We start from the raw sequence: 85325 nt of genomic DNA on the forward strand, positions 1-85325 counted from the left end.
GCCGAGGGCCGTGGCGACGTACGCGATGTCGTCGGGTTGCCCGGCGGAGCGCAGCGCCAGGTCCAGCACCTTCCGGGCGCCGTCGGCGTCGCCGTGCAGCTCCCGCACGTACGCGAGCCGGGTGAAGGCCGGGAGGCCGGGGCGCACCGCGTCGGCGTGCCGCGCCGCCGCGAGCGCCGCGTCGTAGCGGCCCAGCTCGACCAGCGCGTCCACGCGGACCGCCAGCGCCCGCTCGCTGTACGGATTGACCGCGAGCGCGGCGTCCGCGTCCCGCAGCGCGGCACGGAAGTCGTGCCGCGCGGCGGCCAGCGCGCCCCGCCCCGCCAGCCCGGCGTCGTTACCTTGCGGGCGCAGCGCCAGCGAGCGGCCGAGGGCACGTTCGGCCAGCGGGTAGCGGGTCGGATCGCCGGTCGTCCGGGCCTGCTCGACGTAGGCGGCGCCGAGCTGTGCCCAGCCGCGCCAGTCCCCGGGCCGCGCACGCAACTGCGCCTGGAGGGCGGTCATGGCGCCGGCCGTCGTGCCGCGGCCCACGGGGACGTCGGACGACGGCGGCGCGGGCACGAGGGCAGGTGCCCGGCCGCCGTCATCGCCCAGCGCGAGCCCGCCGACGGTGATCCCGCACGCGAGGAGCACGGTCCCGACGGCGCTGGCCAGCCGGCCGCGCACGCTCCTGGGCGCCTTGGGGTGTTTCAACGTCCGGCCCCCGACCGCCGGTTGGCGCGCAGCCACAGCAGCCCGACGCCGACGAGCACCAGTCCGGCGGCGCCCGCCGAAGCCGACGCGATCAGCACGGTGTCGTCGTCACCGGTACCGCTGTCCTGCGGCCGCAGGCCGGTCTGGAGGCGGGCGGACTGGCTGGTCGAGCCCTGGCCGCTCCCGCTCCCGTCCGTGCTGTCGCCGCCGCTCTTCTCGGCCAGCGGCCCTTCGGAGCCGGAGGTGGGCAGTGCCAGGTACGGGAAGGTCTTCCCGAAGGCCCGGTCGTTGGCGTCGACCGCGTCCCCCAGGTCGTTCTTCTGCCCGACCAGCTCGCCCTCGACGACCTGGAGCGAGATGTCCACGACGTCGTCGGTGAGCCGCCGGCCGTTCGGGTAGCCCGCGTTGTCCCCGTCCAGCACGCCGAGGCGCTCGGGCTGGTCGGTGGGCCGGATGGAGGTGTTCAGCCGCAGCGCCTCGGCGGGGCGCACGCCGGGCGGCTGGTTGAGCTTGGGCACGCCGGTCAGGAACGCCTGGATCAGGTCCTTGCGGGGCAGCGCCGGTGCCTTGATCCCGTAGATCTTCTCGATCAGCCGGGCCAGCTCGGGGTCGGTGACGTACTTCAGGAACTGCGCGTCGTTCCACGGCGCCGACGCGTTGAAGCGGTCCTTGTCCTTGAGCGGGACGACCAGTTCGTTGACGAGCGGGTTGCCCATCCGGGACACCTGGGACCAGCCGCCGGAGGCGTTCTTGCGCTGGGTGGTGGACCAGACGCCGATCACCGGCTGCGCGGCGGACTGCCGCAGGGTGCTCGTCGGCACCTGGAGGGCGACGGACTGCACGTTGTAGCCCGCGAGGGTGTCCCGGCCGACCTCCGAGAGGTCACCGCCGTACAGCAGGTCGAAGGCGCGCAGGTCCAGGAAGAACGGGTCGTCCGCCTGGCCCGCGAAGGACTTCGCGCCGCCTGCGACCGGGCGTACCGCCTGGTCCCGCAGCTTCTGGTAGTCCGGCATGGACGCCTTGCCGACGTTGGAGGGCGCGGCGATCAGGTTGTCCGCGACCTTCGTGCTGGAGACGACCTTCTGGTCCTTCAGCCGCAGCAGGTCGATGTCGTACGTCTGGTAGAAGTTCAGGTCCTTGTCGTCGAGGGACGTGACCTGGCCGGTGTTGTAGAGGAACGTGTCACCGCTGCGGTAGTTGTCCTTGAACGTCCAGCGGTAGATCAGGTCGCCCTGCCCGTCCCCGTCGCTGTCCACGTGCACGTCGTACTGGGCATCGGTGGCGAACTTGTAGAAGTTCGGGCCGCCGGCCGGCTCCGCGAAGGGCCACCAGTTCACCGTCAGCGTGGTGGTGTCCGGCTTGTCGGGGCTCTGGTAGGCGTACACGTCCGTGGTGTCGTACTCGGGCTGCCCGGAGATCTGCGGCGCCTCCCGGTGGCTGGCGGCCTGCGCCGAGCGGAGCGAGAGCGGCCCCGCAGCCGCGCCGGCGATGCCCGCGGTGGCCAGCGAGCCGCACGCCAGTACGGCGACGGTCCGGCGGCTCGTGCGCCTGCCCTTCTTCCCGGGCTTCCCCGGCCTGGTTTCCTGCGCGTCCCGCGTGGTGGCGGTCATCGCCTCGGTCCTCCCCCTCGAACGGGCCGGACGGGCCGGCCTGGCCGCACCGGTACGGCGGCGCTTCTGCCGTACCGGTGCTCGGCGGCTATTCGGGGCCGCGCGCCGTCCGGATGGGTACGGATTTCCCGCGGCCCGCGATACCGGGGCCCGCCGGACCGGTCCGCCGCGCGTCTCGCCCCGAATCCACCCCGGCGGGACAATGACCGGTCGGCAGGGGAACGGGGTGAGCCGCGTGGACTCCAGAACGGGTGCGGGGCGCGGCGCCGAGGTGCTGCTGCCCCTGATCGCGCGGGGTGACCACGGCGCTTTCGAAGAGCTGTACGACCTGGTGTCGCCCCCCGGTCTTCGGCATGGCCCGGCGGGTGCTGCGGGACACCGCCCAGGCCGAGGAGGTGACGCAGGAGGTGCTGCTGGAGATCTGGCGGCGGGCCGGGCGCTACGACCCGGGGCGCGGCAGCGCGCTGTCGTGGATCCTCACCCTCGCCCACCGCCGGGCGGTGGACCGGGTGCGGTCGGCGCGGGCCGCGAACGAGCGCGAGGAACGGGCCGCGCGGCGGGGCGCGGTGACCGTCTTCGACGAGGTGGCCGAGGAGGTCGAGGGCGCCTTCGAGCGGGAGTGGGTACGCCGGTGCCTGGAGCGGCTCACCGCCTTGCAGCGGCAGTCGGTCACGCTGGTGTACTACGACGGCTACACGCACCGGGAGGCGGCGCGTCGGCTGGCCGTACCGCTCGGCACGGTCAAGTCCCGGCTGCGGGACGGGCTGGCGCGGCTGCGGGACTGCCTGGCGGGTGCCGTATGAGCCGCCGCCCGCCGTACGCGGCCCTCCGGGAGGCGTGGCGCGCCGGGTGGCGGGGCGCGCACGCCCTGGCCGCCCCGTACGCCCTCGACGCCCTCGGCGCGCGCGAACGCCGCCGCTTCGAGCGGCACTTGCGCCGCTGCCCGGACTGCGCGGCCGAACTGCGCGTCCTCACCGAGGACGCCACCTGGCTCGCCCGCGCCGCCGCCCGCCCCGCACCCGGGGAACTGCGCACCCGGGTGCTGGCGGCCGCCCTCGCCACCCCGCAGGAGGCCGTCACGGAATCGGAATCCGTCCCTCCGGATTCCGGGCGTAGGGCGCGTGCGGCGGAGACCGGCGCCGGCACGGCGCGCGCCCGCCCGCGCCTGTCCGCCCGGTTCGGCCCGCGCGTCGCCGCTGCGGTCACCGCGCTGAGCCTCGTCGTCAGCGCGCTGCTCGCCCTCCAGCTCGCCCGTACGGACACCGAACTGGACCGGCAGCGCGCGGTGACCCAGGCCGTGAACGCCGTCCTGGCCGCGCCGGACGCGCTGGCCGTCTCCGGCCGCCCGATCGGCGGGCGGTCACTGAGCGCGGTCGAGTCGGTCACCATGAACCAGGCCGTGGTGAACGCCGCGGGACTGCCCCCGCCGCCCGACGGGTACGCGTACCAGCTGTGGCGGATGCGCGACGGCCTCGCCACCGCCCGCCCGGCCGCGATGCTGCCGTACGACCGCGGGTCCCGCACCGCGGGCCCCGCCGTCGTACGTGATCTTCGGCACGGCGGCGCCGGACGGGCGGACCGGCTGGCGGTCACGCTGGAGCCGGCCGGTGGCTCCGCCAGGCCCACGACCTCGGTACTCATCCAACTCGCCCTCGGTTGACAGTGATCCGTAAGGTGGCGTCAACGTCGGTGTGCGGGAGGTGAATACCGGTGACCGGGCCGCGCGCGTGTCGCGGGAGAGAGATAGGGTTACCCTGCCCGGGCCGGGTGCCCTCGTACGGGTGGGGAGTGTCATGGAACAGATAACAATGCGCAGCAGGCCACGAGTGCCTGCCATTAGTTGCGGGAGCGGCGCGTCCAGCGCGCGGCTCGACCGCCATCTCGCGGTGCTGGGCGGACCCGCCGTCCCGCACCGGGAGACGGAGGGCGCGACATCGTTGATGCAGGAGCTCACTGCTCGTGATCACCGGCGCAGCAGGACGAGCCGCGGCGCCAGGGTGTCGCTGTTCGCACCGCTGCGCAGGCTGCGTCGGTCGCTCTTCGGCGGCCACGGCCACGGCTGAGGTCCGTCCGGACGACACCGTTCCCGGTCCCTCAGGCGACCACACCGTCCCGGCGCAGCGCTGCTATCCGCTCGCTCGTCAGACCCAGAGCGCTCAGCAGCGCGTCGGTGTGTTCGCCGAGGGCCGGGACGTCCCCCATCACCGGCCCCGCACTCCCGGGCAGCGTGACCGGCGGCAGCAGCGCACGCAGCGGCCCCGCCGGTGAGCCCACCTCCCGCCAGCGGTCCCGCGCCGCGAACTGCGGATGCCCGGCCAGCTCCGCCACCCCGTTCAGCCGCGCGCAGGCGATCCCCGCCGCCTCCAGCCGCCGTACGGCCTCCTCGATGCCCATCCCGGCCAGCACCTCGCCCACCACACCGTCCGTGGTGTCCCGGTTGGCGACGCGTGCCACATTCGTCGCGAACGCCGGGTCCTCGGCCAGTCCGGGCCGCTCCAGCACCTGCCGCGCCAGCCGCTGCCACTCCCGGTCGTTCTGCACGGACACCAGCACCGGCTGCCCGTCCGCCGTCGGATAGGCGTTGTACGGCGCGATGACGGCGTGCGCGACCCCCGTGCGCGCGGGGGGTGTACCCCCGTACATCCCGAAGTACAGGGGATGCCCCAGCCACTCGGCCAGCGCGTCCAGCAGCGCCACCTCCACCGGGCCGCCGCGCCCGGTCGTGCCGCGGCGCAGCAGCGCGGCCAGGACACCCGAGAACGTGTACATCGCCGCCGCGATGTCCGCCGCCGGTATCCCGGCCTTCGCGGGCTCCTCCGGCGTCCCGGTCAGCGAGACGAGACCGGCCTCGCACTGCACGAGCATGTCGTAGGCCCGCTTGTGCGCGTACGGGCCGTCGGGGCCGTAGCCGGAGATGTCGACGGCGACCAGCCGCGGGTGCCGGGCGCACAGCGCTGCCGCGTCGAGCCCGAGCCGGGCGGCCGCGCCCTGCGCCAGGTTCTGCACGAACACGTCGGCGACGGTGATCAGTTGTTCCAGCAGCGCGCGTCCGCGCGGGTCCTTGAGGTCCAGCGCCAGGGACTCCTTGCCGCGGTTCGCCCACACGAAGTGCGAGGCCAGACCGCGTACGGAGGTGTCGTAGGAACGGGCGAAGTCGCCGCCGTCCGGCCGCTCGACCTTGATCACCCGGGCGCCGAGGTCGGCGAGCTGCCGGGTCGCGAACGGCGCGGCCACGGCCTGTTCGACGGCGACGACGGTGATGTCCTCCAGGGGCGGCGGCTGTGGCGCGGTGTGGTCCATGGTCGGAGCACCTACCCGCCGTCGCGCGCCGGGCAACGCGCCGGGCCGCACGGTCGCGTCACAGCAGCGTGTCACAACAGGGCGAACTGCCCCTCCGGGCCCTCCTCGTGGTGATCCAGTACGGAGGCCGGGCGGCGGGCAGCGGCAGGCGGCGGCAGCACCCCGGCCGCGCGCAGCTCGGACGCCTCGACGCGCGGTCCGTCCGCCGTCCGCCGGTGCACGTCCTCCAGCGCCGGGCGCAGTTCGGCCGCCAGCGCCAGCACCGTGATCAGCTCCAGCAGTTCGGTGGTCCACTCCTGGGGCCAGGCGGCGGGGCGTACCGCTTCCAGGCTGCCCGGCTCGGCCACCGAGGACGTACGGCGCTCGAACCACGCCTCCAGTACGGGCACGCCGCCCGCCTCCGCCTCCCAGGCCGGCCGCGGCACGGGGGAGACCCGGCCGGGCCCGAGGAGCAGCGCCTCCTCGTCCGGCAGGTAGGAGATGCCGTCGGGCAGTCCGCGGGCGGGCAGCGGAGCCCGTACGTAGGGCCGCCGGCCGCCGGGCATCCGAGGACGGTCACCGGCGCGCGCCCCGTACGCCGTGCCGTCACCCCGTGCGCCCCTCGTCTGGAGCCACAGCAGCCGCTTGCCCAACCCGACCCCGTCCTCCCACACCCCGGCGTCGGCGGTCAGCGGCACGACGGCACCGGACGGCGTGGACCGGGCGCTCGCCACCGTCCAGGCAAGCACCTCGGCGGCGCCCACCGGCCGGTCCAGCCGCCGGGCCAGCAGCTCCGCCAGCCCGGGCGCCAGGTTCGGCTCGCAGCCGCCGGGCCGCCGGTAGAGCGGCCGGATGCGGCCGGGACGCCCGGCCGGTGACCGGCCGTCCGGCAGCAGCGCGGAGGCGACCAGCGCGGGCCCTTCCGTCTGCGGCACGTGCCCCAGCTCCACCACGAAGACCTGCCGCCCGTCCGCGACCCGCCACAGCTCCGGCCGGGCGCTGTCGATCAGCCGGTGGTCGGGCAGCAGCCACTGCTGGTCGTACGGGCCGTGCAGGACGCGCACCGGCTCGGGGCACGGCCCGCCGGTGTGCGCGAGCCGTCCGGTGGGCGTGGTCTGGCCGGGCAGCTGGGGCACGGCCGTGCGCAGCGTACGGGCGCGGCTGGGCCGGAACAGCCGCTCGCGCGCCGCGTCGTCCCCGGCCGCGTGCAGCGCCGCCCAGCGGGCCCGGAGCGAGGCGGCGTCCGGGGCCATGACCCAGCCGCGGCCGAGCCGCAGCGGCGCCGCCGACCAGGGCATCAGGTCGTCGAGCCGGGGCGCCGCCGCGAGCCTGCCGCCGCCGCTCCCCGTGGCCTGTGTCACCGTCACGCGGTCGCCCTCCCTGGACCTGCAATGCGCTCGGTTCGCTGGGGGCATCGTAACGGCGGCGGCCGGAGGCGGTCTTTTGCGAGTGATCACCGAGGGGTACGGTCCAGGCCGTACGCCGTGCCGCGGTGCGCCCGTGCGGCGGAACGCCGTACGCCGCAGGCCCGGTCGTCAGAGCCTGGGCCCGTGCCGCCGCCGTCCGCCGGGAGGAGCGCCATGACCGCCACGCAGCTCACCGGGGCGCGGGCGGGAGCCCGGCTGGACCGGCTGCCGCCGTCCCGCTGGCACCGCCGCCTCACCTTCACCGTCGGCATCGGTGCCTTCTTCGACCTCTACGAGATCTTCCTCGGCGGGGTGCTGGCCGCGGTGCTCGCCGAGCGCTGGCACCTGGACCACACGGCCAGGTCCTGGGTGATCGCCGCCGGGTTCCTCGGCATGTTCGTGGGCGCCAATGTGCTGTCGGTGCTCGCGGACCGCTTCGGACGACGCCGGATGTTCCTGGTCAATCTGGGCGCGTACTCCCTGTGTTCGCTGCTCTGCGCCTTCGCGCCGAACGCCGAGTGGCTGATCGCCCTGCGCTTCCTGGCCGGGCTCGGCCTCGGCGCGGAGCTCGTCCTGGTGGACACCTACCTCGCCGAGTTCCTGCCGCGCGCGGTCCGCGGCCGCTACATCGCCTGGGCGTACACCTTCGGCTTCCTCGGTGTGCCGGTGGCCGCCTTCGTCGGCGCGCGCCTGGTGGCCACGCGTGAACTGTTCGGCGTCGAGGGCTGGCGCTGGCTGCTGGTGGCGGGCGCCCTGGGCGCGGCGTTCATCCAGCTCATGCGCGCCCGGCTGCCCGAGTCGCCGCGCTGGCTGGCCGTGCACGGCCGTGCGGAGGAGGCCGCGCGGATCGTCACGGACATCGAGGAGCGCGTCGCGCGGGAGACCGGCGAGACCCTGCCGTCGGTCGCGGTGGAGGCGGAGGTGCCGCAGCGCCGCGTCCCGCTGGGCGAGATGTTCCGCGGCGACCACGGGCGGCGCACCCTCATGTGGTGGCTCTTCCAGGTGCTCCAGACCGTCGGCTACTACGGCTTCGGCTCGCTGGCGCCGGTCGTGCTGACCGCCAAGGGCCACACCGTCACCGCGTCGCTGAGCTACGCCGCACTCAGTTTCTGCGGCTATCCGATCGGTTCGGCCCTGTCCGTGCCGCTGATCGACCGGATCGAGCGCAAAACGCTGATCATCGCCGCCGCGCTGGGCATGGCCGGGTGCGGCCTGGCCTTCGGCTTCGCCGACGCGGGGTGGCTGATCGTGAGCGCCGGCTTCGCGCTGACCGTGTGCAGCAACGTCTTCTCCAACGCCTTCCACGTCTACCAGACCGAGATCTTCCCCACCGGCCTGCGCAGCAGCGCCATCGGCATCGCCTACTCGCTGTCCCGGCTCACCTCGGTGATCCTGCCGTTCGTCGCGCTGACCGTGCTGGCGGACCTCGGGCCCGGCGCCGTCTTCACCGGCTCGGCGGTACTGATGGTGCTGCTGTGCCTGGATGTGGCGCTGCTGGGGCCGCGCAGTACGGGACGCAGCCTGGAGCGGATCTGAGGTTCTGAGGTGCTGCGGGGGTGTCCTGAAGGCGGGCGGGCCGGCGGACCGGCACCGCCCGCGGCGTTCAGAGAATCACCTGGTCCGAGCGGGTCTCCAGGCGGGCGATCGCCTTGCGGCAGGCGCCGGAGAACTTCTTGAACTCGTCGTTGGTGCTGCCGGGGCGCCCGTCCATCGTGTCCTTGTCGAAGAAGGACGCGCGCAGTTCGGTACTGAGTTCCAGCTGGCCGCCCTTGCCGAGCATGGTGCGGTTGCAGGGGTTGGCGGGGTTGACTCCGGCCAAGGCCGGGAAGTCGTCGCCGTCCACCGTCTTGAAGTGCTTGCCCAGCTCCTCGTGCAGCAGCTTCTTGAAAGCGGCGTTCAGACCGCCGACCACGACCACCTTGGGGTCCTGGCTGCCGCGTACACCGGCCTGCTCAGCGGTGCAGCCGTGCAGGCTCAGGACGTTGAGGCTGGAGGCCGCCATGGAGAGCGCGACATGGTCGTCACAGTGCTTCGCGGTGACGTGCAGGTCGCGGTTGGTCCCCTGGTTCATGCTGGGCAGCCGCAGGCCCTCGAACATCCAGTAGTCGTACACCGGCTCGCCCGGGAAGAGCGCCGCCAGGGTGTCGGGCCGGTAGCCCGCTATGCCCAGGCACAGCTCGGAGGTGCCCTTCTCGATGCCGCCGCCGTGCAGCGCCATGATGGTCGTGCGGTGGTACGGGAGTCTCTCTCCCCGCTCGTTGTCGAGCAGCTCGTGCCGTCTGTAGCGGCGCGCGAACTGGATGCCCTCCTGGCCGGAGAGCTTCTTGTACAGATCAATGTTGGTGTCGTACACGTCCTTGTCGGACGTGGCACGGGCCAGGGGGGCTCCCAGGCCCGTCACCAGAGGGGTGCTGCTGAGGGCTGCCGCGCCGAGCGCGGCGGTGAGGACCGTACGACGGTTGATGGGTGACATGTCGCACATCTTCACCTGCCGCTCCGTCGGCGCCTCCACCGGGGTGGCCCATCGCGGGCCGGGGCCGGATCAGTGCGCGTCCAGCGTCACCGTGAAGGAGAACCGGTCGCCCCGGTAGTGGATCAGGGCGACGTCCACCACCCGCCCGTCCTGGTCGTAGGTGATGCCGGTGTAGTGCAGGATCGGGCTGAGCAGCGGCACCTGGAGCAGCCGGGCGGTCTCCGGGTCGGCCAGCCGCGCCTCGACCGTGTCCGTGATGCGGGCGATGGCCACGCCCACCGCGTCCCGCAGCACCTTCGTCATCGGCCAGCGCTCCAGGTCCGCGGGGTCCACGCGGGCGGCGACGTCGGGATGCAGGAAGTTCCGCGCGTGGTTCGTCGGCTCGCCGGTCCTCGCGTCGCCGCGCAGCCTGCGGTACGCGGTCACCTCCGCCAGGCCGGGGAAGTACTCCGCCAGCTCGGACGGCACCGCGGCCGGCCCGTGCCCCAGCAGTTCGGTCCGCATACCGGACTGCTGGGCCACGATCGCGTCCACCGAACCGAGCAGCCGCACCGGTGTCCCGCGCCGCGCGCTCGGCTCGATGAACGTGCCGCGCCTGCGATGCCGGCTGATCAGCCCCTCCGTCTCCAGCTCCTTGAGCGCCTGGCGCATGGTCAGCACGCTCACGCCGTAGTGCGCGGCGAGCGCGTCCTCGGTCGGCAGGCGCAGCGGGGCGCCGGGGGAGCGGCCGAGTATGGACGCGCGCAGCGACTGCGAGACCTGGTACCACAGCGGCAGCTTGCGGTTCAGGTCCAGCGAGTCGGGGGCGAAGGTGGTCACGACGACTCCGTATCAGGGGCCGGGCGGTGCCCGGCCGGCTCTGTGCTCTCAGAGGCCGGACGGTGCCCGGTCGGCCCGGTGCGCTCAGGGGCGGAAGTGGCGCTCAAGACCCTGCCACACACCGTCGTAGCCGCTCTGCAGGTGGCCGGCGCCGGCCGCCTGCCCGGTGAGGGTGACCGGCCAGCGGGTCTCGAACATGAACGCCAGCCCGTCGTCGATCTTCTGCGGCTTCAGCTCCGCCGCGCTCGCCCGGTCGAAGGTCTCCCGGTCGGGGCCGTGCGCGGACATCATGTTGTGCAGCGAGCCGCCGCCGGGGACGAATCCTTCCGCCTTGGCGTCGTAGGCGCCCTCGACCAGCCCCATGTACTCGCTCATCACGTTCCGGTGGAAATAGGGCGGCCGGAAGGTGTCCTCACCGACCAGCCAGCGCGGCGCGAAGACCACGAAGTCCACGCCCGCCAGGCCGGGGGTGTCGGACGGCGAGGTCAGCACGGTGAAGATCGAGGGGTCCGGGTGGTCGTAGCTGATCGAGCCGATGACGTTGAAGCGGCGCAGGTCGTAGACGTACGGGACGTGGTTGCCGTGCCAGGCCACGACATCCAGCGGCGAGTGGTCGTACGTCGCCTTCCAGAGGTTGCCGCAGAACTTGTTGACCACCTCGTAGGGGCCCTCCTCGTCCTCGTACGCGGCGGTCGGCGCGAGGAAGTCCCGGGCGTTGGCCAGGCCGTTGGCGCCGATCGGGCCGAGGTCGGGGAGCTGGAAGGGCTGTCCGTAGTTTTCGCAGACGTAGCCGCGCGCGGTGGCGTCGAGCAGGTCCACGCGGAAGCGGACGCCGCGCGGGACCAGCGCGACGTGCCCCGGTTCGGCGCGCAGCAGGCCCAGCTCGGTACGGATCAGCAGGCCGCCGTGCTCGGGCACGATCAGCAGTTCGCCGTCCGCGTCGCTGAACACCCGGCGGTCCATCGAGGTGTTGGCGTGGTAGAGGTGGATCGCCATGCCGGTGCGCTGGGTGGCGTCGCCGTTGCCGCCCAGGGTCCACAGACCGGCCAGGAAGTCGGTGGGGGCCGCGGGCGCGGGGAGCGGGTTCCAGCGCAGGCGGTTGGGGTCGGGCGCGGTCTCGGTGAAGGGGGCGCCGCGCAGCGCGCCGTTGTCCACCCGCGTGAACGCCGGGTGCGCGGCGGACGGGCGGACGCGGTAGAGCCACGTACGGCGGTTGTGGGCGCGCGGCTCGGTGAACGCCGAACCGCTCAGCTGCTCCGCGTACAGGCCCAGGGGTGCGCGCTGCGGGGAGTTGCGGCCCACCGGGAGGGCGCCGGTGACCGCCTCCGAGCTGTGCTCGTTGCCGAATCCCGAGGAGTACGCGAGCCCTTCGGCCGTCTTCCTCGCCCGCTCGTTGCCCGTGCCTGTCATCGCGCGCTCCCGCCGCTCAAGGGGATACAGCAATCCTATGGAGGACCTTAGGATTGCGGACCCGGCCCGTCAACGGAGACTCTCGGCCACCCGGCGGCGGCCGCGCGCGACACCGGTCCGGAGCCCGCCGGCCGCCGGACCGGCCGGGCGGCCGCTCGCGCAGCCCGCTGTTTTGCTCGTATTGCTCGCGCGTCAAGACCTTGTTAACGAAAGTTTCGGCCACCTACCGTCGCCTCGACCGCCGTCCCGGGCGGTGTTCGAAGGCGAACGTGAGGTACCCCCATGCTGACAATCCTCGGATTCGTCATGATCGCCACCTTCCTGGCGCTGATCATGACGAAGAAGATGTCGCCGATGGCAGCGCTCATCCTGATCCCCGCGCTCTTCTGCGTCCTGGTGGGCAAGGGGGCGCACCTGGGCGAGTACGTCCTCAAGGGCGTGGGCGACCTGGCGCCGACCGCCGCGATGCTGATGTTCGCCATCATCTACTTCGGCGTGATGATCGACGTCGGGCTGTTCGACCCGGTGGTCCGGGGCATCCTGCGGTTCTGCAAGGCGGACCCGGTCCGGGTCGTGGTCGGCACCGCGCTGCTCGCCGCGATCGTCTCGCTCGACGGCGACGGCTCCACCACCTTCATGATCACGGTGTCCGCGCTCTACCCGCTCTACCGCCGCCTGAAGATGAGCCTGGTGGTCATGACGGGCGTCGCCGCCACTGCCAACGGCGTGATGAACACCGTCCCGTGGGGCGGCCCGACCGCCCGCGCCGCCACCGCCCTCAAGCTGGACGCCGGCGACATCTTCGTCCCCATGGTCCCGGCGCTGGCCACCGGCCTGGTCGCGGTCTTCCTCCTCGCGTACGTCCTCGGCCGCCGTGAGCGCAAGCGGCTCGGCCTGCTCACGCTCGACGACGCCGGGGCCGCGACGGAGGGCCCGGTGCCCGGACGGACGGCCGGCGAGCCGGTGCTCGCCGCGGCGACCTGGGGCTTCGGGGCCCGCGTCCGTACGACTGTCCTGCGTACGGCGGCGGCGCGTACGGCGAAGGCGCGTCCCGCGGTGGCGGTCGGCGGCAGCGGCGGCTCGGCCCCCGCGGGCACCGCGACCGGTGACGCGGCCCCCGGCACCGACGACTTCCAGGGCCTGGACCCGCACCGCGCCACCCTGCGCCCCAAGCTCTACTGGTTCAACGCCGCCCTCACCGTCGCGCTGCTGGTCCTCCTCGTCCTCCAGACCCTGCCCATCCCGGTGCTCTTCCTCCTCGGCGCCGCCACCGCGCTCACCGTCAACTTCCCCCACATGCCGGACCAGAAGGCCCGTATCGCCGCACACTCCGAGAACGTCCTGAACGTCTCCGGCATGGTCTTCGCCGCCGCCGTCTTCACCGGCGTCCTCACCGGCACCGGCATGGTCGAGCACATGGCCCGCTGGCTCGTCGACAGCATCCCGGACGGGCTCGGCCCGCACATGGGCATCGTCACCGGCGTCCTGAGCATCCCGCTCACGTACTTCATGTCCAACGACGGCTTCTACTTCGGCATCGTCCCGATCCTCGCCGAGGCGGGCGCCGCGCACGGCGTCGGCGCCCTGGAGATCGCCCGCGCCTCCCTCGTCGGCCAGGCCCTGCACATGTCCAGCCCGCTGGTCCCCGCCGTGTACGTCCTCGTCGGCATGGCGAAGGTGGAGTTCGGCGACCACACCCGCTTCACCGTGAAATGGGCGGTACTGACCTCCCTGGTCGTCCTCGCGGCCGGCCTGCTGTACGGGATCATCTGACCCGTGGACGCCGCGACACCCGGCCGGGGCTGGCTGCTGCGCCTGGTCATCACCTTCACCTTCGCCCAGGCCGCGGTGAGCATGGCCCGGCCCGCCGTCTCCTACCGGGCGCTGGCGCTCGGCGCGGACGAGCGGGCGGTCGGCGTGATCACGGCGGTGTACGCGCTGCTGCCGCTGCTGGTGGCCGTACCGCTGGGCCGCCGTACCGACCACGGCCGCTGCGCCCCGCTGCTCGTCGCCGGCGTCGCGCTGATCGCGGGCGGCTGCGCGCTCAGCGGCGTGGCGGGTTCGCTGCCCGCGATGGCCGCCTGGAGCGGGGTGATGGGCCTGGGCCACCTGTGCTTCGTCATCGGCGCCCAGTCCATCGTCGCCCGCCGCAGCGCCCCCGACGAACGCGACCGCAACTTCGGCCACTTCACCATCGGCGCCTCCCTCGGCCAGCTCGTCGGCCCGGCCGCCGCCGGGCTCGTCGTCTCCGGGCACGACGGCGCGATGGCGGCCACCAGCGCCACCGCGCTCCTGGCCGCGGGCGCCCTAGCCGCCTTCGCGTACCTGTCCCTGTGGCGCCTCGAACACCGCCCGGCGGCCGCCTCCGGGGCCACACGTCCCGCCCGGGGACGTACGAAAACGGCGGCACGCACGCCGGTACGGAGTGCCCTGGGCACCCGGGGACGTACAACACCGGCGCCGCGCACGCCCGTACGGAGCATCCTCGGCACCCGGGGCGTAGCGGCCGGCATCTTCATGAGCCTCGCGGTGCTCTCCGCGACCGACATCCTCACCGCCTACCTCCCCGTCATCGGCGAGGACCGGGGCATCGCGCCCGCCACCGTCGGACTGCTGCTCAGCCTGCGCGCGGCGGCCACGGTCGCCTGCCGGCTGGTCATGACGCCCATGATCCGGCTGCTCGGACGCACCGCCCTGATGGCGGGCAGCTGCGCGCTCGCGGGCCTGCTCTGCGCCGGGCTGACCCTGCCCGCGCCGGTCTGGGCGCTGGCCGTGATGCTCGGCGTCCTCGGCTTCTGCCTCGGCGTCGGCCAGCCGCTGTCCATGACCACGGTCGTCCAGGCGGCCCCGGCGGCGGCCCGCAGCACGGCCCTCGCCCTGCGGCTGACCGGCAACCGCCTCGGCCAGGTCGCGGCGCCCGCGACGGCGGGCCTGCTGGCCGGACTGGCCGGTACCGCGGCGCCCTTCGCGCTGCTCGGCGTCCTGCTCCTGGTCTCGGCAGCCGTGGCCGCCCGCCCGGCGCGCGGGACGTCGGAGCCCGTACGTCCCGAAGGCGCCGTCGGCGCTCCGGGGAGTACGGGTGATTCCTCGGCGCCTGTCCCCGGAAGCGCCGACGGTTCCTCGGCGCCCGCCCCCGGCGACGGGACCCACGCCAACCGGTGAAGGCCCCGCGCCGCCCGGCGACGGAACCCGCGCCACCCGGTGAAGACCCGCCCCCGCCGCACTATCGTGACCCCATGCCGGACCCGCCGTTGGAACGATTCTTCGACCAACTCGCCCCGACGTACGACCTGCTGTACCCGGACTGGACCGCCGCCGTGACCCAGCAGGGCCGCGCCCTCGACGGACACCTGCGCGCCGCGCTCGGCGACCGCGCGCACCGGGTCCTGGACTGCGCCTGCGGCATCGGTACGCAGGCCATCGGCCTGGCCGCGGCCGGGCACGCCGTCACCGGTACGGACCTGAGCCCGGTCGCGGCGGCCCGCGCCACGGCCGAAGCCGCCGCCCGCGGCCTGCACCTGCCGACCGCCGCCGCCGACATGCGGAACCTCCCGTTCCGCGACGCCCTCTTCGACGCGGTGGTGTGCGCGGACAACTCCCTCGCCCTCCTCACCACCCCCGCGTCGGTACGCGCGGCCCTCGGCTCCATGTGGCGGGTGCTGCGCCCCGGCGGCCAACTCCAGCTCGGCATGCGCGCCTACGAGGAAGCGCGCCGCGAACGCCGCGAAGTGCTGCCGCCCCGCGTCACCCGCCTCCCCGGCGGCGGCCGGGCCGTCACGTTCCAACTGTGGGAGTGGCACGACGACGGCGAGCACTACGACTTCGACCTCGTCCAGTTGCTGCCGCGCGGCGACACCTGGGAGGTGCGCAGCCGGCGGGCGGCCTCCTGGGCGCTGACCCGGGACCAGGTCACCGCCTTCGTCACGGCCGCCGGTTTCGAGCGCCCCGCCTGGCACGAGCCGGAGGAGGGCGGTTACTTCCAGCCGTTGCTGACGGCCCGCCGCTGAGGGGCGGGGCCGGACACCGGCCGGCGCCTTCCCGGGTGGCCGGTACGGGGGGCTGGCGCCGGAAAACTACCACCGCTAGTTTGGCCCGGCGAGTACCTTCGCACTCACGGGACAGCAGCCGGCACGGGAGGGCGACGACGTGAAGCAGCACGACGCCATGTACATCGACGGAAGCTGGCGGCCCGCCGCCGGACCGGACACCATCGAGGTCGTCAACCCGGCCGACGAACGGGTCATCGCCACCGTCCCCGCCGGGACCGCCCAGGACGTGGACACCGTGGTACGGGCCGCCCGCGCCGCCCTGCCCGGCTGGGCCCGCACCGCGCCCGCCGAGCGCGCCGCCCGGCTGACCGCGCTGCGCGACCAGCTCGCCGGGCGCGCGCAGGAGATCGCCGAGACGATCACCGCCGAGCTGGGCGCGCCGCTGGCATTCAGCAAGGCGGTGCAGGCCGCCGTCCCGGTCATGGTCGCCGGCTCGTACGCCGAACTGGCCGCCACGTACGCCTTCGAGGAGAAGATCGGTACCTCCACCGTCCTGCACGAACCGGCCGGTGTGGTCGGCGCCATCACCCCCTGGAACTACCCCCTGCACCAGATCGTCGCCAAGGTGGCCCCGGCGCTCGCCGCGGGCTGCACGGTCGTCCTCAAGCCCGCCGAGAACACCCCGCTGGTCGCCCAGCTCTTCGCCGAGTGCGTGGACGCGGCGGGCGTACCGGCCGGTGTCTTCAATCTCGTCACCGGGCGCGGCCCGGTCGCCGGCCAGGCCCTGGCCGAGCACCCGGACGTCGACCTGGTCTCCTTCACCGGATCGACCGCCGTGGGCAAGAAGGTCGGCGCCCTGGCCGGCGCCGCCGTCAAGCGCTGCGCCCTCGAACTCGGCGGCAAGTCCGCCAACGTGGTGCTGCCCAGCGCCGACCTCGGCAAGGCCGTCGGCGTCAACATCGCCAACGTCATGGCCAACTCCGGACAGACGTGCAGCGCCTGGACCCGGCTGCTGGTCCCCGCCGACCGGTACGACGAGGCCCTGGAACTGGCCGCCGCGGCCATCGCCAAGTACGTGCCGGGCGACCCGCTGGACGGCACCAGCCGCCTCGGCCCGGTCGTCAGCGCCACCCAGCGCGACCGCGTCCGCGGCTACATCGAGCGCGGCATCGAGGAGGGCGCCCGGGTCGTCGCGGGCGGCCCGGAGGCCCCCGAAGGCCGCGAGCGGGGCTACTACGTCCGCCCGACCCTCTTCGCCGACGTCACACCCGGCATGACCATCGCCCAGGAGGAGATCTTCGGCCCGGTCGTCGCGGTGCTGCCGTACGCGGACGAGGATGAGGCCGTACGGATCGCCAACGGCACGGTCTACGGCCTGGCCGGCGCGGTCTGGGCCGGCGACGAGGACGAGGCGGTCGCCTTCGCGCGGCGCCTGGACACCGGCCAGGTCGACATCAACGGCGGACGCTTCAATCCGCTGGCGCCGTTCGGCGGCTACAAGCAGTCCGGCATCGGCCGGGAACTGGGCCCGCACGGGCTGAGCGAGTACCTCCAGACCAAGTCCCTCCAGCTCTGACCCCGCCCCGGGCCGGGGCGGGCGGCCCCGTACCCGTACCGCCCTGCCCCCGTACCCGTGCCGCCCCCCCCGTACGTCCACCGACCAGGGAGCCACCTCCGTATGACCCGTGCCGCCGTACTGACCGCCGTGGGCGCCCCGCTGGAGGTCGCCGAGATCGAACTGCCCGGGCCCGGCCCCGGCCAGGTGCGCATCCGCCTGGCGGCGGCCGGCGTCTGCCACTCCGACCTGTCGCTGTCCGACGGGACCCTGCGGCAGCCCGCGCCCGCCGTCCTCGGGCACGAGGGGGCGGGCACCGTCACCGCCGTCGGCGCGGGCGTCGACACCCTCGCCCCCGGTGACCAGGTAGTCCTGAACTGGGCCCCCTCCTGCGGGAACTGCCACTTCTGCGGGCTGGCCGAGCCCTGGCTGTGCGCCCACGCCGGCAAGGCGGCCGGCATCCCGTACGCCAAGCTCGCCGCCGACGGCAGCGACCTCTACCCCGGCCTCGGCACCGCCGCCTTCGCCGAGGAGACGGTCGTACCGGCCCACGCGGCGCTGCCGCTGCCGGCCGGTGTGCCGCTGACCGACGCGGCGCTGCTGGGCTGCGCCGTGCTGACCGGGTGGGGCGCCGTGCACCACAGCGCGCGGGTACGGGCGGGGGAGTCGGTGGCGGTGTTCGGCGTGGGCGGCGTGGGCCTGTCCACCCTCCAGGCCGCGCGGATCGCGGGGGCGGGCACGATCGTGGCCGTCGACGTGTCCCCGGCCAAGGAAGAACTGGCACGCGCCGCGGGCGCCACCGCGTTCCTCCTCGCCTCGGACGACACCGCCAAACGCGTCCGCGAACTCACCGGCGGACCCGGCGCGGACGTCGCGATCGAGTGCGTGGGCCGGGCGGACACCATCCGTACGGCCTGGTCGTCCACCCGGCGCGGCGGGCGCACCACCGTCGTCGGCATCGGCGGCCAGGACCAGCAGGTCACCTTCTCCGCCCTGGAACTCTTCTACTTCGGCCGTACGCTCTCCGGCTGCGTCTACGGCAACAGCGACCCGGCCGCCGACCTGCCGCGCATCGCCGAACACGTCCGCAGCGGCGCGCTCGACCTGTCCGCCATGGTCACCGGACACATCACCCTCGACGGCATCCCCGCCGCCTTCCAGGCGATGCGGGAGGGCAAGGGAGGGCGCGCGCTGGTCGTCTTCTGACCCGGCCGGCCCGGCGGGCCCACCGTGCCGGGGCGGCGGTCAGCACTCCATGACCTGGGAGGTCATTGAGGCTCCGCCCCGGTCACGGCATCGTCTCCCGTACCGGCCACGCCAGGAGGAGACGCGCATGACCACCACGACGACCACCACGACCGGCACCGCGGCCCGCCCCGCTCCGGCGGCCGGCCGGGAACTGCTGCGCACGGTCCTGAGGATCGACAGCTGGAGCACCGCCGCGTTCGGCGTCGTCCTGCTCGCGGGCGGCAAGCCGCTCAGCGCACCGCTCGGCATCCCGACCACCTGGTCCCTCCCCCTCGGCATCGCCATGCTCGGCGGCGCCGCGGCCCTCGCCCTGATCGCCGGCTACCCGCGCATCCCGAAGGGCCCGGCCACGACCGTCGTCGTGGGCAACTCCCTCTCCTTCGTGGCGATGCTGCTCCTGGCCGTCTCCGGGCTGCTGCCCCTCACCGGTCTGGGCAGCGTCTTCCTGCTGATCGGTGCGGTGGTGGTGGCGGTGTACGCGGTGCTGGGGTACGTGGGGCTGCGGCGGTATGCGGGCGCGGGCCAGGGCTGACGGCCTCGTGTGCCAGGACCGCGTCCCGGTAGGCCGCGAGGACCGGCTCATGACGGGCGCGGCTCTCCTGTTTCGCCCGCTTGCCGCGCCGAATCCAGTGGCTGCCGAGCAGCAGCCCGCCCGCTGCGAGGACATTCCCCAGTGTGTACGCCGACCAGTCGTCCCCCTTGGTGAAACCGCCCGGCAGCGAGCCGTTGAGCCAGGCCCCGCCCACGGCGATCGCGGTGAAGACGCCGACCATGAGGGCGAAAAACGCCCCGACGACGAGCCGGTCCCGCTTGGCGCGCAGTCTGCGTACGCCGTCTTCCGCCGTCTTGAGGGTGGCTTCGTCCAGTGGATCGAAGCCGTCGCGTTCGCGCGACCATGCGGCCACTTGGCGCGCCGCGGCGCTCCGCCGCACTTCCTCCGGGCCGGGGACGCCCCGGACATCCAGAGCCGCTGTGGAGCCTGGCCGGGTGCCCTTCCGGTAGAAGAGCCACAGCCCCTTGACTCCGTGTGTCTGCCGGGCGAAGCCTTCCTCGCCCGCCACCCTTTCGGCTTCGGGCGCGGTGATGGTGGGGAAGTGTCCTGGGACGACACGCACATGCCCTCGGCCGTTTGGAGCCTGCGCCCGCAGCTCTCTTCTCAGCGCCTCCACCTGCTCGGCCCGCGGAATCCTGGTCCGCTGCCGCCGGGTGTCCCATGCGGCGTACAGAGCGAACACGGCGAACAGGGCGGTGACCAGCCAGACCCACCAGGGAACCCCCACCCGACGTCGGCGCCGGGCGGAGCGGCCAGTGGAAGGTGGCAAAGGTGGCCGTCGCGACGCACCATGATCTTCTCCCCGGGTCGGCAGACGGAGTCCTGCTCGTTCGCCGACCAGACTTCCCGGCACACCGTTCGCGAACGTGCACGACGTACCGTCCGTGCCGCCCGAGGCGGTCGTGTCAGTGGCCGTCGGCGAGTGCCGGGCCGCCCGGGCGTTCTTCCTGCTCCGGCCCGGCGGCAGCCGCCGGTTCCCCGGCCTTCCGCAAGGCCGGGAACGCCGGCGCCGCCGCCAGGAAGACGAGCGTGGTCAGGACGAAAGGCCAGGTGAAGGTGTGGCCTCCGGACGGGGCGGTGAGTGCGGCCAGGGCCGGGGTCAGGGCCGTCGCGGTGGCCGCGCCGGCCACCGCGTACGCCGCGGTCCGGCGGCCGGACGGGAGGAACACCCCGCACAGTGCCATCGCGACCAGCACCGCGTTGTAGCCCGCCGCGCCGGACGCGATCCGGGCTGCCGGGGCGCCCAGGGCCCAGGCGGTGGCGATGCCGGTCACGCTGCCGACGACCGCCATCGTGCCCGCCGTACGGTTCGCGACGAAGATGCCGGCGAGGAAGAGCGCGCCGACGTACCACTGCGGCATGAAGAAGATCTGGGCGACGTCGGCGAAGAGGCCGTGCCACAGGTCGGTGAAGGTCAGGGCGGTGGGTGGGCCGACGGGCCGGGGGAGGGCGGCGGGGGACACGGCCTGGTGCCAGACGCGTGCGAAGCCGGGTGCCGCGGTCGTCAGCGCGGTCGCCACCAGGCAGAACGGGAGGGTGAGCGTCGGGAGCCGCCAGGTGTTCAGTACGCGTGCGGTGGCTGCGGTGACGACCGTGACCACCACGCTGCCGCCCACCGCGAGCAGGGCCGTGGACAGGTGGTCGGCGCCGAGGAAGACCGCGGAACCGACGGCCACCAGGCAGGCGTTGAACCCTTCGAGTCCGGCGGTGACGCGTTCGCGGTCCACACCCAGCAGGTGGGCCGTGGCCGTGCCCACCGCCGTACCGAGGAGCCCGTACAGGCCGTACGCCCAGCCCGCGGCGAACAGCGCGACGGAGAAGACCGCGCCGGTGACCGCGCTGGGCAGGAAGTCGACCTGGGCCTGGCCGCGCAGGACGTGGCGCAGGTACCGGGGGCCGGGATGCCGGGTCCAGGGGGTGGTCCGGTCCCGCAGCGCGGCGATCGGGTCTCGCACGTCGTCTCCCCTCAGGCACCCGGAGCACGCCGTCGGGCCGTACGCGCTCCGCACCGGGACCACCCGGGCGGATGCACCCTACAGCTATCTGTGCGGGGGCGGGGCGGATTCCGGGTGCCGCAGCGCCAGCCCGTCGACCAGCGCCAGCAGGCCCGTCTCGAACGCCCCCTCGTCGACCCGCTGCTGATGCTCGGCGAGCAGATGGGCCTGGCCCAGGTGCGGGTAGTCGGCCGGGTCGTAGGCGCTCGGGTCGGCCACGAAACCGCGGGCGAAGGAGCCCAGCGCGGAGCCCGCGACGAAGTACCGGATCATGGCGCAGATCCGGGTCGCCTGGGCCGGCGGCCAGCCGGCCTCCACCATGCCGCCGAAGGCCGCGTCGGCCATCTTCAGACCGGCCGGGCGGCGGCCGGGGCCCTGGGCGAGGAACGGGACGATGTTCGGGTGCGCGGCGAGCGCCGCGCGGTAGGAACGGGCCCAGGCCAGCAGGCCGGTGCGCCAGTCCGCGCCGGTGGCGAGGGCCGAGACGTCCACCTCGGCGATCACCGTGTCGGCGACCGCGTCCAGGAGGGCGTCCTTGGTCGTGAAGTGGTTGTACAGGGACGGCCCGCTGACGCCCAGTCCGGCGGCCAGCCGCCGGGTGGACAGGGCGGCCAGGCCCTCCGCGTCGATGAGCGCGAGCGCGGTGGCGACGATGCGCTCCCGGCTCAGGAGGGGCTTGCGGGGTCGGGCCATGCCGCACATAGTAGAGGCTGCCGCCCGAAAACTAGCAGTGGTAGTTAATGGGCCGTCCGGCCGTTCCGGGCGGCCCGGCTGCCGCGTCCCTGCGCGAGGGGTCTTGATGAACCTGGAGTTGAGCGAGGAGCAGGCTGCCGCCCGGCGGCTCGCCGAGGACTTCGTCGACCGCGAGATCGCGCCGCACGCCGCCGCCTGGGACCGCGCCGAACGCGTCGACCGGGGCATCGTGAAGAGACTCGGCGAGGTCGGCTTCCTCGGTCTGACGGTCCCCGAGGAGTACGGCGGCTCCGGGGGCGACCACCTCACCTACGCGCTGGTGACCGAGGAACTGGGCCGCGGCGACTCCGCGGTGCGCGGCATCGTCTCGGTGTCGCTGGGCCTGGTCGCCAAGACGGTCGCGGCCTGGGGCAGCGAGGAGCAGAAGCGGCGGTGGCTGCCCCCGCTGACCTCCGGCGAGGCCATCGGCTGCTTCGGCCTGACCGAGCCCGGCACCGGCTCGGACGCCGGCAACCTGACCACCCGCGCCGTGCGGGACGGCGACTCCTACGTCGTCGACGGCAGCAAGATGTTCATCACCAACGGCACTTGGGCCGATGTCGTGCTGCTCTTCGCGCGCACCGGCGACGCCCCCGGCCACAAGGGCGTCAGCGCCTTCCTCGTCCCCACGGACACGCCCGGTCTGGAGCGGCGCGAGATCCATGGCAAGCTGGGGCTGCGCGGCCAGGCCACCGCCGAACTGGTGCTCCAGGACGTGCGGGTGCCCGCCGACGCCCTGCTGGCCCCCGAGGGGAAAGGTTTTTCCGTCGCGATGTCGGCGCTGGCCAAGGGCCGGATGTCGGTCGCCGCCGGCTGTGTGGGCATCGCGCAGGCCGCGCTGGACGCCGCCGTCGGGTACGCCACGGAACGCGAGCAGTTCGGCCGGACCATCGCCCACCACCAGCTGGTGCAGGAGCTGATCACCGACATCGCCGTGGACGTGGATGCCGCGCGCCTGCTGACCTGGCGGGTCGCCGATCTGATCGACCGCGGCGAACCGTTCGCCACCGAGGCGTCCAAGGCGAAACTGTTCGCCTCCGAGGCGGCGGTACGTGCCGCGAACAGCGCGCTCCAGGTCTTCGGCGGCTACGGCTACATCGACGAGTACCCGGTCGGCAAGCTTCTGCGGGACGCCCGGGTGATGACCCTGTACGAGGGCACCAGCCAGATCCAGAAGCTGCTCATCGGGCGGGCGCTCACCGGGGTGTCGGCGTTCTGACGGCGGGGGCGCCGCGGGATCGCTGAGAGGTCGCAGCGAGGTCGCAGTGAGGTCGCCGCGAGTCGCCGGGAGCCGTCGGGAGCCGCCGCGGGGCCGCTGTGGGGCCCGCGCGCCCCGCCCCGGCGGTTCTAAGCGCTTGCTCACCGGCGGGGTAAGGTGTTCGGTCCGCCGCGGATGGCCCGTGGCGGACCGAGGATCGGGGTGCGCGATGGTCACGGAGGCGGAGCAGGCGGACGGCTCGGCGGAGGACTGGGCCGACGTGTCCCCGGAAGCGGCCCGCCGTCTGGTCCGTGCCGCCGTCGAGGCGTTCGCCGAGCGCGGCTACCACGCCACCACCACCCGCGACATCGCGGGCCGGGCCGGCATGAGCCCCGCCGCGCTCTACATCCACTACAAGACCAAGGAAGAGCTGCTCTTCCGGATCAGCGGCATCGGCCACGAGAAGGCCCTGCGGATCATGGAGGAGGCGGCCGGCGCCGACGGCGGCCCCGCCGAGCGGCTCGCCGCCGCCGTCCGCACCTTCGCGTGCTGGCACGCCCGGCACCACACCACCGCCCGGGTCATCCAGTACGAGCTGCAAGCGCTGAGCCAGGAGCACTACGCACACGTGGCCGGCCTGCGGCGGCGCACCGACCGTGCGCTGCGCGGCATCCTCCAGGACGGCGCCGACGCCGGGGAGTTCACGGTCGGGGACGTGCCGGGCACGACGCTCGCGGTGTTGTCGCTGTGTGTGGACGTGGCCCGCTGGTTCTCCGCCGAGGGCGCCCGTACGCCCGAGGAGGTGGGCGATCTGTATGCCGGACTGGTGCTGCGGATGGTCGGCGCGCGGGCGTAGGGCCGGGGGCGGCGGGGGGACGTGCCTGTGGGGGCCGGGAGGGCATTGACACGGGAGGGCTTGCCGCACATGCTGAGCAAGCGCTTAGTCGGTGGGCGGGCCGATGGCACGGCCCGCGCCTGCGGAGCCTGAGGAGGCATACGGACATGGCAGAGCCCCGGGTGTTCGGCTCGCTCGACGCACTGCGGAACGCGGTCGGCGAGGACCTCGGCGTCAGTGACTGGCTGGAGATCGACCAGAAGCGGATCGATCTGTTCGCCGACGCCACCGGTGACCACCAGTGGATCCACGTCGATCCGGAGCGGGCCGCGTCCGGGCCGTTCGGCACCACCATCGCGCACGGTTACCTCACACTGGCGCTGCTGCCCGCCCTCGTACCGCAGCTGCTGCGGGTCGACAACGTCAAGATGGGCATCAACTACGGCGTCGACAAGGTCCGTTTCCCCGCCCCCGTCCCGGTCGGCTCGCGGGTGCGGGCGACGGCCCGTGTCGCGGGTGTGACGGAGGTGTCCGGCGGCGTGCAGCTCGCGACGACGGTGACCGTCGAACGCGAGGGCGGCGAGAAGCCGGTCTGCGTCGCGGAGACGCTCAGCCGCTTCTACCTGTGACCCCGGGCCGGGTGGCCGGGTGGCCGGGTGGCCGGGTGGCCGGGTGGCCGGGTGGCCGGGTGGCCGCGCTGCTGCCGCCGGGCGCCGGTGCCGCCCGTGGCCGGGCTCGTCCCCCCAGCCCACCGGGCCTGCCCACGGTTAGGGTTGTCCCGTGCCCCAGCTTCCTTACAAGGTCCACGAGCTCACGGTCGGCCAGCTCTCCGCGCGGAGCGGCGCGGCGGTCTCCGCCCTGCACTTCTACGAGTCCAAGGGACTGATCAGCAGCACCCGGACCGCGGGCAACCAGCGCCGCTACACCCGCGACGCGCTGCGCCGGGTCGCCTTCGTGCGCGCCGCCCAGCGGGTCGGCATCCCGCTCGCCGTCATCCGCGACGCGCTCGCCGAGCTGCCCGACGAACGCACGCCCAACCGGGACGACTGGGCCCGGCTCTCCGAGGTCTGGCGCGAGGAGCTGGAGGAGCGCATCACCCAGCTCGTCGAGCTGCGCGACCGGCTGACCGACTGCATCGGCTGCGGCTGTCTGTCCCTGCAGAACTGCGCGCTGTCGAACCCGTACGACGAACTCGGCGAGCAGGGCCCGGGTGCGCGGCGGCTGCGTGTGGACCGGACCGGCGGGCCGTCCCGGGCGCGCGGTGGTGCGTCCGGGAACGGTGGGGCCGGTGGGACCAGTGGGGCTGGCGGGTGGGAGGGGCGCCGGGGCAGCGGCCGGGAGAGCGGAACGCAAGAACCCGGTACGGCCGGTGAGGCCGGCGCGCGGGACGGGGACCGCTGCGCGCGCCGCTGACGCTCACCACATCCGGGGCCGCCACACCCGGGGCCGCCGCGCCCCGGATCACCGCACCCCGAACCCCCGAGCCCTCGCACCCCGGGCCCCCGCGCCCCGAGCCCCCGCACCCAGGGCCCCCGCACCCCGGGCCCCCACGCCCCGGATCACCACACCTCAGGCTTGCGCCCCGCCCACGGCCGGGCCTCCTCCAGCTGCGCGGACAGCGCGACGAGCGTCGCGTCCTCCCCGTACCGTCCGCCGAGCATGACACCGATCGGCAGACCCGCCGCGTTCCAGTGCAGCGGGATGCTCACCGCGGGCTGACCGGTGGCGTTGTACAGCGGCGTGTACGGGGTGAAGGCGCCGACGGCGGCGAACTCGGCCTGCGGGTCCGCGTCGTTGCGCAGCGCGCCGACACGCGGCGGCGGCTGGGCGACCGTCGGGGTCAGCACCACGTCGAAACCGCCGTCCCGCGGCATCACCTTGTCGGCGATCAGCTGCCCCAGCATCCGGAACGCGTACAGCGCACGCGCGTACTCGACCGCCGGGATCTCCGCGCCCCGCGCCCGCAGATGGCGGGTCAGCGGCATCAGGTCCGCCTCGTCCTGCGGCGGCACCGGGCGGCCGGCGGCGATCACCGACCAGACGCGGGTGAAGGCGAGCCGGGAGCTGTCGTCGGCGGGCAGCGTCAGTGGGGCCACATCGTGGCCGAGGTCCGCGAGGAGCGCGGCCGTCTCCGCGACGGCGGCCCGGCAGTCCGGGTGCGCCTCGGTACCGGCGAAGGGCACGTCGGTCAGCCAGCCGATGCGCAGCCGTCCCGGGGCGCGTCCGGCGTAGGCGGTGTACGTCTCACCCGGCGGCAGCGCGGGGGCCGCGTACGGGGCGCCGGGCATCGGGCCGGCCATCGCGTCCAGCAGCGCGGCGGCGTCCGCGACCGTACGGGCGAGCGGTCCCGAGGTGCCCACGCCCGTCACGTCGTGGAGCAGTGGCCCGGAACTGATCAGGCCGCGGCTCGGTTTGATCCCGTACAGCCCGCAGACCGAGGCGGGGATGCGGATGGAGCCGCCGCCGTCGCTGCCGTGCGCCACGGGGGCCAGCCCGCCGGCCACCGCGGCGGCGGCGCCGCCGCTCGAACCGCCCGCCGAACGCTCCAGGTCCCACGGGGTGCGGGCGGGCGGCGCGAGGAGGTTCTCCGTGTAGCAGGGGAGACCGAACTCCGGGGTGTTGGTCTTGCCGAGCAGGATCGTGCCTGCCTGGCGCAGCTTGGTGACCACGTGGTCGTCCATCTGCGCCACGTTGCCGGCCAGCGTCCGCGACCCCATCGTGCAGCGCACACCGGCGACCTGGTTCAGATCCTTGACCGGTACGGGCACGCCGTGCAGCGGTGGCAGCGCCCGGCCCTCGCGGCGTGCGGCGGTGGCCTCGGCCTCCGCGGCCGCCGCCTGTTTTCGGGCGATGTCGGGGGTGCGGGTGAGGAACGCGCCGAGTGCGGCGTCCAGTTTCTCGGCGCGGGCGAGGTAGTGCTCGGTGATCTCGACGGGGGACAGTTCGCCGGTCCGCACCCCCGCGGCCTGCTCCAGAGCGGTCAGGTCGTGCAGTTCTGCCATGGACGTCCGCCTTCGCGTGTGCCGGTGGTGAGGCCGGGGCCGGGTGGGTCCCGGTCCGGTGGATGTCGTGCGGGGTCTCATCCCGTGAAGAGTTGTCTCAGTTTCAGGGCCAGTTCGTAAAGGCCGTATCCGAACGGCAGGCCGACCCACAGCCAGGCCAGGACGAGCAGGGCGGTGCGACGGGCGGTCACGGGGCGGCTCCCTTCGGGGCGGTGGGCGCGGTGGGCGCGGTGGGCGCGGTTTTCGCGGATCGGGGCCCGGCGGGCGGCGGTTCGTGGTGCCGGGGGTGCACGGGCCGTACCAGCTCGTTGGCGGCGAACCCGACGACGAGCAGACCGATCATGACGAAGAAGGACGTCGTGTAGAGGTCGGAACCGGTGTGCCCGGAGGAGCGGCGCGCGTCGGCGACGGCGTTGACGATCAGCGGCCCCAGGACGCCCGCGGTGGACCAGGCGGTGAGCAGCCGGCCGTGGATCGCCCCCACCTGGTACGTGCCGAACAGGTCCCGCAGATAGGCCGGTACGGTGGCGAACCCGCCGCCGTAGAACGACAGGATGACCGCCGCACACGCGATGAACAGCGGTGTGGAGGAGTCCCCGGCCAGCGCGATCAGCAGATACATCAGCGCGCCCACGCCCAGGTAGAGGCGGTAGACGTGCTTGCGGCCCGCCAGGTCCGAGGTGGCGGACCAGACGATCCGGCCGAGCATGTTGGCGAGCGAGAGCAGCCCGACGAAGCCCGCGGCGGCCGACGCGCTCACCGGCGCGGAGCTGCGGGCGAAGAAGTCGGAGACCATCGGCGCGGCCTTCTCCAGGATGCCGATCCCCGCCGTGACATTCGTGCACAGCACCACCCACAGACACCAGAACTGCGGAGTCCGCACGGCGTTACGGGCCGAGACCTGCGCGGTGGTGACCAGCGGGCGGGGCGCGGGGGCCGCCCGGCCCGCACCGGGGGCGTCCGGCCCGGCGGGCGGAACCCGGACCAGCAGCACGCCGAGCGTCATGAAGACGGCGTACGCCAGCCCCATGACCAGGAATGTCCGGGCGATGCCGGAGGTGTCCCGGCCCAGGGCGTCCAGCAGCCCGGCGGACCACGGAGAGGCGATCAGGGCGCCGCCGCCGAAGCCCATGATGGCGATGCCGGTGGCCGTGCCGGGCCGGTCGGGGAACCACTTCAGAAGTGTCGAGACGGGGGAGATGTACCCGATGCCCAGGCCGATGCCGCCGATGAAGCCGTAGCCGAGGACGACGAGCCAGTACTGCCGGGTGGCCGCGCCGAGCGCCGCCACCAGGAAACCCGAGGAGAAGCAGACGGCCGAGACGGACATCGCCCAGCGCGGGCCGTTGCGCTCGACGAGGGTGCCGCCGAACGCGGCGGACAGCCCCAGCATCACGATGGCCAGCTGGAAGGGCAGCGCGGAGGCCGTGCCCGACAGCCCGAGCGAGGACTCCAAGGGCGGCTTGAACACGCTCCAGGCATAGGCCTGGCCGATGGCGAGATGGATGGACAGCGCCGCGGGCGGCACGAGCAGGCGGCTCCACCCCGGCGGCGCGACGACGGTACGGGAACGGGCGGGCGCGCGCATGACGCGGAACGTACATCGTTCACCTACCCCGGGGAAGGGCGCCGCGGCCACCGCGGGGTGCGCCGTTCCCGCCAGGAGGTGCGTCGCGGCCACCGTGGGGTGCGCCGTCCCCACCGGGAAGCCGGCCGCCCTCTTCGCTGCGCACGCTGCCGCCGCTCCCGCTCGCCGTACCGCGCTCCGACGGCCCCGGCGCCAACTCCCGCAGCGCCGCCCGCACCAGCTCCGCGTTGGAAGCGGCGGGCGAACCGTCCGGCAGCAGCAAGGTGTCCTCGACACCGATCCGGGTGGCCAGGCCCAGCTCCCCGGCGAGCCGCAGCACCGGCCAGGCCCCGCCCTCCTCGCCGTGCAGCAGCACCGGACGGCCGTGCGCACCGTACGCGTCCAGCGCGCGCAGCAGGCCGCGCGCCGTCCTGCGCGCCGAACCGGCGCACGGGTCCATGACCTCGGCCAGCACCCGCAGCACCCGCGGCCCCAGCGGCGAGGCCGCGAAGCGCTCCGCGCCGTCCGTACCCGACCAGATGCCCGCCTCGACGCCGATGCCGCGCTCCAGCAGAGCGGCGGCGACCGCCTCGGCCCCCGGCTCGTGCCAGTTCACCGAGGCGTGGTCGGGCAGCACCGGCCAGGCCCGTACACAGGCCACCCGGCGCTCCGGGTCAGGCTCGGCCCACGCGCCGGTGGTGACCCCCACCGGCACGTCCACCACGGCCCGCACCGCCTCCAGCACCGGCGTCAGCACACCGGGCGCCAGGGACTCCCGCCCGCACGGCGACCTGGGGTGGACGTGGATGTCCCGGGCGCCGGCCGCGACCGCCTTCCCCGCGGCATCGGCCAGCTCCGCCGGGACCCTCGGCACCACCCCGGAACCGACGGCGTCCCGGGAGCCGTTGAGGCATACCTGCACCATCTGCACCATGCCCACGAGCATGACAGCAGGGTCTGACAACGGACGGTGTCGTACGGCGGACGCCCCGTGTCCTCCCCCGGCCCGCCCGGTTCAGGCCGCCACGTACAGCCGTCGCACGCGTGAGGACTCCCGCGCCTCCGCCAGCGCCTCACGGGTCAGCACCGAGAGCGGCGCCACGATCCCGCACTCCTGGCAGACCGGCCCGGCCACCGGGAAACGTTCGAGGTCCGTACGCCACACGAAGCGCCGCGTACCGCACACCGGGCAGCCGGACCGCGGCGTGCCCGACTCCATCGCCCGGATCATGCTGCGCAGCACCGCGGCCAGCGGAGCCGCCGGATGCCGGTCGGGCGCCTCGCACGGCACGATGTCACAGCCGCCCCAGGTACGCCGGTGCCAGTCGTCGAGCGCGCTGGGCTGCCGGATGCCGTCGTGCTTCTCGCGGCGCCGACGGGCCGCGAACTCCTTCTCGTACCCGAGCCAGACGGCGCGGGCCTCCTCCAGTTCCTCCAGCGCGGCCATCAGCCGCGCCGGGTCGGGTTCGCGGTCCTCGGTCGCGATGCCCGCCCTGGTGCACAGATGGTGCCAGGTCGCGCGATGCCCGTACGGGGCGAAGCGTTCCAGGCACTTGCGCAAGGCCGTACGCCGCTGCGTGGCGACGAGACGGGGGTTGCGCACCTGTTCTGCGAGAGCTCTGAAACCGGCCAATTCATCCCACCTCCGTGGGGAGGACCCGACTGGACAGGGAATGGACGTAGCGGACCGCCCGCCGGATCCATCGAACTGTCTTGCGGATACGTGGTGGCGACACTCGCGCCGCACCGGAAGCGCCACTCGCTCCCGATGCCCCCCGCGGCGCTCGGCGCGCCTCGTGTGCATCATCCACCGTACATCTGTGGGGATTTGAGAAAGTTAAGGTCGTCCGCCTTCCGGCCGCGGCGCGCTACCGGCAGCCCGTACGAGAGGTGCGCCGGTGACTGCTGGTACCCACACCACGGCCGGTCGATCCGTCCCGCGGCCGACTTGGCTTCTTCCGGTCCGATACGGTCCGGTACGGAACGGAGCCGCTCGCTACCGGGCGGAATCGGACGGCGGGGTACGTGACCGGAACCGACCGGGCCGTTTCGCTGACGGCACCACGAATAGCAGCACGAACGGTTCCGCAGACGGCACCACGAACGGTTCCGCGCACGTCACCACGAACGGTTCCGCAGACGGCTCCCGCCCTCCCGCCCTCCCCCCTCCTTCTACTTCGTCACCACCCGCCCGGCGGTGAGAACCACGTGCGCCAGTTCCCCGTGGCAGACGTCGCTGTGCGCGCCGGCGGGCGGCGGACCGTCGCGCACCACCGAGGACGCGTCGATGCTCACGCATCCCTCACCGGGCACCGCGGCGCCCAGCCGCAGCCGCCGGGCGCCGTCCACGGCCTGGATGCCGTCGTGGCCGACCGCGCCCCACCGGTCGAACAGCCCCTGGAAGCTCGCCGAGTCGCCGGAGAGCCGGGAGGCCAGCGGGTACAGCATGCTCAGCGCCGAGTCGTGCCGGGAGTAGCAGGCCACCACCGGGCCGTCCACCCGCTGCTGCACCCCCTGCAGTGCCCCGCCGCGGTCCGGGTCGTGCGGCAGCCGGGCGGCGAACGCGTAGTGGGAGAACGCCCCTTGCAGCAGGGTCATGGACTTCACCCCGGTCACGCCGGGCGGCATGCCGCGCAGCCCGTACGCCACCAGACGGGCGCCGAAACTGTGCCCGATCAGATGGACCCTGGTGCCCGGCGCGCCCTTGACCAGCTTGCCGAGCGCCGGGCCCAGCCCCAGCTGGCCCACCACGCCCGCGCGCCGCTTCATGGCGTAGTAGGCCGTCTGCCGCAGGAACTCCTTGGCCCCGTTCCACAGCCGCTTCAGCCCGTCACCGAACAGCTCCTGGTGGCCGCACTTCTCCAGCGCCGCCGTGAAGATCTCGCACACCGCCATCGGGTCGTCGGTGAGCATCGCGGGTGTGCCGGCTCCCATGTCCTCGGCCAGCCGCTGCGCCGGGCTGTTCTCGCGCACCGTCACCAGTTCGCGTCCGAGGCGCGCGAACTCGTCGAAGGCGGAGCGGGCCGCCGGCTGCTCGGCGAGCAGCTCCTGGAGGCGCCGCAATGTCAGCTCCCGGCCGGGGAAGACACGCGCCAGCGCGCGCAGTGACGCGTCGTCCAGCAGCGGCGGCCCGGCCGTACCGGGGGGCTCGGCGGCTGCGGACGGTCCCGGCGCCGCCGCCGGGTCGAAGTCCGGAATCGGCTCGTCCGTGAAGCGCATCGCGGGCCAGATCACGCCCGTGTAGCCGAGCCGTACCCCGTTCCCCGCCATGCCGGGGAACGGGCCGAAGAAGCGCCCGTACAGGCGCGTGGCCATCGACCGGTCGTTGTTCCAGCCGTGCGCGAACACCAGCAGGTCGGTGACGCGCTGCTGCGCCACCCCGGCCACCAGCCGGTCCCGCTGCCCGGCGTCCGGATCGCCGTCGGCGTCGAACGTCAGCTCCCAGTACGGCTGTACGCCGATGCCCCCGGCCGCCGCTGCGCCGGAACCGCCCGCTGCATCCGTCATGACGACCCCCTGAGCGGCGCGCCGGGCCACGCTGCCGGGCCGGAGTTCGCGAAGCCGCGCCGCGGTGTGCAGCGCATCGTCCTGCGGGCGGGCGGATCCGGCCATACGCCACGCATGGCCCGTTCGCGGCAGTCGGCGCCCGGCATCGCGCATCCGGCGCACGCCACATGCCGTACGCCCCCGATTCCGCTCCGCGCTCGCGCCCCGCCCCGCGCCCTCGCCCCGCGCCCCACCCCCGCCCCGAGCCCCCCCCGGATCGGCCCCTCCCGCCCCTCCCCGCCCCCTGCCGCTCCCTGTTCCTCCCCGCCCCTCAGCCCAGCTCCCGCTCCCGCGTCTCCGGCAGCGCCAGCACGCACACCAGCGACACCACCGCCATCGCCGTCACGTACCACCCCACCGCATCCGACCCGAAGGCCGACTGCAACCGGGTCGCGACCAGCGGCGAGACCGCGCCGCCCAGCACCCCGCCCAGGTTGTACGCCAGCGAGGCGCCCGAATACCGCACGGTCGTACCGAACAGCTCCGGCAGATACGCGCCCATCGGCCCGTACACCACCCCCATGCAGAACAGCGCGCCGCCGATCGCCACCGCGATCAGCACCGGCTGCCCGGTGTCCAGCAGCGGAAAGAGGATCAGCCCCCAGACCGCCGAGAGCACCGTCCCGATGAGGACCAGCTTGCGCCGCCCGGCGCCGTCCGAGCGGGTGGCGGCGAGCCAGGTGCCGGCCGCCAGGAAGAGGCAGGCGACGAGGGAGAGGCCGAGCATGGTGTTGCGGGAGACGCCGAGCGTGCCGGTGGCGTACGCCAGGCAGTACGTCGTCGCCGTGTAGAACAGCCCGTACGCGATGATCATGCCGCCCGCGCCGAGCAGCAGCTCGCGCGGATGCCGGCGCACGACGTCCAGCACGGGCACCCGGCTGGCCTCGTGCGCGTCCATCACCTTCGCGAACACCGGCGTCTCGCTGATCTTCAGCCGTACGAACAGCCCCACCCCGACCAGCAGGAACGACAACAGGAACGGCACCCGCCAGCCCCACGACCGGAACGCGTCGTCGTCCAGCACGGCGGACAGCAACCAGAACACACCGGTCGCCGCGAAGAACCCGACCGAGGGCCCGACCTGCGGGAACGCCGCATACAGCCCGCGCCGCTTCTTCGGCGCGTGCTCCACCGCCAGCAGCGCGGCCCCGCCCCACTCACCGCCCAGCCCGATCCCCTGGAGGAACCGCAGCAGGATCAGCAGCAACGGTGCCCAGATACCGAGCGTCCCGTACCCCGGCAGCAGCCCGACCATCGCCGTCGACAGCCCCATCAGCAGCAACGAGGCCACCAGCACGGACTTCCGCCCCACCCGGTCCCCGAAGTGCCCGAACACCACCGACCCGATCGGCCGCGCCGCGAACGCCACCGCGTAGGTGGAGAACGACGCGAGGGTGGCGTTGACCGGGTCGAGCGTCGGAAAGAACGCCTGATTGAGAACGAGCGCGGCCGCGGTCCCGTAGATGTAGAAATCATAAAACTCGATGGCCGTCCCGATGAACGAGGCCACGGCCACCCGCCGAAGACTCTCCGGGCTGGTGGCGGACCCGGACGCCGCGGCGCCCTCGCTCGGGGGCTCGCCCGCCACGTTCGGGATTCTGTCCGCCGGAACGGCTGCTGAAGTCGCGTCACTGTGCACGAGCCGCACTGTCACGTGCGATGCCGGGCCAGTCAATAGGTGGGATGGGGCGTCTTGGAAGGTGAGACATCCGGAGGCCCGGACGGGCACTCAGCTCGGCCGTGCCCCGGGGAGCTGCCAGTTGCCGCCGCGGTCCTCCTTCGACGAGCGCGCGACGAGGTCGGGGATGCGCAGGAAGCAAGCCAGTGCGGTGACCGCCTGGAAGGCGTCGATGGCGCGCTGGGTCATCGGCATGCCCAGGCGCAGGAGCCGTGGATTGACCTCGGCCTGGATCTGGTCGACGAAGGGCCGCAGCACGGTGTCGTAGTCCGCCAGTGCGGTCGGCAGCGCGTCCGGGTGCCGATTGATCGCGTCGGCCAGGACGTAGGCGCCGACCAGGCCGCCCGAGATGCCCATGCCGCTGTAGGGGGAAGCGCAGTGCGCGGCGTCCCCGGCCAGGACCACGCGGCCCTTGGACCAGGTGTCGGTGCGCACCTGGGCGATCTCCTGGGAGTAGAAGAAGGGGCTGGTCCTCATGCCCTCGATGAAGCGCTCGGTCTGCCATCCGGCGTCGCGGAACCTGCGCGCCCAGAACTCCTGCTGACGCTCGACGGGTTCCCGGTGGATCGCCGAGGCTTCCCCGGACTCCTCCCGCATCACGAAGTAGACCTGCGTCTCGGCCGGATCATGGCTGCGGCGCATGATCTGACGGCCGCCCGGGACCATGTAGGTGTCCCGGATGTCGCTGTCGGAAGCGATGCGCGGGACGAACCAGTACGCCATGTGGATGCCGACCCGCCAGTACGGGTCGAAGCCCTCCGGGAGGATCGCCCGGCGGATGCGTGATCCCTGTCCGTCCGCGCCGACCAGGAGGTCGAACTCACCGGACGACCCGTCGGAGAAGTGCGCGACGACCTGGTGCTCGTCCTGCTCGAAACCGTCCACGCCCTTGCCGAAGACGTACTCGGCGTCGTGCTTGGTCGCGTCGTTGAGGATGCGCACCAGGTCGCCGCGCATGATCTCGTATTCGGATGTCAGTGTCTGGCGGCCCTGCCCGGAGGTGTTGGCCATGATCGTCGCTCTGGCCTTGCCGCGGGCGTCGACGAAGGCGACGCCCTTCTCGTCCACCAGCTTGCCCCGGACCGCGTCGAGGAGCCCCATGCGGCGGACGGCCTCGATGCCCTGACCCCGGAGGTCGACCTGGGCGCCGGTGGCCCGCAGCGCGGGGAAGCGTTCGACGACGGTCACCCGGTGGCCGCCTCGCGTCAGCCAGAAGGCCAGCGCCTGCCCCGCGACTCCGCCGCCGGCGATGAGGACGCGTAAGGATCGCGTTCCCGAACTGTGTGTCATGTCCACCGCCACAAAATCTATCAGTGAATGATTTCTTTCCAGCGTTATCTATCGGCGATAGATTGTCAACGTGACGAAGATGAACCGTGAGACCGTGGTCGCCGAGGCGCTCGCCCTGCTCGACGAAGTCGGCCTGGACGCCGTCAGCACCCGGCAACTGGCGAAGCGGCTGGGCGTCGAGCAGCCATCGCTGTACTGGTACTTCCGCACCAAGAAGGACCTCCTGGCCGCCATGGCGCAGGCCGCGATGGCGCCCCATGCGAACGCGCCGCTGCCGACGCCCGAGGACGACTGGCGTGCCTGGTTCCTGGAGAACACCCGCAGCTTCCGGCGCACCCTGCTGATGCGCCGCGACGGCGCACGCCTCCATGCCGGCTCCACGCCCACCGCGGACCTCGACCGGATCCGCCACAAGATGACTTTCCTCGTCGACTCCGGCGTGCCCGAGCGCGACGCGCACATGGCGATGCTGACGGCCAGCCGCTTCACGGTCGGCAGCGTCCTGGAAGAACAGGCCGGCCCCGGCCCCGGCCCCGGCGGCGGGCCGGACCTACCGGCCGACGTACCACTGATCGATCCCGAATCGGCGTTCGAGGCGGGACTTTCCCTCATCGTGGACGGGCTGGCCCCGCGCACCACGATGTAACAGCCGGACCTGCCCTAAGCTCCCAGCTCGCAGGGGACCGGTGTGGGTGGAACCGCGGGCGAAGTAATGGACGGACGGACAGCCGGAGCACCAGGCGGCGTTCCGTGCTCAGGTCGCATGTCATGTTCGCCCGTCGCGTTCGCTCGTCATGTGGTTCCCCTGGATGCACTCACCGCCGGGAATGGGAATGCATTCCGCTTTCGAGTCACAGGAACCGGCACTACGGGGGGAACTGCGGATCGGGCCGAATTCCTTGGTCAGTGCCGGGCTGCTGAGAATGGCGGCGAGCGGACTGCGCCGCACGTTTCCGACATGCAACCACCCTGCGGTGAACACGCACGGAGAGACACCGCCGTCCGCGCCCACAGCGGCCACGCCGTCGCCGCACCGGCCGCAAAGGCCGGAAGGACTCGGTTCCCGGCCATCCGCTCCCCGCCTGAACGGAAGAAGGGGGGCGACGCCGATGCACTTCAGTCCGAGGGAACCGGGGTGCCGGAGCGATTCCCGGCATCGGGACGCCACAGGCGCCGAACTGCTGTACGTCTCGGCTTCCAGGCGGATGTGCAGCGCGTGATCGAGCAGGGCCGGGAATTCGGGATGCAGGTGGGGCTCCCCGAGGACGAACTGCACTTTGTGGATGCCGAACCTGACGGCCTGGTCCAGCACGCTGATCCAGTCGTCGCGGGTCATGGTGCCGTGCGTCGCGCCCGTCCCCGGTGCGTTGTGGCAGTACGTACAGCGAAGCCGGCACTTCCGGGTCAGGTCCAGCCACAGGAAGCGGGGCGGCGCGTGCCGTACTGCCGACAGGGGAGATGTCGGCGCCGGGATTTCCGTTCGTGCGGCGCCGAAAGCGGCTGCGCTCATGGTGCTTTCTCCTCGTCAGTTGTGTCGTGTGGTGGCGCGGACGTGTGTTCCGCGCGTGGCGATTCCCGTCTCGCGCGGGGCGGATTCGGACGCCGCCCCGGAGTCACAGCCGAAAAGCCACCGGGAAAGCAAAGGGGACAGGTGCAGGTCTTCCAGTCACGGCCCAAGGCCTTCCATTCGGCCGACGTGACGTCCCGGCTCTCGGCTACGCGGGGGTTGGCACGGTTGTGCCGGTAGACGGTGATCTTGAATGGTTTGATCTTCGCTCCTGGGATTTTCGGTGACTTCCACGGTGTAGACGCGTCCGCTGGGCGTGACCCTGTAGGACGTGATGCGCTGCGAACTTCGGCGAGCCCGCCCCGTGTCACTCATTGGTGCGTCTCTGCGATGTGCTCACCTGCATCAGGCTCCTGAACACCAGTAACCGGGAGCAGAAGTGTCAGGCTGACGCCGTCGGCGTTATGGTCGGCACCCCTGCGTATTGAGGTCAGTCAACTCCCCGGGGAGTGCGCTGGTGGACTCCAGCGGGTGACTCCGCCCCGGAGTCAGGCAGGTGAACACGTGGCGTGAGCGCCAGTACTCTGCAAGGGGGTGCCGCAGATGACGCAGCCGCAAGACCTTCCGGCGATCGTGGCCGGACTGATGGACGATCCGCGGTTCCGGGATGCCTGCGCTCATCGAGACATGGGCCGACTCTTCAGGATGCTCAACCACCGAGGGCTGAGCACGCGCCAACTCGCGGCGGGTGTTCAGATCACGCAAGGCCGGTTGTACGACTACATGAACGGCAAGAGTCGGGTGGAAAAGCTGGCGATTTTCGAACAGATCGCTGATGCCCTGCACATCCCGGGCCATTTTCTCGGCCTGGCCCGTCGGCCATGGGAGCCCTCAGCCGTCGAGCCCCGGCACACGGCACCGTCACCTTGCGGCAGCGACGTGGAAGCGATGGACGCCTTCCGCAGCGCAGACCGGCAAACGGGCGGCGGACGCCTCTACGCCGCCGTCGTGAATCATCTGAGCGAGCGAGTCGCACGCCGCCTCCTGGATGTCCACGTTGATCGAGCTGTCTTCGCGGCAGCAGCGGCCATGACGGAGATGGCAGGGTGGATGGCGCACGACTCCGGACGGGACGCCTTGGCGGAAAGGCACTTCGCCAAGGCGATGCTTCTGGCCCAGACATCCGGCGACGCTCTGCTGACGGCCAACATCGCCGCCAGCAACAGTCATCTGGCCTTGCAGTCCGGGCGCCCCGAAGCAGCAATGCAATGGGCCCGCAGCGGCTTCGGCCACCTGGAGCGGTGCCCACGACTGCCGAGTTTGGCAGCTCGCCTCCACGCCATGACTGCCAGAGCTCTCGCCGTCACGGAGCAGCGACAACCGGCGCTGCGGGAGCTGGAGATGGCGCGAGCTTGCCTTCAGGCGGCTGCCGACGCCACCCACGTCTGGGCCAGCCCCTTCGACGCGGCTGCGCTGGCCAGCGAGTCGGCTCTCGCTCTCGCGGACTTGGGCCTCTACGCCGGAGCTTTGAGGCACGCCGAAGAGGCGGTGCGGCTCCGTGAGGAGGGTCGTACGCGCTCGAAGGCGTTGGGGCGGATCACTGTGGTGGACCTGCACGCCCGTCGGAACGATCTGGACGCGGTCGTGTGCTGCGGATACGAGCTGCTGGCCACCAGCCCCACGCTCAGCTCGGTGCGCTTCGTCAACCAGCTCGCCGGCCTGCGTGACACGCTGGACAACCATCGCGCGTACCCTCCGGTCCGTACCTTTCTGACCCGGTTCGACGAGGCCGTACGGGCCAGGAGGCTGCTGCTCGCGGACCTCATTTCGCCCCGGAGCGGAGGACACGCCCATGAGGCCGACACCCGATGACCCCGATGCGTGGAATGCCTATCTCGCAGAGGGCAATGCCAAGCAGCCCCGTAAGCGGGTCGCCGCCGATGTGCTGTTCCGCGACACGCAGGGGGACTTCCTGCTCGTGCGGCCGACGTACAAGCCGGGGTGGGACCTTCCCGGAGGGATGGCGGAAGCCAATGAGGCGCCTGAAGACGCGGCCGTGCGGGAAGTGAAGGAAGAGCTTGGGCTGACGGTCACGTTGCTGGGGTTGCTGGTGGTGGACTGGGTGCCGCCTCATGGACCTTGGGACGACCAGTTGGCCTTCATATTCGACGGTGGCGTACTCGCTGAAGGGCTTCCCTTGGGGCCCCACGATGAGGAAGTGGGCGACCTGGCTTTCGTCTCCTGTGCGGAGGTGGGGGCCAGAGTCAGACGTCGGTTGGCGCATCGCTTCGAGGCCGCGGTGGCTGCGTTGTCCAGCGGCAGTACCACGTACTTGCATGACGGCACACCCGCTTGGTGACGGCAGGCAGATTTCCCGCTGGCGAGCGCCGTACGTCTCGCAGCCCGCGCCATCGGGCGCTGCCCCTCACCCCACCACCCCCTCCACGATCGACAACGTCGACTCCGTGGGGATCGTCCGGCCCGGGGTCAAACCCGCTTCGGTGAGGAGGTGGTGGAAGGCGGGTTCGTCGCGTTCGCGGCCGTTGAGGGAGGTCATCATCAGGATGTCCATGGTCTTGCCGGGGTGGGGGGCGTTGCCCTGGGGGAGGACCGCGTCGACGATCAGGAGGCGGCTGCCGGGGCGGGTCATGGCGGTGCGGCAGGTGCGCAGGATGCGGAGGCAGTCGTCGTCGTGCCAGTCGTGGAGGATGCGCTTGAGGAGGTAGACGTCGGCGCCGGGCGGGACGGCGGTGAAGAAGTCGCCGGTGTGGGTCTGCCAGCGGCCGGTGAGCTCGGGGCGGTCCAGGGTGTGGTGGCGGAGGACGGCTTCCTGGTCGTGGAGGATGCCGGTCAGGCCGGGGTTGCGGAGCAGGACCTGGCGCAGCAGGCCGCCGCGTCCGCCGCCGACGTCCACGACCGTGCCGGTGGCGGGGAAGCCGTACGCGGCGGCGACCGGGTCGTTCTCGCTCTCGGCGAGGCCGGCCATGCCGGTGTCGAAGACGGTGCCCGCTTCCGGTACGCGTTCCAGGTGGCCGAAGTAGGGTGCGCCGAAGATCTCCTCGAAGACGGTGCGGCCGGCCCGGACGGTGTCCGCGAGCTGTCCGGCCGGGCGCCAGAACGGCTCGTCGGTGAGCATGATGACGGCGTCCCGCATGGAGGACGGGGCGTCGGAGCGGAGGGGTTCGGCCGCGGGGGTGAGGTGGAAGGTGCCGTCGGGGTCCTCGCGGAACACGTCGCGGGTGGCGAGGAGGCGCAGCGCGCGGCGCAGGTGGGCGGCGTCGGTGCCGGTGGCGGTGGCGAGTTCCCCGGCGGTGCGGGGGCCGTCGGCGAGGTGGTCGGCGACGCCGAGGAGGGCCGCGGCCCGCAGTGCGGCGGAGTGGAGGTAGGCCAGGGCGTGTTCGGTGAGCTGGACGGCGGGGGAGTACGGCGTGGTGGCCATCGGGGCGCGGTCCTTCCACGAGCGGCGGTCGGGAATTCCGGAGTTTCCACCATGGCGGTACGTCTCGGGTGTCACCAGGGCAAATTGCGTCGCCCGTGTCTCAGAGGGCGTCACCGGTAGCGGAGATACCCGCGGCGCATCCGTCGGAAGCGCGCCAGGCCGTCCTGCCACGCCGCGGCCACCTCGTCCACGCCCGCGCCCGCGTCGATCATCGTGCGTACGCGGGGGGTGCCGGTGAGCTTGTCGATCCAGTGGTCCGGGCGCCAGGCGAAGCCGGTCCAGGTCTGTTTGGCGGTGATCAGGAGGGCGATGCCGGTACGGACCGGGTCGAAGGCTTCGCGGTCGTGGACGTGGAGCTGGACGCCGCCGATGGTTCTGCCCTGGAACTTGGAGAAGGTGGGGGCGAAGTACGCCTCCCGGAAGTGGACGCCGGGGAGGCCGGTGTCGGTGGCCAGCTGGGTGACGGCGGCGGCCCAGCGGCGGTCGATGCCGTCGGCGCCGAGCAGTTCGAAGGGGCGGGTGGTGCCGCGGCCCTCGGAGAGGTTGGTGCCTTCGAAGAGGCAGGTGCCCGCGTAGACGAGGGCGGTGTCGGGGGTGGGCATGTTGGGGCTGGGCGGGACCCAGGGCAGGCCCGTGGCGTCGAAGAAGTGCGGGCGGCGCCAGCCTGTCATGAGGACGGTTTCCAGGTCGGCCGGGCGGCCCGCGGCGCGGGGCAGGAACTCGGCGTTGAACAGGAGGGCGAGTTCGGCGACGGTCATGCCGTGGGCGAGGGCGATCGGTTCGCGGCCGACTCCGGAGGCCAGGGCGGGATCCAGTACGGGGCCCGTCGCGGCGCGGCCGGTCACCGGGTTGGGGCGGTCGAGGACGACGAAACGTTTGTCCGCGAGGACGGCGGCGACCATGCAGTCGTACAGCGTCCAGATGTAGGTGTAGAAGCGCGCGCCGACGTCCTGGATGTCGAAGACGACCGTGTCCACGCCGGACCGGGTGAAGACGTCGGCCAGCGCGCGGCCGCTCTTGCCGTACGTGTCGTGGACCGGCAGCCCGGTCGCCGGGTCCTTGTAGCTGCCCTCCGAGCCGCCGGCCTGGGCCGTGCCGCGGAAGCCGTGCTCGGGGCCGAAGACGGCGGTCAGGTTCACCCGGTCGTCGGCGTGCATCACGTCCACGATGTGGCGGACGTCCGGGGTGACGCCGGTGGGGTTGGTGACGACGCCGATCCGGCGGCCGGACAGGAGGGCGTAGCCGTCGGCGGCGAGGCGGTCGAAGCCGGTGCGGGTACGGGGGCGGGGGTGGTGGGAGCCGTACGCCGCGGCCCCTGCCGGTCCGGCGCCGGTCGCTCCGGTGCCCGTGGAGCCGTGTGCCGCGCCCGCCGCCCTCGCCTCGCCCGTCATCGCCGTCGCACCCATCACGCTCGTGACCGCCGTCGCGGCCAGCAGATTCCGTCTGGACAGGGTCATGCGTCCACCTCCGCCGTCGGAGCGGTCTTGTGAGCGGTCTCGTGAGCCGTCTCGTGAGCTGAGCCGTGAGCCGTGTCGTGCGCACGCTAATGGCCGGAAGCCCGCGGGGGAACGCGCCGGACGGCGTGCCGCGCGCGGCTGCCGCGTCCGGCCCAGGGCGCGCCGACGCCCGTCCGCCGCGGGTCCGCGCCCTTCCGCTCCGGCATACCGACTGGTTAGTCTGCCTGGCAGTCGAGTCAGGGGCCGACCGAGGGAGACCGCAGGTGGAAGCCGTACGGGACAAGACAGTCGTGGTGACCGGGGCGGGCGGTGGCATCGGGGCCGCGCTGGCCCGCCGCTTCGCCGCCGAAGGCGCGCGCGTGGCGGTCAACGACCTGGACGCGGCGAAGGCGGAGCGGACCGCGCGGGAACTCGGCGCCGTCGCGGTCCCCGGGGACGCCTCCGACGTCGTACCGGCGGCCCGGGCGGCGCTCGGCGGGACCGTCGACATCTTCTGCGCCAACGCCGGGGTCGGCACCGGCGGCGGACCCGAGGCGCCGGACGCCGACTGGGAGCTGGCCTGGGACGTCAACGTCATGGCGCACGTACGGGCCGCCCGCGCGCTGCTGCCCGAGTGGCTGGAGCGCGGCACGGGCCGGTTCGTGTCCACCGTGTCGGCGGCGGGCCTGCTCACCATGGTCGGCGCGGCCCCGTACAGCGTCACCAAGCACGGCGCGTACGCCTTCGCCGAGTGGCTGTCGCTGACGTACCGGCACCGGGGGATAGCGGTGCACGCCATCTGTCCGCAGGGGGTGCGCACCGACATGCTCGCGGGCACCGGCGCGGCCGGGGACCTGGTGCTGACCCCGACGGCGATCGAGCCGGCCGCCGTCGCCGACGCGCTCTTCGCGGCCATGGCGGAGGAACGGTTCCTGGTGCTGCCGCATCCGGAGGTCGGCGAGTACTACACCGTGCGGGCGGCCGACACCGAGCGGTGGCTGGGCGGGATGAACCACCTCCAGCGGAAGCTGGAGCAGGCCGGGAGCCGTACGCCGGAAGCCGAGGTGACGCCCCGATGACCGCCTACGAGGACGGGGCCCCGATGGCCACCCCCGAGGACAGGCCCCCGATGACCACCTACGAGGACAAGCCCTGGCTGGCGCAGCTCACCGACGCCCAGCGCGCCCCCGTCGTCCCGCACCCCTCCGCCCTGCACGCCTTCCGGGACGCCGTCCGCCGCGCCCCGGACCGCACGGCCCTCGCCTACTTCGACGGGCGGCTGTCGTACGCCGAGGCCGACGCGCTCAGCGACGGCGTGGCCGGGCACCTGGCGGCCCGCGGCTTCCGGCGCGGCGACCGTGCCGCGATCATGCTCCAGAACACGCCGCACTTCGTGCTCGCGCTGCTCGGCGTCTGGAAGGCGGGCGGCATCGTCGTCCCCGTCAACCCCATGTACAAGTCGGCCGAGATGACGCACGTCCTCACCGACGCCGAGGTCACCGCGCTGATCTGCGCCGACCGCACCTGGGACGCCTTCCTCCGCGCGACCGCCGCCGCGGCCCCCTCCGTACGGATCGCCCTGACCGCCTGCGAACTGGACCTGCAGACGCGCGACGACGCGCGCGTGCTGCGCGGCGAGCGGCTCGGCCCGCGCGAGGGCGCCGACGACCTGCTGGCGGTGGCCCGCGCGTACGAGGGCAAGCCACCCGGCGTGACGCTGCCGGTCGCCACGGACACCGCCCTCATCAGCTACACCTCCGGCACCAGCGGCACCCCCAAGGGCGCCACCAACACCCACGGCAACATCGCCTACAACGCCGAACGGCAGCGCACCGGCCTGGCGCTGCCCGACGGCGCGACGTACTTCGCGCTGGCGCCGCTGTTCCACATCACCGGCATGGTCTGCGAACTGGCCGCCTGCCTCACCAACGCCGGAACGCTCGCCCTCGCCTACCGCTTCGAGCCCGGCGTCGTCCTCGACGCCTTCCTGGAGCACCGGCCCGCCTACACGGTCGGTCCGTCCACCGCCTACATGGCGCTGGCGGCGCAGCCCGGCGTCACCCGCGAGCACTTCGCGTCGTTCTCCTCGCTCTCCTCGGGCGGCGCGCCGCTGCCGCCCGCGCTGGTGGAGAAGTTCCGGGCGGCCTTCGGCCCGTATCTGCACAACGGTTACGGGCTGACCGAGTGCACCGCGCCGTGCGCCAGCGTCCCGCCCGGCCGCGAGGCGCCGGTGGACCCGTCCTCCGGGACGCTCGCCGTCGGCGTGCCGGGCCCGGACACGGTCGTACGGATCATCGACGACCAGGGGCGGGCCGTGCCGTTCGGCGAGCAGGGCGAGATCGCGGTGCGGGGCCCCCAGGTGGTGCCCGGCTACTGGCGCCGCCCGGACGCGACCGCCGAGACCCTGCCGGACGGTGAACTGCGCACCGGCGACATCGGCTTCATGGACGCGGACGGCTGGCTGTACGTCGTCGACCGCAAGAAGGACATGATCAACGCGTCCGGGTTCAAGGTGTGGCCGCGGGAGGTGGAGGACGTGCTGTACGGCCATCCCGCGGTGCGTGAGGCGGCGGTGGTCGGCGTGCCGGACGCCTACCGGGGCGAGTCGGTGAAAGCGTATGTGAGCCTGCGGCCGGGGCAGCGGGCCGAGCCCGCCGAGCTGGCCGGTTACTGCCGGGAACGGCTGGCCGCGTACAAGTACCCGCGGCAGGTGGAGATCCTGCCCGAGCTGCCGAAGACCACCAGTGGCAAGATCCTCAGGCGGGAACTGCGCGGGCGCGGCTGATCGCTGCCCGCGGCAGGCGGCAGGCGGCAGGCGGCAGGCGGCAGGCGGCAGGCGGCAGGCGGCAGGCGGCGACACGACGCACGCAACGTACGACGCACGCAACGTATGACGCACGAGATGCACGAGACGCACGAGACGCACGAGGGACAGGTGAGGGCGATGGCCGGCACGAAGGACGGCGGGAGCGGCAAACCCGTGGCGCAGCGGCTGCTGGCCACCGCCACCCGGCTCTTCGCCGAGCGGGGCTACGACCGTACCTCCGTACAGGAGATCGTCGAGGCCGCCGGCGTGACCAAGGGCGCCCTCTACCACTACTTCGGCTCCAAGGACGACCTGCTGCACGAGGTGTACGGGCGGGTGCTGCGGCTCCAGCAGGAGCGGCTGGACCGCTTCGCCTGCGCCGACGCGCCGGTGGAGCAGCGGCTGCGGGACGCGGCGGCGGACGTCGTGGTCACCACCATCGAGAACCTCGACGACACGAAGATCTTCTTCCGCTCGATGCACCATCTGGCGCCCGAGAAGGACAAGCAGGTACGGGCCGAGCGGCGGCGCTACCACGAGCGGTTCCGCGCGCTGGTCGAAGAGGGCCAGCGCGCCGGGGTGTTCAGCAGCGCCACCCCGGCCGACCTGGTGGTGGACTACCACTTCGGGTCGGTGCACCACCTCGGCACCTGGTACCGCGAGGACGGCCCGCTCGCCCCGCAGCAGGTCGCCGACCACCTCGCGGACCTGCTGCTGCGGGCCCTGCGGCCGTGAGAGGGCCGTCGGCCGGGGCCCAGGGAGTTCTCAGGCCCCGCCGATCCGCTTCTCGAACCAGTGATGGGCGTACGGCTCGTCGTTGAACGCCGCGACCTCTTCGAAGCCGTACGAGCGGTACAGGGCGATCGCGTCGCCGAGCACCTTGTTGGTGTCCAGGCGCAGGACGCCGCGGCCGTGCTCGACGGCCCGCGCCTCCAGACCGGCCAGCAGCCGGCGGCCGAGGCCGAGGCGCCGGGCGTGCGGGGCCACCCACATGCGCTTGATCTCGGCGGAGCCGGGCGGCAGCTTCAGGCCCGCGCAGGCGACGGGCTCGCCGTGCAGCCGGGCCACCAGGAACAGGCCCTTGGGCGCGCGCAGTTCGCCCGCGTCGGGCAGCAGGCTCCGGGCGGGGTCGAAGCCCGTCTCGAACCGTTCCCGCATCTCGGTGAAGTAGGACCGCAGGCAGTGCCGGGCGTCCGGGTGGTCCGGGTCGACGACGTCCAGCGTCACCGTCGTGGCGGTCAGCAGCCGGTCGACCTCGGCCATGGCGGCCACCAGCCGGGCGCGCTGGGCGTCGTTGAGCGGTGCCAGCAGGGAACCGGCCAGCTCGTCGCTGCGGCCGTCGAGGACGGCGTGCTCCGCGCGGCCCGCCTCGGTGAGCCGGACGGTGCGTACCCGCCGGTCCTCGGGCTGCGGTTCCACCGTCACCAGGCCGTCGGCCTCCAGGGAGCGCAGCAGCCGGCTCAGGTAACCGGAGTCGAGCCCCAGGCGCTCGCGCAGCCGCCGTACGTCCTGCCCCTGCCCGCCGATCTCCCAGAGCAGCCGGGCCTCGCCGATGGGCCGGTCGAGGCCGAGGTAGTGGTCGTGGAGCACGCCCACGCGCTCGGTGACCGTGCGGTTGAAGCGCCGCACCTGGCTGATCTGTGCCGCATCATCCATTCTCTGACCTTAGTCAGCGAAAACGGGGCGGGGCAAGAGCAGGGGCATAGGCACGAGCAGGGGCAGGGGCAGGGGCAGGGGCAGGGGCACGGGCACGGGTGCGGGCAGGGCCACGGGTACGGGCAGGGGCACAGTACGGGCGGGGGCTGGTACGCCGCCGTGTCACCTGTAGCGCTTCAGCTCCCGGCGCGCCAGCGACCGCTGGTGCACCTCGTCCGGGCCGTCCGCGAGCCGCAGTGTCCGGGCCGCCGCCCACAGCTCCGCCAGCGGGAAGTCCTGACTGACGCCGCCCGCGCCGTGCAGCTGCACCGCCTGGTCCAGGATGTCCACGACCGTACGCGGTGTGGCGATCTTGATGGCCTGGATCTCCGTGTGCGCGCCCTTGTTGCCGACGGTGTCCATCAGCCACGCGGTCTTGAGGACCAGTAGTCGCAGCTGCTCGACGGCCACCCGCGCGTCCGCGATCCACTGCTGCACGACGCCCTGCCCGGCCAGCGGCTTGCCGAAGGCCGTACGGGACACCGCGCGGCGGCACATCAGCTCGATGGCGCGCTCGGCCATCCCGATCAGCCGCATGCAGTGGTGGATGCGGCCGGGGCCGAGGCGGGCCTGGGCGATGGCGAAGCCGCCGCCCTCCTCGCCGATCAGGTTCGCGGCCGGTACGCGCACGTCGTGGAAGACCACCTCGGCGTGGCCCCCGTGGTAGTGGTCCTCGTAGCCGTACACCCGCATGGCGCGGCGGACTTCGAGGCCGGGGGTGTCACGCGGGACCAGCACCATCGACTGCTGGCGGCGCGGGTCGGCGCCGCCCGGGTCGGTCTTGCCCATCACGATGAAGATCTGGCACAGCGGGTTCATCGCGCCGGAGATGTACCACTTGCGGCCGTTGATGACGTAACCCCCGTCATCCCCGCCGTCCCGGTCGATCCGGGTCTCGATGTTCGTGGCGTCCGAGGAGGCCACGTCCGGCTCGGTCATCGCGAACGCCGACCGGATCTCGCCCGCCAGCAGCGGCCGCAGCCACTGCTTCTTCTGCTCCTCGGAGCCGAACTGCGCCAGCACCTCCATGTTGCCGGTGTCCGGCGCCGCGCAGTTCAGCGCGGTCGGCGCCAGCTGCGGGCTGCGGCCGGTGATCTCGGCCAGCGGCGCGTACTGGAGGTTCGTCAGGCCGGCGCCGTACTCCTCGTCCGGCAGGAACAGGTTCCACAGGCCCTGCTTGCGGGCCTCGGCCTTGAGGTCCTCCACCACCGCCGGGGTGTCCCACGGCGAGGCGAGGGCCGCCCGCTGCTCGTCGGCGACCGCCTCGGCCGGGTACACGTGCTCGTCCATGAAGGCCAGCAGCCTGCCCCGCAGCTCTTCGGTGCGGGCGTCGAATGCGAAGTCCATCAGCGTGCCTCAGTCTTCCTTGGCGGTCGTCAGGGTGTCGAGGGTGGCCAGGCCGCGGTCGATGAAGACCGGCACCAGCTCGCCGATCCGGTCGAAGCCCGCGCCGACGGTCTGCCCGAGGGTGAAGCGGTAGTGGATGCCTTCGAGGATCACGGCGAGCTTGAAGTACGCGAACGCCGTGTACCAGGCGATGCCGGACACGTCCCGGCCGGACCCCGCCGCGTACCGCTCGATCAGCTCGGCCGCCTCCGGATGGCCGGGCGCGCCGCGCGTCGTGGCGATCGGGGAGCCGGGCACGTCCTCCTGCTCGCTGTACATCACCAGCAGCCCGAGATCGGTCAGCGGGTCGCCAAGGGTGGACATCTCCCAGTCCAGTACGGCCGTGATCCGGTCGTCGGCGCCGACCAGCACGTTGTCCAGCCGGTAGTCACCGTGCACGACGGCGGGCGCGGGGGAGGCGGGCAGTGCCGCGCCCAGCGCCTCGTGCAGCGCGTCGATGCCCGGCAGGTCGCGGTTCTTCGACGCCGCCAGTTGCTTGCCCCAGCGGCGCAACTGCCGCTCCAGGAAGCCGTCCGGCCGGCCGAAGTCCGCCAGGCCGACCGCCGCCGGGTCCACGGAGTGCAGCGCCACCAGCGTGTCGACGAGGGACAGCACCACACCGCGGGTCCGCTCCGGGCCCAGCCCGGCGAGCTGTTCCGCCGTACGGTACGGCACGCCCTCGACCAGCTCCATCACGTAGAACGGCGCCCCGAGGACCTCCTCGTCCTCGCACAGCAGCAGCGCCTCGGGCACCGGCACCGCCGTCGCGTGCAGCGCGCTGATCACCCGGAACTCACGTCGCATGTCGTGCGCGGTGGCCAGGACGTGGCCGAGCGGCGGGCGGCGGACGACCCACTGGCCGGTGCCGTCGGTGACCCGGTAGGTGAGGTTGGAACGGCCGCCCTCGATCAGCTCGGCATCCAGCGGGCCCCGTACCGCGCCGGGCAGTTCCCGGTCCAGGTGGTCCCGCAGCCGCCCCAGGTCCAGACCCGGGGGTGCGGAACGCGGGGGAGGGGTGCCGTTGCTCATCGTGCTCCTCCGTACGGAAGGGACGGCCGCTCCGGTCGGACGGCCGCTACGATCATGCCGACTAGTCGGTATGGCGTCCAGAGGGCGAGTATGGGGTGTGGGTCACCTGGCCGGAAAGGGCCGGTCGGTCCTCAGAGGAGGATGGCTCTCAGGGGACGGTGGCTTTCGGGGGACGATGGCCCTCGGGGGCGATGGCTCTCAGAGAAGGATGCCCTCAGAGGAGGATCGCCGCGCCGAGCACCGCCAGTGCGCAGACGCAGCCTGCCAGGGCCAGCGCCGTACGGGTGGACAGGACCGGCGGCCGGCCCGCGCACATCGCCCGCATCCGCAGGTGCGCCGCCGCCAGGAACGCGAGCCACACCAGCAGCACCAGCGCCCCCGCGACGACCACGACGGGCCCGGGGCCGTGCTGCTGCACCACCTGCCGCCCCGCGAGGATCGCGACCAGCGTGCAGGACAGGGTGGTGCGCCGCCAGGCGAGGCGGGTGCGCTCCGGCTGGAGCCCGGGGTCGCGGACCGGGCGCGGCTGCTCCCGTGGCAAGGAACCGGCCATCGGTCAGCGCGTCCAGCCGATGGCGACGAGGACGACCATCGCGGCCGCGAGCAGGCCGACCGCGACTGCCAGTACGGCCGGGAAGCGGGACGCGGGCAGGTCCTCGCCGCGGCGCATCGCCCGCTCGCAGCGCACCCAGTGGTTGACCGCCCGCACCGCGCACAGCGCGCCGCCCACCAGCAGGACCACCGTGAACGTCACCCGCAGCACGTCGTGCAGCCGGGGCAGGAACTGGTCCACCGCGAAGCCGCCGCCCACCAGGGCCAGCCCGGTCCGCAGCCAGGCCAGGAAGGTCCGTTCGTTGGCGAGGGAGAAGCGGTAGTCGGGCGTCGTGCCCTCCTCGCGGACGCGCGCCGGCGTGAACCACAGCCGTACGCCCGCGCCGATCGACCGCAGCCTGTCGGTGAGGATCATGGCCAGAACCCTACGTGGTGGCCGCCGGGCGGGCCCGTGCCCGGGCCGTCCGGTGGCCGCCCTCCCCGCGCCGGCCGCCGGGGCTGCCGTTCCCGTGCGGGCGCCGGCGCTACCGCTTCCGCTCGGCCCGCCGTTCCAGCAGCCGCAGCCAGGCGGACATGCCGTCCGGCGTCCACTCCCACTCCGGGAGGCGCCGCGCCAGTTCCTCCTCGGTGAGGAAGGCGTGCCAGTCCACCTCGGACTCCTGCGGATGTACGGGCAGCGTGCAGCGCACCTCGTAGACCGTCGACCACCAGGTGTGCTCGGGCGTCTCGTACAGGAACTTGAACAGCGGGACCGGCCGCGGCAGACCGGTCACGCCCAGTTCCTCCTCCGCCTCGCGCAGCGCGGTCCCGTCGTACGTCTCGCCCGCGCCGACCACGCCGCCGACGAACATGTCGTAGTGCGCGGGGAAGACCAGCTTCCGCGCGGTGCGGCGGTGCACGAAGATCCGGTCCTCGGCGTCGCGGGCGAGGACGAACGCGCAGCGCGTCCGCAGCCGGTGGGCGTACGCGTCGCCCCGCCGGGCCTGTCCCACGACCTCGTCGCTCTCGCTGACGACGTCGACGATCTCGTCCGCGCTCAGTGGCTGTTGTCCGTCCATGACTCCATGCAAGCAGCCCGCCGGGGCCGGTGTGGCACGGGCCCCGCGGCGCGTGTCACCGCCGCCCGCGTCACGCTTCCTGCGTCCCGACCCCGCGTCACTGCCCCATGACGTAACGCACGGTCGGGCCGGAGGTCCAGCCGCCGTCCACCGCCAGTTCGGCCCCGGTGACGTAGGACGCCGCGTCGGACAGCAGGAAGACCACCGCCCCCGCGATCTCCTCGGCCTCGCCGACCCGCCCCATCGGCGTGTTGGGGTACTTGCCCTCGCCCGTCTCGATGCCGGCCTGGGCGGTCATGGGGGTGTGGGTCATGCCGGGGTGCACCGAGTTCACCCGGATCCGCGCCGTGCCCAGCTCGACCGCGCCGATCTTCGTCAGGCCGCGCACGCCCCACTTGGAGGCGCCGTAACCGCCGGTCAGGGCCAGGCCCATGAGGCCTGCCGCCGAGGAGATGTTCACGATCGACCCGGCGCCGCGCTCGCGCATCGCCGGAATCACCGTCTTCATGCCGATGAAGACGCCGGTGAGATTCACGTCCAGGACCTTGCGGAAGAAGTCGACGGAGATCGAGTCCAGCGGCTGGCCGGTGGCTATGCCCGCGTTGTTGACCAGGCCGTCGATGCCGCCGAACGTCTCGGCCGTGAAGTCCGCCGCCCGCTGCCAGTCGTCCTCCGATGTCACGTCGTGCGCGAGGAACCGGGCGCGCTCACCGAGCCGTTCGGCCGTGGCCCGGCCCTCGTCCTCCAGGATGTCGGTGAGGACGACGTGGGCGCCGGCCGCGACCGCCTGCTCGGCGGCGGCCGCGCCCAGACCGCGCGCGCCGCCGGTGACGATGATGTTCTTGCCGTGCAGGTCGGGCATGGCCGGCTCCTTGCTTCGGTGGTGGGGTGGTCTCACGGGTACGGGACAGGGGCGGGGGCCAGCAGGAACGCCGCCGTGGTGCCGACGAGGTCGGCGAGGAACGCCTCCTCGTACGTCAGCGGCCGGACGCCGTCCAGGTATTGACGGGCCCGGTCGGCCAGTGCCGCGCCGATCAGCGTCAGCGCCAGCTCGATCCGTTCCAGCCGCAGCGCCTCGGGCAGGCCCGCCGCGGCGAGTGCCGACTCCGCGAGACCGATCAGCCGCCAGGTCGCGGTGCCGTCCAGCGTCGGGTGCGGCGTACGGGTCCGTACGCCGCTCTCGCGGGTCAGCTGGGCGGAGACGCGCAGACAGCGGCGGCCCCGGTCGTCGCGCAGCAGGCTCGCCTCGGCGGTGACCAGCGCACCGACCAGCGCGGACAGGCCGGGACCTGCCGCGCCGGCGCGCGCTTCGACGGCCGCCAGCCGGGGCGTGAGCACGGTCTCCGTACGGGCCAGACGCCCGGCCATCACCGCGTCCAGCAGCCCGGCCCGTGAACCGAAGTGGTACTGCACGGCCGACGGGTTGCTCTGTCCGGCCAGCCGGACGATGTCCCGCGTCTGCGCGCCGTCCACCCCGTGCGCCGCGAACAGTTCCTCCGCGGCGCGCAGCAGCCTCTCCCTGGTCCCGGCCCCTGTCGTCGTACGTGCCATGCGGGCACTTTAATGCTGGGCATTATTAGAGTCGAGATCGCGCAGGCCCGTGTCGAGATCGCGCAGGGCCCGTGCCGAGATCCGCGTCAGGAGCGGTGCCGACGCTCGGGCCCGGGGCCCGTCTCACCACCGCACCGCCGTGAAGTCGACCGGCCGCGGCCGCAGCTCCCGCGCGCGGGTGGCCAGCCTCCGCATCCGGGCGGCCATCTCGTCGGCGGGCAGCTGCTTGCGTCCGCCGTGGCCGGGCAGCAGCCACTCGAAGCGCAACCCGGCGACGGTACGGTCCAGGGAGGCGGCCAGCTCTTCGATGGAGTACCAGGTGACGGTGTCCGCCACCTCGACGTCGCCGGTCGTGCGCGACCAGTAGAAGCTGTCGCCGCTGAAGCAGTACCGCTCGTCGGCGACGTAGAGCACGCTGCCCTCGGTGTGGCCGGGCAGCGGATGGGCGATCACTCCTTCGGCGATCTCCGTGGCCCGGGTGCCGCGCAGCACGTGATCCGCGTCGGGCACGGACTCCAGGTCCCCTTCGTGGATCCACAGCCGGGCCCCGAAACGGTCGGCGTAGCGGCGGCCGTGCGCCACGTGGTCCCGGTGGGTGAGCAGTACGTCGGTGACCGGCCCGAGGGCCTCGTACCGGGCGGCCAGCGGCTCGCTCCAGCGGGGCGTGTCCACCATCATCAGCGTGCCGCCGGGGCGGCGCAGGAGGTAGGAGTTGGCTGCGGCGGTGTGCGGGGAGTTGTGCCCGCACAGCAGGACGTCGGTGGTGCCGAGCCGCAAGGGGTACGGGTCCTGGGCCGGGTCGAGCCGGTGGGCGGGGCGGCGGATGGAGCGGGTGGGGCACGCGAACGCCGCGGCGTACAGCTGCCGTTCCTCGGCCGCGCCGTGCGGCTGCCGTACGACCTCGGAGCGGCCGCCGGTCTCGACGATCAGGTCGGGGGCGAGCTGCCGGGCGACGTCGCAGTTGGTGCAGCGGTCGTCCACGTACCAGGCGTCGGGGGTGTCGTGGGAGTCGTGGGAGTCGAGTGTGTCGTGGGTGACGCGGGTGTCCCGGGTGTCCTCCGGGACGGGTCGGGCATCGTTCATGGCATGCCTCACTCTTCGGACGTGGGGTGGCTTGTACGGGATGCGTACGGATGCGGGTGCTCAAGAAGAGGTAACGCTCCGGGCCGCGGAAGGGGAAGGGGGGCCAGGTCTTGTTTCTCCTGTTCAAGGGGTATCTCGCACAGCCGGACTGAGTGGCGAGAGCATGACAAACCGGCGTCGCGGTGGGGGAGAGACGGCCGGCTCCCGAGCCGCCGGCCGCCCTCCCTCACCTCACCCGCAACTGCCCACCTCACCCGCAACTGCCCCACCCCACCCGCAACTCCCTCACCTCACCTGCAACTCCCGCACCCGCTCCGGCCGCCCGGTCACCCCCGCCGGCATCGCCGGATGCCGCCCGATCAGGACGATGCCGCCCACGACCGCCGCCAGCCCGGCGGCCTCCCAGGCGAGCGCCCCGGCGGTCACGTTCAGCCGGTCGCCCAGGAAGCCGACCCCGCAGACGATGCCCGCCAGCGGCTGGGCCGCCGTCAGCGCGGGCAGTGACATGCGCAGCGGCGCCGTCTCGAAGGCGCTCTGCACCAGCACCAGCGCGACGATGCCCAGTACGAGCACCGTGTACGGCTCCCAGCCGCTGAGCAGCGCCGCCCAGCCGCCGCGCCCGAACCGCTCGCCGCTGATCCGGGTCAGGGCGTCCTGGAGCCCGTACAGCAGCCCGGCCGCCACCCCCAGCAGCGCCGCCTCCCGGCTCATCCGTACGCGCTTGGCGCAGCCCGCCAGCAGCAGCGCGAGGCCGAGGACGGCACCCATGACCAGCCAGTGCCGCGCCGGGTCGGCGACGCCGCGGCCGCCGTGCGGCTCACCGGCCACGATGAACGCCGTCACCCCGCCCGCCAGCAGCCACAGGCCGCTCCAGCCCTGCCGGCCGAGCCGCTGCCGGGTGAGGTACCGGGACAGGGCCATCGCGAAGAGCAGGTTGGTGGCGAGCAGCGGTTCGACGAGGGTGACCTCTCCCATGCCGAGCGCCGTCGCACCCAGCGCCATGCCGGCGGCCATGCACCCGAGGCCGGCCAGCCAGCGCGGCATCCGGGCCAGGTCGAGGAGCAGGCGCAGGGAGAGGAAGTCCTGCATCGGCGCGTGCTGGGCCGCACGCTGCTGGAGCACGAATCCGACGCCCAGACAGCCGGCAGCGCTCACGGCCAGCAGGAACACCGTCACGTCAGGCACCTCAAGTCGGCTGGGGAGGTGGGGACTCGACCGACCCTGGCGGCCCGTGCGGCCGCCCGTCGCCCGCCTGCCGCCCGCCCTCCGGCACCGGGCACGCTCGGGTACCCCGCCCGAGTGGTGCCGGAACCCGCGGTTGACGCACGGTCCGCCCGCGCTGAGGATCGGTAGCCACGATGGCGGCCGGGCCCTCCGGCGCGCCGCGGTGCGGAGAAAGACTGGCGGTCATGGCCTACGACGCTGATGTGATCGTGATCGGAGCGGGTCTGGCGGGCCTCGCGGCCACCGCCGAGCTCGCCGAGGCGGGACGCAAGGTGATCCTCCTGGACCAGGAGCCCGCCAGCGGCCTCGGCGGTCAGGCGCACTGGTCCTTCGGCGGCCTCTTCCTCGTCGGCTCGCCCGAGCAGCGGCGGCTGCGCATCCGCGACAGCCACGAGCTGGCCTGGCAGGACTGGCTCGGCGCGGCCGGCTTCGACCGCCCCGAGGACCACTGGCCGCGCAAGTGGGCCGAGGCGTACGTCGACTTCGCGGCGGGGGAGAAGCGGCCCTGGCTGCACCGGCAGGGCGTACGGTTCTTCCCGGTCGTCGGCTGGGCCGAGCGCGGCGGCTACGAGGCCACCGGGCACGGCAACTCCGTACCGCGCTTCCACATCACCTGGGGCACCGGGCCCGGCCTGGTCGAACCCTTCGAACGGCGGGTGCGGGCCGGTGTCGCGCGCGGCCTGGTGGAGCTGCGCTTCCGGCACCGCGTCACCGGTCTGGCGCGCAGCGCGGGCGCGGTCGACACCGTCAGCGGCGAGATCCTGGAGCCGTCGGACGCCGAGCGCGGCACGCCCAGCAGCCGCGAGGTGGCCGGCGCCTTCGAACTGCGCGCCCAGGCCGTGATCGTCACCTCGGGCGGCATCGGCGGCAACCACGACCTGGTGCGCGCCAACTGGCCCGCCCGCCTCGGCACACCGCCGGAGCACCTGCTGTCCGGGGTGCCCGCCCATGTGGACGGCCTGATGCTGGGCGTCACCGAGGCGGCCGGCGGCCGGATCGTCAACCGGGACCGCATGTGGCACTACACCGAGGGCATCGACAACTGGAACCCCGTCTGGCCCCGGCACGGCATCCGCATCCTGTCCGGCCCGTCACCGCTGTGGCTGGACGCGCACGGCAAGCGGCTGCCGGTGCCGCTCTTCCCCGGCTTCGACACGCTCGGCACCCTCGCCCACATCATGCGGACCGGCCACGCCCACACCTGGTTCGTCCTCACTCAGAAGATCATCGAGAAGGAGTTCACCCTCTCCGGCTCCGAACAGAACCCGGACCTGACCGGGCGCAGCGTCCGGGACGTGCTGAAGCGGCCGCTGCCCGGCGCCCCCGGCCCGGTGCAGGCGTTCATGGACCGGGGCACGGACTTCGTCGTCGAGCGCTCCCTCGGTGATCTCGTACGGCGGATGAACCAGCTCACCGACAAACCGCTGCTCGACGAGGCCGCGCTGCGCCGCGAGATCGTCGCGCGCGACCGCGAGATCGCCCACACCTTCACCAAGGACCTTCAGGTCACCGCCATGCGCGGAGCACGCAAGTACCTGGGGGACCGGCTGATCCGTACCGCGTCCCCGCACCGGCTGCTCGACCCGAAGGCCGGCCCGCTGATCGCCGTACGGCTGAGCATCCTCACCCGCAAGACGCTCGGCGGCCTGGAGACCGACCTGTCCTCACGGGTGCTGACCGAGGGCGGCGAACCCCTGCCGGGCGTGTACGCGGCGGGGGAGGCGGCGGGCTTCGGCGGCGGTGGCGTGCACGGCTACCGGTCGCTGGAGGGCACCTTCCTGGGCGGCTGCATCTTCTCGGGACGCACGGCGGGACGGGCGGCGGCGAAGGCGGTGGGCTGAGCACCGGAAGCCGGAAGCCGGAAGCCGGAAGCCGGAAGCCGGAAGCCGGAAGCCGGAAGCCGGAAGCCGGAAGCCGGAAGCCGGGTGGCGGAGTGCCGGGACCCGGGACCCGGGTGTCGGGAACGGGTTCAGCTCACGTCGATCTCGTACCGCACGGCGTATTCCCAGTCACTGAATCCCGGCTTGTTCGACGGCGCGCATCATGAAGTGATTTGTCATGTCCACAAAGGGGCTGGCCATCGCGGCGGCCGCAGGTATTCTGGTGGCCGCGGCGCCGCAAACGGTATTGGCCGCCACTCCTTACGCATGTGCTGATGAATTCGTCTGCCTGTTCCAGGACCATGGCGGTGTGGGCGCCAAGCTGGAAGTCCACGACGCCATTTCCGACCTTCGCAACACTTCGGGTTGGAACGACAAGGCCCGGAGTGTGTTCAACAATTCCTCGGACGACTGGTGCCTGTACCGCGACGAGAATTACAAGGGTGAGTTCCGGACCGTCGGCCCTGGTTCCGGCACGAACCTCACGAATGAGTTCGACAGGTCGGTGAGCTCGCTCCGTCCGGAGCCGGACGGTGGATGCACGGTCTGACGGTCGGCCCTTGGCCGCCGTTCCGCCGGGCCCCGGTCCGGCGGAACGGCGGTGCTCTCCCGGCGCGGCGGCCCTCCGGGGGCCGTCGCGCCCCCGCGCTTGTTGACAAGTGTGTTGACTGGCAAGGGAGTTGGCTTTTCGGTCAATCTCCGAACCGCCTTGACGCGCAGCCGCACCGGCCGGTTTGCTGTGCGTGACCTGTTGGTGTCGATCAGTGCACCGATTCTGCACACACGCGCCCGGGATGCGGCGCGTCCGGAGGTGAAGCGCGTAGTGGAGTGTTCCTGCCCGTGACCCCTCCGCCTCCTCTGCCGCTCGGCCGGTCCCGCCGCAAGGACGCGCCGGTCCTCGACCCGGCCCTGGACGACGTCCAACTCGCCGCCTCCGTCGACGCCCTGGCGCACGGACGCTGGATCCGGGTACGGACGCTGCTGGCCGACACCGGTACGGACTGGGACCTGCGGGGCCACCGGCTCGTGGTGCTCGCCGAAGGCGCGGCCAGTGCCGCCTGGGCCGGTGACTGGCGGCTGGCCGAACCGGACAGCGCCGATGCCGCCGCCCTGCTGGCCTGCGCCCTCGTCTTTCAGGCACTGCGCGGCCGGGGCGACCGGGACGCCGCGCGCGAGGCCTGCCGGCTCGCCGCGGCCATGGCGCCCCGCGACCCGACCCCGTGGCTCGGCCTGCTGCTCCTCGCCCGCCGCACCGGCACCCCCGACGAACGCGAGCACGCCTTCGACCAGGTGCGGGCCCGGCACCCGGACCACCACCACGCCCACCACCTGATGGCCGCCTGCCTGGCCGAGCAGCAGCAGAACGGCGTCGACGACCCGCTGCACCAGGTCTACGACTTCGCGTACTGGGCCGCCGAACAGGCCCCCGCCGACTCACCGCTGGCGATCCTGCCCGTCGTCGCCCACGCGGAGCGCTACCGTGCCCTGGCCGCCGCCGGTCTCGAACCGGCGGACCCGGCCGCCTCCGGTCACTGGTCCACCCGCCGCGCCCGTCAGGTCATGAAGGCGGCCTTCGACTGGTGGCTGGAGTGGGAGGGCGAGGACCACCCGCGCCGCAAGGTGGACCTCAACTTCCTCGCGCACGCCAAGTACCACGAGGGGAGGATGGCGGAGGCCGCCGCGCTCTTCCACCGCATCGGCCCGCACGTCACCGCCGCTCCCTGGTCCTACCCCGACCGGGACGCCCGCAAGGCCTTCAAGGCGGCCCGCGCCACAGCCTTCCGCACCGCCTGACCCGGGCGCCCGCACCACGTGCACAGCACGACCGGTACGACGTACGCAGCACCACCCGCACCACGCACCACGCACGACGCGCACCCCGCCTCCGCGTTCCACGGAAAGGACACCTCCGCGCCATGCTGACGAGCAGTACGGGTAACAAGAGCCATCGGGGACGCACAAGACGCACGGGCCGTAGCGGAGATCCGGGCGGCCCCGGGGAGATCAGCACCTTCAAGGGCCAGGAACGGGCCCTGCGCGCCGGCCGCATCGGCACCGCGGGACTGCTGCTGTCCGTGCTGGCCGCCAGCGCGCCCCTGATGGTGGTGGCCGGCGTCATGGTCACCACGTACCAGGTCATGGGCATCGTCGGGCAGCCGCTGCTGTTCGTCATCCTGGGCGTGGTGATGGCGCTGTTCAGCGTCGGGTACGCGGAGATGAGCCGGCACGTGCACAACGCCGGCGCCTTCTACGCGTACATCGCGCGCGGCCTCGGCGGCACGGCGGGCGCCGGAGCCTCCTTCGTCGCGCTCGCCGCGTACAGCGCCCTGCAGTTCGGCATCTACGGCATCTTCGGCTTCGAGGTGACCGGGCTGCTCGACAAGCATCTCGGCGCCACCGTCGCCTGGTGGGTGCCCGCGCTGCTCGGCGTCGCCCTGATCGGTGTCCTCGGCGCACTGAAGATCGACCTGAACGCCAAGGTGCTGGGCGTCCTGCTCGCGGTCGAGGTCGTCCTGATCACCGTCTTCGACCTCGCCTTCGCCGCCGAACCGGGGCCGCAGGGCCTGTCGCTGCACGCCTTCGACCCGGCCACGCTCGGCGGCGCGGGCCTGGGCACCGCGCTGTGCTTCGCCGTCGCCGCGTTCGTCGGCTTCGAACAGGCCCCCGTCTACGCCGAGGAGACCAGCCGGCCGCAGACGGTCGTGGCGCGGGTGATGTTCCTCGCCGTCGGCTTCGTCGCGGTCTTCTTCGCGCTCAGCTCCTGGCTGATCGGTGTCGCCACCGGCCCGGACCACGTCGTCGCCACCGCGGGCAAGGAGGGACCCGGCCTGATCTTCGCCCTCACCGGCCCACGGCTCGGCGGCACGTTCACCGACATCCTGCACCTCTTCTTCGTGACCGGCATCTTCGCCTCGATGCTCAGCTTCCACAACGTGGTGGCCCGCTACGCCTTCGCGATGGGCCGCGAAGGCCTGCTGCCCGCCGCGCTCGGCCGTACCGCCAGGTCCAGCGGCGCCCCGGCGCTCGGCTCGCTGCTCCAGTCCGTCATCTCGCTGCTCGTCGTGGGCGCCTTCGCGCTCACCGACCGCACCCCGGACGGCGACCCCACCACCCCCGTACTGAAGCTGTTCACCTGGGGCGGCAACGTGGGCGCGCTCGGCGTGATCGTGCTGATGGCCACCGCGTCCGTCGCCGTCATCGCGTTCTTCGTACGGCGCGGGGCGGGCCGGGCGCAGGCCGGGCGGCTGCTGGCCGCCGGGCTGGCCGCGCTGGCGCTGCTGACCGTACTGGTCTACGCGGTCAAGGACTTCGGTGTCCTGGTCAGCGCGGCGGAGGGCTCGGCGCTGTCCTGGGTGCTGCCCGGCGTCATCGGGCTGGTGGCGGTGCTCGGGCTGGGGTACGGGCGCGTGCTGCGCGCGCGGCGCCCGCAGGTGCACGCCCGTATCGGTCTGGGCAACGAGGCGTTCCAACTGGAGAAGGCGGCGAGCACGCCGTCCCCGTCGTCCCCGCGTGAGGAGAGCTGACCGATGGCACACAGCACGCCGGAACCGCAGCCGCCCGCCCCCGCCCCGCAGTCCCCCGCCCCGCACCCCCTCGACCCGCTCACCGCCGACGAGATCACCGCGGCCCGCGACGTCCTGCACGGCGCGGGCCTGGTGGGGGACACCACCCGGTTCCCGCTCGTCCTGCCGGACGAGCCGGACCGGCACACCGTCGCCGCCCACCGCCCCGGCGACCCGGTCGTCCGGCGGCTGCGCGTGACCCTCCTGGACACCGCGACCGGCGCCGCGGCCGAAGCGGTCGTGGACGTCAGCGCCCGTGTCCTGCTCGCCCACCGCCCGCTGGACCCGGCGGTGGACGGCCGGCCGCCCGTGCTCTTCGAGGAGTACGAACGCTGCGACGCGATCGTCAAGGCCGACCCGGGCTGGCGCGAGGCCATGGCCGAGCGCGGCATCACCGACACCTCGCTCGCCGTCTGCGCGCCGCTGGCCGCCGGCAACTTCGGCCGGGCCGAGGAGACCGGGCGCCGGATGCTGCGCTCGCTGACGTTCCTGCGGTGCGAGACGGCCGACAACCCCTTCGCGCACCCCGTGGGCGGCCTGGTCGCCGACGTGGACCTGACCGAGCGGCGGGTGGTCCGGCTGATCGACACCGGAGCGGTGCCGGTGCCCGCCGCGTGCGGGCGCTACGAGGCCGAGTTCAACGGCCCCGCGCGCACCGACCTGAAGCCCTTGGAGATCAGCCAGCCCGACGGCCCCTCCTTCACCCTGGACGGGCACCGCCTGAGCTGGCAGAACTGGTCACTGCGGCTGGACTTCAACTCCCGCGAGGGTCTGGTCCTGCACGAGCTGTCCTACCGTGACGGCGACCGCGTACGGCCCGTACTGCACCGCGCCTCGCTCGCCGAGATGGCCGTCCCGTACGCCGACCCCGGCGCGGACCGCAACTGGATCTGCTATCTGGACGTCGGCGAGTACACCCTCGGCCGCAACGCCAACGCGCTCCGGCTGGGCTGCGACTGCCTCGGCGAGATCCGGTACGTGGACGCCGTCCTCCCCGACGACCACGGGCTGCCGCAGACGCTGTCCAACGCCGTCTGCATCCACGAGGAGGACCACGGCCTCCTGTGGAAGCACACCAACATGTTCAGCGGGTTCACCGCCGAGAGCCGCCGCTCCCGCCGCCTGGTCGTCTCCTGCATCGCCACGCTCGGCAACTACGACTACGGCTTCTACTGGTACCTGTACCAGGACGGCGGCATCGAGTTCGAGGTCAAGTCCACCGGCCTGGTGCAGACCTCGGCGTCCGAGCCGGGCGCCGTCTCCCCGTACGCCACCGAGGTCGCCCCCGGCCTCCAGGCCCCGTACCACCAGCACCTGTTCTGCGCCCGGCTGGACCCGGCGGTGGACGGCCACGCCAACACGGTGGAGGAGGTCGACATCGTCCGGGTCCCCATGGGTCCCGACAACCCCAACGGCAACGCCTTCACCGTCCGCGCCACCCCCGTCACCGACTCCGGGGAAGCGGGCCGGCTGGCCGACCCGGCCGTCGGACGCCGCTGGCGGATCACCAACCCGGCCGCCCGCAACCGGACCGGACAGCCGGTCGCGTACACCCTGACCCCGCAGCCGTCCGGTCCGCCGCTCCTCGCGCAGCCCGGCTCCGCGGTCGCCGCACGGGTCGCCTACGCCGCCAAGCACCTGTGGATCACCCGGAGCGCGGCCGGCCGCCGCTACCCGGACGGTGACTACCCCAACCAGCACCCCGGGGGCGCCGGCGTCCCCGAGTGGTCACGCCCCGGCGAGTCCCTGGAGAACACCGCCCTGACCCTCTGGCACTGCTTCGGGCCGACACATCTGCCGCGCCTGGAGGACTGGCCGGTGATGCCGGTCGACCGCTGCGGCTTCACCCTCCGGCCGACCGGGTTCTTCGACCGGAACCCGACGCTCGACCTGCCACGGGAGAGCGGCGGCGGGCACTGTCACGCTCAGGGGAGGTGAGCGGTCCGCCAGGCGGAGCGGGCCGGTGCCGGGCCTTCAGGCTCCCTCCGGCCCGTCGAGCGGCGTCGGCTCCCACGCCCGCCGCAACTGCGCGCGCAGCAACGGCAGCGGACTGTCGTCGATGCCGCGAAGCCGGTCGGAGAGGAGCGTCAGCGTGTCGCAGCGGGCCAGTTGCAGCGCGCGGGCGCACCCGCCGCGGTCGAATCCGGCGGCCTCCGCGATCCGTACGGCGGCCACCGCGCCGACCGAGATCGCCAGGCCCGCGACGTCCTCGGCGGGATCGCCGGTCACCGCGTCCGTCCAGTCCAGCACGCCGCTGATCCGGCCGTCCTCGGCGACGAGCAGGTGCTCTCCCTTGAGGTCGTTGTGCACCAGCGTGCCGGGAGCGGTGGCGCTCTCCGCCCCCGGTACGCGCAGCCTCGGCAGCCGGCCGGCCGCGAACTCGCCGCGCGCGGCGGCGGCCTCCGCGGCGGCCGTGGCGCGGCGCAGCAGCCCCGGCATGTTGCGCGGCGCCTCCGGCGGCACGCCCAGCGCCTCGGCGGACGCCACCGGCACCTCCGCGAGCAGGACGAGCAGCCGCGCCAGCTCGGCCTCGCCCGCCGCCGTCACCGGGCGCAGTTCGGCGGAGACCCCGCCCAGGCGGGTGTCCAGGGTGAAGGCGCGGCCGCGCGCCCACTCACCGCTCGCCACACTGACCGGCACCGGCACACCGATCCGCTCCCCGATCAGCTCGCGCACCGCGACCTCCCGGCGCAGCCGCTCCGAGCCGCCCCGGTCCAGCGCGCAGCGGGCCACATGGTCCGGCCCCACCCACCAGGACGCGTGGTCGCCGCCCTCGCCGACGGGCCGGACATCGGCCGCGGTCGCGCCGGGAACGACGTCCTGGGCCAGCCCGGCCACCTCTGCCGCCTCCGGCCAACGTTCATCCGTCATGATCGCCATCATGCCGCAGCGGGCCGCCGGGGCGTGGCGGATGTCCGCCCGACGCCCCCGCGAGCCGTACCCCGCCTCGTACCCCCGTCAGTCCTCCAGCGCCTCCCGCACCCGGCGCGACACGGTGAACGTGTACAGGTCCAGCACCCCGGGCGGCTCCGCGACGCCGGGGCCGCCGGCCTTGATCCAGGCGGCGACGTCGTCCAGCGCCCCGTCGTCGTTGACCAGGCCCAGCCACACCGGGCGTCCGCCCGCGGCCCGGCCCGCGCGCGACGGCTGGACCACGACGACGTTGGCCTGGTCGCACACGTCCAGGCAGTCCGAGGCGCGGACCTCGGCCGCGCCCGCCAGCGCGGCCCGCAGCCGGGGTATCTGCGCCGCGTGGTCCACGCCCGGGACCTTGCGCGGATCACCGCAGCAGCAGCCGCGGCAGACGGTGACGCGGCACGGGGTCTCGGCGGGCGCGCGGCCGGAACGCTTATTGATCATTCGGCCCATGCTACGCGGGGTAGGTATCGCCCCCATGACCTCCACGACGCACGCCGCCCCGCTCATACCGGGCCCCAAGGGAGTCCCGTTCCTGGGCTCGATGTTCGACCTGCGGCGGTCCACCCTCGACACGTTCACGCGCGCCCGGCGCGACCACGGCGACATCGTCCGTTTCGTGGCCGGACCGCCCGGCCTGCGCAGCGTCTTCCACGCGGTCTTCTCGCCCGAGGGCAGCCAGCGGGTCCTGGCGTCCGAGGCCGCGAACTTCCGCAAGGACCACCCGTTCTACGAAGAGGTCCGGCAGTCCTTCGGCAACGGCCTGCTGACCAGTCAGGACGCCGACTACCTGCGCCAACGCCGCATCGTGCAGCCGCTGTTCACCAAGCGCCGGGTGGACGGGTACGCGGGAGCCGTGGCGTCCGAGGCGCAGGCCGTCGCCGACCGCTGGCGCAGCGCGCCCGGCGGCGCCGTCGACCTGGTGGGCGAGATGAACCGGCTCGCGCTGCGCACCGTCTCCCGCATCCTGTTCGGTACGGACGTGGAGGCCGCGGTCGCCACCGTGCACCGCTGCTTCCCGGTGATCAACAAGTATGTGGTGCGGCGCGGCTTCGCGCCCCGCAACCTGCCGCGCCACTGGCCCACCCCCGCCAACCGGAAGGCCGCCGCCGCGACGGCCGAGCTGAACGCGGTCTGCGACCGGATCGCCGCCGGCCGGCGGGCCGCCGGGGCGCCCGGGGACGGCGCGGGCGCGGACCTTCTCTCGCTCCTCACCCGCGCGGGCACCGCGGAGGACGGCGGCCTGGACGCCACCGAGATTCGCGAGCAGGTCCTGGTCTTCCTGCTGGCCGGGCACGAGACGACCGCGACCTCGCTGGCCTTCACCCTCCACCTGCTCGCCCGGCACCCCGCGGAACAGGCCCTCGTACGGGAGGAGATCGACGCCGTACTGGCGGGGCGCGACCCGGAGGCCGCCGACCTGGACCGGCTGCCGCGGCTGACCATGGCCCTCAAGGAGGCGATGCGGCTGTATCCGGCGGCGCCGGTGGTCAGCCGGCGCGGTGTCGCGGCCACCGAGATCGACGGGTACCGCATCCCGGACGGCGCCGACGTGATCGTCTCGCCCTGGGTGACCCACCGGCACCCGGATCTGTGGGAGGACCCGGAACGCTTCGATCCGCTGCGCTTCACACCCGAGCGCGAGGCGGCGCGCCACCGCTACGCGTGGTTCCCCTTCGGCGGCGGCCCGCGGGCCTGCATCGGACAGCACTTCTCGATGCTGGAGTCCGTGCTGGCGGCGGCGGTCCTGCTGCGGTCGTACGAGCTGACGGCGGTGGACCGGGACGTGCCGCTCACCGCGGGGATCACCTTGCAGGCGACCGGCCCGGCGCGGGTGCGACTGCGCGCGCTGGGGTGACGGGCGGGGGAGGGGCGACCGTACGGGCCGCGGCGGGGGCGGACGTCCGGTCCGGGCCAGGAAGGCACGTACGTACGGCCGGGAAGGGCGTGGGCCGGGCACGCGCGGCGGTGTGAGCGCGCCGCGCCGCCGGACGCGACGAAAATCGCGTTGCCGTCCCGGCGGCGCCCCTCGTACCGTTCTTCCCGTTCCCCTCCCCATTGCCGCCGACAGGAGAAGGCCGTTGCTCGTCTGAGGTCCTGAGACACCGCGCCCACGGCGCGAGGTGCGACAGCGCGCGCAGAGCGCGCCGGCACCCGCCGTGCGCCCCTGTCCGCGACCTCGGCGATCCGTGTCACCGGCCCGCCCTCTCCGCCCCGGCGCACCGCTCGGTGCCCCCGGCTCTCGTGGACCTTCCCGTGGTGTCTCCCGCGCCGTCCCCGTACCTTCGCCGCGCACCGAGGAGACCCGTATGACCACCTCTTCCCCCTCGTCCGCCACTCCGGCCACCGCCGCCTCCGTCGTCTGCTCCGGCCTCGGCTTCGCCTGGCCCGACGGCACCCCCGTCCTGGAGGACTTCCACCTGACCGTCGGTCCCGGACGCACCGGCCTGATCGGCCTGAACGGGTCCGGCAAGTCCACCCTGCTGGAGCTCTTCGCCGGCCGGCTCCAGCCGTCCGGAGGTTTCGTGAAGGTGGCCGGCGAGGTCGGCTACCTGCCGCAGAACGCCGCCCTGGACACCGGACTGCGGGTGGACGCGGCCCTCGGCATCGCCGGGACCCGCGCCGCCCTGCACGCCATCGAGAACGGGGACGCCGACGAGGCCCACTTCACCGCCGTGGGCGACGACTGGGACGTGGAAGAGCGCGCCCGCGCCACCCTCGACCAGCTCGGCCTGCACTCCGTCGACCTCGATCGCACCATCGGCGAGGTGTCCGGCGGCGAATCGGTCCTGCTGCGGCTGGCCGCACTGCTGCTGCGCCGCCCCGACGTCCTGCTGCTGGACGAACCGACCAACAACCTCGACCTGGCCGCCCGCCAGAGGCTGTACGCCGCGGTGGCGGGGTGGCCCGGCGTCATGATCGTGGTCAGCCACGACCGGGAACTGCTCGGCCTCGTGGACCGCATCGCCGATCTGCGCGGCGGCGAAGTCCACTGGTACGGCGGCAACTTCAGCGCGTACGAGGACGCCCTCGCCGTCGAGCAGGAGGCGGCCGAACGCATGCTGCGCGTCGCCGGGGCCGACGTGGCCCGGCAGAAGCGTGAACTGGCCGACGCGCACGTCAAGCTGGCCCGCCGGGCCCGATATGCCAACAAGATGTACGCCCAGAAGCGCGAACCGAAGATCATCATGAACCAGCGCAAGGCCGCGGCCCAGGTCTCGGCCGGCAAGCACCGCATCATGCACACCGGGAAACTCGAGGAGGCCAGGGAGAGACTGGACGAGGCCGCCGAAGCGGTACGGGACGACGACATGATCCGCGTCGACCTGCCGCACACCGAAGTGCCGCCGGGACGCGCCGTACTGACCCTGCGGGGCCTGCGCGCCCGCTACGGCGCGCACGCCGACATCGAGCTGCGCGGACCGGAACGGGTGGCGCTCACCGGCCGCAACGGCTCCGGCAAGACCACACTGCTGCGGACCCTGGCGGGCGAGATCCCGCCCGAGGAGGGCGAGGCGGAGATCCACGTACCGCACCGCTTCCTGCCGCAGCGGCTGGACATCCTCGACGACGGGCTGACCGTCGCCGAGAACGTCGCCCGGTTCGCCCCCGACGTCACCGCCAACCGGGTACGGGCCCGCCTGGCGCGCTTCCTGTTCAAGGGCGCCCGCGCCGACCAGCGGGCCGGCACGCTCTCCGGCGGTGAACGCTTCCGCGCGGCCCTCGCCGCCCTGATGCTGGCGGAGCCCGCGCCCCAGCTGCTGATGCTCGACGAGCCGACGAACAACCTGGACATGGCCTCGGTACGCCGGCTCGTCACGGCGCTGGAGTCGTACCGGGGCGCCCTGATCGTGGTCAGCCACGACCTGGCGTTCCTCCGCGAGATCGGCATCACCCGCTGGCTCGCCCTGGACGGCGAACTGAAGGACACCGACCCGATGTGAGACGCCACGGGCGGCGCGCGGCACCACCGTCGCGCGCCGCCCGTGCCCGTACGCCCTTCCCCGGCGCGCCGCTCAGAAGTGCCGCAGCAGCTCGGTGAACGTCTCCAGGTGGAGCACCTGTTCGTCGGACGGGTCGAGTACGCCGTGCTCCAGCACCCAGGTGTGGTCGTTCGGGATGAACACCGCGTTCAGACCCGCCTGCCGGGCCGGCAGGATGTCCGACTTGGGGGAGTTGCCGATCATCCAGGTGTCCGCCGGCGTCAGCACGCACGTCCGGACCAGCTCCTCGTACGTGCCGGTGTTCTTCTCCGGCACGATGTGCACCCCGCGGAAGTGGTGCTCCAGCCGGGACGCCGTCACCTTCGCGCGCTGCTCCTCCGCGTCCCCCTTCGTCAGCATCAGTAGCTCGTGCCGCCCGGCCAGCTCCGCCAGGGTCTCGGCCACCCCGGGGATCAGCTCCACCTCGTCCGCCTCGAACGCCCGCGCCCAGCCCGCGATCCGCGCCAGCTCCGCCTCACTGGCGTCCCGCAGCCGTACCCGCCGCACACATTCGCCGAGGCTGCGCAGGAACACCTTGCTGCCGTAACCGTGCACCACGGCGTTGGCGGCCTCGATCTCGTCCAGCAGGGCCCGTACGCCGTCCCGGCCCAGCTCCGGGTGGTCCAGCCAGGTCAGGAACTCCTCGATGACCCGCTCGAAGATCACGTTGTTCTGCCACAACGTGTCGTCGGCGTCGAAGACCAGCACCTGCCGCGCCCGGCGCGTCCCGGGCCCGCCGTCCACTGCGCTCACACCGTCTCCTCGTTCGTACATGTCGCCGCCGTCCAGGCCGGAAGGCACCCCCGGCCCCGCGGCACCCTACTGACCGGGTACGCGCGGACGCACCGCAATTCCGCGCGGCCCGGAACGCCCGGCCCGGCCGACGGGCGTGTGCCCTCGCCGGGGACAATGGCCGTATGCCCACAGAGCCCGACGCCCCGACCGTACCCGGCGGCCCGTACGGGGCCCCCGACGCCGCGGAGTACCTGGCCGGCTGGTGGACGGTCGACCGTACGGTGCTGGACGTCCGTACCGGTACGCAGGGGACCTTCCGCGGCACGGCGCACTTCCGGCCGGAAGGCGCGGAGGGCACGGAGGGCACGGAAGACCCGGAGGCCGCGGAAGGCCCGGAGAGCACGGAAGACCCGGACGGCTCCGAGGGCGGGAGCGCGCCCGGTGTACTGCTGCACGTGGAAGAGGGCGAGCTGACCTGGAACGGCACCACCGTCCCGGCCACCCGCACCCTGCGCCTGTGCCCGCGCCCGGACGGCACCGCCGACGTCACGTTCGCCGACGGGCGGCCCTTCCACGACCTCGACCTGCGCACCGGCCACTGGACCACCCGCCACCCCTGCGCCGCCGACCTGTACGACGGCGAGTTCACCGTCGTCTCGCCGGGGGAGTGGCACCTGCGCTGGCGGGTGGGCGGCCCGGCCAAGACGCAGGTGCTGTGCTCGGTGTACCGGAAAAACGTTCACCCGCTGCCGTGACGGTGGCCTACCGTCCGTCCCTGTGACCGAGGCTCCCAAAGACCTGGTCCGGCGCGGCTACGACGCCGTCTCGTACGCCTACCGTGCCGACGACGCCGGGGACGACACGTACGCCCCCTGGATCGCCGCCCTGCTCGACCGCCTGCCCGGCCGGGCCGACGTGCTCGACCTCGGGTGCGGGTGCGGCATCCCCGTCGCGCGGTCCCTGAGCGCCGCAGGTCATGCCGTGACCGGTGTGGACCTGAGCGAGGTGCAGGTCCGGCGGGCCCGGGACCTCGTGCCGCAGGCCACTTTCCACCGCGCCGACGCCGTCGGCCTCGACCTCCCCGACGCCTCCTTCGACGCCGTCGTCTGCCTCTACATGCTCATCCACCTGCCGCTCGACGAGCAACCGCCCCTGCTCTCCCGTATCGCCGGCTGGCTGCGGCCCAACGGCACCCTGCTCGCCGTCGCCGGTCACGGGGCCTGGACGGGCACCGAGGAGAACTGGCTCGGGGCCGGAGCCAGCAAGTGGTGGAGCCATCCCGGCGCGGACACCTACCGGGAGTGGATCACCGCGGCCGGGCTCACCGTGGACGGCGAGGCGTTCGTGCCGGAAGGCGCCGGGGGCCATGCGCTGTTCTGGGCGCGGCGCCCGTAGGGCCGGACAAGGCGAAGCCCCCGGGCATCGGTTTGGAGCGCTGCTTAGCGACGCCCCGCGTCCCCGCTGCCCTCACGGCCCGGCGCGGTCTCCCTGCTCTGCGGATCTAGCGCGGCCACCATCCGGTCCAGCGCGCGCTCCGGCATACCGGGCCGCAGCGGCAGGCACACGGCCTGGCGCACGAGGTGCGCCGCGGTCCGCGCGCCCTGCTGGTGGCCGGGCGGTGCCGGTACCGCGCCCAGCGAGGTCGGCCGTGCCGCGTCGAAGCCGGCGGACCGCAGGCGGGCGGTCGTCACAGCGGGGTCCGGGGTGGGCACGGCACACAGCCAGTACGTGTGGACGGGCGCGCCCGCGCCGTACACCAGCGACGGATCGGGCAGCCGCGCCACCAGCCGTCGTGCCGTCGCCGCCCGCAGGGCCACCGCCCGCGCCGTGTCCGTGGTGCGCAGCCGCCGGTCCAGCAGGGCCAGCAACGCGGCGCCCGGCCGATGCCGGATCGCGGGCATGAGATCCGTACCGGCGAAGGCGCCCACGGTGTCCTGGAGACCGCTCGTGTGGTCGCGGTCCAGCGCTCCGGCGGCAGCCACCACCCCGGTGTAGACCGGCCGCGTCGTGAGCAGCGCCAGCAGGGCGTACTTGGCGACCCGGCGGGCCTGCGCGTCCTGTCGCTGCACCGGCCATTCCCGGTGCAGCGCGCGCATGACCGCCAGCAGACCGGGATCGCGGACCACCGCGACCGCGCCGCCCAGCGCGGTCGCGGTCTTGATCGGGCCGAAGCTGAACAGGGACACGTCCGCGCCCGGATCGCCCCGGAAGTCCGGGCCGCTGTACGCCTGGGCGCAGTCCTCGACCAGCAGCCAGCCGCGCCGCGCGGCCAACTCCGCGAGAGGCCCCAGCGGCGCCTGCGTACCGAGGAGATGAGCGACGACGACGGCCCTCGTCCGAGGGGTGGCGGCGGCCTCCCATTGCCCGGTGCCGGGCAGCAGGGTGCTCGCGTCCAGGTCCACCGGAACCGGCACCAGGCCGTGCTCCGCCACGATCCGCCACATGTCGGGAATCGTGACGGCGGACATCAGCACCTCGCTGCCACGGGGCAGCGCGGCGGCACGCAGCGCCAGGTCCAGGGCGCTGCGCACGGACAGCGTCGCCAGGCACCGGGTGCCGCCACCTCCGGCCCCCTGCGGGCTCCCTCCCGTACCGCCGCCTCCGGCCTCGCGCGCGCTCCCGCCCGTACCGCCGTCCCCGAACCGCCGCTCCACGGTGGCCGCCCACCGCTCGGCGTCCCCGTCCCGCCCGCAGGCCGCCATCCCGTACGCGAGATCCGGCCAGCCGATGTCGAAGTCCTTCGGTGGGTACACCCCGCACCACCTCCTCCTCACCGGGGGAGACGCAGGACGCCGCCGCGCACCTGACCGGCCGGGGTCGCGGGGCCCGCTGCCGGGCATCCGGCCGCGCGCCGCCGGGTAGGGACGCCGTCGTGACTACTCAGGACAGCACACCTCATCGGACGAACGCGCCTCACCAGGACACCGCACCTGACCAGGACTGCGCCCCTCCTCAGGACACCGCATCTCCTCAGCACAGCGCCCCTCCCCAGCACAGTGCCCCCACGACCGACGCCATGCTGCGGGCCAACCGGGAGAACTGGGACGCCCGTACCCCGGTGCACGTGGCCAGCGACTTCTACGGACTGGACGGTTCACGGACCGCCGACGACTGGTTCGCTCCCTTCGAATGGGACGACCTCGGACCTCTGGCGGGCCGGGACGTCCTGCACCTCCAGTGCCACCTCGGCACCGAGACGCAGGCGTTCGCCGAACGGGGCGCGGCGCACACCGTCGGCCTGGACTTCTCCGGCGCCGCGCTGGCCCAGGCGCGCCGCCTGGCGGCCCGCGGCGGACAGGACATCGAGTTCGTCCAGGCCGATGTGCACCAGGCCGCCGAAGCGCTGGGCGGCCGCCGCTTCGACGTCGTCTACACGGGCAAGGGCGCGCTCTGTTACCTGCCCGACCTGTCCCGCTGGGCCCAGGTGGTCGCCGGGCTGCTGCGGCCGGGCGGCATGCTGTACGTGGTCGAGTTCCACCCGCTGCTCAACTCCCTGGGCCCCGCTCCCGACCCCGGCCAGGACCCCGAGGACACGCGGCTGCTGCTGGCCCACGACTACCTGGAGGGCCGGGGCGTGCACCGCAGCGACACGCCGCACACGTACACCGACGGACCACCGGTGGAGGGCGCGACGACCAGCTACGAGTGGCGGCACGGCCTCGGTGAGACCGTCAACGCGCTCGTCGGCGCGGGGCTGACCGTCGACCGGCTGCGGGAGACGGACCTGCTGCCCTGGAAGCGCTTCGCGACGATGGAGCAGGCGGACAACGGATGGTGGCGACTGCCCCCGCAGGAACCGCGCGTTCCGCTGCTGTTCGCGCTGCGGGCCGTCCGGTCCTGAGGCGTACGGCGGACCATCCGGAACCCGCGGACCGGGGCCGAGCAGGCCCCATCACCACCCCGACCAGCAGCGGGGAAACGGTTTTGGCCAGCCCCCGTCCGCTTCAAGCCGGAATGCCCGGGGCCGCATTGCACGGAAAAACATCCCATGATCCGGTGGATCCACCGGACGGGCCCGGCCCGGGGACACTCCCCGCACGCCGGGGCCGTCCCGCGCCCGAAGGCACCCAGCCAGCAGAGAGGTGAACCAGATGCGCGACGTGGATGCCGTACTCGGCACGCCCTGGCACGAACTGCCCTCCGCCGACGCCGTCGTGGCCGCGGCCATGGAATGGCACTTCGACCCGGCCACCGGCTCCCGGTTCTGGGTGGAGCGCGCCGCGTCACTGCCCTTCGACCCGCGCAAGGACATCACCACCCTCGCCGACCTGAACCGCTTCCCCGACGTCAGCGCCGAGTGGCGGGACGTACCGGTCGAGGACCTGGTGCCCGCGGGACTGCGCGGCCTGGGCAGGCTGCCCGCCGTCTGGGAGAGCGGCGGCACCACCGGCGCCCCCAAGCGGATCGTCGACCTCGGCCAGTGGGAACGCAACACCCGCTGGTGGTCCGAGGTCCTCGACCAGCACGGCTTCCCCTCCGGCGACGGCAACCTGCTCTTCCTCGGCCCCACCGGCCCGCACGTCGTCGCCGACGCGCTGCGCGGCCTCGCCCGGCTGCGCGGCGCGGTGTTCTTCCCGGTCGATCTCGACCCGCGCTGGGTACGGCGCTGCCTCCAGGACGGCCAGAGCGACATCGCCCGGCACTACGTCGACCACATCCTCGACCAGGCCGAATGGGTGCTCACCTCCCAGAACGTCTCCCTGCTGTACGCGACCCCGCCCCTCCTGGAGGCCATCGCCGAACGCCCGCGCCTCGCCGGGCTGGTCCGCGACAAGGTGCGCGGCATCATGTGGGGCAGCACCTCCATCGATCCCGAGACCCTGCGGCTGCTGTCCGGCGAGGTCTTCCCCGACGCGGCCGTCAGCGGCCTGTACGGGAACACGATGATGGGCGCGGCACCCCAGCGGCCGGCCGCGCCCGGCGACACCGAACCCTGCGTTTTCCAGAGCTTCCACCCGTACGTGCACCTGTCCCTGCTCGACCCGGACGACCTGTCCCGCGAGGTGGCGTACGGCGAGCGCGGGCGGGTGTGCATGCGCCAGCTGAGCCCGGAGGTGCTGCTGCCGCACGTGCTCGAACGGGACACCGCGGTCCGCGTCGCGCCGGTGCCGGGCTTCGGGGGCGACGGGGTGGCCGACGTCCAGCCGTTCACCGACGGCGGCAAGAAGATCATCGAAGGGGTGTACTGACGTGGCAGGCCGTCCGGAACCGGAAACGGACGCCGGGACCGCCACAGGTGCTGCGACCCCCGGCACCGGCCACGCCGTCGCGACCCCCGGCACCGGCACCTCCGCCGAGGACATCACCGTCGAACGGCCCTCGGGCCCGTACCGCTCCGCCACCCGCACCGCCTTCACCGACGCCACCGGCAGCCCGGCGGGCGAACTGTCGCTCGCGCCGCCGCTGCTGATCCGCCAGGTGATCAACGAGATGCGCGCCGCGCCGGAACAGCCCACCGCCGAACGCCTCGCGGCCCTCGCCAGGGCGGGCGAGCTGTTCGCCACCGCCACCCTGGAGGGGGAGACCCCCGACGCGTACTGCCGCCGCCAGGCCCTGGTCTCCGGGCTGCCCGTCTCCGTCGCCCGCCGCACCCTCGACCGGGTGGCGCGGACCGGCCGCGCCGCGGCGGACACCCTGGCCGCGCAGCGCCCCACGGGCGCCGTGCCCCTCGACGAGCTGTCCGCCGGCGCCACGACGGCGGTCTGGGCACGCAAGGGCGACGTCCTCGGTGTGCTGGCGCCCGGCAATCACCCCGCCACCCACCTGGAGTGGCTGGGCGCCCTCGCCCTCGGCCACCGCGTCGCCGTCCGCCCCTCCCAGCGTGACCCGTTCACCCCGCGGCGGCTGGTCCGCGCGCTGCGCGAGGCCGGGCTGGCACCGGCGTACACGGCGCTGCTGCCGACCACCCACGAGCACGCGGAGGCCCTGGTCGAACAGGCCGACCTCGGGCTGGTCTACGGCGGTGACGGCGTCGTCGCCCGCTACGCCGACAGTCGGCGGGTCCTCGCGCAGGGGCCCGGCCGCTCCAAGGTCCTGATCACTCGGGACGTGCCCTGGCGGGACCACCTGGACACCGTCGCCGATGCGGTGGCCGCCGACGCCGGGGTGCAGTGCCTCAACGCCAGCGCCGTCCTGTGCGAGGACGACCCGCAGGGCCTCGCGCGGGCGCTGGCCGACCGGCTCGGACGCCTCCCGCTGCTGCCGCCGGACCATCCTGGTGCGGTGCTGCCCGTACGGCCGCTGGACGAGGCCCGGCGCCTCGCGGAGCAGCTGCACGACACGGTCGGTACGCAGCTGGCGGCCGCCCCGGACACGGACCCGGCTGAACGGTTCTTCGCCGACCTGGGCGACGGCAGTGCCGTACTCCGGCCGGTCGTCGTCGCCCTCGACAGCCCGCGCGACCCGCATTTCGGCGCCGAACTGCCCTTCCCTTACGTGGCCGTGGCACCCTGGCAACCGGACCTGCGCCCGTCCGCGTTCGGCCGGACCCTGTCCCTCACGGTGCTGAGCGAGGACGCCGCCCTGGTACGTGAGTGCGTCGCGAGCCCGCGGATCCGCAACGTCCACCTGGGCGACGTCCCCACCCACTGGACCCGCCCCGGGCTGCCGCACGACGGTTCGCTCGCCGAGTTCCTGATGGAGTCGAAGACGTTCGCCGCAGAGCCCGCCGAACCCGCAGAATTCTCACAGTCCGCCGAACCCGGAACGGCGGCCGTCCGGAACCCGGCCGGATGACCGCCGGTCACCGCCGCCCGGCGGTACGGACCAACCCCCGCCGTACCGCTCCCGGGGGAATCCGGCCGGCGAAACGCCCGGGACCGCGCACCGGGCACAGGGCCCCGGACACCGGACGCCGGGCCGTGTGCGGGCCCGTGCGGGGGCCGTCTCCCGCGTTCCACGGAAAAGGTCCGGTGAGTAGGGTTCCGCTCATGGTCCTCTCCGGATTTCCGCGGCTTCCGCTCCGCGCCGTGCTCTTCGCCGACGGCGTCTTCGCCCGTCTCGAAGGCAAGACCGCCCAAGGGGTGCTGCGGCACAGCACCGTCCTCGACACCGTGGCGGTCGTCGACCGCCTGCATCCGTCCGGCAGCACGGCGTCCGTGGTGCCCGGAACCGACGTCCCGGTCGTCGCCTCACTGGAGGAGGCCCTGCCGTACGGGCCGGAGGCGCTGGTCGTGACCGTGACCGAATCCGACCACGTGGAGGTCGTGGACGGCGAGGTACGGCACGCGCCGCGGCCGCCGGGCGACCTCCCGGCGTTCTGGTGGGAGCAGATCGCCACCGCCGTACGCAACGGCCTGCACGTCATCTCCTGCCTCCACCTCCAGCTGCGCCACTCCGAGTTCGCCGGCAAGACCGCGAACGGCCAGCAACTGGTCGACGTCCGGCGCCCGCACGACGAACTGCCGAAGTACTCGGGCCGGCTGCGGCGCTCCCGCGCCCGGCTCGTCCACGTGGCGGGCAGCGACTGCGCGGTGGGCAAACGGACCGTCGCCCTGCAACTGCACCGGGAAGCACGGGCCCGCGGCATCGCCTCCGGGTACGTCGGCACCGGCCAGACCTGCCTGCTGGCCGGCTGCACGGAGGGCGCGATCATCGACCGTACCCCCGTCTTCCAGGCGGCCGGACTCGTCGAACACCTGGTGCTGCGGGCCGACCCCCGGCACGACCTGCTGTTCATCAAGGGCCAGGCGTCCGTGCGGCACCCCGCCTTCGGCGGCCTGGCCACCGCGATCCTCCAGGGCTCGCAGCCCGACGCCGTCGTCTTCGTGCACGACCCGCGCCGCACCCACCGCTACCACTGGGAGCACCTCCCGGTGGGGGAGCCGCGCAGCGAGATCCGTACGGTGGAGGAGCTGGGCGGCGCCCCCGTCGTCGCCGTCGCCACCCGGGGCCGGGACAGCGTGGCGAGCCTGCGCACGCTGGGGCTGCCGGTCGTCGACGTCCTGGACGGGGACGGCACCGCCGCACTGATGGACGCGCTCGGCCCCGTACTCTCCCTGTGACCCCTGACCCGCCTTCCCTGTGACGAGGAGACCGTGCACCGTGAGTGTTGAAGTGGCCCTGGCCGTACGGGCGCACTTTGCCGAATGCCCCGCCTGGGACGCCGCCGACGGCACCCTGCTGTGGGTCGACATGAACGAGGGCGGGGTGCACCGCTACCGCCCCTCCGACGGCAGCGACACGGTCACCGTCGTCGACCAGCCGGTGGCGGCGGCGCTGCCCCGGGCGGGCGGCGGCCTGGTGCTGAGCCTGCGCGACGGCGTCGCGGTGACCGGACCGGACGGGACCCGCCGGTGGCTCACCGCATGGGCGGAGGAGGGCGTGCGCGGCAACGACGCGGGCATCGACGGCCGGGGCCGTCTGTGGGTGGGCACCATCGCCGGCGAGACCTCCCCGGGCTGGCTGGCGCGCGTCGACGCCGACGGCACCGCGCACACCGCGGCGACCGGCATACAGCTGAGCAACGGCATCACCTGGAGCCCCGACGCGACCCGGATGTACTACGTGGACACCCGCACCCGCCGGATCGACGTCTTCGACTACGACCTCGACACCGGCAAGGCGGCCAACCGCCGCCCGCTCACCGCCGTCACGGACACCGACGGCCTCCCGGACGGCATGTGCACCGACACCGCGGGCGGCATCTGGGTGTCCCTTTTCCGCGGCGGCGCGATCCGCCGCTACACCCCGGACGGGCGGCTGGACCGTGAGATCACCCTGCCCGCCTCGCTGACCACCTCGTGCGGCTTCGGCGGCCCGGACCTGACCGACCTCTACGTCACCTCGGCGCGCCGCGACCTCGGGGACGTCGAGCCGGAGGCCGGGAACCTCTTCGTCGTACCCGGCGTGGCCCAGGGGCTGGAAGGTGTGCCGTTCGCCGGGTGACCCGGCCGGTCCGTACGGATCACTGTCCGGCCCGCGCCGTCGCGGGCCGGAGGCGGGCGAACGCCCGGGACACCTTGACCAGCCACGCCACGTCGGCGGAGAAGTCCGGCCCGCCGACCGCCACGGACGCGGGTGCCCCGCCCGATTCCGCGGGGTCCTGCGCGGCGCTGCCGGGACCGTCCATCAACAGGCCACCCGTCGCCGCACCGTCCACTGCCGGGCCGCCCACCGCCAGGCCGTCCGCCGCGTCCCCGTCCGGTACCGGCACCGGTACCTGCCCCGGCGCCCGGGGCCCGGCCGCGAGCGCCGCCGCGATGTGCGCCGCCTCCGCCTCGGCGTGCCGCTGCTCGGCGGCTCCCTGCCCCGGCGCGGGCACCGCGCCCGGAACGCCGTGGTGCCCGCGCAGCGCCAGACAGCCGTCCCGGATCTCGATCACCCGGCGGTGCAGATGGAACCGCAGGTCGTACAGGGCCGACAGGTCGCTGCCGGTGCTGGACGGCAGCGAGATCTCCGGATGGGCCTGGTGCAGGGCCAGCCACAGCGGGCGCAGCAGCCGGTAACTGCGGTAGTCCGACAGCCAGCCGCGGGCGGCGGAGACCCGCGGCCCCCACAGCGGCGCGGTCCAGCCGACGATGTTGAGGACCATGCCGATCGTCAGCGTCGTACGGGACACGTCGGACCATTGCAGCGGATTCCAGCCGTACTGCGTCAGGAAGACATCGGCGTACCGGCCGGCCGGATAGACCAGCTCGACAGCCGCGCCGGCCGCCGCGATACGCAGCCCGCGGCGCACCCACGCATGGTCGGTGAGCTTGGCGAAGTGCCAGCACGCACGGGCCACCAGGACCTTGCCGACCACGAACGCGGTCAGGTACGCGGCCTGATAGGCGACGAAGAACGGCTGGTCGCCCAGGTGCTTGAAGACGTTGCGCGGCGGGCCCTGGAGGGTCGCCAGGAAGAACAGCACCGCCATAGTCACCGGCACCACCGCGAGCAGCAACAGCCGCCGCCTGGCCCGCACCCGGGCCTCGTCCCGCGGGTACATCCAGTGGATCAGCAGGATCTGCTGGCTGGCGAGCACCGCGATGATCCACAGCTGGACCGAGACGTTGTACCAGGTGATGGTGCCGAACAGGGTGCCCGTCCAGCGGGCGGGGCTGGACATCGCCAGGTACATGCCCTGGCAGCCGAAGGAGACGCACAGTGCCGTCAGCCCCGCGTTGCGGCGGTGCCCGCGCAGCAGCGGTACGAGGGTGTAGGCGAACGCGATCCAGCAGGCGAGCGCGGCGATCGGGTAGCGGATGTGGGTGATGCCGGTCATGAACCGTCCTCACGGCGCCAGTTCAGCGAACCGTGCACCCGGCCCAGCGCGCTGTCCGGGTCCGGCGCCGCCGCACCACCGCGTGGAGCCGCGCGCAGCGCCTCCCCGAGGAGAAAAGCCATGACCTCTGCTTCCTGTTCCTGGGCGTCCGAGTAGTTCTCGCGGTACAGCAGGTCCTGTACGAGGGAGGGGTCGAGGTCGGGGAAGAGCAGACTGCCGGGGTCGGTCCCGGGGACGCCGACTCCGTGGTGACCGCAGATCATGTGGGCCAGTTCGTGGGCGATGATGTGTTCCTGATGGTGGCGGCTGGTGTGCGCCTCGTAGACGACGTAGTCCGTACCGGGGAAGGACAGCCACAGACCGCACGGCCCCGAGGTCTCCATCGGCATGGCCACCAGTTCGAGTTCCCGCCCCCGTACCCGGACCAGGTGGTCGCACAGCTGCGGGAGGTCGTAACAGGCGGGAAGTCCGAACGACGCCAGTTTGTCCCGGCATTGCCGGCGCATGGCCTTCATCCCGGAAGACCCGTTGCCGTGGCGGCCACGCCAGGGGAAGGGCATCCGGAGCACTACTCCTCGCCGTCGGCCGAACGGCTCGGCTGCCGGCCACGCGCCGCGCCGCTGGTGGCGTGCAGCAGGCTGACCTCGCGGATGATGCGGGCCAGCGACTTGCGGCCGGAGTCGTCCATGCTCATGGCGCGCAGCGCGATGTCGCGGACCTCCGCGTTGCCCATCGCCGAGGCGAGCGCGAGCTGGGAGTCGACGCGGTCGGCGGTGTCGTCGTCGAAGAAGTAGGCCACCGGCACCCGGAAGAACGCGGCGAGCGCCTCCAGATGGCGCTTGGTGGGGTTGGTGCGCTGACCGGTGCGCAGCTGCCAGACGTAGGTCTTGGAGAACGTGCCGCCACTCAGTTCGCTGCACCCGCGTGCGACTTCCTCGTAGGTGTACTCACGGCCGTTCGCGCGGATCGTGGTGAACAGCTTGTCGACCTTCCCGGCCAGTGACGACATCAGGTCTCCTTCGTGAACGCGCCGGGGTGAGCTGCCTGGAGTGCCAACTCATCCTAGTTGACAGGACTCTTGCGTGCACTTACCGTCGGAGCGCGTTAGCGGAGATGAACAGAGCAGTTCCGATGTCCACTCACGCGGACGACGGGGGTGTCCGCCTGAGGGAGAGCTCGTCGCGACGGCGGCCGGTTGCCACGGTCGCGCGGCGCCGGCGCGATGAGCCGCTGCCCCACGGCGGCGCGGACTGCCGTTCAGCCGCCCCCCCACCCACGCTGTCCCGTGACCACCGTCGCTTCGAGCTGACGGTCAAGAGGCGTCGCCTCGGCGGCGAACGCGGCACGGTACGCATCGGAGTCCATCACGAACGGCCGGTCGGACCGGTACCGGACTTCCCGAAGTTCCCCCGACATGGGCGAGACGGCCGACGTGGCACTCGGTGCTGCGGACCGCAGGCGCGCGGTGGCCGCGCCGACCGGTCCCTGTCCTGTGACGAGGTGAACACTCATGCGCGCCGGGTGGCGAGCGGAGATCGGTCGGACGCCGTCGGTCCCGGTCGCGTTCCGTCGGCGGGTGGTCGGTCGGGCCCATGCCGACGAACGCAAAAGAACCCCAGCTGAGCTGGGGTTCCTGCTGGTGTCCGAGGGGGGACTTGAACCCCCACGCCCGATAAAGGGCACTAGCACCTCAAGCTAGCGCGTCTGCCATTCCGCCACCCGGACCAGGTGTCTGCCGGTGTGGCCCGCTGGGCCGTTCCGACATGGAAAACAATAGCAAACGTTCAGGGGTGGTCGATCACGGCCGTCCGGCGCCAGGGGTACGCCTGTGACCAGCGCATGTCGGGAGTATTGCGGCCTTGGGCGCAGGGCCGCCGAGAGAGAGGATGGCGGTGGACCCCCGCCGCGGTCCGGGCCCCCTTCGGGAGGACGGCGCGGCCGTGAACCATGAGGAGGCAGTGTGAGCGAGTCGCAGCCGGCCCGTACGGTCACCGGCGAGGACGAGGTCGTCGACCTGTGCCGGGACCTGATCAGGATCGACACGAGCAACTACGGCGACCATTCCGGCCCCGGTGAGCGCGCCGCCGCCGAGTACGTGGCGGAGAAGCTCGCCGAGGTCGGCCTGGAGCCGCAGGTCATCGAGTCGCACAAGGGCCGCGCCTCGACGGTGGCCCGCATCGAGGGCACGGACCCGTCGCGGCCCGCGCTGCTGATCCACGGGCACACCGACGTGGTGCCCGCGAACGCGGAGGACTGGACCCACCACCCGTTCTCCGGGGAGATCGCGGACGGGTGTGTGTGGGGCCGCGGCGCGGTCGACATGAAGGACATGGACGCGATGACGCTCGCGGTCGTCCGCGACCGGCTGCGCTCCGGGCGCAAGCCGCCGCGCGACATCGTGCTGGCCTTCCTCGCCGACGAGGAGGCGGGCGGCGTGTACGGCGCCCGGCACCTCGTCGACAAGCACCCCGGGGTCTTCGAGGGGGTGACGGAGGCCATCGGCGAGGTCGGCGGCTTCTCCTTCACCGTCAACGAGAACCTGCGGCTGTACCTGATCGAGACGGCCCAGAAGGGCATGCACTGGATGCGGCTGACCGTGGACGGCACGGCCGGTCACGGGTCGATGACCAACAACGACAACGCGATCACCGAGCTGTGCGAGGCGGTCGGGCGGCTGGGACGGCACAAGTTCCCGGTGCGGGTGACCAAGACCGTACGGTCCTTCCTCGACGAGCTGTCGGACGCCCTGGGCACCGAGCTCGACCCGGAGGACATGGAGGAGACCCTCGCCAAGCTGGGCGGCATCGCGAAGATCATCGGTGCCACGCTGCAGAACACCGCGGCACCGACCCAACTGGGCGCCGGCTACAAGGTCAACGTCATCCCGGGCCAGGCGACCGCGGCCGTCGACGGCCGGTTCCTGCCCGGCCACGAGGAGGAATTCCTCGCCGATCTGGACCGTATTCTCGGCCCGCGGGTAAAGCGCGAGGACATTCATGCCGACAAGGCACTGGAGACCGGTTTCGACGGCCCGCTGGTGGCGGCCATGCAGTCGGCCCTGAAGGCCGAGGACCCGATCGCGCGGGCCGTTCCGTACATGCTCTCCGGCGGTACGGACGCGAAGTCCTTCGACGACCTCGGTATCCGGTGCTTCGGATTCGCGCCGCTGAAGCTGCCGCCGGAGCTGGATTTCGCCGGGATGTTCCACGGCGTGGACGAGCGGGTGCCGGTCGACGGACTGAAGTTCGGTACGCGTGTACTCGACCGGTTCATCGAGCAGAGCTGACCGGCGAATTGCCGCGGTGCGACGCGGAAAACCGGGCCCTGACGTGGTACGCCGCCCGGGCTTTCGGCCAGGTGTGCGCATGTAGCCGGAACGGGTGAATGGCGTCATAGGCTCGTAGCTTCATCACCTTCTCCTCGTTGCAGAGAGTGCGGTCCGCGGCTGGGACCGCATTGCCAACAAGGAGGAATAATGATCAAGAAGGTCGTCGCTGCCGCGGCTGCCACCGGCGGTCTGGTGCTCGCTGGCGCGGGCATCGCCGTCGCCGACGCGGGGACGCAGGGCGCTGCCCTGAACTCCCCGGGTGTCATTTCGGGCAACACCCTCCAGGTCCCGGTCCACGTGCCGATCAACCTGTGCGGCAACACGATTGACATCGTCGGGCTGCTGAACCCTGCCTTTGGCAACACCTGCGTCAACGACTGACGCTGTGCCTGAATCCGTAAGGCTGTAACCCCGGTCGGCTCCGGAGTGCGCGCCATGCACTCCGGAGCCGACGGTTGTTCCGGCCCGCGGCCGTGCGACGCGCCGCGGGTCATTCGGAAGTCAGAGGCAGGGGAGAGCGAACCTATGCGACAGGTCGCGAAAAAGGGCCTGATCACGATGGCGGCAGCGAGCGGTGTACTGGCCGTCGCGGGCAGCTACGCGCACGCGGATTCCGGTGCGCAGGGGAATGCCGCGCATTCCCCGGGGGTGTTGGGCGGCAATGCCGCCCAAATCCCCGTGGACATCCCGGTGCAGGCCTGCGGGAATTCCGCGAACGTCGTCGGACTGCTGAATCCCGCCATGGGAAACCGCTGCGAAAGCGGCGGCGGCGCGTCCGGCGGACGGAGTCACGGCGCCAACGGGCGCGGCGGCGGTGGCGCCGGTGCCCAGGGCTCGGCGCAGGGTTCGCCCGGTGTGGGATCGGGCAACCAGGTGCAGGCGCCGATCCACGCGCCCGTCAACGCCTGCGGCAACTCGGTGTCGGTCGTCGGACTCGGCAACCCCGTCAACGCCAACGGCTGCGCGGAAGAGGGCGGCAGCACCGGCGACGGCACCGGTACGGGCACCGACCACGGTTCGACGCCGGACACCCCGGCCGGGCAGGACCCGCGGCCGACCGACGGCCGGCCGGGCCCACGGGCCCCGGGCGGTTCGGCGTCCCCGGCCGAGGACCGAGCGGGCGAACCGGCCGGCCCGGCCGCCCCGGGGCACCGGCCGCACACGACGGACACGGCGGGCGCCGTACAGGAACGGGCACCGCAGCTCCGCGAGGAGGAGTCGACGCCGCGTACGCGGATCGACACCCCGCCCGGGGACGGGGAGCACTTCCTCGCCCAGACCGGTGCGGGAGCGCTCGGCATCGCGCTGCCGGCGAGCGCGGGCCTGCTGATCGGCGGTGCGGTGCTGTACCGCCGCGCGCGTTCCGCACGGGCCTGACCGTCCGCGGGCGCTCCGCCCGGGACCGGCCCGGCCGCCAGGCGTACCGAACGGGCGCAGGGCGAACGGGTGGCGGCGGTGTCGGTGGCGGTGGCGGTGGCGGCCGGTCGTGTACCGGCCCGTCCGCGCCGTCAGGCCGGCACGGCAGAGCGGGCCCCGCGCCGGCGGGGCCCGCTCTGCCGTATGCGGAGGGGTCGAGGAGGGGGCTGACGGCCGACGGCCCGGCGTTCCGGAGCCTGTCGTTCCGCATACCGCCGTTCTGCATCCCGCCGTTCTGCATTCCACCGTTCCGGAGCCTGTCGTTCCGGATCCTGCCGTGCGCGGGGCTGTCCGGCACCGGCGCGAGCGGATCGTGCGGAACCGGGGATTCCGGAGATGGTCATACGGTCCGGCCCGTGCCGCGGCGGTGGTGACCGGTCACCAGGTCGCCCGGAGCTGGCGGATGATACGGCGGCGCAGCCGCACGCGGCGGCTGCCGTCAGGGTTGAGGCGCAGGCGGTCCAACTCCCAGTGTCCGTACTCGGCATGGTCGGTCAGCAGGCGTGTGGCGGCCTTGCGGGAGACCCCTCGCGGCACATACACATCGCAGAATTCGTATTCCGGCATCGCATCTATTGTGCGGGACCGGCCCCGGTACGGATAGCGTCTGCACTATGTCTGATGCTGCGCAGCCTTCCGCTGCCGAGGTACGTGCCGCCGCCGAGGCGGTCAAAGCCGCGCTGGACCGTCACCTCGACGCGGTCGAACACCGCTCGGGCCAGGACGACCCCGCCGTCTACGCCGCGTTCGACGAACTCGCCGCGGCGGCTGAGGCGTACGACGAGCTGCTGTACGACACCTATGACGAGGTCACCCCCTTCGAGATCCCCGGCAACGACACCCTGCCCGCCTACGCGGGGCCGGAGGAACCCAGCGCGCTCAGCGTGCTGATCCGGCGCGACTACGCGGTGGTCGAACCACAGCGGCTGCTGTCGCAGGCCCAGCGGATCGCCGATCTGGACCCCGAGTCGGCCGCCGACGCCGCGGCGGAGGCCAGGGCGGTCAACGGTGGCACGGGATCGGTGGCCGGCGTGGTCGGCAGCAGCGTGCACGCGGCGCTGGGGGTGCTCTTCGGGGAGTTCGAACCGGACGAGATCGCCACCCGGCACAAGGAGTTCGGTCTGGAGGAGGGCGACTCCACCCTGTGGGTCGTCGCCGCCGACGAGACGCCCGAACCGGGGGAGTGGCTGTCCGCGCCGTTCGACCAGACCGATCCCCAGCGGGTGGTGTGCCGCTTCGACGTCAGCTCCGTCTTCGACGAGGAACTGGGCGCCGATGACGACGACATCCTGGAGACGCTCGACGGGGAGCGCTGACGGCGTACGGACATCCGCCGGAAGGCCGTACGGCGGTGCCGGGGCGGCGCGTTGCCGCGTGTCGCCCCGGCACCGGGCGTCCTGGGGTCAGCCGGCCGACGCGTCCGCCGTGGCCTGGGCCGTGTGCAGTTGGAGCAGCGTCCGCAGGCGGGTGGTGCGCTCCTTCGCCGGAATCTCCGCGACCGCGCGCGGCAGCGCCTGGTCCACGCCCTGCACGACGGACAGATGGCGCTCGGCGCGACTGAAGGCGGTGTACACCCAGGAGCGGGTGAGCCCCTTCGCGGCGTCGCCCGGCAGCACGGCCACCACGGCGGGCCAGCGCGCCCCGGCCGCCTGGTGGGCGGTGACGGCCCAGCCGTGCCGCACGGTCTCCGGGCTCACCCGCTCACGGGGTACGACCACGGGGGAGCCGGCGCAGTCCAGGTGCAGTCCGGCCGCGTCGGCGCCGGTGACCTGGCCGGTGACCGTACGTCCGGGGGCGGGCGAGTAGGCGACGCGGTCGCCCGGGTCGAAGCCGCCGAACCGGCCGGGTCCCGGGTTGAGCCGCTCCTTGAGGGCTGCGTTCAGCGCGCGGGTGCCCGCGGCGCCGCCGTGGCCGACGGTGACGACCTGCGTCTGCTCGGCGGGCACACCGATCGCCCGGGGCACCGAGTCGGCGAAGAGCTGGACGGTACGGTGCACCGCCTCGCCGGGGTCGCGCGCCGGAATGATCACCACTTCCTTGCCGGGGGCCTCGACCTGGTTCAGCTCGCCGATGCCGATGCCCGAGACCAGCTCGCCGACCGGCCCGAAGTCCGGGGTGCGGGAGGCGACCTGGGGACAGCAGCGGGCGGCCAGCACGTCCGCGAAGAGCCGGCCGGGGCCGGCCGACCACAGCATGCCGGGGTCGCCGCTGAGCACCAGCCGGGCGCCGTCGGCCAGCGACTCCACCAGCATCGCGGCGGTCTCCAGGTCCAGTTGCGGCGCGTCCAGGACGACGAGCAGGTCCAGGGCGAGCGCGCCGTCCGCGTCCCGGCCGGGGCCTTCGCGGCCGGCCAGCAGCCCGGAGAGCGTGACGGCGGCCGCGGAGGCGTCACCGGGTGCCCGGGCCGCGGCGAGGCCGGTGTACGCGTCGGCGGCCTCGGCGAGGTGCCGGGCCAGGCGGGCACGGCCGTCCGGGGCATGGGTGGCGCCGCACGCCCGCAGCCCGAGCGCGCGGGCCGCGGCGATCAGCGCGGCGGGCTCGGCGCGGGCGGCCTCGGCGCCGGTGTGCGCGATCAGGCCGCTGCGGGCGGCCGTACGGATCAGCTCCGCCGCGGAGGGCGAGGGGGCGGCCGCGGCGGCCGCTTCCCACGCGGTGGCGGAGGGCTGCCGGACGGCCTGTACGGGGAGGTCTTCCTCCTCCTGCGGGCTGCCGGATGGGACTGAGAGGCCGGACGGGTCCGAGAGGTCGGATGGGACTGAGAGGTCGGACGGGGCTGAGAGGTCGGACGGGTCCGGCGCGGCCTTCGGGGGCGACACGTCGTCCGGGGCCGGTGTGCCGACCGGGGCCGGTGTGTCGCCCGTGGCCTGCTGGGCGTGCGTGGCCTGCTGGGCGTCCGTGGAGGCGGCGTCGTCCGAGGGCCGGCCGTCGTCCGTCTCGGTGGCGTCGTCCGAGGCCTGTTCCCCGCCCGCTTCGGTGGGCTCCTCGAAGGTGTTGAGCAGCCGCGCCAGGCCGTCCGCGACGCTCTCCTCGGCCATCGCGAACCGGTCGAGCCCGAGCAGGACCCGGACCGGCTGCTCCTCGTCCTCGTCGCCGGCCGACGGACGGGCTCCGCCGGGCGTCTCGACGGCGTCCTGGAAGACCAGCACGGCGCCCTCGGCGATGGCCGTCTGGAGGGCTTCGTCCGGGTCCGGTACGGACCGCTGGGCGAGCGCGGCGCGCAGCGCGGGCGCCTCCAGCGCGGAGTGCCCCGCCAGGGCGGCCTGCTCCAGCAACCAGCCGACCAGGGCCTGTGCGCGCCGGTCGTCGCCCGGCCCGCACTCCGGGCCGAGCAGCGCCCGCGCGAAGCCGTCGGCCTGCTCGGGGCGGACGCCCGGCACGGCGAGCAGCTGCCACGGGTCCTCGCGCAGCGCCTCCGCCGCGCGCTCGCCCAGCGTCTCGGCGGTCTTCTCGGCCAGCGCCTCCGGTGCGCCGCCCGCCGCCAGGACCTGCCGTACGCCGTCGAGGCCGGGGGCAAGTTCCGCGGTCGTGGCCGGATGGGGTGTCGTGTGCGCGGCGGGGGCGGGGCGGCCGCCGCCGTCACCGCCCGGGGCCGTACGGGTGTGGCCGGCGGCGCTGTCCTGGTGCGGCCCGGCGGCGGCCTGCGGCGGGGCGCCC

The 85325-nt window shown here is 73.3% G+C and carries 76 protein-coding genes, 1 tRNA gene and 2 pseudogenes (1 of these 79 only partly in view); 38 read left to right on the forward strand and 41 right to left on the reverse strand.

What is annotated here, in order from left to right; translation table 11 throughout:
- A protein-coding gene (locus tag JXZ78_RS22345) for a tetratricopeptide repeat protein (RefSeq protein WP_238783297.1) crosses the window boundary here: on the reverse strand, positions 1-666 show its 5' portion. The gene continues 654 nt to the left of window position 1, outside the view; 666 of the gene's 1320 nt are visible here — the first part of the coding sequence; the start codon lies at positions 664-666; its stop codon lies beyond the left edge, outside the window.
- A 23-nt stretch (positions 667-689) separates the two neighbouring features.
- The gene (locus JXZ78_RS22350) at positions 690-2303 is read right to left on the reverse strand and encodes a DUF4331 domain-containing protein (RefSeq protein WP_030023783.1); all 1614 of its coding nucleotides are present in this window, start codon (positions 2301-2303) and stop codon (positions 690-692) included.
- A 202-nt stretch (positions 2304-2505) separates the two neighbouring features.
- Here JXZ78_RS22350 and sigK point away from each other — a divergent pair.
- From sigK to JXZ78_RS22365, 3 genes and pseudogenes are all read left to right on the forward strand, one after another.
- A pseudogene (sigK, locus tag JXZ78_RS22355) lies at positions 2506-3106 on the forward strand (ECF RNA polymerase sigma factor SigK).
- Complete coding sequence (locus JXZ78_RS22360; RefSeq protein WP_078624600.1) at positions 3103-3963, forward strand: anti-sigma factor; 861 nt, start codon at positions 3103-3105, stop codon at positions 3961-3963. Before sigK ends, JXZ78_RS22360 begins: the two are co-directional and overlap by 4 nt.
- A 133-nt stretch (positions 3964-4096) precedes the next feature.
- The gene (locus JXZ78_RS22365) at positions 4097-4366 is read left to right on the forward strand and encodes a hypothetical protein (RefSeq protein ID WP_033039582.1); all 270 of its coding nucleotides are present in this window, start codon (positions 4097-4099) and stop codon (positions 4364-4366) included.
- 31 nt (positions 4367-4397) lie between these two features.
- On the opposite strand, the gene JXZ78_RS22370 is transcribed toward JXZ78_RS22365, so the two are convergent.
- The gene (locus tag JXZ78_RS22370; protein ID WP_030023787.1) at positions 4398-5603 is read right to left on the reverse strand and encodes a CaiB/BaiF CoA transferase family protein; all 1206 of its coding nucleotides are present in this window, start codon (positions 5601-5603) and stop codon (positions 4398-4400) included.
- A gap of 71 nt (positions 5604-5674) precedes the next feature.
- Positions 5675-6949: a type ISP restriction/modification enzyme gene (locus JXZ78_RS22375; RefSeq protein WP_030023788.1), complete on the reverse strand. Its 1275-nt coding sequence runs from the start codon at positions 6947-6949 to the stop codon at positions 5675-5677.
- A gap of 213 nt (positions 6950-7162) precedes the next feature.
- Between JXZ78_RS22375 and JXZ78_RS22380 the strand changes: the two genes are divergently transcribed.
- Positions 7163-8524 (forward strand): MFS transporter, encoded by a 1362-nt coding sequence (locus tag JXZ78_RS22380; RefSeq protein ID WP_238783298.1) that lies wholly within the window; start codon positions 7163-7165, stop codon positions 8522-8524.
- Between the two features lie 67 nt (positions 8525-8591).
- On the opposite strand, the gene JXZ78_RS22385 is transcribed toward JXZ78_RS22380, so the two are convergent.
- The 3 genes from JXZ78_RS22385 to hmgA all read right to left on the reverse strand — a co-directional run bounded on the left by JXZ78_RS22385 (position 8592) and on the right by hmgA (position 11690).
- Entirely contained in the window at positions 8592-9461 is an 870-nt protein-coding gene (locus JXZ78_RS22385; protein WP_030023791.1) for a poly-gamma-glutamate hydrolase family protein, read from the reverse strand.
- Positions 9462-9530: 69 nt separating this feature from the next.
- Positions 9531-10280: a GntR family transcriptional regulator gene (locus JXZ78_RS22390; protein WP_030023793.1), complete on the reverse strand. Its 750-nt coding sequence runs from the start codon at positions 10278-10280 to the stop codon at positions 9531-9533.
- 84 nt (positions 10281-10364) lie between these two features.
- On the reverse strand, positions 10365-11690 hold the full coding sequence (gene hmgA / locus JXZ78_RS22395) for a homogentisate 1,2-dioxygenase (RefSeq protein WP_030023795.1): 1326 nt from the start codon (positions 11688-11690) through the stop codon (positions 10365-10367).
- A gap of 282 nt (positions 11691-11972) precedes the next feature.
- Between hmgA and JXZ78_RS22400 the strand changes: the two genes are divergently transcribed.
- The 6 genes from JXZ78_RS22400 to JXZ78_RS22425 all read left to right on the forward strand — a co-directional run bounded on the left by JXZ78_RS22400 (position 11973) and on the right by JXZ78_RS22425 (position 19014).
- Positions 11973-13463, forward strand: coding sequence for a CitMHS family transporter (locus tag JXZ78_RS22400; protein ID WP_030023797.1), 1491 nt, complete (start codon positions 11973-11975; stop codon positions 13461-13463).
- Positions 13464-13466: 3 nt separating this feature from the next.
- Positions 13467-14852 (forward strand): MFS transporter, encoded by a 1386-nt coding sequence (locus JXZ78_RS22405; protein WP_030023799.1) that lies wholly within the window; start codon positions 13467-13469, stop codon positions 14850-14852.
- 74 nt (positions 14853-14926) lie between these two features.
- Entirely contained in the window at positions 14927-15697 is a 771-nt protein-coding gene (locus tag JXZ78_RS22410) for a class I SAM-dependent methyltransferase (protein ID WP_030023801.1), read from the forward strand.
- A gap of 139 nt (positions 15698-15836) precedes the next feature.
- Positions 15837-17255 carry an aldehyde dehydrogenase family protein gene (locus tag JXZ78_RS22415; protein WP_030023802.1) on the forward strand — a complete coding sequence of 473 codons (1419 nt, stop codon included), beginning with the start codon at positions 15837-15839 and terminating at the stop codon, positions 17253-17255.
- Between the two features lie 102 nt (positions 17256-17357).
- A complete protein-coding gene (locus JXZ78_RS22420) occupies positions 17358-18440 on the forward strand; it encodes a Zn-dependent alcohol dehydrogenase (protein WP_030023803.1) in 1083 nt (360 codons plus the stop codon).
- A 127-nt stretch (positions 18441-18567) separates the two neighbouring features.
- On the forward strand, positions 18568-19014 hold the full coding sequence (locus JXZ78_RS22425) for a hypothetical protein (protein WP_030023804.1): 447 nt from the start codon (positions 18568-18570) through the stop codon (positions 19012-19014).
- Here JXZ78_RS22425 and JXZ78_RS22430 read toward each other — a convergent pair.
- From JXZ78_RS22430 to JXZ78_RS22440, 3 genes are all read right to left on the reverse strand, one after another.
- Positions 18905-19762 carry a hypothetical protein gene (locus JXZ78_RS22430; RefSeq protein ID WP_157851726.1) on the reverse strand — a complete coding sequence of 286 codons (858 nt, stop codon included), beginning with the start codon at positions 19760-19762 and terminating at the stop codon, positions 18905-18907. The two genes, JXZ78_RS22425 and JXZ78_RS22430, sit on opposite strands and share 110 nt — an antisense overlap.
- 178 nt (positions 19763-19940) lie before the next feature.
- On the reverse strand, positions 19941-20990 hold the full coding sequence (locus JXZ78_RS22435; RefSeq protein WP_078624601.1) for an urea transporter: 1050 nt from the start codon (positions 20988-20990) through the stop codon (positions 19941-19943).
- Positions 20991-21074: 84 nt separating this feature from the next.
- Positions 21075-21722, reverse strand: a complete 648-nt coding sequence (locus JXZ78_RS22440) for a TetR/AcrR family transcriptional regulator (RefSeq protein ID WP_030023806.1) — start codon at positions 21720-21722, stop codon at positions 21075-21077.
- Between the two features lie 106 nt (positions 21723-21828).
- Here JXZ78_RS22440 and JXZ78_RS22445 point away from each other — a divergent pair, with 106 nt between their 5' ends.
- From JXZ78_RS22445 to soxR, 4 genes are all read left to right on the forward strand, one after another.
- Complete coding sequence (locus JXZ78_RS22445; protein WP_030023807.1) at positions 21829-22980, forward strand: acyl-CoA dehydrogenase family protein; 1152 nt, start codon at positions 21829-21831, stop codon at positions 22978-22980.
- 208 nt (positions 22981-23188) lie between these two features.
- Positions 23189-23815, forward strand: a complete 627-nt coding sequence (locus JXZ78_RS22450; RefSeq protein WP_030023809.1) for a TetR/AcrR family transcriptional regulator — start codon at positions 23189-23191, stop codon at positions 23813-23815.
- A gap of 146 nt (positions 23816-23961) precedes the next feature.
- A complete protein-coding gene (locus tag JXZ78_RS22455; protein ID WP_030023811.1) occupies positions 23962-24423 on the forward strand; it encodes a MaoC family dehydratase in 462 nt (153 codons plus the stop codon).
- 151 nt (positions 24424-24574) lie between these two features.
- Positions 24575-25207, forward strand: a complete 633-nt coding sequence (gene soxR / locus JXZ78_RS22460; protein WP_238783299.1) for a redox-sensitive transcriptional activator SoxR — start codon at positions 24575-24577, stop codon at positions 25205-25207.
- 146 nt (positions 25208-25353) lie between these two features.
- Here the strand turns inward: soxR and JXZ78_RS22465 are convergent, their stop codons facing one another.
- The 8 genes and pseudogenes from JXZ78_RS22465 to JXZ78_RS22495 all read right to left on the reverse strand — a co-directional run bounded on the left by JXZ78_RS22465 (position 25354) and on the right by JXZ78_RS22495 (position 34877).
- Entirely contained in the window at positions 25354-26796 is a 1443-nt protein-coding gene (locus tag JXZ78_RS22465; protein WP_030023813.1) for an amidase, read from the reverse strand.
- Between the two features lie 77 nt (positions 26797-26873).
- Positions 26874-26987 (reverse strand): MFS transporter small subunit, encoded by a 114-nt coding sequence (locus JXZ78_RS41265; RefSeq protein WP_425274966.1) that lies wholly within the window; start codon positions 26985-26987, stop codon positions 26874-26876.
- Positions 26984-28384 (reverse strand): OFA family MFS transporter, encoded by a 1401-nt coding sequence (locus JXZ78_RS22470; protein ID WP_033039612.1) that lies wholly within the window; start codon positions 28382-28384, stop codon positions 26984-26986. Before JXZ78_RS22470 ends, JXZ78_RS41265 begins: the two co-directional genes overlap by 4 nt.
- Positions 28385-28568: 184 nt before the next feature.
- Positions 28569-29288, reverse strand: a pseudogene (locus JXZ78_RS22475) (3-keto-5-aminohexanoate cleavage protein); the annotation flags it as partial.
- A gap of 90 nt (positions 29289-29378) precedes the next feature.
- Entirely contained in the window at positions 29379-29996 is a 618-nt protein-coding gene (locus JXZ78_RS22480; protein ID WP_030023818.1) for a hypothetical protein, read from the reverse strand.
- A 539-nt stretch (positions 29997-30535) separates the two neighbouring features.
- A complete protein-coding gene (locus tag JXZ78_RS22485) occupies positions 30536-31870 on the reverse strand; it encodes a hypothetical protein (RefSeq protein WP_050502931.1) in 1335 nt (444 codons plus the stop codon).
- Positions 31871-32180: 310 nt separating this feature from the next.
- Complete coding sequence (locus tag JXZ78_RS22490; protein WP_050502648.1) at positions 32181-33497, reverse strand: MFS transporter; 1317 nt, start codon at positions 33495-33497, stop codon at positions 32181-32183.
- Between the two features lie 141 nt (positions 33498-33638).
- On the reverse strand, positions 33639-34877 hold the full coding sequence (locus tag JXZ78_RS22495; protein ID WP_033038373.1) for an FAD-dependent monooxygenase: 1239 nt from the start codon (positions 34875-34877) through the stop codon (positions 33639-33641).
- Between the two features lie 79 nt (positions 34878-34956).
- Here JXZ78_RS22495 and JXZ78_RS22500 point away from each other — a divergent pair, with 79 nt between their 5' ends.
- A complete protein-coding gene (locus tag JXZ78_RS22500; protein WP_030021405.1) occupies positions 34957-35523 on the forward strand; it encodes a TetR/AcrR family transcriptional regulator C-terminal domain-containing protein in 567 nt (188 codons plus the stop codon).
- A gap of 120 nt (positions 35524-35643) precedes the next feature.
- On the opposite strand, the gene JXZ78_RS22505 is transcribed toward JXZ78_RS22500, so the two are convergent.
- Positions 35644-36387 (reverse strand): radical SAM/SPASM domain-containing protein, encoded by a 744-nt coding sequence (locus JXZ78_RS22505; RefSeq protein WP_078624387.1) that lies wholly within the window; start codon positions 36385-36387, stop codon positions 35644-35646.
- Between the two features lie 600 nt (positions 36388-36987).
- On the opposite strand from JXZ78_RS22505, the gene JXZ78_RS22510 reads away from it, so the two are divergent.
- On the forward strand, positions 36988-38256 hold the full coding sequence (locus tag JXZ78_RS22510; protein ID WP_030021406.1) for a helix-turn-helix domain-containing protein: 1269 nt from the start codon (positions 36988-36990) through the stop codon (positions 38254-38256).
- The gene (locus JXZ78_RS22515; RefSeq protein WP_030021407.1) at positions 38237-38743 is read left to right on the forward strand and encodes an NUDIX domain-containing protein; all 507 of its coding nucleotides are present in this window, start codon (positions 38237-38239) and stop codon (positions 38741-38743) included. The genes JXZ78_RS22510 and JXZ78_RS22515 overlap by 20 nt, the downstream gene beginning before the upstream one ends.
- 66 nt (positions 38744-38809) lie before the next feature.
- On the opposite strand, the gene JXZ78_RS22520 is transcribed toward JXZ78_RS22515, so the two are convergent.
- Both JXZ78_RS22520 and JXZ78_RS22525 read right to left on the reverse strand, forming a co-directional pair.
- Positions 38810-39823: a methyltransferase gene (locus JXZ78_RS22520; protein WP_030021408.1), complete on the reverse strand. Its 1014-nt coding sequence runs from the start codon at positions 39821-39823 to the stop codon at positions 38810-38812.
- Between the two features lie 110 nt (positions 39824-39933).
- Positions 39934-41280 (reverse strand): exo-beta-N-acetylmuramidase NamZ family protein, encoded by a 1347-nt coding sequence (locus JXZ78_RS22525; RefSeq protein ID WP_030021409.1) that lies wholly within the window; start codon positions 41278-41280, stop codon positions 39934-39936.
- 263 nt (positions 41281-41543) lie between these two features.
- On the opposite strand from JXZ78_RS22525, the gene JXZ78_RS22530 reads away from it, so the two are divergent.
- The 3 genes from JXZ78_RS22530 (at position 41544) to JXZ78_RS22540 (ending at position 44800) form a co-directional block, all read left to right on the forward strand.
- Positions 41544-42338, forward strand: coding sequence for an SDR family oxidoreductase (locus JXZ78_RS22530; RefSeq protein ID WP_030021410.1), 795 nt, complete (start codon positions 41544-41546; stop codon positions 42336-42338).
- 50 nt (positions 42339-42388) lie between these two features.
- Positions 42389-44044, forward strand: coding sequence for a class I adenylate-forming enzyme family protein (locus tag JXZ78_RS22535; RefSeq protein WP_030021411.1), 1656 nt, complete (start codon positions 42389-42391; stop codon positions 44042-44044).
- A 159-nt stretch (positions 44045-44203) separates the two neighbouring features.
- On the forward strand, positions 44204-44800 hold the full coding sequence (locus JXZ78_RS22540) for a TetR/AcrR family transcriptional regulator (RefSeq protein ID WP_030021412.1): 597 nt from the start codon (positions 44204-44206) through the stop codon (positions 44798-44800).
- A gap of 30 nt (positions 44801-44830) precedes the next feature.
- Here the strand turns inward: JXZ78_RS22540 and JXZ78_RS22545 are convergent, their stop codons facing one another.
- The 10 genes from JXZ78_RS22545 to JXZ78_RS22590 form a co-directional block, all read right to left on the reverse strand.
- Complete coding sequence (locus tag JXZ78_RS22545) at positions 44831-45721, reverse strand: bifunctional helix-turn-helix transcriptional regulator/GNAT family N-acetyltransferase (protein WP_030021413.1); 891 nt, start codon at positions 45719-45721, stop codon at positions 44831-44833.
- 162 nt (positions 45722-45883) lie between these two features.
- The gene (locus JXZ78_RS22550) at positions 45884-47107 is read right to left on the reverse strand and encodes an acyl-CoA dehydrogenase family protein (RefSeq protein ID WP_030021414.1); all 1224 of its coding nucleotides are present in this window, start codon (positions 47105-47107) and stop codon (positions 45884-45886) included.
- Between the two features lie 9 nt (positions 47108-47116).
- Positions 47117-48175: a phosphotransferase family protein gene (locus tag JXZ78_RS22555; protein WP_030021415.1), complete on the reverse strand. Its 1059-nt coding sequence runs from the start codon at positions 48173-48175 to the stop codon at positions 47117-47119.
- A 214-nt stretch (positions 48176-48389) separates the two neighbouring features.
- Positions 48390-48728, reverse strand: coding sequence for a DUF202 domain-containing protein (locus tag JXZ78_RS22560; RefSeq protein ID WP_030021416.1), 339 nt, complete (start codon positions 48726-48728; stop codon positions 48390-48392).
- Positions 48729-48731: 3 nt separating this feature from the next.
- Positions 48732-49142 carry a YidH family protein gene (locus tag JXZ78_RS22565; protein WP_030021417.1) on the reverse strand — a complete coding sequence of 137 codons (411 nt, stop codon included), beginning with the start codon at positions 49140-49142 and terminating at the stop codon, positions 48732-48734.
- A 109-nt stretch (positions 49143-49251) separates the two neighbouring features.
- Positions 49252-49785, reverse strand: a complete 534-nt coding sequence (locus tag JXZ78_RS22570; protein ID WP_030021418.1) for an NUDIX hydrolase — start codon at positions 49783-49785, stop codon at positions 49252-49254.
- 97 nt (positions 49786-49882) lie between these two features.
- On the reverse strand, positions 49883-50647 hold the full coding sequence (locus JXZ78_RS22575; protein WP_030021419.1) for a glucose 1-dehydrogenase: 765 nt from the start codon (positions 50645-50647) through the stop codon (positions 49883-49885).
- Positions 50648-50679: 32 nt separating this feature from the next.
- Positions 50680-51336: a TetR/AcrR family transcriptional regulator gene (locus JXZ78_RS22580; RefSeq protein ID WP_030021420.1), complete on the reverse strand. Its 657-nt coding sequence runs from the start codon at positions 51334-51336 to the stop codon at positions 50680-50682.
- Between the two features lie 123 nt (positions 51337-51459).
- Positions 51460-52419 carry an MBL fold metallo-hydrolase gene (locus tag JXZ78_RS22585; RefSeq protein ID WP_078624388.1) on the reverse strand — a complete coding sequence of 320 codons (960 nt, stop codon included), beginning with the start codon at positions 52417-52419 and terminating at the stop codon, positions 51460-51462.
- A 285-nt stretch (positions 52420-52704) separates the two neighbouring features.
- Complete coding sequence (locus JXZ78_RS22590) at positions 52705-53595, reverse strand: DMT family transporter (RefSeq protein ID WP_030021422.1); 891 nt, start codon at positions 53593-53595, stop codon at positions 52705-52707.
- Between the two features lie 233 nt (positions 53596-53828).
- On the opposite strand from JXZ78_RS22590, the gene JXZ78_RS22595 reads away from it, so the two are divergent.
- From JXZ78_RS22595 to JXZ78_RS22615, 5 genes are all read left to right on the forward strand, one after another.
- Positions 53829-55484, forward strand: coding sequence for an FAD-binding dehydrogenase (locus JXZ78_RS22595; protein WP_030021423.1), 1656 nt, complete (start codon positions 53829-53831; stop codon positions 55482-55484).
- A 217-nt stretch (positions 55485-55701) separates the two neighbouring features.
- On the forward strand, positions 55702-56073 hold the full coding sequence (locus tag JXZ78_RS22600; RefSeq protein ID WP_078624389.1) for a peptidase inhibitor family I36 protein: 372 nt from the start codon (positions 55702-55704) through the stop codon (positions 56071-56073).
- A gap of 290 nt (positions 56074-56363) precedes the next feature.
- Entirely contained in the window at positions 56364-57317 is a 954-nt protein-coding gene (locus JXZ78_RS22605; RefSeq protein WP_030021425.1) for a hypothetical protein, read from the forward strand.
- 122 nt (positions 57318-57439) lie between these two features.
- Positions 57440-59047, forward strand: a complete 1608-nt coding sequence (locus JXZ78_RS22610; protein WP_030021426.1) for an APC family permease — start codon at positions 57440-57442, stop codon at positions 59045-59047.
- Positions 59048-59050: 3 nt separating this feature from the next.
- The gene (locus JXZ78_RS22615) at positions 59051-61024 is read left to right on the forward strand and encodes a primary-amine oxidase (RefSeq protein ID WP_030021427.1); all 1974 of its coding nucleotides are present in this window, start codon (positions 59051-59053) and stop codon (positions 61022-61024) included.
- A gap of 36 nt (positions 61025-61060) precedes the next feature.
- Here JXZ78_RS22615 and JXZ78_RS22620 read toward each other — a convergent pair whose 3' ends face one another.
- Together JXZ78_RS22620 and JXZ78_RS22625 are read right to left on the reverse strand one after the other, a co-directional pair.
- Entirely contained in the window at positions 61061-61957 is an 897-nt protein-coding gene (locus JXZ78_RS22620; protein WP_238783300.1) for an aminoglycoside phosphotransferase family protein, read from the reverse strand.
- An 87-nt stretch (positions 61958-62044) separates the two neighbouring features.
- Positions 62045-62446, reverse strand: a complete 402-nt coding sequence (locus JXZ78_RS22625) for a hypothetical protein (RefSeq protein WP_030021429.1) — start codon at positions 62444-62446, stop codon at positions 62045-62047.
- A gap of 34 nt (positions 62447-62480) precedes the next feature.
- Here JXZ78_RS22625 and JXZ78_RS22630 point away from each other — a divergent pair, with 34 nt between their 5' ends.
- Positions 62481-63860 (forward strand): cytochrome P450, encoded by a 1380-nt coding sequence (locus JXZ78_RS22630; RefSeq protein WP_030021430.1) that lies wholly within the window; start codon positions 62481-62483, stop codon positions 63858-63860.
- A 451-nt stretch (positions 63861-64311) separates the two neighbouring features.
- Positions 64312-65946, forward strand: a complete 1635-nt coding sequence (locus tag JXZ78_RS22635) for an ABC-F family ATP-binding cassette domain-containing protein (protein ID WP_030021431.1) — start codon at positions 64312-64314, stop codon at positions 65944-65946.
- 72 nt (positions 65947-66018) lie between these two features.
- Here the strand turns inward: JXZ78_RS22635 and JXZ78_RS22640 are convergent, their stop codons facing one another.
- Positions 66019-66729: an HAD family hydrolase gene (locus JXZ78_RS22640; protein ID WP_030021432.1), complete on the reverse strand. Its 711-nt coding sequence runs from the start codon at positions 66727-66729 to the stop codon at positions 66019-66021.
- A 173-nt stretch (positions 66730-66902) separates the two neighbouring features.
- Here JXZ78_RS22640 and JXZ78_RS22645 point away from each other — a divergent pair, with 173 nt between their 5' ends.
- Positions 66903-67475 (forward strand): DUF6314 family protein, encoded by a 573-nt coding sequence (locus JXZ78_RS22645; RefSeq protein WP_030021433.1) that lies wholly within the window; start codon positions 66903-66905, stop codon positions 67473-67475.
- A 22-nt stretch (positions 67476-67497) separates the two neighbouring features.
- Positions 67498-68115, forward strand: a complete 618-nt coding sequence (locus JXZ78_RS22650; RefSeq protein ID WP_030021434.1) for a class I SAM-dependent methyltransferase — start codon at positions 67498-67500, stop codon at positions 68113-68115.
- Between the two features lie 44 nt (positions 68116-68159).
- On the opposite strand, the gene JXZ78_RS22655 is transcribed toward JXZ78_RS22650, so the two are convergent.
- Positions 68160-69473 carry a DegT/DnrJ/EryC1/StrS family aminotransferase gene (locus JXZ78_RS22655; RefSeq protein WP_050502649.1) on the reverse strand — a complete coding sequence of 438 codons (1314 nt, stop codon included), beginning with the start codon at positions 69471-69473 and terminating at the stop codon, positions 68160-68162.
- 263 nt (positions 69474-69736) lie between these two features.
- On the opposite strand from JXZ78_RS22655, the gene JXZ78_RS22660 reads away from it, so the two are divergent.
- The 5 genes from JXZ78_RS22660 (at position 69737) to JXZ78_RS22680 (ending at position 75606) form a co-directional block, all read left to right on the forward strand.
- Complete coding sequence (locus JXZ78_RS22660; protein ID WP_030021436.1) at positions 69737-70561, forward strand: class I SAM-dependent methyltransferase; 825 nt, start codon at positions 69737-69739, stop codon at positions 70559-70561.
- 250 nt (positions 70562-70811) lie between these two features.
- The gene (locus JXZ78_RS22665; protein ID WP_078624391.1) at positions 70812-71909 is read left to right on the forward strand and encodes a class I adenylate-forming enzyme family protein; all 1098 of its coding nucleotides are present in this window, start codon (positions 70812-70814) and stop codon (positions 71907-71909) included.
- Position 71910: 1 nt separating this feature from the next.
- Positions 71911-73455: an aldehyde dehydrogenase family protein gene (locus JXZ78_RS22670; RefSeq protein WP_050502650.1), complete on the forward strand. Its 1545-nt coding sequence runs from the start codon at positions 71911-71913 to the stop codon at positions 73453-73455.
- A 194-nt stretch (positions 73456-73649) separates the two neighbouring features.
- A complete protein-coding gene (locus JXZ78_RS22675; RefSeq protein WP_050502651.1) occupies positions 73650-74723 on the forward strand; it encodes a DUF1611 domain-containing protein in 1074 nt (357 codons plus the stop codon).
- Between the two features lie 40 nt (positions 74724-74763).
- Positions 74764-75606 carry an SMP-30/gluconolactonase/LRE family protein gene (locus tag JXZ78_RS22680; RefSeq protein WP_030021440.1) on the forward strand — a complete coding sequence of 281 codons (843 nt, stop codon included), beginning with the start codon at positions 74764-74766 and terminating at the stop codon, positions 75604-75606.
- A 19-nt stretch (positions 75607-75625) separates the two neighbouring features.
- Here the strand turns inward: JXZ78_RS22680 and JXZ78_RS22685 are convergent, their stop codons facing one another.
- The 4 genes from JXZ78_RS22685 to JXZ78_RS22700 form a co-directional block, all read right to left on the reverse strand.
- The gene (locus JXZ78_RS22685) at positions 75626-76927 is read right to left on the reverse strand and encodes an MAB_1171c family putative transporter (protein ID WP_033038366.1); all 1302 of its coding nucleotides are present in this window, start codon (positions 76925-76927) and stop codon (positions 75626-75628) included.
- Positions 76924-77487 (reverse strand): ImmA/IrrE family metallo-endopeptidase, encoded by a 564-nt coding sequence (locus tag JXZ78_RS22690; protein WP_238783301.1) that lies wholly within the window; start codon positions 77485-77487, stop codon positions 76924-76926. The genes JXZ78_RS22685 and JXZ78_RS22690 overlap by 4 nt, the downstream gene beginning before the upstream one ends.
- A gap of 8 nt (positions 77488-77495) precedes the next feature.
- On the reverse strand, positions 77496-77936 hold the full coding sequence (locus JXZ78_RS22695) for a helix-turn-helix transcriptional regulator (RefSeq protein ID WP_030021442.1): 441 nt from the start codon (positions 77934-77936) through the stop codon (positions 77496-77498).
- A 628-nt stretch (positions 77937-78564) separates the two neighbouring features.
- Positions 78565-78652 (reverse strand) — tRNA-Leu (locus JXZ78_RS22700).
- A gap of 235 nt (positions 78653-78887) precedes the next feature.
- Between JXZ78_RS22700 and JXZ78_RS22705 the strand changes: the two genes are divergently transcribed.
- The 3 genes from JXZ78_RS22705 to JXZ78_RS22715 all read left to right on the forward strand — a co-directional run bounded on the left by JXZ78_RS22705 (position 78888) and on the right by JXZ78_RS22715 (position 81632).
- On the forward strand, positions 78888-80213 hold the full coding sequence (locus JXZ78_RS22705) for a M20/M25/M40 family metallo-hydrolase (RefSeq protein WP_030021443.1): 1326 nt from the start codon (positions 78888-78890) through the stop codon (positions 80211-80213).
- A 189-nt stretch (positions 80214-80402) separates the two neighbouring features.
- On the forward strand, positions 80403-80636 hold the full coding sequence (locus JXZ78_RS22710; RefSeq protein ID WP_030021444.1) for a chaplin: 234 nt from the start codon (positions 80403-80405) through the stop codon (positions 80634-80636).
- Positions 80637-80780: 144 nt separating this feature from the next.
- Entirely contained in the window at positions 80781-81632 is an 852-nt protein-coding gene (locus JXZ78_RS22715) for a chaplin (RefSeq protein WP_030021445.1), read from the forward strand.
- 417 nt (positions 81633-82049) lie between these two features.
- Here the strand turns inward: JXZ78_RS22715 and JXZ78_RS22720 are convergent, their stop codons facing one another.
- Positions 82050-82238, reverse strand: a complete 189-nt coding sequence (locus JXZ78_RS22720) for a DUF5703 family protein (RefSeq protein ID WP_018537156.1) — start codon at positions 82236-82238, stop codon at positions 82050-82052.
- A gap of 47 nt (positions 82239-82285) precedes the next feature.
- On the opposite strand from JXZ78_RS22720, the gene JXZ78_RS22725 reads away from it, so the two are divergent.
- On the forward strand, positions 82286-82987 hold the full coding sequence (locus tag JXZ78_RS22725) for a hypothetical protein (protein WP_030021446.1): 702 nt from the start codon (positions 82286-82288) through the stop codon (positions 82985-82987).
- A gap of 87 nt (positions 82988-83074) precedes the next feature.
- Here the strand turns inward: JXZ78_RS22725 and JXZ78_RS22730 are convergent.
- A partial coding sequence (locus JXZ78_RS22730) for a helix-hairpin-helix domain-containing protein (RefSeq protein WP_238783302.1) occupies positions 83075-85325 on the reverse strand: 2251 nt, incomplete at its 5' end.

The sequence above is a fragment of the Streptomyces monomycini genome, from assembly GCF_022271435.1.
GTDB classification, from domain to species: Bacteria; Actinomycetota; Actinomycetes; order Streptomycetales; family Streptomycetaceae; genus Streptomyces; species Streptomyces monomycini.

What these genes read in the sequence shown, in the direction of transcription:
- JXZ78_RS22350 (WP_030023783.1), bottom strand. Translation starts at nt 2,303, where the DNA reads ATGACCGCCACCACGCGGGACGCGCAGGAAACCAGGCCGGGGAAGCCC.
- JXZ78_RS22360 (WP_078624600.1), top strand. Translation starts at nt 3,103, where the DNA reads ATGAGCCGCCGCCCGCCGTACGCGGCCCTCCGGGAGGCGTGGCGCGCC.
- JXZ78_RS22365 (WP_033039582.1), top strand. Translation starts at nt 4,097, where the DNA reads ATGGAACAGATAACAATGCGCAGCAGGCCACGAGTGCCTGCCATTAGT.
- JXZ78_RS22370 (WP_030023787.1), bottom strand. Translation starts at nt 5,603, where the DNA reads ATGGACCACACCGCGCCACAGCCGCCGCCCCTGGAGGACATCACCGTC.
- JXZ78_RS22380 (WP_238783298.1), top strand. Translation starts at nt 7,163, where the DNA reads ATGACCGCCACGCAGCTCACCGGGGCGCGGGCGGGAGCCCGGCTGGAC.
- JXZ78_RS22385 (WP_030023791.1), bottom strand. Translation starts at nt 9,461, where the DNA reads ATGTCACCCATCAACCGTCGTACGGTCCTCACCGCCGCGCTCGGCGCG.
- hmgA (WP_030023795.1), bottom strand. Translation starts at nt 11,690, where the DNA reads ATGACAGGCACGGGCAACGAGCGGGCGAGGAAGACGGCCGAAGGGCTC.
- JXZ78_RS22400 (WP_030023797.1), top strand. Translation starts at nt 11,973, where the DNA reads ATGCTGACAATCCTCGGATTCGTCATGATCGCCACCTTCCTGGCGCTG.
- JXZ78_RS22410 (WP_030023801.1), top strand. Translation starts at nt 14,927, where the DNA reads ATGCCGGACCCGCCGTTGGAACGATTCTTCGACCAACTCGCCCCGACG.
- JXZ78_RS22420 (WP_030023803.1), top strand. Translation starts at nt 17,358, where the DNA reads ATGACCCGTGCCGCCGTACTGACCGCCGTGGGCGCCCCGCTGGAGGTC.
- JXZ78_RS22425 (WP_030023804.1), top strand. Translation starts at nt 18,568, where the DNA reads ATGACCACCACGACGACCACCACGACCGGCACCGCGGCCCGCCCCGCT.
- JXZ78_RS22440 (WP_030023806.1), bottom strand. Translation starts at nt 21,722, where the DNA reads ATGGCCCGACCCCGCAAGCCCCTCCTGAGCCGGGAGCGCATCGTCGCC.
- JXZ78_RS22445 (WP_030023807.1), top strand. Translation starts at nt 21,829, where the DNA reads ATGAACCTGGAGTTGAGCGAGGAGCAGGCTGCCGCCCGGCGGCTCGCC.
- JXZ78_RS22450 (WP_030023809.1), top strand. Translation starts at nt 23,189, where the DNA reads ATGGTCACGGAGGCGGAGCAGGCGGACGGCTCGGCGGAGGACTGGGCC.
- JXZ78_RS22455 (WP_030023811.1), top strand. Translation starts at nt 23,962, where the DNA reads ATGGCAGAGCCCCGGGTGTTCGGCTCGCTCGACGCACTGCGGAACGCG.
- JXZ78_RS22465 (WP_030023813.1), bottom strand. Translation starts at nt 26,796, where the DNA reads ATGGCAGAACTGCACGACCTGACCGCTCTGGAGCAGGCCGCGGGGGTG.
- JXZ78_RS22470 (WP_033039612.1), bottom strand. Translation starts at nt 28,384, where the DNA reads ATGCGCGCGCCCGCCCGTTCCCGTACCGTCGTCGCGCCGCCGGGGTGG.
- JXZ78_RS22485 (WP_050502931.1), bottom strand. Translation starts at nt 31,870, where the DNA reads ATGACGGATGCAGCGGGCGGTTCCGGCGCAGCGGCGGCCGGGGGCATC.
- JXZ78_RS22495 (WP_033038373.1), bottom strand. Translation starts at nt 34,877, where the DNA reads ATGACACACAGTTCGGGAACGCGATCCTTACGCGTCCTCATCGCCGGC.
- JXZ78_RS22500 (WP_030021405.1), top strand. Translation starts at nt 34,957, where the DNA reads ATGAACCGTGAGACCGTGGTCGCCGAGGCGCTCGCCCTGCTCGACGAA.
- JXZ78_RS22505 (WP_078624387.1), bottom strand. Translation starts at nt 36,387, where the DNA reads ATGAGCGCAGCCGCTTTCGGCGCCGCACGAACGGAAATCCCGGCGCCG.
- JXZ78_RS22510 (WP_030021406.1), top strand. Translation starts at nt 36,988, where the DNA reads ATGACGCAGCCGCAAGACCTTCCGGCGATCGTGGCCGGACTGATGGAC.
- JXZ78_RS22515 (WP_030021407.1), top strand. Translation starts at nt 38,237, where the DNA reads ATGAGGCCGACACCCGATGACCCCGATGCGTGGAATGCCTATCTCGCA.
- JXZ78_RS22520 (WP_030021408.1), bottom strand. Translation starts at nt 39,823, where the DNA reads ATGGCCACCACGCCGTACTCCCCCGCCGTCCAGCTCACCGAACACGCC.
- JXZ78_RS22525 (WP_030021409.1), bottom strand. Translation starts at nt 41,280, where the DNA reads ATGACCCTGTCCAGACGGAATCTGCTGGCCGCGACGGCGGTCACGAGC.
- JXZ78_RS22535 (WP_030021411.1), top strand. Translation starts at nt 42,389, where the DNA reads ATGACCACCTACGAGGACAAGCCCTGGCTGGCGCAGCTCACCGACGCC.
- JXZ78_RS22540 (WP_030021412.1), top strand. Translation starts at nt 44,204, where the DNA reads ATGGCCGGCACGAAGGACGGCGGGAGCGGCAAACCCGTGGCGCAGCGG.
- JXZ78_RS22545 (WP_030021413.1), bottom strand. Translation starts at nt 45,721, where the DNA reads ATGGATGATGCGGCACAGATCAGCCAGGTGCGGCGCTTCAACCGCACG.
- JXZ78_RS22550 (WP_030021414.1), bottom strand. Translation starts at nt 47,107, where the DNA reads ATGGACTTCGCATTCGACGCCCGCACCGAAGAGCTGCGGGGCAGGCTG.
- JXZ78_RS22555 (WP_030021415.1), bottom strand. Translation starts at nt 48,175, where the DNA reads ATGAGCAACGGCACCCCTCCCCCGCGTTCCGCACCCCCGGGTCTGGAC.
- JXZ78_RS22560 (WP_030021416.1), bottom strand. Translation starts at nt 48,728, where the DNA reads ATGGCCGGTTCCTTGCCACGGGAGCAGCCGCGCCCGGTCCGCGACCCC.
- JXZ78_RS22565 (WP_030021417.1), bottom strand. Translation starts at nt 49,142, where the DNA reads ATGATCCTCACCGACAGGCTGCGGTCGATCGGCGCGGGCGTACGGCTG.
- JXZ78_RS22570 (WP_030021418.1), bottom strand. Translation starts at nt 49,785, where the DNA reads ATGGACGGACAACAGCCACTGAGCGCGGACGAGATCGTCGACGTCGTC.
- JXZ78_RS22575 (WP_030021419.1), bottom strand. Translation starts at nt 50,647, where the DNA reads ATGCCCGACCTGCACGGCAAGAACATCATCGTCACCGGCGGCGCGCGC.
- JXZ78_RS22580 (WP_030021420.1), bottom strand. Translation starts at nt 51,336, where the DNA reads ATGGCACGTACGACGACAGGGGCCGGGACCAGGGAGAGGCTGCTGCGC.
- JXZ78_RS22585 (WP_078624388.1), bottom strand. Translation starts at nt 52,419, where the DNA reads ATGAACGATGCCCGACCCGTCCCGGAGGACACCCGGGACACCCGCGTC.
- JXZ78_RS22595 (WP_030021423.1), top strand. Translation starts at nt 53,829, where the DNA reads ATGGCCTACGACGCTGATGTGATCGTGATCGGAGCGGGTCTGGCGGGC.
- JXZ78_RS22600 (WP_078624389.1), top strand. Translation starts at nt 55,702, where the DNA reads ATGTCCACAAAGGGGCTGGCCATCGCGGCGGCCGCAGGTATTCTGGTG.
- JXZ78_RS22610 (WP_030021426.1), top strand. Translation starts at nt 57,440, where the DNA reads ATGCTGACGAGCAGTACGGGTAACAAGAGCCATCGGGGACGCACAAGA.
- JXZ78_RS22615 (WP_030021427.1), top strand. Translation starts at nt 59,051, where the DNA reads ATGGCACACAGCACGCCGGAACCGCAGCCGCCCGCCCCCGCCCCGCAG.
- JXZ78_RS22620 (WP_238783300.1), bottom strand. Translation starts at nt 61,957, where the DNA reads ATGACGGATGAACGTTGGCCGGAGGCGGCAGAGGTGGCCGGGCTGGCC.
- JXZ78_RS22625 (WP_030021429.1), bottom strand. Translation starts at nt 62,446, where the DNA reads ATGATCAATAAGCGTTCCGGCCGCGCGCCCGCCGAGACCCCGTGCCGC.
- JXZ78_RS22630 (WP_030021430.1), top strand. Translation starts at nt 62,481, where the DNA reads ATGACCTCCACGACGCACGCCGCCCCGCTCATACCGGGCCCCAAGGGA.
- JXZ78_RS22635 (WP_030021431.1), top strand. Translation starts at nt 64,312, where the DNA reads ATGACCACCTCTTCCCCCTCGTCCGCCACTCCGGCCACCGCCGCCTCC.
- JXZ78_RS22645 (WP_030021433.1), top strand. Translation starts at nt 66,903, where the DNA reads ATGCCCACAGAGCCCGACGCCCCGACCGTACCCGGCGGCCCGTACGGG.
- JXZ78_RS22660 (WP_030021436.1), top strand. Translation starts at nt 69,737, where the DNA reads ATGCTGCGGGCCAACCGGGAGAACTGGGACGCCCGTACCCCGGTGCAC.
- JXZ78_RS22665 (WP_078624391.1), top strand. Translation starts at nt 70,812, where the DNA reads ATGCGCGACGTGGATGCCGTACTCGGCACGCCCTGGCACGAACTGCCC.
- JXZ78_RS22675 (WP_050502651.1), top strand. Translation starts at nt 73,650, where the DNA reads ATGGTCCTCTCCGGATTTCCGCGGCTTCCGCTCCGCGCCGTGCTCTTC.
- JXZ78_RS22685 (WP_033038366.1), bottom strand. Translation starts at nt 76,927, where the DNA reads ATGACCGGCATCACCCACATCCGCTACCCGATCGCCGCGCTCGCCTGC.
- JXZ78_RS22690 (WP_238783301.1), bottom strand. Translation starts at nt 77,487, where the DNA reads ATGCCCTTCCCCTGGCGTGGCCGCCACGGCAACGGGTCTTCCGGGATG.
- JXZ78_RS22695 (WP_030021442.1), bottom strand. Translation starts at nt 77,936, where the DNA reads ATGTCGTCACTGGCCGGGAAGGTCGACAAGCTGTTCACCACGATCCGC.
- JXZ78_RS22710 (WP_030021444.1), top strand. Translation starts at nt 80,403, where the DNA reads ATGATCAAGAAGGTCGTCGCTGCCGCGGCTGCCACCGGCGGTCTGGTG.
- JXZ78_RS22715 (WP_030021445.1), top strand. Translation starts at nt 80,781, where the DNA reads ATGCGACAGGTCGCGAAAAAGGGCCTGATCACGATGGCGGCAGCGAGC.
- JXZ78_RS22720 (WP_018537156.1), bottom strand. Translation starts at nt 82,238, where the DNA reads ATGCCGGAATACGAATTCTGCGATGTGTATGTGCCGCGAGGGGTCTCC.
- JXZ78_RS22725 (WP_030021446.1), top strand. Translation starts at nt 82,286, where the DNA reads ATGTCTGATGCTGCGCAGCCTTCCGCTGCCGAGGTACGTGCCGCCGCC.